Annotated in this window: 114 protein-coding genes and 2 tRNA genes (1 of these 116 running past the window's edge); 32 read left to right on the forward strand and 84 right to left on the reverse strand. The window is 47.5% G+C overall.

Annotated elements, in window-relative coordinates; genetic code table 11:
- Positions 1–117: 117 nt before the first annotated feature.
- From D3D03_RS05525 to D3D03_RS05545, 5 genes are all read left to right on the forward strand, one after another.
- Positions 118–504 (forward strand): nuclear transport factor 2 family protein, encoded by a 387-nt coding sequence (locus tag D3D03_RS05525; protein WP_158583690.1) that lies wholly within the window; start codon positions 118–120, stop codon positions 502–504.
- Between the two features lie 243 nt (positions 505–747).
- On the forward strand, positions 748–1920 hold the full coding sequence (gene tnpB, locus D3D03_RS05530) for an IS200/IS605 family element RNA-guided endonuclease TnpB (RefSeq protein ID WP_119923373.1): 1173 nt from the start codon (positions 748–750) through the stop codon (positions 1918–1920).
- Positions 1921–2081: 161 nt separating this feature from the next.
- Positions 2082–3146, forward strand: coding sequence for a 3-phosphoserine/phosphohydroxythreonine transaminase (gene serC / locus D3D03_RS05535; RefSeq protein WP_119923109.1), 1065 nt, complete (start codon positions 2082–2084; stop codon positions 3144–3146).
- Complete coding sequence (locus D3D03_RS05540; RefSeq protein WP_119923110.1) at positions 3147–4304, forward strand: phosphoglycerate dehydrogenase; 1158 nt, start codon at positions 3147–3149, stop codon at positions 4302–4304.
- 12 nt (positions 4305–4316) lie between these two features.
- Complete coding sequence (locus tag D3D03_RS05545; protein ID WP_026832800.1) at positions 4317–5519, forward strand: DUF1015 domain-containing protein; 1203 nt, start codon at positions 4317–4319, stop codon at positions 5517–5519.
- A 61-nt stretch (positions 5520–5580) separates the two neighbouring features.
- On the opposite strand, the gene D3D03_RS05550 is transcribed toward D3D03_RS05545, so the two are convergent.
- Positions 5581–7365, reverse strand: a complete 1785-nt coding sequence (locus D3D03_RS05550; protein WP_119923111.1) for a glycoside hydrolase family 13 protein — start codon at positions 7363–7365, stop codon at positions 5581–5583.
- Positions 7366–7569: 204 nt separating this feature from the next.
- Between D3D03_RS05550 and D3D03_RS05555 the strand changes: the two genes are divergently transcribed.
- Complete coding sequence (locus D3D03_RS05555; RefSeq protein WP_026832798.1) at positions 7570–8283, forward strand: YebC/PmpR family DNA-binding transcriptional regulator; 714 nt, start codon at positions 7570–7572, stop codon at positions 8281–8283.
- Positions 8284–8572: 289 nt separating this feature from the next.
- Entirely contained in the window at positions 8573–8866 is a 294-nt protein-coding gene (locus D3D03_RS05560; RefSeq protein WP_026832797.1) for a hypothetical protein, read from the forward strand.
- Positions 8867–8915: 49 nt separating this feature from the next.
- Here D3D03_RS05560 and D3D03_RS05565 read toward each other — a convergent pair whose 3' ends face one another.
- On the reverse strand, positions 8916–9188 hold the full coding sequence (locus tag D3D03_RS05565; protein WP_119923112.1) for a hypothetical protein: 273 nt from the start codon (positions 9186–9188) through the stop codon (positions 8916–8918).
- A gap of 344 nt (positions 9189–9532) precedes the next feature.
- Between D3D03_RS05565 and D3D03_RS05570 the strand changes: the two genes are divergently transcribed.
- Genes D3D03_RS05570 through mnhG form a run of 7 tightly spaced genes read left to right on the forward strand, consistent with a single transcriptional unit; the run spans position 9533 to position 15325 of the window.
- Complete coding sequence (locus tag D3D03_RS05570) at positions 9533–11938, forward strand: Na+/H+ antiporter subunit A (protein ID WP_119923113.1); 2406 nt, start codon at positions 9533–9535, stop codon at positions 11936–11938.
- On the forward strand, positions 11935–12375 hold the full coding sequence (locus tag D3D03_RS05575; protein WP_199700004.1) for a Na(+)/H(+) antiporter subunit B: 441 nt from the start codon (positions 11935–11937) through the stop codon (positions 12373–12375). The genes D3D03_RS05570 and D3D03_RS05575 overlap by 4 nt, the downstream gene beginning before the upstream one ends.
- 3 nt (positions 12376–12378) lie before the next feature.
- Positions 12379–12720, forward strand: coding sequence for a Na(+)/H(+) antiporter subunit C (locus tag D3D03_RS05580; protein WP_014970525.1), 342 nt, complete (start codon positions 12379–12381; stop codon positions 12718–12720).
- Positions 12713–14197: a Na+/H+ antiporter subunit D gene (locus D3D03_RS05585; RefSeq protein ID WP_119923114.1), complete on the forward strand. Its 1485-nt coding sequence runs from the start codon at positions 12713–12715 to the stop codon at positions 14195–14197. Before D3D03_RS05580 ends, D3D03_RS05585 begins: the two co-directional genes overlap by 8 nt.
- Before the next feature lie 3 nt (positions 14198–14200).
- Positions 14201–14677 (forward strand): Na+/H+ antiporter subunit E, encoded by a 477-nt coding sequence (locus D3D03_RS05590; RefSeq protein ID WP_026832792.1) that lies wholly within the window; start codon positions 14201–14203, stop codon positions 14675–14677.
- A complete protein-coding gene (locus D3D03_RS05595) occupies positions 14677–14961 on the forward strand; it encodes a Na(+)/H(+) antiporter subunit F1 (RefSeq protein WP_026832791.1) in 285 nt (94 codons plus the stop codon). The genes D3D03_RS05590 and D3D03_RS05595 overlap by 1 nt, the downstream gene beginning before the upstream one ends.
- On the forward strand, positions 14945–15325 hold the full coding sequence (mnhG, locus tag D3D03_RS05600) for a monovalent cation/H(+) antiporter subunit G (protein WP_026832790.1): 381 nt from the start codon (positions 14945–14947) through the stop codon (positions 15323–15325). Before D3D03_RS05595 ends, mnhG begins: the two co-directional genes overlap by 17 nt.
- 91 nt (positions 15326–15416) lie before the next feature.
- On the opposite strand, the gene D3D03_RS05605 is transcribed toward mnhG, so the two are convergent.
- The 23 genes from D3D03_RS05605 to gltB all read right to left on the reverse strand — a co-directional run bounded on the left by D3D03_RS05605 (position 15417) and on the right by gltB (position 42590).
- Entirely contained in the window at positions 15417–15863 is a 447-nt protein-coding gene (locus D3D03_RS05605) for an Rrf2 family transcriptional regulator (RefSeq protein WP_026832789.1), read from the reverse strand.
- Positions 15864–16068: 205 nt separating this feature from the next.
- Positions 16069–16962 (reverse strand): glycerophosphodiester phosphodiesterase, encoded by an 894-nt coding sequence (locus D3D03_RS05610; protein ID WP_119923115.1) that lies wholly within the window; start codon positions 16960–16962, stop codon positions 16069–16071.
- A gap of 171 nt (positions 16963–17133) precedes the next feature.
- Positions 17134–18402: a 2-oxoglutarate dehydrogenase complex dihydrolipoyllysine-residue succinyltransferase gene (gene odhB, locus D3D03_RS05615; protein ID WP_119923375.1), complete on the reverse strand. Its 1269-nt coding sequence runs from the start codon at positions 18400–18402 to the stop codon at positions 17134–17136.
- Positions 18403–18452: 50 nt separating this feature from the next.
- A complete protein-coding gene (locus D3D03_RS05620; protein WP_119923116.1) occupies positions 18453–21314 on the reverse strand; it encodes a 2-oxoglutarate dehydrogenase E1 component in 2862 nt (953 codons plus the stop codon).
- 358 nt (positions 21315–21672) lie between these two features.
- Positions 21673–22401 carry an amino acid ABC transporter ATP-binding protein gene (locus D3D03_RS05625; protein WP_028106115.1) on the reverse strand — a complete coding sequence of 243 codons (729 nt, stop codon included), beginning with the start codon at positions 22399–22401 and terminating at the stop codon, positions 21673–21675.
- Entirely contained in the window at positions 22398–23042 is a 645-nt protein-coding gene (locus tag D3D03_RS05630; protein WP_026832784.1) for an amino acid ABC transporter permease, read from the reverse strand. Before D3D03_RS05630 ends, D3D03_RS05625 begins: the two co-directional genes overlap by 4 nt.
- Before the next feature lie 37 nt (positions 23043–23079).
- Positions 23080–23844, reverse strand: a complete 765-nt coding sequence (locus D3D03_RS05635) for a transporter substrate-binding domain-containing protein (RefSeq protein ID WP_026832783.1) — start codon at positions 23842–23844, stop codon at positions 23080–23082.
- A 192-nt stretch (positions 23845–24036) separates the two neighbouring features.
- Positions 24037–24120 (reverse strand) — tRNA-Leu (locus D3D03_RS05640).
- A gap of 65 nt (positions 24121–24185) precedes the next feature.
- The gene (locus D3D03_RS05645) at positions 24186–25130 is read right to left on the reverse strand and encodes an alpha/beta hydrolase (protein WP_119923117.1); all 945 of its coding nucleotides are present in this window, start codon (positions 25128–25130) and stop codon (positions 24186–24188) included.
- A 19-nt stretch (positions 25131–25149) separates the two neighbouring features.
- Positions 25150–25488: a hypothetical protein gene (locus D3D03_RS05650; protein ID WP_026832781.1), complete on the reverse strand. Its 339-nt coding sequence runs from the start codon at positions 25486–25488 to the stop codon at positions 25150–25152.
- Between the two features lie 20 nt (positions 25489–25508).
- On the reverse strand, positions 25509–26525 hold the full coding sequence (locus tag D3D03_RS05655) for a S66 family peptidase (RefSeq protein WP_119923118.1): 1017 nt from the start codon (positions 26523–26525) through the stop codon (positions 25509–25511).
- A gap of 29 nt (positions 26526–26554) precedes the next feature.
- Positions 26555–26896: a thioredoxin family protein gene (locus tag D3D03_RS05660; RefSeq protein ID WP_119923119.1), complete on the reverse strand. Its 342-nt coding sequence runs from the start codon at positions 26894–26896 to the stop codon at positions 26555–26557.
- Between the two features lie 170 nt (positions 26897–27066).
- Entirely contained in the window at positions 27067–27435 is a 369-nt protein-coding gene (locus D3D03_RS05665) for a DUF779 domain-containing protein (protein WP_026832778.1), read from the reverse strand.
- A 21-nt stretch (positions 27436–27456) separates the two neighbouring features.
- Entirely contained in the window at positions 27457–28977 is a 1521-nt protein-coding gene (gene adh, locus D3D03_RS05670) for an aldehyde dehydrogenase (RefSeq protein WP_026832777.1), read from the reverse strand.
- A 222-nt stretch (positions 28978–29199) separates the two neighbouring features.
- The gene (locus tag D3D03_RS05675; protein ID WP_026832776.1) at positions 29200–29721 is read right to left on the reverse strand and encodes a TraR/DksA C4-type zinc finger protein; all 522 of its coding nucleotides are present in this window, start codon (positions 29719–29721) and stop codon (positions 29200–29202) included.
- 85 nt (positions 29722–29806) lie between these two features.
- On the reverse strand, positions 29807–30604 hold the full coding sequence (locus tag D3D03_RS05680) for a hypothetical protein (RefSeq protein ID WP_119923120.1): 798 nt from the start codon (positions 30602–30604) through the stop codon (positions 29807–29809).
- A 308-nt stretch (positions 30605–30912) separates the two neighbouring features.
- Entirely contained in the window at positions 30913–32058 is a 1146-nt protein-coding gene (locus tag D3D03_RS05685; protein ID WP_119923121.1) for a mannitol-1-phosphate 5-dehydrogenase, read from the reverse strand.
- Positions 32059–32061: 3 nt separating this feature from the next.
- Positions 32062–32499: a PTS mannitol transporter subunit IIA gene (locus D3D03_RS16875; RefSeq protein WP_233550661.1), complete on the reverse strand. Its 438-nt coding sequence runs from the start codon at positions 32497–32499 to the stop codon at positions 32062–32064.
- Positions 32500–32538: 39 nt separating this feature from the next.
- Complete coding sequence (locus D3D03_RS05695; protein WP_119923122.1) at positions 32539–33972, reverse strand: PTS mannitol transporter subunit IIBC; 1434 nt, start codon at positions 33970–33972, stop codon at positions 32539–32541.
- A gap of 188 nt (positions 33973–34160) precedes the next feature.
- Positions 34161–36194, reverse strand: a complete 2034-nt coding sequence (locus D3D03_RS05700) for a BglG family transcription antiterminator (protein ID WP_119923123.1) — start codon at positions 36192–36194, stop codon at positions 34161–34163.
- Complete coding sequence (locus tag D3D03_RS05705) at positions 36187–36480, reverse strand: PTS sugar transporter subunit IIB (protein WP_119923124.1); 294 nt, start codon at positions 36478–36480, stop codon at positions 36187–36189. Before D3D03_RS05705 ends, D3D03_RS05700 begins: the two co-directional genes overlap by 8 nt.
- Positions 36481–36648: 168 nt before the next feature.
- On the reverse strand, positions 36649–38115 hold the full coding sequence (locus tag D3D03_RS05710) for a glutamate synthase subunit beta (protein WP_119923125.1): 1467 nt from the start codon (positions 38113–38115) through the stop codon (positions 36649–36651).
- On the reverse strand, positions 38112–42590 hold the full coding sequence (gltB, locus tag D3D03_RS05715) for a glutamate synthase large subunit (RefSeq protein WP_119923126.1): 4479 nt from the start codon (positions 42588–42590) through the stop codon (positions 38112–38114). Before gltB ends, D3D03_RS05710 begins: the two co-directional genes overlap by 4 nt.
- 296 nt (positions 42591–42886) lie before the next feature.
- Between gltB and D3D03_RS05720 the strand changes: the two genes are divergently transcribed.
- Positions 42887–43729, forward strand: coding sequence for a transporter substrate-binding domain-containing protein (locus D3D03_RS05720; protein ID WP_119923127.1), 843 nt, complete (start codon positions 42887–42889; stop codon positions 43727–43729).
- Positions 43726–44412, forward strand: coding sequence for an amino acid ABC transporter permease (locus tag D3D03_RS05725; protein ID WP_026832766.1), 687 nt, complete (start codon positions 43726–43728; stop codon positions 44410–44412). Before D3D03_RS05720 ends, D3D03_RS05725 begins: the two co-directional genes overlap by 4 nt.
- A gap of 66 nt (positions 44413–44478) precedes the next feature.
- Here D3D03_RS05725 and D3D03_RS05730 read toward each other — a convergent pair whose 3' ends face one another.
- Complete coding sequence (locus D3D03_RS05730; RefSeq protein ID WP_119923128.1) at positions 44479–46314, reverse strand: putative bifunctional diguanylate cyclase/phosphodiesterase; 1836 nt, start codon at positions 46312–46314, stop codon at positions 44479–44481.
- A gap of 154 nt (positions 46315–46468) precedes the next feature.
- Here D3D03_RS05730 and D3D03_RS05735 point away from each other — a divergent pair, with 154 nt between their 5' ends.
- On the forward strand, positions 46469–47098 hold the full coding sequence (locus D3D03_RS05735) for an FMN-dependent NADH-azoreductase (RefSeq protein ID WP_026832764.1): 630 nt from the start codon (positions 46469–46471) through the stop codon (positions 47096–47098).
- On the opposite strand, the gene D3D03_RS05740 is transcribed toward D3D03_RS05735, so the two are convergent.
- The 5 genes from D3D03_RS05740 to D3D03_RS05760 all read right to left on the reverse strand — a co-directional run bounded on the left by D3D03_RS05740 (position 47095) and on the right by D3D03_RS05760 (position 50247).
- The gene (locus tag D3D03_RS05740; protein ID WP_119923129.1) at positions 47095–47970 is read right to left on the reverse strand and encodes a helix-turn-helix domain-containing protein; all 876 of its coding nucleotides are present in this window, start codon (positions 47968–47970) and stop codon (positions 47095–47097) included. The genes D3D03_RS05735 and D3D03_RS05740 overlap by 4 nt on opposite strands.
- Before the next feature lie 28 nt (positions 47971–47998).
- Complete coding sequence (locus tag D3D03_RS05745; RefSeq protein WP_119923130.1) at positions 47999–48874, reverse strand: helix-turn-helix domain-containing protein; 876 nt, start codon at positions 48872–48874, stop codon at positions 47999–48001.
- A gap of 15 nt (positions 48875–48889) precedes the next feature.
- Entirely contained in the window at positions 48890–49777 is an 888-nt protein-coding gene (locus D3D03_RS05750; protein ID WP_147367718.1) for a helix-turn-helix domain-containing protein, read from the reverse strand.
- 92 nt (positions 49778–49869) lie between these two features.
- A tRNA-Thr gene (locus tag D3D03_RS05755) sits at positions 49870–49940 on the reverse strand.
- A 109-nt stretch (positions 49941–50049) separates the two neighbouring features.
- Complete coding sequence (locus D3D03_RS05760) at positions 50050–50247, reverse strand: hypothetical protein (protein ID WP_012370601.1); 198 nt, start codon at positions 50245–50247, stop codon at positions 50050–50052.
- Positions 50248–50396: 149 nt separating this feature from the next.
- On the opposite strand from D3D03_RS05760, the gene D3D03_RS05765 reads away from it, so the two are divergent.
- The gene (locus D3D03_RS05765; RefSeq protein ID WP_119923132.1) at positions 50397–51575 is read left to right on the forward strand and encodes a MalY/PatB family protein; all 1179 of its coding nucleotides are present in this window, start codon (positions 50397–50399) and stop codon (positions 51573–51575) included.
- Between the two features lie 339 nt (positions 51576–51914).
- A complete protein-coding gene (gene putP, locus D3D03_RS05770; RefSeq protein WP_035387608.1) occupies positions 51915–53387 on the forward strand; it encodes a sodium/proline symporter PutP in 1473 nt (490 codons plus the stop codon).
- 50 nt (positions 53388–53437) lie between these two features.
- Here the strand turns inward: putP and D3D03_RS05775 are convergent, their stop codons facing one another.
- Positions 53438–54235, reverse strand: a complete 798-nt coding sequence (locus D3D03_RS05775) for a class I SAM-dependent methyltransferase (RefSeq protein ID WP_119923133.1) — start codon at positions 54233–54235, stop codon at positions 53438–53440.
- 42 nt (positions 54236–54277) lie between these two features.
- Positions 54278–54592 carry a hypothetical protein gene (locus D3D03_RS05780; protein WP_012370605.1) on the reverse strand — a complete coding sequence of 105 codons (315 nt, stop codon included), beginning with the start codon at positions 54590–54592 and terminating at the stop codon, positions 54278–54280.
- Between the two features lie 217 nt (positions 54593–54809).
- Here D3D03_RS05780 and D3D03_RS05785 point away from each other — a divergent pair, with 217 nt between their 5' ends.
- The 3 genes from D3D03_RS05785 (at position 54810) to D3D03_RS05795 (ending at position 56533) form a co-directional block, all read left to right on the forward strand.
- On the forward strand, positions 54810–55289 hold the full coding sequence (locus D3D03_RS05785; protein WP_119923134.1) for a GNAT family N-acetyltransferase: 480 nt from the start codon (positions 54810–54812) through the stop codon (positions 55287–55289).
- Between the two features lie 95 nt (positions 55290–55384).
- Complete coding sequence (locus D3D03_RS05790; RefSeq protein WP_119923135.1) at positions 55385–56083, forward strand: queuosine precursor transporter; 699 nt, start codon at positions 55385–55387, stop codon at positions 56081–56083.
- Between the two features lie 93 nt (positions 56084–56176).
- Positions 56177–56533 carry a PilZ domain-containing protein gene (locus D3D03_RS05795; protein WP_028106096.1) on the forward strand — a complete coding sequence of 119 codons (357 nt, stop codon included), beginning with the start codon at positions 56177–56179 and terminating at the stop codon, positions 56531–56533.
- Positions 56534–56720: 187 nt separating this feature from the next.
- Here the strand turns inward: D3D03_RS05795 and D3D03_RS05800 are convergent, their stop codons facing one another.
- The gene (locus D3D03_RS05800; RefSeq protein ID WP_119923377.1) at positions 56721–58394 is read right to left on the reverse strand and encodes a glycoside hydrolase family 13 protein; all 1674 of its coding nucleotides are present in this window, start codon (positions 58392–58394) and stop codon (positions 56721–56723) included.
- Positions 58395–58613: 219 nt separating this feature from the next.
- On the opposite strand from D3D03_RS05800, the gene D3D03_RS05805 reads away from it, so the two are divergent.
- From D3D03_RS05805 to D3D03_RS05815, 3 genes are all read left to right on the forward strand, one after another.
- Complete coding sequence (locus tag D3D03_RS05805) at positions 58614–59231, forward strand: hypothetical protein (RefSeq protein ID WP_119923136.1); 618 nt, start codon at positions 58614–58616, stop codon at positions 59229–59231.
- Between the two features lie 76 nt (positions 59232–59307).
- Entirely contained in the window at positions 59308–60102 is a 795-nt protein-coding gene (locus tag D3D03_RS05810; RefSeq protein ID WP_028106093.1) for a thymidylate synthase, read from the forward strand.
- The gene (locus D3D03_RS05815; protein ID WP_119923137.1) at positions 60099–60578 is read left to right on the forward strand and encodes a dihydrofolate reductase; all 480 of its coding nucleotides are present in this window, start codon (positions 60099–60101) and stop codon (positions 60576–60578) included. The genes D3D03_RS05810 and D3D03_RS05815 overlap by 4 nt, the downstream gene beginning before the upstream one ends.
- A gap of 93 nt (positions 60579–60671) precedes the next feature.
- Here D3D03_RS05815 and D3D03_RS05820 read toward each other — a convergent pair whose 3' ends face one another.
- Together D3D03_RS05820 and fumC are read right to left on the reverse strand one after the other, a co-directional pair.
- Entirely contained in the window at positions 60672–62192 is a 1521-nt protein-coding gene (locus tag D3D03_RS05820; protein WP_119923138.1) for a GGDEF domain-containing protein, read from the reverse strand.
- Positions 62193–62271: 79 nt separating this feature from the next.
- The gene (gene fumC / locus D3D03_RS05825; protein ID WP_119923139.1) at positions 62272–63666 is read right to left on the reverse strand and encodes a class II fumarate hydratase; all 1395 of its coding nucleotides are present in this window, start codon (positions 63664–63666) and stop codon (positions 62272–62274) included.
- Between the two features lie 116 nt (positions 63667–63782).
- Here fumC and D3D03_RS05830 point away from each other — a divergent pair, with 116 nt between their 5' ends.
- Positions 63783–65090: a hemolysin family protein gene (locus tag D3D03_RS05830; RefSeq protein WP_119923140.1), complete on the forward strand. Its 1308-nt coding sequence runs from the start codon at positions 63783–63785 to the stop codon at positions 65088–65090.
- Between the two features lie 42 nt (positions 65091–65132).
- Here the strand turns inward: D3D03_RS05830 and D3D03_RS05835 are convergent, their stop codons facing one another.
- From D3D03_RS05835 to D3D03_RS05845, 3 genes are read right to left on the reverse strand one after another with little or no spacing between them, the layout of a single operon-like run.
- A complete protein-coding gene (locus D3D03_RS05835; protein WP_028106088.1) occupies positions 65133–65528 on the reverse strand; it encodes a ribonuclease HI family protein in 396 nt (131 codons plus the stop codon).
- Complete coding sequence (locus tag D3D03_RS05840) at positions 65521–66480, reverse strand: CobW family GTP-binding protein (protein WP_119923141.1); 960 nt, start codon at positions 66478–66480, stop codon at positions 65521–65523. Before D3D03_RS05840 ends, D3D03_RS05835 begins: the two co-directional genes overlap by 8 nt.
- 11 nt (positions 66481–66491) lie before the next feature.
- Positions 66492–67682, reverse strand: coding sequence for an HD domain-containing protein (locus D3D03_RS05845; RefSeq protein ID WP_119923142.1), 1191 nt, complete (start codon positions 67680–67682; stop codon positions 66492–66494).
- 147 nt (positions 67683–67829) lie between these two features.
- Between D3D03_RS05845 and D3D03_RS05850 the strand changes: the two genes are divergently transcribed.
- Positions 67830–68312, forward strand: a complete 483-nt coding sequence (locus D3D03_RS05850; RefSeq protein WP_119923143.1) for a hypothetical protein — start codon at positions 67830–67832, stop codon at positions 68310–68312.
- Positions 68313–68567: 255 nt separating this feature from the next.
- Here the strand turns inward: D3D03_RS05850 and D3D03_RS05855 are convergent, their stop codons facing one another.
- From D3D03_RS05855 to yvfG, 10 genes are all read right to left on the reverse strand, one after another.
- Positions 68568–69140, reverse strand: a complete 573-nt coding sequence (locus D3D03_RS05855) for a deoxycytidylate deaminase (protein ID WP_026832746.1) — start codon at positions 69138–69140, stop codon at positions 68568–68570.
- 49 nt (positions 69141–69189) lie between these two features.
- Positions 69190–70410, reverse strand: coding sequence for a toxic anion resistance protein (locus tag D3D03_RS05860; protein ID WP_026832745.1), 1221 nt, complete (start codon positions 70408–70410; stop codon positions 69190–69192).
- Complete coding sequence (locus D3D03_RS05865) at positions 70397–71143, reverse strand: 5-bromo-4-chloroindolyl phosphate hydrolysis family protein (RefSeq protein WP_119923144.1); 747 nt, start codon at positions 71141–71143, stop codon at positions 70397–70399. The genes D3D03_RS05860 and D3D03_RS05865 overlap by 14 nt, the downstream gene beginning before the upstream one ends.
- Positions 71144–71412: 269 nt before the next feature.
- The gene (locus D3D03_RS05870) at positions 71413–72759 is read right to left on the reverse strand and encodes a sodium-dependent transporter (RefSeq protein ID WP_026832743.1); all 1347 of its coding nucleotides are present in this window, start codon (positions 72757–72759) and stop codon (positions 71413–71415) included.
- 219 nt (positions 72760–72978) lie between these two features.
- The gene (locus D3D03_RS05875; protein ID WP_119923145.1) at positions 72979–73863 is read right to left on the reverse strand and encodes a diacylglycerol/lipid kinase family protein; all 885 of its coding nucleotides are present in this window, start codon (positions 73861–73863) and stop codon (positions 72979–72981) included.
- Entirely contained in the window at positions 73860–75377 is a 1518-nt protein-coding gene (locus tag D3D03_RS05880; protein ID WP_119923146.1) for an ABC transporter permease/substrate-binding protein, read from the reverse strand. The genes D3D03_RS05875 and D3D03_RS05880 overlap by 4 nt, the downstream gene beginning before the upstream one ends.
- A complete protein-coding gene (locus tag D3D03_RS05885; protein WP_119923147.1) occupies positions 75374–76105 on the reverse strand; it encodes an ABC transporter ATP-binding protein in 732 nt (243 codons plus the stop codon). Before D3D03_RS05885 ends, D3D03_RS05880 begins: the two co-directional genes overlap by 4 nt.
- Before the next feature lie 155 nt (positions 76106–76260).
- Positions 76261–76467 carry a hypothetical protein gene (locus D3D03_RS05890; RefSeq protein WP_119923148.1) on the reverse strand — a complete coding sequence of 69 codons (207 nt, stop codon included), beginning with the start codon at positions 76465–76467 and terminating at the stop codon, positions 76261–76263.
- A 60-nt stretch (positions 76468–76527) separates the two neighbouring features.
- Positions 76528–77139 carry an NUDIX hydrolase gene (locus tag D3D03_RS05895; RefSeq protein ID WP_026832738.1) on the reverse strand — a complete coding sequence of 204 codons (612 nt, stop codon included), beginning with the start codon at positions 77137–77139 and terminating at the stop codon, positions 76528–76530.
- Positions 77136–77357: a protein YvfG gene (gene yvfG, locus D3D03_RS05900; RefSeq protein ID WP_026832737.1), complete on the reverse strand. Its 222-nt coding sequence runs from the start codon at positions 77355–77357 to the stop codon at positions 77136–77138. Before yvfG ends, D3D03_RS05895 begins: the two co-directional genes overlap by 4 nt.
- A gap of 89 nt (positions 77358–77446) precedes the next feature.
- Here yvfG and D3D03_RS05905 point away from each other — a divergent pair, with 89 nt between their 5' ends.
- The gene (locus D3D03_RS05905; RefSeq protein WP_026832736.1) at positions 77447–79021 is read left to right on the forward strand and encodes an FAD-dependent monooxygenase; all 1575 of its coding nucleotides are present in this window, start codon (positions 77447–77449) and stop codon (positions 79019–79021) included.
- A 32-nt stretch (positions 79022–79053) separates the two neighbouring features.
- Positions 79054–79362 (forward strand): hypothetical protein, encoded by a 309-nt coding sequence (locus D3D03_RS05910; RefSeq protein WP_026832735.1) that lies wholly within the window; start codon positions 79054–79056, stop codon positions 79360–79362.
- A gap of 75 nt (positions 79363–79437) precedes the next feature.
- Here the strand turns inward: D3D03_RS05910 and gpsB are convergent, their stop codons facing one another.
- The 6 genes from gpsB to recU all read right to left on the reverse strand — a co-directional run bounded on the left by gpsB (position 79438) and on the right by recU (position 87189).
- On the reverse strand, positions 79438–79758 hold the full coding sequence (gene gpsB / locus D3D03_RS05915; protein WP_051524806.1) for a cell division regulator GpsB: 321 nt from the start codon (positions 79756–79758) through the stop codon (positions 79438–79440).
- Positions 79759–79763: 5 nt separating this feature from the next.
- On the reverse strand, positions 79764–80324 hold the full coding sequence (locus D3D03_RS05920; RefSeq protein WP_119923149.1) for an SLOG family protein: 561 nt from the start codon (positions 80322–80324) through the stop codon (positions 79764–79766).
- Complete coding sequence (locus D3D03_RS05925) at positions 80321–81505, reverse strand: ribonuclease H-like domain-containing protein (protein WP_026832732.1); 1185 nt, start codon at positions 81503–81505, stop codon at positions 80321–80323. The genes D3D03_RS05920 and D3D03_RS05925 overlap by 4 nt, the downstream gene beginning before the upstream one ends.
- On the reverse strand, positions 81502–83766 hold the full coding sequence (locus D3D03_RS05930; RefSeq protein WP_119923150.1) for a DEAD/DEAH box helicase: 2265 nt from the start codon (positions 83764–83766) through the stop codon (positions 81502–81504). Before D3D03_RS05930 ends, D3D03_RS05925 begins: the two co-directional genes overlap by 4 nt.
- 120 nt (positions 83767–83886) lie before the next feature.
- Positions 83887–86541, reverse strand: a complete 2655-nt coding sequence (locus D3D03_RS05935) for a transglycosylase domain-containing protein (RefSeq protein WP_119923151.1) — start codon at positions 86539–86541, stop codon at positions 83887–83889.
- 33 nt (positions 86542–86574) lie between these two features.
- Complete coding sequence (recU, locus tag D3D03_RS05940; RefSeq protein WP_199700008.1) at positions 86575–87189, reverse strand: Holliday junction resolvase RecU; 615 nt, start codon at positions 87187–87189, stop codon at positions 86575–86577.
- Positions 87190–87263: 74 nt separating this feature from the next.
- Here recU and D3D03_RS05945 point away from each other — a divergent pair, with 74 nt between their 5' ends.
- Complete coding sequence (locus D3D03_RS05945; RefSeq protein WP_026832728.1) at positions 87264–87557, forward strand: DUF1798 family protein; 294 nt, start codon at positions 87264–87266, stop codon at positions 87555–87557.
- 113 nt (positions 87558–87670) lie between these two features.
- Positions 87671–88579 (forward strand): DUF3800 domain-containing protein, encoded by a 909-nt coding sequence (locus D3D03_RS05950; protein ID WP_026832727.1) that lies wholly within the window; start codon positions 87671–87673, stop codon positions 88577–88579.
- 45 nt (positions 88580–88624) lie between these two features.
- Here D3D03_RS05950 and nth read toward each other — a convergent pair whose 3' ends face one another.
- The 13 genes from nth to bshA form a co-directional block, all read right to left on the reverse strand.
- A complete protein-coding gene (gene nth / locus D3D03_RS05955) occupies positions 88625–89293 on the reverse strand; it encodes an endonuclease III (protein WP_026832726.1) in 669 nt (222 codons plus the stop codon).
- A gap of 5 nt (positions 89294–89298) precedes the next feature.
- On the reverse strand, positions 89299–89877 hold the full coding sequence (locus D3D03_RS05960) for a DnaD domain-containing protein (protein ID WP_026832725.1): 579 nt from the start codon (positions 89875–89877) through the stop codon (positions 89299–89301).
- A 71-nt stretch (positions 89878–89948) separates the two neighbouring features.
- Positions 89949–91238, reverse strand: a complete 1290-nt coding sequence (gene asnS / locus D3D03_RS05965) for an asparagine--tRNA ligase (protein WP_119923378.1) — start codon at positions 91236–91238, stop codon at positions 89949–89951.
- 29 nt (positions 91239–91267) lie between these two features.
- On the reverse strand, positions 91268–92449 hold the full coding sequence (locus D3D03_RS05970) for a pyridoxal phosphate-dependent aminotransferase (RefSeq protein WP_028106069.1): 1182 nt from the start codon (positions 92447–92449) through the stop codon (positions 91268–91270).
- Positions 92450–92465: 16 nt separating this feature from the next.
- Positions 92466–92933, reverse strand: a complete 468-nt coding sequence (locus D3D03_RS05975) for a hypothetical protein (RefSeq protein ID WP_028106068.1) — start codon at positions 92931–92933, stop codon at positions 92466–92468.
- Entirely contained in the window at positions 92930–93100 is a 171-nt protein-coding gene (locus tag D3D03_RS05980) for a YpmA family protein (RefSeq protein ID WP_064506551.1), read from the reverse strand. The genes D3D03_RS05975 and D3D03_RS05980 overlap by 4 nt, the downstream gene beginning before the upstream one ends.
- 62 nt (positions 93101–93162) lie before the next feature.
- Entirely contained in the window at positions 93163–95976 is a 2814-nt protein-coding gene (gene dinG, locus D3D03_RS05985; RefSeq protein ID WP_119923153.1) for an ATP-dependent DNA helicase DinG, read from the reverse strand.
- Positions 95977–96076: 100 nt separating this feature from the next.
- Entirely contained in the window at positions 96077–96460 is a 384-nt protein-coding gene (gene panD, locus D3D03_RS05990) for an aspartate 1-decarboxylase (RefSeq protein ID WP_026832720.1), read from the reverse strand.
- A gap of 2 nt (positions 96461–96462) precedes the next feature.
- Positions 96463–97293 (reverse strand): pantoate--beta-alanine ligase, encoded by an 831-nt coding sequence (gene panC, locus D3D03_RS05995; RefSeq protein ID WP_119923154.1) that lies wholly within the window; start codon positions 97291–97293, stop codon positions 96463–96465.
- A complete protein-coding gene (gene panB, locus D3D03_RS06000) occupies positions 97290–98129 on the reverse strand; it encodes a 3-methyl-2-oxobutanoate hydroxymethyltransferase (protein WP_028106065.1) in 840 nt (279 codons plus the stop codon). The genes panC and panB overlap by 4 nt, the downstream gene beginning before the upstream one ends.
- A 242-nt stretch (positions 98130–98371) precedes the next feature.
- Positions 98372–99343 (reverse strand): biotin--[acetyl-CoA-carboxylase] ligase, encoded by a 972-nt coding sequence (locus D3D03_RS06005; RefSeq protein WP_119923155.1) that lies wholly within the window; start codon positions 99341–99343, stop codon positions 98372–98374.
- Entirely contained in the window at positions 99304–100449 is a 1146-nt protein-coding gene (locus D3D03_RS06010) for a CCA tRNA nucleotidyltransferase (RefSeq protein ID WP_233550662.1), read from the reverse strand. Before D3D03_RS06010 ends, D3D03_RS06005 begins: the two co-directional genes overlap by 40 nt.
- Positions 100436–101578, reverse strand: a complete 1143-nt coding sequence (gene bshA, locus D3D03_RS06015) for an N-acetyl-alpha-D-glucosaminyl L-malate synthase BshA (RefSeq protein ID WP_119923156.1) — start codon at positions 101576–101578, stop codon at positions 100436–100438. The genes D3D03_RS06010 and bshA overlap by 14 nt, the downstream gene beginning before the upstream one ends.
- A gap of 173 nt (positions 101579–101751) precedes the next feature.
- Here bshA and D3D03_RS06020 point away from each other — a divergent pair, with 173 nt between their 5' ends.
- Positions 101752–102639 carry a YitT family protein gene (locus D3D03_RS06020; protein WP_026832714.1) on the forward strand — a complete coding sequence of 296 codons (888 nt, stop codon included), beginning with the start codon at positions 101752–101754 and terminating at the stop codon, positions 102637–102639.
- A 67-nt stretch (positions 102640–102706) separates the two neighbouring features.
- Here the strand turns inward: D3D03_RS06020 and D3D03_RS06025 are convergent, their stop codons facing one another.
- The 16 genes from D3D03_RS06025 to D3D03_RS06100 form a co-directional block, all read right to left on the reverse strand.
- Complete coding sequence (locus D3D03_RS06025) at positions 102707–103387, reverse strand: zinc metallopeptidase (protein ID WP_026832713.1); 681 nt, start codon at positions 103385–103387, stop codon at positions 102707–102709.
- 41 nt (positions 103388–103428) lie between these two features.
- Positions 103429–104034 carry a DUF1405 domain-containing protein gene (locus D3D03_RS06030; protein ID WP_026832712.1) on the reverse strand — a complete coding sequence of 202 codons (606 nt, stop codon included), beginning with the start codon at positions 104032–104034 and terminating at the stop codon, positions 103429–103431.
- A gap of 56 nt (positions 104035–104090) precedes the next feature.
- Positions 104091–104882: a menaquinol-cytochrome c reductase cytochrome b/c subunit gene (locus D3D03_RS06035; protein WP_026832711.1), complete on the reverse strand. Its 792-nt coding sequence runs from the start codon at positions 104880–104882 to the stop codon at positions 104091–104093.
- 40 nt (positions 104883–104922) lie between these two features.
- Positions 104923–105594, reverse strand: coding sequence for a menaquinol-cytochrome c reductase cytochrome b subunit (qcrB, locus tag D3D03_RS06040; RefSeq protein WP_012370658.1), 672 nt, complete (start codon positions 105592–105594; stop codon positions 104923–104925).
- Between the two features lie 3 nt (positions 105595–105597).
- Positions 105598–106104, reverse strand: coding sequence for a ubiquinol-cytochrome c reductase iron-sulfur subunit (locus D3D03_RS06045; RefSeq protein ID WP_012370659.1), 507 nt, complete (start codon positions 106102–106104; stop codon positions 105598–105600).
- Between the two features lie 104 nt (positions 106105–106208).
- Positions 106209–106649: a DUF2487 family protein gene (locus tag D3D03_RS06050; RefSeq protein ID WP_026832710.1), complete on the reverse strand. Its 441-nt coding sequence runs from the start codon at positions 106647–106649 to the stop codon at positions 106209–106211.
- 189 nt (positions 106650–106838) lie between these two features.
- A complete protein-coding gene (locus D3D03_RS06055) occupies positions 106839–107366 on the reverse strand; it encodes a ReoY family proteolytic degradation factor (RefSeq protein WP_026832709.1) in 528 nt (175 codons plus the stop codon).
- A 28-nt stretch (positions 107367–107394) separates the two neighbouring features.
- Positions 107395–108657 carry a tetratricopeptide repeat protein gene (locus tag D3D03_RS06060; RefSeq protein WP_026832708.1) on the reverse strand — a complete coding sequence of 421 codons (1263 nt, stop codon included), beginning with the start codon at positions 108655–108657 and terminating at the stop codon, positions 107395–107397.
- 53 nt (positions 108658–108710) lie between these two features.
- Complete coding sequence (aroA, locus tag D3D03_RS06065) at positions 108711–109955, reverse strand: 3-phosphoshikimate 1-carboxyvinyltransferase (protein ID WP_119923157.1); 1245 nt, start codon at positions 109953–109955, stop codon at positions 108711–108713.
- Positions 109946–111004: a 3-dehydroquinate synthase gene (locus D3D03_RS06070; RefSeq protein ID WP_119923158.1), complete on the reverse strand. Its 1059-nt coding sequence runs from the start codon at positions 111002–111004 to the stop codon at positions 109946–109948. The genes aroA and D3D03_RS06070 overlap by 10 nt, the downstream gene beginning before the upstream one ends.
- On the reverse strand, positions 111001–112155 hold the full coding sequence (gene aroC / locus D3D03_RS06075; protein WP_026832705.1) for a chorismate synthase: 1155 nt from the start codon (positions 112153–112155) through the stop codon (positions 111001–111003). Before aroC ends, D3D03_RS06070 begins: the two co-directional genes overlap by 4 nt.
- Positions 112156–112176: 21 nt before the next feature.
- The gene (locus tag D3D03_RS06080) at positions 112177–112950 is read right to left on the reverse strand and encodes a CheR family methyltransferase (RefSeq protein WP_026832704.1); all 774 of its coding nucleotides are present in this window, start codon (positions 112948–112950) and stop codon (positions 112177–112179) included.
- 139 nt (positions 112951–113089) lie between these two features.
- A complete protein-coding gene (ndk, locus tag D3D03_RS06085) occupies positions 113090–113506 on the reverse strand; it encodes a nucleoside-diphosphate kinase (RefSeq protein WP_026832703.1) in 417 nt (138 codons plus the stop codon).
- A 92-nt stretch (positions 113507–113598) separates the two neighbouring features.
- Entirely contained in the window at positions 113599–114561 is a 963-nt protein-coding gene (locus D3D03_RS06090; protein ID WP_035387605.1) for a polyprenyl synthetase family protein, read from the reverse strand.
- 1 nt (position 114562) lies between these two features.
- The gene (locus tag D3D03_RS06095) at positions 114563–115270 is read right to left on the reverse strand and encodes a demethylmenaquinone methyltransferase (protein WP_119923159.1); all 708 of its coding nucleotides are present in this window, start codon (positions 115268–115270) and stop codon (positions 114563–114565) included.
- Between the two features lie 22 nt (positions 115271–115292).
- Positions 115293–115343 carry the end of a heptaprenyl diphosphate synthase component 1 gene (locus tag D3D03_RS06100; protein WP_026832700.1) on the reverse strand. It continues 528 nt past the right edge of the window, so only the last 51 of its 579 coding nucleotides appear in the window; its start codon lies beyond the right edge, outside the window; its stop codon occupies positions 115293–115295.

Here is a 115343-nt window from a genome sequence, read left to right on the forward strand (position 1 = left end):
ACAAGCAACTAACGTTACTAAACTTTAATTTTCCAAGACTCTGCTGTTGCAGAGTCTTTTTTTGTTTCATTGTGTTTGGATCAACTCACTCACTTCAAGACCGAAAGGATGATTTTTATGGAACCGTCAGCTAAACATACTCAACTTCAAACCCTCCTCACAAATCGGCATACTTATTTGATGCAGGGAGATCGGGAAGCGATGCACCAACTGTTATCGGACGATTTTTCTTTTATTGATGGACAAGGACGTCAATTTGATGCTGAGACGTATCTTGATCATTACGTGGATTTAGATCAAATCAAATGGATCAATCAGACGAATGAATCGGTCGTGGTCGAAGTGTTTGAGACGACCGCACTTGTACAAGAAATACTAGAGGATACTTTTTCTTATGGTCAAACCTCTTACGTTGGTCGTTTTCGAAGTGTTTCCTTGTACCATTGGACACCCGATGGTTGGAAATGGCATTTTACTCAACTGACGCCACTCGACGCTTCCTGAATCTGATGATTAAGTAATCTCTTACGATTAAAACAAACAGGCGGATGCAAAATCCGTCTGTTTGTTTTGTCGAAAAAGCAGTTTGCTGACTTCTGGGCTTCTCCCCTCCTCATCACCTGCATGACCTCCCTCCTGTTTATCAAAATTAGGCGAGAATACGCCCACTTCTAAACGAAGTGAAAGTGGGCGATGAATCGCCAACCTGCTTTTCGGGTATATTCCCTTTGAAGGAGGTGAAAAATGGTGTTGAAACACAAGGCCTACAAATTCAGAATCTATCCGACAAAAGAGCAGGAAATCCTGATTGCGAAGACGATTGGGTGTTCGCGCTTCGTCTTCAACCATTTCTTGGCGAAGTGGGATGAAACGTACAAGACCACTGGAAAAGGACTGTCCTATGGTTCTTGTTCCAAAGAACTTCCTGAGTTGAAGCAGGAGTTCAACTGGTTGAAGGAAGTCGATAGTACATCTGTTCAGATCAGCGTCAAACACCTTGCCGATGCATTTGATCGCTTCTTCAAGAAACAGAACGAACGCCCTCGATTCAAGTCGAAGCGCCATCCCGTCCAGTCGTACAAGACCAACATCCAAGGCAGAAACCAGCTTCCTGAAGTCTCGATTGTCGGAAAAAAGCTCAAACTTCCGAAGCTGAAATGGGTTCGTTTCGCCCATTCGAAACAATTCACAGGCCGTATCTTGAACGCCACGATCCGACGCACATCTTCAGGCAAATACTTCGTCTCCCTGCTCGTCGAGCAGGAGATCCACGAACTGCCGAAGACCGGTTTATCCGTCGGCGTCGACGTCGGACTCAAGAACTTCGCCATCCTGTCGGACGGCACCGTCTACCAAAACGATCGTTACTTTCGTTCGCTTGAGAAGAAACTGGCGCGCGAACAGCGTAAGCTCTCCCGCCGTCAGCGCATCGCTTTGAACAAGAAAGTCCCGCTTTCCGAGGCGAGGAACTATCAGAAGCAGAAGCGGAAGGTCGCCCGCATCCACGAGAAGATCGCCAACAAGCGCACCGACTTCCTGCATAAGGTATCGACCGAGATCGTCCAAAACCACGACGTCATCGGGATCGAGACCTTGCAAGTGAAGAACATGCAGAAGAATCGTAAGTTGAGCAAGTCCATCTCGGACGTCAGCTGGTCGGCGTTCTTCCGCATGCTGGAGTACAAGGCAGGATGGTATGGGAAGATTGTCGTGAAGATCAGCAAGACCTTTGCTTCCAGTCAACTGTGCTCCAGTTGCGGCTATCAACACAAAGACGTGAAACATCTCAGCTTGCGTGAATGGACATGCCCAAGTTGCGGGATCCATCACGACCGGGATGTGAATGCAGGACTGAATCTTAAACAAGAAGCCAAACGTATCTTAGCTTCTTCAACCGTCGGGACGACGGGGTTAGCCTGATCAGGTTTCGACCATCAGGTCGGATAACTCAGGAATCCTTCACCTCTAAGTGAAGCGTTGGTGGAGGTAGTTCAATTCCAAAAAGACATTTGATTAACTGTTTTCATTCCGTTACACTTTAGTTGTAAATATTTTCTGAAAATTATCGCAGGAGGAATGACATGACTGTTTTTAACTTTTCCGCTGGTCCAGCGGTGTTACCGGTTCCGGTCTTACTAAAAGCCCAATCTGAACTGTTGAATTATCAAGGTTCTGGACAATCCGTCCTGGAGCTGAGTCACCGGTCCGATTTGTTTGAAACAATCCTCCACGAAACGGAATCATTGCTCCGCGAACTGATGGATATACCGGACGAATATCGTGTTCTTTTTTTGCAAGGTGGTGCAACGCTCCAGTTTTCAATGTTGCCACTTAATTTGGCGACCAATCGCCAGGTGGTCGACTTCATCGATACCGGTAGTTGGTCACAAAAGGCAATCAAAGACGCACAGGCTTATGTGACGACACGAATCATTGCTTCATCGGCGTCTGATAACTATCGATCAATTCCGCTTGAACCGGTCACTTCTGACGCCGACTACCTTCACATCACGTGGAACAATACGTTGGAAGGAACCACGTATACAAAAGCCCCACAAGTTGGCGTCCCTCTAGTCGCTGACTTTTCGTCTTCTATCTTGTCTGAACCGATTGATATCCGGCAGTTCGATGTCATTTATGCCGGCGCCCAAAAAAATCTTGGTTCGGCAGGAATGACGCTCGTCATCATCAAAGATGAATTACTTAAACGGACACCCCAATCATCCGGCTCGTACTTGCGTTATGATACACATGCGAAACATCACTCGCTTTACAACACACCACCAACGTATAGTATCTATTTGACAAAACTTGTCCTGGAATGGATCAAAGAGCAAGGGTTTGAGACGGTTGTTCAGCGAAACCGCCAACAGGCTGCTGCGCTTTATACGTATTTGGATCAATCGACCTTGTTCTCGAATGCTGTCGCAATCAGCGACCGCAGTCGGATGAACGTCCCCTTCTCGACAGGTCAAGTGGAGTTAGATGCACAATTCCTAGAATTTGCAGAACGGAATCAGCTGGTCAATCTAAAGGGACACCGGTCCGTCGGTGGGATGCGTGCCAGTCTTTATAATGCGATGCCGAACTCCGGAGTCGATGCCCTTCTATCCGTACTACACCGATTTGAACAGGGGGAACGCTAAATGTACCACGTACAACTTTGGAATGACGTATCTGACAAGGGACTAAAACGATTTACCGATGACTATCTCGTCCAACGTGACGTCGAAGAACCGGACGCATTTCTTGTCCGGAGCAAGGACTTGCACGGAATGAAGTTCAAGGAGTCCTTAAAGGCAGTGGCTCGGGCAGGAGTCGGCGTCAACAACATTCCGCTTGACCAATTGGCCAATCGGGGAATCCCCGTCTTCTCGACGCCGGGAGCAAATGCCAATGCCGTCAAAGAGCTTGTCATCGCCAGTTTGTTCTTGAGTGCCCGGAAACTGATTCCAAGTATTTTATGGACAAATAATCTCCGGGGTCACGATATTCCGGAACGGGTCGAAGCCAATAAAAAACAATTTGCCGGGACCGAGTTACTCGGCAAACGGATCGGCATCGTCGGTCTCGGTGCGATTGGGGCCAGTTTAGCCAATACGTTACATGAGCTAGGCATGACGGTTTCCGGTTACGACCCGCACATGTCCGTCGAATCCGCCTGGCGCGTCTCCAATCAAGTCCAACGTGTGACGAATCTTGAGGAGTTGCTGGCAACAAGTGATTATATCACCCTGCATTTGCCTTTGATTGATGCGACGCAACATCTGCTTGATGAACGGTTGCTCGCAAAGGTGAAGCAAGGAGCGACCTTACTTAATTTTTCACGTGGTGAATTGATTGATGAACACGCTTTGGCGACGGTCTTAAAATCTGGTCGATTGGCCAACTATGTGACGGATTTTCCGAATGCCTTCATACTCTCCCTGCCGCGAGTGATTCCGTTGCCGCATATCGGCGCGTCCACTGCTGAGGCAGAAGAAAATTGTGCCGTCATGGCAGTCGATCAATTAAAACTCTTTCTTGAAACCGGAAACGTCCGGAATGCCGTCAATTTCCCGGCGGTTGAACTGCCTTACTCCGGCAAACGACGAATCACGATTGCCCATCAGAACATTCCGAACATGGTGGGTCAAATCGCTTCCGTCCTCGCTTCTGAACAAATCAACATCGCCAATATGATCAACGGCAGCAAGGATGGGATCGCTTACACAATCATCGATATTGACAATCATCTCGATGAATCCATTTCCCTGCACCAACTGAATTTGATTCCTGGTGTCTTAAAAACACGACTATTATAAGGAGCGTTGATTATGCCTACTTTTGAACCTTTCCATGCTTTGCGTCCAGACTCCAAATATGCAGAAGCTTTTTCCTCACTCCCTTACGACGTCTTCAATCGGGCGGAAGGTCGGGCGGAAGTCCGACGGCGTCCGTTATCTTTTTTACGGATCGATAAAGCCGAGGTCACCTTACCGGACTTGATTGACGACCATGATCCCCGGGTGTACCAACAAGCGGCACTTCATTTTAAAGAAGCCGTCGAACGGCATATCCTGACTCTGGATGATGTCGAGAGTTATTACCTTTACCGGTTGAGCGATGGGATCCACACACAAACCGGTTTCGTTGGTTGTGTGTCTGTTTCCGACTATGATCAAGGCATCATCCGTAAACACGAGTTCACACGTCCGGACAAAGAACGGGACCGTGTCCGTCATGTGCAGGCACTCGCGGCTCATACAGGACCGATTCTGCTTGCACACCACCCGGACACCGAACTGGACCGGATCGTCACAGAACAGGACAAACAGCCGCCACTCTATCAATTCACCGCTGAAGATGGAATCGAACACACGATCTTCAAAGTGACCGATCGAGAAGCGATGATGACAATCGGCAGTCAATTTGCCCGTCATGATCATCTGTACATCGCGGACGGTCATCACCGGGCAGAAGCTGCCTCGCAAGTCGCCCGGTTGAACGATCACGACGATGCCGGTTTGTTCCTCGCCGTTTCCTTTTCGCGTGACCAATTAAACATTCAAGGTTATCATCGCGTCGTCGAAGATTTATACGGTCAGTCGGTTGAGGAATTACTGACACGGATCAGCAGTCGTTTCACGATTACACGCGGGCGGGCACCCGAAACACAAAAACACCGGTTTGAGATGTACTTGAAACAAGAATGGTACACGCTCGATTACGAGCAGGATCGTCCATCCGTCAAAGACAATCTGGATGTCGCGATTCTCCAGGATGAACTGTTGACGCCTTTCCTCGGCATCGAGGATCCTCGGACCGATTCACGGATTCAATTCGTTGGTGGCGTCAAAGGATACGCCGGACTTGAACAGCTCGTCGATCAAGGAACGATGGCAGTGGCTTTCCATCTGCATCCAACCGGATTGACCGAGTTGATGGAAGTGGCTGACGCCGGGGACGTCATGCCCCCGAAATCAACCTGGTTTGAACCGAAGTTGAGAAGCGGTCTGCTCATCCATCCCTTTTTCTGATACTTGATTTACCTAAAACAACAGCCGCTTCCGGAAAATTTTCCTGGAAGCGGCTGTTTGTTTAGACGTCGATCACTTGCAAAATCTTACCGGATACAGCTGGCACGTCAACGGTTTGCGAATAGTGCCTCTTCTCCAATAAATCAATCGTCGGTTCTGCCAGATCGATTTGGATGTCTTCCGGTCCATTGTTGAACACGATCAAATAGGTCGTTTCGTTCGTCTCACGACGAATTACAAAGCTGCCGGTCTCATCATTCACTTGTTCAAATTGATAACTTGACGCGTTGGCAAGACCAGCGTGTTGTTTACGCAGGGCAATCAACTGTTTGATATAGTCGAGAAGCTCCGTGTCCTGCTCCGCTGAATCCCAGACCATACACTTGCGGTTATCCGGATCCTGGCCACCCGTCAGACCGATCTCGTCTCCGTAGTAGATGACAGGACTCCCTGTGAACGTCAACAGAGATAACATCAACAATTTCATCCGTTCCCGGTCCCCATTCGCTCGCGTCAAGGCACGTGGTGTATCGTGCGAATCCACCAAATTGAACATCACTTCGTTGACATTCATGGAGTTACTGTTCAAGTTTCGGACGATCGCATGACTGAACGCGGATGCCGTGCTCTCATTGGTCGCAAAAAACGTCAAGAAGGCTTCGGTCAGTCCATAGTTCATGACCGCGTCAAACTGATCACCGAGCAACCATTCCTGAGAATCCGTCCAGCACTCGCCGACGATGTACGCTTCCGGATTGGCAGCACGGACTTCCGTCCGAAACTCACGCCAAAAGGCATGATCGACCTCACTCGCCACGTCAAGCCGCCAACCATCGACCTGAAACTCTTCGACCCAGTATCGTCCGACCTTCAATAGATAGTCTTTGACGTCCGGATGGGCTGTATTGAGTTTCGGCATGTTCGCTTCGAACGCAAATACTTCGTAGTTCGGTGCCGGTGTCGTTTGAACCGGGAACTCATCAATCATGAACCAATTGGCATACTTTGATTCTCTTCCGTTTGTCATCACATCTTGGAAGGCTGGATGCTCCACACTGACATGGTTAAAGACGGCATCGAGTAAAATCCGGATGCCATTATCGTGGAGCAACTGGACCATTTCCCGGAAGGTCTCTTCTGTTCCGAAACTTGGATCCAATTGCAAGTAATCCAGCGTATCGTACTTATGATTGGAAGGTGCAACAAAGATCGGACAAAAATAAATCCCTGTGATGCCCAGTGCTTTTAAGTAATCAATCCGATCAATCACCCCTTGGAAATCGCCGCCAAAATAATTGTCGAACGCGGGTGCTTCCGCTCCCCAGGCAATCGTCCCCGCCCGGTCATTCGTCGGGTCGCCGTTTGCGAACCGATCCGGGAAAATTTGATACCAGACCGTATCCTTGACCCATGCCGGAGCATCAAATACGTCTACTGCGTTCATGTAAGGAACGGCAAAGTAATAGCCCGGATGATCAAGCGGCACCTCGTCATACCACCCTCGTTCTGTGTAGACGGCGGATGTGTCACCGGCATAGACTGTGAATCCGTAACGGACACGTTTTTTAGCCGGTCGAATGGCGACGAACCAGTAATCATGGGTCGCATCCGATCCTGAATAGGTCATCGGGGTTGTCGCGGTTTTCCAAAATTTCTCTTTGTCCGGATCGAAGTTCCAGTCCCGATCCTCTTCTCGCTCAGCATCCCATTCATATGGATCCCCGTGTACGAGTTCGACACGATCGAGATCCCCTTTCGCCGACATTAAGCGGATATGCACCGTCTCTTCGTCATATTTATAGACGTACGGAGATAAGGCGCGATGGAACACTGCTGCTTTGTTCATAATCGTTCATCCTTCCACATGCTGAATTTATTCATCTACTGATACTTCCCGAATTTCCACTCGTTGTAAACGTTCCCGTTCAAAATTCAGTCAAGTCCTATCATTTCAGTTCAGAAATCGATGGCGGATGAGGTATACTAGACAGGCAGAGGGAACCGACGGGTTTCTACTAAATCGAAGTCATGTGAAAGCGAGTGGATTCTGATGGGTCGTAAATGGAATAACATCAAAGAGAAAAAGGCGTCGAAAGACAAAAATACAAGCCGGGTGTATGCGAAATTCGGACGGGAGATTTATGTTGCCGCGAAACAAGGCGAACCGGATCCTGAATCAAATCAGGCATTAAAAGTTGTCTTGGAACGTGCAAAAACGTACAGTGTTCCCCGGGCAATCGTCGATCGGGCGATTGAAAAAGCAAAAGGTGGCGCTGAAGAAAACTTTGACGTCTTACGGTACGAAGGATTTGGACCAAGCGGTTCGATGGTCATCGTCGAGACGTTGACGAACAACGTCAACCGGACGGCTTCTGACGTGCGTGCCGCATTTGGGAAAAACGGAGGAAACATGGGCGTCAGCGGTTCTGTCGCCTATATGTTTGATGCAACGGCCATTTTTGCGTTTGAGGGGAAAACGGCCGATGACATCCTTGAATTGATGATGGAAGCCGATTTGGATGTCCGTGACATCTTGGAAGAAGAAGAATCGGTCATCATCTATGCTGAGCCGGAGCAGTTCCATGCCGTTCAAGAAACGTTAAAAGAAGCCGGCATTACTGATTTTTCAGTTGCCGAGCTGGTCATGCTCGCTCAAAACGAAGTGACGTTATCTGAGGAAGACGTCCAACAATTCGAAAAAATGATTGATGCGTTGGAAGATTTGGAAGATGTGCAACAAGTCTACCACAACGTCGAACTCTAATCTGTTCTTCTTAAAGGCAAAGTCTTCATTCAGACTTTGTCTTTTTTTGTACAAAAAAAAGGAGCTTTTCCGCTCCTTTTGACCCTGCTTTCAGCTGACGCCCGTAATTATGATCCGGTTACGCGCTGTTTCACTTTACGATACCGTATGAAACGCGTTTCATAACAACCCTAAAAAAAGATTCTTTTTAAAGGTTTAATTCTTCTATTTAATGGGAAAAGTAATATTCGATACCGATTGGTGATTGAATGTCAGGTCACATGGTCTTTTCACATAAGGAGGAACTTGCATGTCTTATTCATTGATAGAAACCTTTAAACGAATCGTAAGCGAAGCCAATCGTTTTACCCGCGTTGATTTTGGTGGTTACGATATCTATATGCAAACGAACGACGGACGGACGATTACAGCGACAATCCGCTTTGACGGTGGTGGTCAGGACCAAAACGAAGCCTATCTACTGCTTGAATCAAGCACGGGGCACAGTCGAATGACGACGCTTACCCTGCATCAATTCGAACATCTATCTTCCTACACAGCACATAGCGAGCGCATCCAAGCTCTCGTTTCGACAAGTGCCTGAGTTTTTGCTTGATATAAAAAACACGCTCCCAAAAATGAGAGCGTGTTTTTTATTGGTTTTCTTCTTTTTCTAATCGCTCGAGCTCGGCATGTGTCTGCGGAAAACCATTTGCCTGCCAATCCGCACGCTGAATCGAGTCCAGTTGCGTCAGACCCACTTCTGTTTCGTCCGTTTTTGCATCGACGCTTGGACGTTGGTCCAGTTCCGCGGTATGACTGATACTTTGATCTTTTGAGCAGGATTGTTGATACCGTTTGATTGCTAATGCGGATAATGTAACGACTCCGCCTAGGATGAGACCTTGCTTAAACGACTTTTTCATGACGCCACCTCTGTCCACTGGATTTTTACACTTTATTTGTTTTCCCATAAACGGCTGATTGTAATCAAAATCATCGTTTCAAATATTTTTTTCAGATTTTTTTTAGCCTTTTTCTGCCGTGTTCCTACATATTTAATAATTCGATCAAAAACCGCGTTCCTGCGCTAAATCAAAAGGGTCAAGTCATGCAGAGACACGAAATGTACGCTATACTTTTAACAGATGCTTCACCGAAAATCGAATGCCTATGCTAGAGAGGACATCGTCACAAGCCAAACACGTCGCTTGCGTACAACGTCCTTCTTTCATTTTTTTCGATTGCACCACACAAAGGAGGGAATCATGTGTCATTGCTTCATTTGGCAATCTTGTTGCCGTTACTCGTAAGTCTCTTCATTCCATTACTCTACAAGAAGATTCGATCCGTGCACACAGGATGGTTCGTTTTACTCGTCCCACTCACACTGGTCATCTATTTCAGCCAATTCATCAGTCAAACGATGGCTGGAAAACCGGTCACTGCGACAATGAACTGGATCCCTTCACTGGGTATCAACTTCGTCGCCTATGTCGACGGACTCGGTTTACTGTTCGCGTTGTTGATTACCGGCATTGGATCCCTTGTCGTTCTTTATTCAGTTTATTATCTGGATCCTAAAAAAGAGGCGCTGCATAATTTTTATGTCTATTTGCTTCTCTTCATGACAGCCATGCTCGGGATTGTCTTGTCGGACAACATGATCGTCATGTACCTGTTCTGGGAATTGACGTCAATTTCCTCATTCTTACTGATCGGCTACTGGTATGAACGGGAACGCTCCCGTTACGGTGCCCAAAAATCGATGCTCATCACTGTTTTCGGCGGGTTGTCCATGCTTGGCGGAATTTCTTTGCTGTCGTTACTGTCTGGTTCGTTCAGCATCCGCGAATCGCTCGCAACGGTCAGTACGTATTCAGGCGATCCACTTTTCACCGTTTCCCTTGTGCTGTTTTTACTGGCAGCCTTTACGAAATCCGCTCAATTCCCGTTCCATATTTGGTTGCCGGATGCGATGGAAGCACCGACTCCCGTCAGTGCGTATCTTCACTCGGCAACGATGGTCAAAGCGGGTCTGTATTTGGTCGCCCGGATGAGTCCCATCTTTGCTGAAATGCCGCTTTGGTTTTATCTTGTGTCGTCTGTCGGAATGTTCACACTCTTCTGGGGGTCGTTAAATGCCGTCAAACAAGTTGATTTAAAAGCCATCTTAGCGTATTCGACGATTTCACAGCTCGGTCTGATCATGTCCCTGCTCGGACTGGGAGCAGCGGCTTTACAGGTTGAAATCCTGCCTGACAGCCTCTATACGATTGCAACGGTCGCAGCCGTCTTCCACTTGATCAACCATGCGACATTTAAAGGAAGTCTTTTCATGATGGCGGGAATCATCGATCATGAAACGGGTACACGTGATATCCGGAAACTAGGCGGCCTGTCTCAACTAATGCCGGTGACGTTCACGATCGCGACAATCGGGACATTGTCGATGGCGGGCGTTCCGCCGTTCAATGGTTTCTTGAGTAAGGAAATGTTTTTGACCGGTGTTCTCGAAGTATCGAATTCCGGACTGTTCCATCTCGAAACGTGGGGGCTATTATTCCCGTTCTTTGCTGTCGTCGGTAGTATCTTTACGTTTGTCTACAGTATCTTGATTGTTTATCGGACGTTCCTTGGTCCAAAACAATTGGACAAGTTACCGAAAAAACCGCATGAAGCACCGATCGGCATGTTACTGCCTCCACTCGTGCTGGTTTCACTCGTCATCTTGATCGGCTTGTTCCCGAACTTACTTTCGAACACGCTGATTCGCCCTGCCGTTGAAGCTATTTTACCGCAGGTCGTTGAAGGTGGTGGATCGTTCCCGCTCAAGATCAAGCTCTGGCACGGATTTAATCTCGAACTGTTCTTGACACTGCTGATCATCTCAGTCGGGACGATTTTGTTCCTGACGTTACCGAAATGGCGCTCACTGTACAACCGGATGCCAAAACAGGTCTCGTTGAATCACCAATATGACGCCTTGTTGCGTCGGGGTGAACAAGCCTCGACCGCTATTCACGATACGGTCATGACCGGCTATATGCGTTCTTATTTGGTCTATATCTTCGGTTTTATCGTCGTACTGGTCTTATCAAGCCTTTACTTCCTCGATGCCTTCAGATTTGACGTGGACCCACTCAGTTCGGTCCATGCTTACGAAATCGTCTTGGTCTTGGTCCTGGTCGGAAGTGCGTTATCGATCACGTTTGCCCGGTCTCGTTTGACATCCATCATCTTACTGGGTGTCGTCGGCTATACGGCCGCTCTGTTCTTCGTCTTATTCCGGGCACCTGACCTGGCGCTGACACAACTTGTCATTGAAACGGTCTCTGTTGCGCTGTTCCTGCTTGTATTTTATCATATGCCGGAAATCAGCCGGAAAGAGGAACGGATCAAGTTCAGACTCGGGAACGCAGCCATCTCCGCTCTCGTCGGTCTGAGCGTCACGTTAGTCGCACTGGCTTCTCTGAGCCAACGCTCGTTTGCTTCCATCGCCCAGTATTATATCGATAATGTGGCGGACTTAGCTGCAGGCGGTAACATGGTCAACGTCATCCTCGTCGACTTCCGTGGATTTGATACGTTGTTTGAGATCAGCGTGTTGGCGATTGCCGCACTCGGCATCTATGCGATGATTAATTTCCGGAAGACTGGAGGAATCGACAAATGAAAAATCCGATGAAGAGACATACGAATGACGTCATCCTGGAATCGGCCACGACGTTCATCACGTTCATTATTTTCTTGTTTGCCGTCTATCTGTTCTTTGCCGGGCATTACACGCCGGGTGGTGGCTTTATCGGGGGACTCGTCACCGCTTCCGCCCTCGTGTTGGTCCTGCTCGCCTTTGACATTCAAACACTCCGCCAAATTCTGCCCATCGACTACAAATTGATGACGGCGATTGGCATGTTGATTGCCGTCTTGACGGCTTCGGGCGCTTTATTGTTTAATGTTCCGTTCTTTACGCACGCACATGATTACTTCAATTTACCGCTGTTCGGAAAAACTTCCCTGCATACGGCGATGTTGTTTGATTTGGGCGTCTATCTCGTCGTCGTCGGTGTGACGATGACGATTATTCAAACGATTGGGGAGAGTGATTAACGAATGGAGATCATCATGGCGATCGCTGCAGGCATCCTGACGATGTGTGCCGTCTATCTCATTCTTTCGAAAAGTATTTTACGAATCATCATCGGAACCGGCTTACTCAGTCATGCGGCTCATTTGCTTGTCATGACGATGGGGGGTCTGAAGACCGGAGCGGCTCCTGTCATCAAAGACGGGGTCACCCAGTATACGGATCCGCTTCCACAAGCGCTTGTTCTCACGGCAATCGTTATCAGTTTCGGCGTGACCGCATTTTTCCTCGTGCTCGCCTACCGGGCTTATCAAGAACTTGGCACAGACAATCTCGAGGAAATGAAAGGAACCGATACGCATGATTAATTTACCGTTATTACCGATTTTGATCCCGTTGATTACCGGTGTCATCTTGATGTTGTTCCCGAACCGCCTGCGTCTACAGCGCAGCCTGTCCTTCGGATCAACCCTCGTGACGATCCTGGCTTCGGCTTATCTGATTTTCCGTGTCAAACAAGGGGGCATCTTGACCGTGACGCTCGGGAGCTGGCCCGCTCCATTCGGCATCACGCTTGTGTCGGATATGTTATCCGCCCTGCTTGTCTTTACGACCAGCCTGCTTGTCTTTTTTGTAGTCTGGTACTCGATCTATTACTTGTCTGATCTGCACCAACGCTTTTACTACTACATCGCTGCTCAATTTTTACTTGTCGGTGTGAACGGTGCCTTTACGACAGGTGATATTTTCAACATGTTTGTCTTTTTCGAAGTCTTTTTGATTTCTTCTTACGTTTTAATCGTGCTCGGCGGAAAGCCGGCTCAGTTGCGTGAGTCCTTGAAATACCTGTTGATTAACGTCATCTCGTCTGCTTTGTTTGTCATGACGGTCGCCTTTTTATACGGCATCATCGGTTCATTGAGCATGGCAGATATTTCACAAAAAATTTCTGAAATCAATCAACCCGGCATTCTCAGCGTCATCGCGATTCTGTTTTTGATCGTCTTCGGATTAAAAGGAGCCATCTTCCCGCTTTACTTCTGGTTACCGGGCTCCTATCAAGTACCACCGACTCCGGTCCTTGCCTTATTCGGCGCGTTGCTGACGAAAGTCGGTGTCTATGGCATTTTGCGGACCTACAGTTTATTCTTCTCCCATCAACCGGAATTCACGCATCAGATTCTCGGCTGGTTGGCACTGGCGACAATTTTGATCGGAGTCATCGGTGCTCTCGCGACACGTGATGCCAAACAGATTTTGATCTACAACATCATCGTTGCTGTCGGCGTGATTTTATATGGTGTTTCCGTCATGACCCGCCAGTCGCTCGAAGGTGCGGTATTCTATCTGATTCATGACATGTTGATCAAAGCGGCATTATTCCTGCTGATTGGCGTCATGATCGGAATCGTTGGTTCAAGTCGACTAAAAGACATGGGCGGGATGATCAAAGAGTATCCGTTACTCGGATGGACGTATTTCATTGCTGCGTTGTCACTCGCCGGAATTCCGCCACTCAGTGGTTTTATCGGGAAGTTGCTCATCGTTCGGGGCGGATTTGAAGCCGGTGATCTCGTCGGACCGTTTGTCGTCTTGATTTCAAGCTTGCTTGTCCTCTACTCGGTGATACAGATTTTCATTCGTGGATTTTGGGGAACGCCGAAGACCTACACCGGTCCGAAACGCCACCTGACCAAACAATTGCTCACACCTGCGCTTTGTTTAGTCGTGATTACCGTTTTATATGGAGTAGGTACGGAAGCCGTCCGTCCCTTCATCTCTCAAGCCGTGGATCCACTTGTCGATCCCTCAATCTATATTCAAGCCGTACTGAAGGAGGATTAACCCATGCCATTTCAGTTATTACTCAATATCTTGCTTGCATTCCTCTGGATGTTTCTCGCCAACTCCTTTTCCACTTCATCGTTCATCATCGGCTACTTGCTCGGTTTGATTGCGATGTTTGCGATGCGGCGAGGCTTCAGTACTCGTTTTTATCTTGGACCATTCATCGCTTTAATCCGGCTGTTCATCCGATTTTTATACGAACTGGTCGTTGCGAACCTTGAAGTGCTGTCAATCATTTTGAAACCGCGCCTCGACATCAAACCCGGTATTTTTGCGTACGAGACGGAGCTGGAACACAATTGGCAAGTCACACTGCTTTCGATGTTGATTACGTTGACACCAGGAACACTTGTCGTTGATATTTCAGATGACAACAAGACATTGTATATCCATGCCTTGCATATGCCGGAAGCCGACGATGCTGTTGCCTCGATTCGAAATAGTTTTGAGAAAGCCATCTTGGAGGTGAGCCGCTGATGTTAGAGACCCTTTTATTTATTGCCTTAGGTGGCGTGTTCCTGTCGATGCTTGGTTTATTTTACCGCGTCATCAAAGGTCCATCCGTTGCCGACCGTGTCATCGCCCTTGATTCCATCGGCATCAGTTTGATTTCCGTCGTCGGATTAGTTTCGATCATTCTTCGTACAAGTGACTATTTGGAAGTCATCTTATTGATCGGGATTTTGGCATTCATCGGGACAGTTGCCTTCTCCAAATTCATCGAGAAAGGAGAGATCATCGAACGTGACCGCAATCAGTGATATTTTCGTAGCCGCCTTTGCGTTGATCGGAGCTTTTTTCAGCCTCGTCACTGCACTGGGTCTCATTCGGCTACCTGACCTCTATACGCGTGCTCACGCCGCGTCCAAAAGCGCGACGCTTGGTGTCATGAGCATTCTCATTGGCGTCATCATCTATTTCGTCGCAGAAGATGGATTTTTCTCGTCCCGTGTCCTGCTTGGTATTTTGTTCGTATTGATCACGGCACCGATTGGCGGACATTTGATTGCCCGCGCCGCTTACTACAGCGATGTTCCTTTATGGAAAGAATCCGTGCAGGATGATCTGGCGAAAAATCCCGAACACGTGAACCCGAAAAAACGATCGGTTTCTAAATTAAAATAATGATTTTGGCACGTCCAGCAGCTATCACCTGATCTTTTTCAGGCGGTAGCTGTCTTTTTTTGCAAAGAAAAAACGGATCCGGGTGATTCACTTAACGTGAATCATCCGCACCCGCTTTGGCAAACAGTAAATCCAGTTCTTGGCGATTCGTAATCAACTCCGCTAGCGTATGTTGCTCGAGTTCGCGAATAAACGCCCGTAAAGCCCGTCCGAGAATTCCTTTTAACTGACAGTGTGGTTCAATCACACAATGTCCGTTCGCCGAAAAACATTCGACGATATCCATCGGCTCCATCTCCCGAACGACCTTCCCGATGTTGATTTCTTCCGGATCCCGAATCAGACGTAGTCCGCCGGTCCGTCCGCGCGTCGATTCAACATAGCCGAGCTTCGCCAACTGTTGCGTCACTTTCATCAAATGATTGGATGAAATGCCATAATGATTGGCAATCGCCGGCATCGGCGTGATTTCCTGCCGGTGAAGTCCTAAGTAAATCAGGACACGTAATCCATAGTCTGTATATTGTGTAATCCGCATGCTGTTCACTCCATTCTCTCTTGACGGAACGTCCCTGAACGATTCCGCCCCACGCTGCTGTATTATCGTATCATGTTCTGCATCACGCGAAAATAACTGAATGCATGATAAAACCTCGATAAGCATACGTAGTGAAGAAGGGTTTGGATGTCATTTTCAAAAAAAAGTCCGCTTTTCAGGAAGAAAAGCGGACTTTTTTTGGTATTCAACGTGGTGTATGCTGCTGTCTGACTTCATTAAAACGGTCGGCAAAATTCGTGAAGACACCGGTCACTCCGTAATCAAGCATCCGATGCATATCCTTCTTCTCATTTACAGTATACGGGTGGAGCAATAAATCGTTTTTTCGAATCAATGCCGTATTGGTTTTCGTCAATGCTTTAAAAGAAGGACCCACTCCAACCGCATAAGTCTTGATGTCTTTCAGTCGTTTAGCGGTTAACGTACTCACATCACGTGCTTCGAGCAATTGTACAAGCGGTACGTTCCGATCCAGACGTTTTACTTTTAACAAACTTTCTTGACTGAACGATTGAATCATCACTTGTCCCGGCTTAACGCGGTCACTTGATAATCCATATCGTTTCAACGTATCCAACAGTTTTTTCTCCATCCCGGGATAGACATCCGGCGACTTCGTTTCGATATAGTAGTTGGCCTGCTTACCATAACGGTCAAAAATTTCGTTAAGCGTCGGAACCTTTAATCCTTTGTAACTCGCACGGGCATAGGCGGGATAGGTTTGGTTAAACCAACTTCCTGCATCCAATCGTTTGATCTGCGCCAACGTCTTATCCTTGACCGCACCTGTCCCATTTGTCGTCCGATCGACTGTCTCGTCATGCATCGCAATCAAGTGACCATCTTTCGTCATCTGTAAATCAATTTCAATGTAATCGGCTTTTAACTTTTTATGTCCCGTCTCGTAAGCAACCATCGTATGTTCCGGTGCATAGCCTGAAGCACCACGATGCGCAACATTGACGATACGCTCTGGGTCCAATAATCCTTTTTCCGGTTTCTTCGCCGCCTCAATATTCGTTGCACTGCTTGTGATCACTAATCCCGTCAGGACCGTCATTCCAATCTGCTTTAACATTCATTTATCCCCCTCAAAATCATGATTCTCATACAAGATGAATCTTACCGTGTTTCGATGAACGTCTCATGAAGCAGATGTAATCTTCTGTATAGATTGGGTGACAACGCTGTAACAGATGACAAAAAAACACCCTGTTTCCATGGTTCGAAACAGGGTGTTCCCGTATGATTACGCTTCGAAGATGAGTGATTCCGGATCTTCCAACAAATCTTTGATGTGTTTGAGGAACGTGACGGCTTCTTTTCCGTCCACGATCCGGTGATCATAGGAAAGGGCGACATACATCATCGGACGGTTTTCCATTCGTTCTGCATCGATCGCAATCGGACGCAAGTTGATGGCATGCATCCCGAGAATCGCCACTTGTGGTCCATTCAGGATCGGTGTCGACATCAAGGAACCAAATGTCCCACCATTCGTGATCGTAAACGTTCCGCCTGTTAAATCAGACAAGCCCAGTTTGTTGTCCCGCGCTTTGACCGCAAGATTGATGATATCTTTTTCGATTTCACCGAAGTTCTTTTTATCAGCATCGCGGACGACCGGCACGACCAGTCCGTCCGGGGCAGAAACTGCAATCCCGATGTCGTAGAATTTCCTCAGGACAATCTCGTCCCCTTGAATTTCTGCATTCAGATACGGCATTTTTTTCAAGGCCGCGACAGCAGCTTTCGTAAAGAACGACATGAAACCAAGTTTGACCTCATTGTCCTTGACGAATTTTTCTTGGCGGCGTTTTCGTAAAGACATGACAGCAGACATATCGATTTCATTAAATGTCGTTAACATCGCAGCCGTTTGTTGAACTTCTACTAAACGGTTAGCAATCGTTTTACGACGGCGTGACATTTTGATTCGTTCTTCCGGTTTGCCGGGTGCTGCCGGAGCTGCAGGTTGTGGTGCCGGCGTTGCAGGTTGTGGTTTTGCTTGTTCACGTGGCGCGACTTCAAACGTTGCCACATCTTGCACACGGATCCGGCCAAGCGGATCTTGTGTCGCGACTTGCGACAAATCAATTCCTTTTTCCCGTGCTAACTTCCGAGCAGCTGGTGAAGCAATCGGACGGTCAGCAAGCGACGTGGCTTCGGTCGCCGCGACAGCTGCCGGTTGCTCTTTTTTTGGCTCTTGAGCAGCCGGTGCTTCTGCTGGTGCTTCTGTTGCCTTTGGCGCTGGAGTCGATTCAGTCGGTTTCGCTACTTCGCCACCCGCTGTGATGATGGCAATTGTCTCGCCAACTCGGACCGTGTCGCCTTCTGCCGCCATGACCTCTGTCAACACGCCGGCTTCATCCGACGGGACTTCGATGTTGACTTTATCCGTTTCCAGTTCAACAATCGCTTCCCCTTTTTCCACCTGATCGCCTGGTTGTTTCAACCACGAAGCGACTGTACCTTCCGTAATCGATTCTGCAAGTTCTGGCACTTTGATTTCCATGATAATTCGTCCCCCTAAGACTGTTCGTGTTTGACCCCACAAGATGTTACGCGTTAGACATTTGTTTCGGAAATAGATGGTGCAGTCGTTTCTTCGACCGTCTGGCGTGTCAATGCTTCTGTTACGATGCGCGCTTGTTCGACTTTATGACCAGTCGGGTCACCTTCCGCTGTACTCGAGCGTCGACGGCGTCCAATATAGCGGACTTGCGTGATTCCATTGATGCCAACGGATTCTAAGCGCGGTTCGATATATGTCCAAGCCCCCATGTTTTTTGGTTCTTCCTGAACCCAAACAAATTCCGTAACGTTCGGGTATCGCTCCAACAACGCGTTTAACTGCTTCGCCGGGAATGGATAAATTTCTTCGATTCGCACGATGTGCAGCCAGTTGAAGTCGTCATCGGATTTCGAGACGGCTTCTGCCAAGTCGATCGCGACTTTCCCACTGCAAAAGACAATTCGTTCGACTTGATCCGGTGATTCACCAAGACCCGTTTGTTCCACGATACGTTTAAAGGAGCCGTCTGTCAGCTCGGATAAATCAGATGTCGCGAGCGGGTGCCGGAGAAGACTTTTTGGTGTCATTACTACAAGCGGACGAACTTCTTCTTTTCCGAGAATCGCCGCTTGACGGCGAAGCAGGTGGAAATACTGCGCGGCACTCGAAACATTGGCGACCGTCCAGTTTTTCTCACCGGATAACGATAGGAAACGTTCAAGACGGGCACTCGAGTGTTCCGGACCTTGCCCTTCATATCCATGAGGCAACAGCATGACAAGCCCCGAGGTCTGCCCCCATTTCGCACGACTCGCTGAGATGAATTGATCAAAGATGACTTGACCGGAGTTGGCAAAATCACCATATTGCGCTTCCCATAAGACAAGTGTCTCGGGTGCGAAAACATTGTAACCATATTCAAAGCCGAGGACGCCTGCTTCCGATAACGGACTGTTGTAGACAGCAAAGGACGCAGTGGCTGATTTCAAGCTGTGCATCGGTGAAAACGATTTGCCCGTTTTGACATCATTGAGATTGATGTTCCGCTGGGCGAACGTTCCCCGTTCAGAATCCTGACCACTTAATCGGATTGGTGTTCCGTCCGAGAGAATCGATGCAAATGCGAGCGTCTCAGCATGTCCCCAGTCAATCCCGTTTTTCGTCGTCAACGCATCGGTCCGGCGTTTTAAGACTTTCTCTAGCTTATGAAAAACATTGAATCCGCTTGGCCATTCGAGTAATTGTTCGTTATACGCAATCAAGTTCTCTTCCGAAACACCTGTCTCAACGGTCGGAACCCCTTTGAAGACGACGTCCGGCATGACCCCACCGTACTCTTTTTCCACATTCGGTACTTTCTCACGCGCTGCTTTCATGACATCATTGATGTCCGTTTCAATCGCAACGACCTCTTCTTTCGTGACGTCCCCTTGCTCAACCAATTGGTTGGCATATAAGACCCGTGCCGTGTCATGTTGATGGATCAACTCATATAACACTGGATTCGTGTTCATCGGCTCATCCATCTCGTTATGTCCAAAACGACGGTACCCAATCAAATCAATCAATACGTCTTTGTTGAACGTTGCCCGGTATTCACTGGCGAGTAACGCGACAGCTAAACAGCTTTCCGGCTCATCGGCATTGACGTGGAAAATCGGGATTTCGTATCCTTTTGCCAGGTCGCTCGAATAGCGGGTTGAACGTGAATCGGTCGGCTCTGTCGTGAAACCGATCGTATTGTTGGCGATGATGTGAATCGTCCCGCCCGTGTTGTATCCTTTTAAATTCGTCAAATTCAATGTTTCAGCGACAATTCCTTGTCCCGGGAAAGCGGCATCACCGTGAATCAGGATCGCGGCTGCTTTGCCCTGCTCTTGGCGAGGCGCGCCTTTTTGCGAACGGTCATCTTGCGCCGCCCGTGTAAATCCTTCGACGACAGGATCGACAAACTCCAGATGCGACGGATTATTGGCAAGTGTCATCCGCACATTAGTGGATTGTTGCTCCATTTTTCGGTTTAATCCCAAATGATATTTGACGTCGCCTGTCCAGCCGTACGTAATTCCAATCGATCCTTCCGACGGGACAAGATCGTGGTTCGGTGCATGTTGGAATTCGGCAAAAATCATTTCGTATGGTTTGCCTAGGACATGTGCCAACACGTTTAAACGTCCACGGTGAGCCATTCCGATGTTAATTGTCTCCGATCCATTGGCAATCAGGTGACCGACAATCGTATCAAGCAACGGCACCATCGCATCCAGTCCTTCGATTGAAAAGCGTTTTTGTCCCACGTATGTTTTATGCAGATATTTTTCAAAAAGATCCGTTTCCGCTAAGCGTTTAAACAATTGTTTTTTCTGTTCAACGCTGAGTTTGGCCGTCAACGCTCCTTGTTCAATCTTTTGACGCAACCATTTCTTTTCGTCCAAATCATCGACGTGTTGGAACTCGACCGCGGCTGCCCCTGTATACTGGGCTTTCAGATGTTCAATCCCTTCGAAGGCATCTTTCAAGTGGGTCGGTGGATCCGGACAAACGAGTGTGACCGGCATGCCACGTAAATCAGCTTCTGTCAGTCCAAACTGACCAAGCTCAAGCAATTCCGTCTCCCGCGGATGATCTTTTAATGGATAAATGTCCGCCGCTAAATGACCTTTTGCACGAATTTGATCCGCTAAGCGGCTCGCTGCCAAATATTTTTCGAAATCTCCGGTCTCGACCACTTGATTGACAACTGGTTCTGAGATCGGAGCCCCGTTCTGTTCAAAATAGAGTCGTGTCTCTTCATCCACTGAAGAAGCATCTTCTAAAAAACGTTCATACAATTCGATGATGTAACCAAGGTTTGGTCCATAAAATGCTTGTTGTTCCTGTTCCCGGCTTGCCATGTACGGTTCCCCCCGTTTCATTCATTTCACCCTTCGTGCTGAAGAATCAGCACATTTCCAACTCTCTACCTGTTAGCGCTTTCAAATCGGATGACATAAAAAGTCGACAATCGTTACGTTCCCAGTCTGACAAATCGAATGTAACCTTGACGAAGGCCTGTATGTCAAAAGTGTTTGCCTTAGTTATTATATTACTACTTCTTTTGGCTCAGTGCGTTTCGAATTCCCAATTTCTCAGTGATAAATGTATAAGTTTTTCTTATGACTGTACCCTCTGTTCTTTATGAATGAAACGTCTCTAGGGAAAAAAGACTTTTTTCCTCAAAAAAAGAGTATCCATCGCCTCCCTGTCGGCAAATGGATACTCGATTCGTCTCTTTTATAAAACTTTACTTAAAAACGATTGTGTCCGCTCATGTTGCGGCGCATCAAACAATAAGCTCGGAATGTTTTCTTCGACGATGAAACCGCCATCCATAAACAGGACACGATCACCAACTTCGCGGGCAAATCCCATCTCATGCGTGACGACGATCATCGTCATCCCTTCGAGCGCCAATTGTTTCATGACCGCGAGCACGTCGCCGACCATTTCTGGATCGAGCGCTGACGTCGGCTCATCAAACAGCATGATTTTTGGATTCATCGCCAAGGCGCGGGCAATCGCGACGCGTTGTTTTTGACCACCTGACAGTTCACCCGGATAATTGTCGGCCTTTTCACGTAAGCCGACTTTATCAAGTAATTCAAGAGCCCGTTGCTTGGCTTGGCTTTTTTCCGTCTTCCGCACTTTCATCGGAGCAAGCGTCACATTTTCAAGCACCGTCTTATGCGGAAACAAGTTAAAGTGTTGGAATACCATCCCAACTTCTTCCCGCACTTTATTGATATCGACTTTCGGGTTCGTAATGTCGTGCGTATCGATCACGACTGTCCCGCCGGTGATGTCCTCCAAGCGATTCAGACACCGTAAAAACGTACTTTTCCCGGAGCCCGAAGGTCCGATGACACAGACCACTTCTTTTTCCTGAATTTCAACTGAGATATCTTTTAAGACTTCATTCGAACCAAACGATTTCTTCAATTGTTTCACTTCAATGATACTCATCGTAGGGTAAACCTCCGTTCCAAGAATTTCGCTAACAGTGAAAGGAGATAAATGACGACGAAATACATCAAACCGACGACGGTCCACACGATGAACGGTTCAAACGTCGTCGCCTGTTGCACTTGCCCTTGTTGCGTCAAATCTGCGATGCCGATAATCGACAATAACGAAGTATCCTTTAAACTGATGATCGATTGGTTGGTGATTGTCGGCAACATCCGCCGGAATGCCTGTGGCAGAATGATTTGTGTCATCGTCTGACGCCCGGTCATTCCAAGCGAACGAGCTGCTTCGGTTTGCCCTTTATCAATCGACTGAATCCCGGCCCGAATAATCTCGGCGAAATACGCACCCGCATTGATTGCGACCGTCAAGATACCGGCATACATCCGGTCCATCGACAGCCATTCGAGTGAATTGAGTCCAAAATAGATGAAGAACAATTGGACGATAAATGGTGTCCCGCGGATGACATCAATGTAGACGATGGCAATCGCGTTTAAAATCTTCAGTGGAGACAAACGCATCAACGCAACAATCAAACCAATGATGAATCCGGCTATGACCGCGATGATGAAAATATAAAGTGTAATCTGTAATCCTTCCAAGAAAAACGGAAACGCCGTTTTTGCGACTTCCATCAGCGACTCAACTCCCTTGTCTTTCGTTCAAATCCGCTTATTTTAAATACGTATCTACGATTTTGTCGTACTCGCCGCTTTCTTTCAGGTTAGCCAGTCCTTCGTTGATTTTTTTCATCAACTCTTCGTTTTCCCCTTTTAAGACCGCGATGCCGTAGTTATCCCCGTTGAGTCGGTCGCCGACTAGTTTCAGACCAAGGTTCTGTTGTTTGTTGGCGTACGAAATGACAGGATAGTCTTCAATCAGAGCCGCTGCGTTGCCATTTTTGACTTCTTGGAACATTGCCGGGCTGTCGTTGAATTGTGTAACCGTGATGCCTAATTTTTCTGCATTATCCGTTGCGTATTTTGCACCGGTCGTCCCCTTTTTGACGGCGACTTTTTCGCCTTTTAGGTCATCAACTGACTTAATTTTGTTATTGTCTTCCTTGACGACTAAGATCAATCCGGCTTCAAAGTACGGATCGGAGAACGTCACGACTTTTTTCCGCTCCGGTGTGATACTCATCCCGGCAATCGCCACGTCCAGCTGATTCGCCTGCAAAGCAGGAATGATTCCGCTGAAGTCCATCGCTTCGAATTGAATCTTAAAGTCTTGATCCTTTGCAATCGCTTTGATCAAGTCGATGTCGATTCCTTTGTACGTATCGCCGTCTTTGTACTCGAATGGCGGATACGTCACGTCGATTCCGACTTTGTACGTCTTGTCCTCTGATGTTTCCTCCTTCGAACCGATGCTGCAGGCACTTAATACGAACAGACAACTGATCAACAAAAATAGAACCGATAATTGCTTTTTCATGTTAAAACTCCTCTCTTGAAGGCGGATGCCTTCTCCCTCTTTTTTCCTTGCATTCACTTTCCTTAACACACATTTTATCAGAAAAATTCAAATTTTACGAATAAACGTAATATTTTTGTTCATTTCTCTACTATAGAAATTCAAAAAGAGCATCCTTTTGCAAAAGGATGCTCTAGATGAACTTGCATGAAATGCCGCCGAGAGGACTTGAACCTCCACGGTGTTGCCACCACTAGATTCTGAGTCTAGCGCGTCTACCAGTTCCGCCACGACGACTTCTATTTGTGTTATTAGAATACTAAATAGAGGTTTTTCTGTCAACGGTTTCAAACATTTTTTTATTATTTCTTCACTGCCTCATCTGTCAAAATTCGACGGACAAAACGTTCGACGACCGTATCATACGTATCCGGATCTTCGAAATAGGCCATCGCATGCGCCGCATTCGGGATGACGACCAACTCTTTTTCTGTCGGACACGCCTGATACAGCTCATAGACCATTGAAGTCGGAACAAATGTATCTGCGCCGCCGTGCAGGAACAGGATCGGAACCGTCGCCCGTTTGACTTGTTTTAACGCCGAAGCCTCACTAAAAAAGTAACCTGCCTTCAATTTCGTCAGTAAACTGGTCATTGCCAGAAACGGGAAATGCGGCAGACGGTACATCCGTTTCATCTGATAAGCGAGAACGGCATTGACGGATGTGTATGCACAGTCGGAAATGATGCCTTTGACTTGCGGCGGCAAAACTTCCCCACTTGTCATCAGAACGGTCGCTCCGCCCATCGAAACACCGTGCAGAAAAATCGCACTTTCCTGACCAAGACGCGCAATCAGATATTCTGTCCAGCGAAGACAATCTTCCCGGTCGTGCCAGCCAAAACCGATGTAGTTCCCTTCACTTTTACCATGCCCCCGATTATCCGGCATCATGACATGAAAACCGGCTTGGTGATACAAATAAGCGAATCCCGCTAAGTCCGTTCCGACACCGCCGTAGCCATGGACTAAAATAACGATCCGGTCCGACGGGACAAGCGGCGGTAAATAGTGTCCGCGCAGTGTTAAGCCGTCATGGGCTTTGACTTCGATCAATTCAAGCGGCTGTTCTTTGATCCACGTTTGTCCCGGTTGCATCAGGCGGACCATTTCGTCACTCAGGTCACGGTTGTTCGATAAGAACGGTTTCGGATTCGTGGCAATCGCCATTTCATAAAAATAATAACTTGCGGCAAGCATTCCGGATCCGAGGACACCCAATCCGATTTTCGTTCGTTTTCGCATCACGTTTCACTTCCCGTTCTCATAATTCGATTTGTAACTGGGCTGAGGAGTCGATCTCGTCTTGCAGCACTTCCTGTCGTAAACGGTGTTCTTGCTGTGCTTTTCGATAGGCAAATTCCTGTACCAATTCTTGTCCTGTAAACCCTTCTTCAACGATATCCGATAACAAATCGGTTTCCGTTGCCACCATTTCTTGCGGATTTCGCATGACGAGCACTTGACCGACTTGGGCCAACATCAACTCATCTTTTAACTGTAACGCATCATAAAACGGTTCAGGTAATGTCATACGACGTGTTTCCGGATTGATATGAATCCGTTTGTATGCTGCCAACGATTGAAATTTTCGAATCTGCATGTCTGTCCTCCTCTTTCAAATCAGCAGAACGTCATGTCTACTCTGGAATCTTTCCCTTGAATTCGTATTGTCGCCTGCGCACCGTTCACGAGTGTCAATTGCGGCGGTTGGTGTCCGATGTCAAGATCATAAAATATCGGAACCTTTAATTTTTCCTTCAGCATACCGTACACATCGGTCAGCGTATAATCTTCAATCATCCGTCCACCAGGTGTCCGTCCGAATACGATGCCTGCCGCCTGATCGAACCAGCCTGCGAGATGCATCTGCATCAACGAGCGATGAACATCGGTGGCACTTGCTTCCGATATTTCAAAGTACCAAAGAATCGGCTCTTGATTGATTTGCGTTTGTTGAAATGCGGTCACGTCACCGTACGGCGTTCCGATCAGATGACGAACGGTTTCCAGACATCCGCCAAGCAGACGCCCTGTTAATTCAGTTTCATTTGGATCAACGGATTTCCATTCTGTTGCAGCATCCAAATGGTACATAAAACGTGCCGGTCGTTCCGTATGATTCCATTTGGTTTGATAAAAGTCGGAAGTCCATTGTGTGACGGTTCCTCCTTTTGGCGTTGCCAGAACCCGGCGCCAGGCGGTCGTCGTCTCATCCCATTCTTCACTTCGCATCTCGACGAAATTTGGTCCATGAGCTGTCGCAATCCCTGTCTGAACGGTGATCGCAAACAGCAGCGTACTGATATCGGAATAGCCAAGCAACCATTTTTCCGGAATCTGGTTCATCTCAAGATACGGCAAGACGTCAATTGCCCGCTCACCGCCAAACGGTGGAATGATTGCGTCAATTTCCGGATTCTGCAACATTTGTATCAATTCATCGGCCCGGATGTCGGCGGCCGCACTGGTTGCTTTTTGTTGTGTCCAAACGGTTTGCCCGACTTGCACCGCCATTTGCCGATCCTGCAATCGGTTCGTCGCCTCTTCAATCATTGGATGCAGTTCTTCCGGTAATCCGGAAGAGGGTGCTGTTACGCCAATCGTCTGTCCTGTCCAACCTAAATAAGGATATCGCATGATTTTGCCTCCTCGATGTTAGTTTTACGTCAGCCCATCGTTCGAACGAATTGACCGATTTGTTCAACTTTCCGTTTTAACGGTTCAATCGGAACGATCCGTGCTTCCCGGTGAACTTCTTTCCCCTTTACAAATAACAAGACCACGGGTGCGGTAAACACCGAAAACTCGCCGGCAATCTGTGGAACATCGGTCAAATCGACGCGTCCCGCCCGAAATTCAGGATGCGCAACAAAAATAGGTTCGATTTGCGGAAACAATGATGCACAGACCGCACACCCCGGGCTGGAAATGTAGAGCACACTGGCTAGTTCTGTAAGGTATAGTTTCTTGACCGCTTCAATGGAGGTCAGTTCTTGAAACGTTCCCATGGCATCTGTCCTCCTTTTTTGTAAAATATGTTTCAATTATAACGTGCCTTAGGCAAGAAACAAAACATGACTCTCGCTGGAGATTTTCTGAATCAAAAAAACACTCCAAAACCGAAACCCTGCGCGATGATCGCCCAAAATTTCGGTTGGAGTGTTGTCTGGCCGGAATATCAGAGGTTGGTGGATGCTGCCAACTCCGCGTATTCTTCTTTCGTGAACGCGCGCGAGCGCGTCAAAAAGCGTTTTCCTTCGACACCTTCTAACGAAAACATCCCGCCCCGTCCGTCGATGACGTCGATGATCAGTTGCGTATGCTTCCAGTATTCGTATTGATCTTCGTGCATATAGAACGGGCAACCGCCGATTGTCCCGATCCATACATCTTGATCTCCTAAAAATAAATCGCCTTCCGCAAAACACATCGGTGAACTGCCGTCACAGCAGCCGCCTGACTGGTGGAACATCAGCGGTCCGTGTTTCGCCTTCAGCAGTTCAATCAATTCCAAGCCGGCATCGGTCGTCAGCACGCGTTCGACCATGTCGCCACATCCTTTCCTCAATCAGAAGAAACCAAGTTTATCCGGGCTGTAACTGACGAGCAGGTTTTTTGTCCGTTGGTAATGATTCAGCATCATCTTGTGATTTTCCCGTCCAATCCCTGACATCTTATAGCCGCCGAAGGCAGCATGGGCTGGATATTGGTGATAACAATTCGTCCATACCCGTCCCGCTTCGATCGCCCGACCAAACCGGTACGCACGGTTCATGTCGCGTGTCCAGACACCGGCACCTAATCCATACAGCGTGTCATTTGCAATCTGAAGGGCTTCTTCTTCTGTCTTAAAGGTCGTGACAGACAAGACCGGACCAAAAATCTCTTCTTGAAAAATCCGCATTTTATTATGTCCTTTAAAAATCGTCGGTTGGATATAATATCCGTCGGCTAAATCCCCATCGAGATGATTCCGCTCCCCGCCGATCAGACATTCCGCACCTTCTGATTTTCCGATTTCGAGGTACGACAGGATTTTCTCCATCTGTTCGCTTGATGCTTGCGCTCCCATCATGACATCCCCGTCCAACGGATTCCCGAGCTTAATGGCTTTGACCCGTTCAAGCACACGTTCCATGAACGGTTCATAAATCGATTCTTCAATTAACGCACGTGATGGACACGTACAGACTTCCCCTTGATTCAAAGCAAACATCAACAAGCCTTCAATTGCTTTGTCAAAGAAGGCATCATCGGCATCCATGATGTCGGCAAAGAAGATGTTGGGTGACTTTCCACCCAGTTCAAGCGTCACCGGAATGATGTTTTGCGACGCATATTGCATGATGAGCCGTCCTGTCGTCGTCTCTCCAGTGAAGGCAATCTTCGCAATACGTTTACTTGACGCCAGTGGTTTCCCTGCTTCCAGTCCGAATCCATTGACGATATTCAAGACACCCGGCGGCAGAAGGTCGCCAATCAATTCCGTCAGCAGCATGATGCTCGCCGGTGTTTGTTCTGCCGGTTTCAAGACAACACAGTTCCCCGCTGCGAGTGCCGGTGCCAGTTTCCAGACGGCCATCAAAATCGGGAAGTTCCATGGAATGATTTGCCCGACCACTCCGAGCGGCTCATGGAAATGATAGGCGACCGTATCGTTGTCGAGCTCGCCGATTGATCCTTCTTGCGCCCGGATGACACCGGCGAAGTAACGGAAGTGGTCGATTGCAAGCGGCAGGTCGGCGTTTAACGTCTCCCGGACAGCCTTCCCGTTTTCCAGTGTTTCGGCATAGGCCAGCATTTCCAGGTTTTCTTCCATTCGATTGGCGATTTTATTTAAGATATTTGAACGTTCTGCGACAGACGTTTTCCCCCACGCCTCTTTTGCCGCATGAGCTGCATCCAGCGCGAGTTCGATATCTTCTTTTCCGGAACGGGCAACCTGACACAACACTTTACCGGTAATCGGTGTCACGTTATCGAAGTATTCTCCTCCGACCGGTGCCGTCCACTTCCCATTAATGAAGTTCTCATAACGATCCTTGTACTGTACCTTCGACCCTTGCGTGTTTGGAATCTCATAAATCATGATCTTGTTCCTCCCTCAATTAAAATGGTCAAACGACGAGAAGGTATCCCATGTATGCGCTTTCATTTTGATGGTATCGAAATGTCTTCTCGTATCTATCGTACCAAATGTTGATAAAAAGTCAAAATTTTCCGATATTTTTTGGAAGATAATTTTTAAGGCTCACTAAAAAACACGTCATCTCCAGAAAGGATTGACGTGTTAATCAGTGGATTGATCTGTTTACCGGGTCGGATCGATGCCATCTTCTTTATCAGACGGTGTATCCGAATTTCCGAATTCCCCAACCTTGCTGAATCCGTCTGTTGCCCCGTCAATATCTTTGCCGGTTGCTGTGACAGAAGGATCAAGAACAGCCTCTTCGCTCGGACGGGACATCGGATCATTCCCCTCACGCTCTTCCTCTTCTTTTGCATCTTGGATGCAGAGCAACGTCTCAGGAATGATGTCTAGACGTTCGATTTCAATGTCTTTTCCACATACTTTACAGACGCCGTATGTCCCGTCTTCGATTGCTTTTAAGGCGACATCAACGTCGGATAACATCTCTTCCTGCATATCCGTCATGGCCTGATCCCGTTCACGCAGGAACAACTCGTCACCTGAGTCCCCCGGATGATTGTCGTAACTCGACAATTCTCCCGCATCATAATCCACTTCACGATTTTCGATGTTCGTTTCTGTTTTCTCTTTTTCTTTAAGCAGACGTGTTTTAAACGTTTCGATTTGTTTTGCTGACAACATGGCATTCATCTCCAATTCTTTAGCTTCAACTTCTTCTCTAAAGGATTTAACCGAAATGAAACCATGTTAAACGTCAATTGCTTGTTCAAGAACACTTATACGAACGGATTGAACCATGAAGATCACAGATCACGGTCATGAATTCTTGACCATCCTTAAAACAAATCTGATGACTGCGACCATTTTTCGAAGTCGAGATATTATCTATCCAAAGTCGTTTCGCGTCAGCAGAAGACAGCATCGCTACTTTATCGCGGATTGAAAATAAATCAAAGGGCAACAGGTTCAGCGATTGGATCACGAGTCCGTGTTTTCGGAATAAAGGATCCAATTGATAGTGAGACAAGCTGTATAAACTCTTTTCCGTCCCTCCGACGAGCAATTGAATCGAGTGACAAGGCTCGCGGCTGTCAATGCGTTCTTTTTGCAAAATGATTTTGCCGTGTACGCCGGAACCATCAAAAATCTGTTGCATTTTTTCTTGATCCAACCGGACTGCGCCTTGTTTTACCTGCAGCACCAGATGGGCAAATTCCGCATAATCCGGTTTTCCGATTTCAAGCGACGGAATGTGACGGACTTCTTCTCGCTCGATCAACTCAATCAATCCACGCTCAATTGTTACAGAAACTTCTTGTTCGGCGTGAAGGCGGACATCGATGACATATTGATCGACGACCGTATTCACCTCCAACGTATACATCAAATGCGGGTTCTGTTCTTGCTCAAGCATTAAACGGTTTAATAATAATTGGTGCAGGAGTTGCACCGGTGTATGCGATAAAAATTGACTCGTATACACTAAATGTTTCGCCGCAAGGGAATGATTTGATTTTGTACGCGTGCCTTTTGCCATATATACGTTCACTTTATAATTCAGCATAATTCCACCTTCTTTTGTTTAAGAATCGGATCGGAGAGTAGTTCCGTTTCTATAGCGTACCTCGCAAACACAAAAAAAAATATTCGATAACGAATATTCCAAATATGTTATACACAACACGGTTGATTTATGTTAAAGATTTTGAAAAAAGCACCTTTTATTCTTCAACTCTCTGTCATACTCCTATTTCAAGGATACCGATGATCTATTTTTAAAATGTGATCATCCATAAAAACAGCATACAAAAAAAACCAGATTCGGTATGAAACCGAACCTGGTTTTGCCTGATGTAACTTTTGAAACAGTCGTCACGCAATGGAGTCTGTCATCGGGTGCATCTGTTCATATTGACTGACGATCAGTTGACTCAACCGTTCCTCTGCCTCCAACCCGAGATACGTTGTAACCGTTTGGCGTATTCCGTGCTTCTCGATGAATGTATTTAATTCAGAAGATTCTGAATCATTTGGATCGGAATAGGTCAAGGCAGCTGCAATCCCTAACGCCAAACCATTTGCCTCAATGCCGCGATCCATCAATTCACGTGCCGGTTTGACTAACCGGTCACGCGGTCCAAGCTTCCGGATCGGTGAACGGGCGACACGGACGATTTCATCGTGAATCCGTGGATTTTCAAATCGTTTGATGTTTTTTTGAATGTAGGCGCTGTGATCTTTTGGATCGAAGCCATATTTTTCAAGCAACAACCACCCTGTTTCATACAGTGCACTTTGTACCCCGCGGCGAACGCGAACGTCTTGCAGACTTTCCGCAATCGTTTCTTTCCCGAATAAGGCACCGAGGTACGAGGCAATCGCATGACCCGTATTGACCGTGAATAACTTACGCTCGATGAATGGCGTGATGTCGGACACGTAGGTGACGCCTACAAACTGAGGATGATTTTCCGGTAAGGCACGCGTTTCAATGACCCATTCGAAAAATGGTTCCACTTCGACGTATAAAGGATCGTCATGGTGTTGCAACGGAACAATCCGGTCGACGGCTGCATTCGGGAAGAAAACGTTGTCGGGTAACGCACTCAGATGCGGCAGGACTTCTTGTCGAAGATGACTCGACCCTTCAATCATGTTTTCACAGGCAATGACATAAAGTGCTTTGGTCGTCGACCGCTTTTCAATCCCTTTAGCAAGCAACGGTGCAATCTTCGCTAATAATGTCGGCCCTACTGCGGTCGTCACGACGTCAGCCGCCGCGATCGCTTCGATGACCTGTTCCGCTTCCGTTTGACTGTTTAAAGCCGTCACGTTTGAGACGGTTTCCGTTTCAGCCTCTTCTACTGCGTAGCCGACCGTATAGGACTGACGGGACTGCAGCGCCTCGACGACTTGCGCATTTACATCGATAAAACACACTTCGTAACCGGATTTGACGAGTTGTAAGCCGATGAATCCACGACCGATATTCCCTGCTCCAAAATGAACGGCTTTCATTCGTCACACCTCCACGGACAGCAACTGAATGATTTCTTCTGCTGTCGTTGCTGCCACCAATCGTTCGACATTGTCTTCATCTGAACAAATGATGGCAATGTGTGAAAGCAGTTCAAGATGCTCGTCCCCGATACCGGCGATCCCGATGATCAACTTTGCTTGTTCCGCTCCAAATGCCACACCGGCCGGGACTTGTAAAATAGAAAGACCTGTTTTTAGGACTTCACCTTTTGCTTCTTCCGTTCCATGGGGAATCGCAACGTGATTGCCGATATAAACGTTCGACAGACGATGTCTGCTTTTCATGGATTCGACATAGTTCGGACGAACATATCCGTGATTGACGAGTAACGCTCCAGCCGCTTCAATCGCTTCCTCATCCGTAGTAAACTGTTGATTGAGTAAAACCATCTCTTTTTCTAATTTCATCGCTGTCGCCATTCTTCATCCACTCCATTCTCTATTTTTTAAACGCTCTTTTTAAGAAATTTTATTGCGGGCCGTTTCGATCTCATGTACCAAGTTGTCATAGTAATTGGCGTTCAGGAAGTTTTCGACCGACCGGTGTTCGGCTTGCGGAACTTTCTCCATCGCACGTTCTGTCAAATCCTGATGTGTGATGATGAATTCGGCATTTGCCGGGAGTTGACTGATCGATGTGTTCGTCACTTTGATCGGCAGTCCGGCCTTATTGATTTTATTGCGTAAGACCGACGCTCCCATGGCGCTTGAACCCATTCCGGCGTCACATGCAAAGATGATGTGTTCGACTTCTGCTAACGGCATAGTTGATTCAGCCGAAACCAACGAAGAGGCAATTGAATTTTTACCTTTCATCGCGCTGACGTTTGCCGTCGCTTCTTCGAGTGATGTTTCTTTTGCTTTGCTTGTTTTCAATAAGACAGCTGATACGACGAACGTGACCGATGCGGAAATCAAGATTCCGGCAATCAAACCGACGTACGAACCACGTGACGCCATCGCGAGAACGGCAATGATGCTACCCGGTGAAGCCGGTGCAACCAGACCAACATCAAATAAAACAAATGTTAAGATTCCGCTCATGCCTCCGGCGATCATCGCCAATAAGAGAACTGGTTTCATCAAAACGTATGGGAAGTAGATTTCGTGAATCCCGCCGATGAATTGAATGAAGGCAGCACCAGGAGCCGTCTTCTTCGCTGCACCTGAACCAAACACTGAATAGGCAAGCAGTAACCCGAGTCCCGGACCAGGATTTGCTTCCAGTAGGAACAGCACGGATTTTCCAGCTTCACTGACTTGATCCAAACCAAGTGGACTCAAGATCCCGTGGTTGATGGCGTTGTTCAAGAACAAGATTTTAGCTGGTTCGATGAACAAGCTGGCAAGCGGCAACAGATGTGCACTGACAATCGCACCGACTGCTGCGGCCATGATGTCGTCCAGTCCCGTCATGAGTGGACCAAACAATTTAAAACCGCCGATCATCAACAGACCGCCGATGATTCCGACCGAGAAGTTGTTGACGAGCATCTCAAGACCCGGTTTGACCTTTCCTTCGATCAATTGGTCAAACTTTTTAATCGTAAATCCACCGAGTGGTCCCATGACCATCGCTCCGAGGAACATCGGAATCTCTGTCCCGACGATGACCCCCATCGTCGCCAGTGCCCCGACAACACCGCCTCGAACGTCATGCATCAATTTTCCGCCGGTAAACCCAATCAGCAGTGGTAAAAGATACGTGATCGTCGGACCGACCAACTCCGCTAAACTTTTGTTCGGCGCCCAACCGGTTGGGATGAACAATGCCGTGATAATCCCCCACGCGATGAATGCGCCGATATTCGGCATGACCATCCCGCTCAAAAAACTTCCAAACCGTTGAACCTGGACACGCAATCCACGTTTTCCTGCATGCGTTGTCGTCATTGGTGTACCCTCCATTTCGTATATAAAAGTGATAAGTGCCTTGCTACGCTTTTATTGTATGCGCTCTGCAAGCGCTTACTCAATCTTTCCTAGTTCACGTTTTGGCAGGCTAGTTGGACAAGACTAAAAGAACCATTCGTCTGAACGAATGGTTCTGAGTATTCCGAGTCGGCGGTAGTCGATCCTCATTAAGAAAAATCGTTTACTTTTTCCTCGACATTTAATTCGCGCTCGATGACTTTCCGAAACGTCCGGTTCAAGATCCGGTCGAGTTGCTTCGCATCACCATACTCAAACTGATGCGTCTGTTCATCGTTTTCAATGATGGCACCACTGATTGAACTGAGCAGGTGCAACAACTGATCCGACGCTTTTTCCGGAGCGGCCAGGACAAGGATTCGCTCAACCGGTTGGATGACTTGATCCATCCCGAGCAATTCGATGGGCTGCGCCAACTCATAGATGAAGAAGCCGCCGCGCTGAATGGAATCATCACGTCCATGAAATAATGCCAGCCGTGTGCCTGGAATGCCGAGCCCAGACATTTCGTGGCGCCGCAACAATTGCGCCGATAGCTGAACCGCGGAAGACGTCACATGTTTATTGACCAAGCCATTACTGATCTCCAGTAAGATTTCTTCCAGACCATCCGTTTCAGAAGAAATCGTTTCAATCGAAAAGGAATCCGTCAATTGACGCGCGGCCTTGACCAGCTCCTCCAACTGCGTCAAGTCGAGCCAACCGGATGCTTCCTTCCGGACAGGTGACTGAAAGGATTTTGGCAAGGAGACAAGCAGTTTCCGGATCCGGTCGACTTCTTCTTTCGGCAGGATGGGATTGACAAGCAGATGCGGTTGACTGATATCCGGCAAGGGAACGGTCGACAAAACAAAATCATAATTCGTTAACTGAAGTCGACTGATGCCAAAAAGAGAAGAACTTTCGACCTGGTCGAGCTCAGTGAATTCTTGACGCAACCGGTTCATCAACAGTTTGGACGAACCGAGTCCTGCCGAACAGACGACGAGGACACGATACGGGGTTTTCGGTAACGGTTTGCTTAAGACGGCACCAAAATGCATCACCCAAAACGCCAAGTCATAATCAGCAAATGCCTGATCATTGAAGACGGATTCGGCCGCCTGTTTAACGGCATCAAACAAACGGGGATACTCGCGTTCAATCTGTTTAATGACGTACGACGGATTGACGATATTTTGTTTCGTGTACGACATGATATGGCTGACGAGTCCCTGCTCGAGCGCCCGATCCTCCACAAAAGCTTCGCCGTACAGTAAAGAGACTTGCTCGATGAGCCGTTTGACCCGCAAACGGATGACCAATTCCTCACCCGTCTCTTGTTGACCTTGCTGAAAACTTCGCAACTCCTCTGAAATCCATTGCCGTTCCGCAATCGACAGCGGATATGGCAATCGTTGCTCGATCGTATCGACATGGTGTAAGACCTCAATCGGATAAGCTTTGAGTTCATAGACCATCGGGAACTCGTCCATCCGTATCGTCTGGACGGCAAGACTTAAGGTCGCCCGCATGATCAGACGATCACTGAGATTTTGTTGTTTCGTCAAAGGGGCGAGAACGGCGTATGCTTGGTTAATCGCCTCCACCCACTTGGTTTGCTGACTTTGCAACAGCTGAGGCAGTTGATGGATATTACCTTGAAGAAAACGATAGAAGGTCAGGACATCCCACTGGGTAAAAATCAACGATACAATCAATCGACGTTTATTGATTTCCTCCCCGAGGACTTCCGCCCCTAACCCCTTTTTCCGCCGCAATTCCAGCGCATAGTGGCGAAACCACTCGTCAATCCGTTCCAAATCTTGAGTGATCGTACTCGGTGCGATGTACATGGCGTGTGCTAGAGCCTGTAACTTAATCATCCCTTGCTCCTGTAACAGACGGTAAGCCAGCTCAACTTGTCGGTCATCCGCTGACGGCAACTGCCGATGTGATAACAACAAGGCTTCACGGAGTTCCCGTTTGTGTCGTTCGTCACCACTCAACTGTAAGCCACGACCGCGAATATACGATAATGTCAGATCAAATGGCGCCACGGTTTGAGCAAGCCGTTCCCGTTCCCGTTGAATCGTCCGTTCGGACGTCTCGAGTGCTTCTGCAATTTCCTGAATTTGAATCGGTTCCGTTTTCGTCAGAAGATAAAAAAGCATCTCGCGTTCCCGTGTCGTAAATTCAGTCATGGCGTATCCGCTCGTTTCTGACTGCCTGAATCAACTCGTCGTATGCCTCCGCCACGAGGAGAGCATCAACACCAAATCTCTGACAGGTCGCATGTGTCTGAACCGTTGACACGATCCGTCGTGGTCCGACGAGAAATCTGGTATCGTCCGGCACTTCTTGTGCCCGGCACGTATGAACAGTTGCCGGCAACTGTTCATGACGGATGCGTTCACGTAAAACTTTCGCCCCCATGATACTGCCGACTAACCCCGAGTCGCAGACAAACATAATTTTAATGGCTTGCATCCTGATCACCCCTTCTTCTTTATCCTAGCCGATACGACTTCAAAATGGATAGAGGACAGACCGGTTTATCCGATTTCTTTTTTTGGGATTGGCTGCGATTTCGGACATACAAAAAAATGTTCGATTCTCCAAACCGCGGAGTCTCGAACATTTTTGTTGTCATATCAATCAGCCGGTTTGCTGTAAAGCCCGTAAATGGTGCTCAACCGCTTCTGCAACCTCGCGCCCTTCGCGGATTGCCCAAACAATCAGTGATTGTCCCCGGCGGGCGTCGCCAGCGGCGAAGACTCCTTCCTGATTGGTTGCATAAGATGTTGTCTTAATTTTTCCATTGTGCGACTCGACTGCTAGATGACGCAAGACGTCTTGTTCGACACCACTAAACCCGATTGCGATCAACATCGTATCGACCGGAAAATATTTTTCGGTACCTGAAATCGCTTGAAATTCAATGCGACCGTCCGGATGTCGGATTTTTTCATTGTGAACCGTCCAAACACCGGTCAATTGCCCGGTTTCGCTGGTCGTGTACCGTTCGATGGCGATCAGATATTCCCGCGGGTCACGTCCAAATTGAGCAAGTGCTTCTTCATATCCGTAATCAAGTGTATAAAGATTCGGTGTATCCGGCCACATATTATCGGTGGCCCGAACCGTTCCCGGCATCTCGTGTTTCCCGAACTGAACGACCGAGCGGCAGCCTTGGCGAAGCGCCGTTGCGACGCAGTCAGCTCCCGTATCGCCGCCGCCAATGACGAGGACGTCTTTCCCCTGCATATCGTGCTGATCCCGAACGGGTTGACCGGTCAACAACTGTCGCGTCACACTGGTCAAATAATCCATCGCATATCCGACACCACTTGTCGGGACATCCAAGAGTTTTCTTGGTTCAGTCGCTCCGACACATAGGATGACGGCCTCGTAATCTGCTTTCAATTGATCGAGTGAGACATCGAGACCAATCGTCACTCCGGTTTTAAACAGGATGCCTTCCGTCTCAAGCAAGCGGACACGGCGGGCAACAACGTCTTTTGAGAGTTTCATGGCCGGAATCCCGTACGTCAATAACCCGCCGATTTGGTCTTCCCGTTCGAATACCGTCACCTGATGGCCCGCTTGGTTTAATTGATCTGCCGCTGCTAAGCCGGCAGGTCCTGAACCGACGATCGCAATCCGGTATTGACTTCTGACGGTCGGAATCCGGGGTTGTACCCACCCTTTCTCAAAACCGATGTCGATAATCGTCCGTTCAATGTGTTTGATCGAAACCGCCGGTTCATTGATCGAGAGGGTACACGATCCTTCGCACGGAGCCGGACAGACCCGCCCCGTAAACTCCGGAAAATTATTGGTCTGTTGTAATCGGACGAGCGCTTCTTGGAAATTCCCTTGTTCCACAAGAAGGTTCCATTCCGGAATCAGATTGTAGACCGGGCAACCAATCTTGACTTGACCGTACGTCTCTCCGACATGGCAGAACGGAGTGCCGCAGTCCATGCACCGGCTGGCCTGAGTAGAGGCTTCCGCCTCCGAAAACCGTTCTTTGTATTCCTCGAAGTCACCGATGCGTTCACTGCTCGCCCGTTCAGTTCCAGACTTTCGGGGAACATGCATGAATTGATCTCGTCTGTTCATTGTTTCCCTCCTGTTCCACGTCCGATGTGCGTCTCAAATGCCAATAACATCGCTTCTTCTGTATTGTGTCCTTGTTGTGCATAGCCTGCCATTAAAGTCGTCACGGTTTGATACGTCGTCGGAATGACACGAATGAACGAGCTGAGGACGTGATCCCAGTTGGCAAGAATCGCATGACCTTGTTCACTGTTCGTCCGCGCAACGTGTCGTTCGATAAAGGTTTTAAGTCGGGTCGCTTCTTCCGGATCAGTGACCGCTCCCGTCGTCACGAGCTCCCGATTGACACGTGCTTGGAATCGCGCCATGTCTTTTGGCAAGACGTAGGCAACACCGCCCGACATTCCTGCCGCAAAATTCAATCCGACGTCTCCTAAAATGACGACACTTCCTCCCGTCATGTATTCCAAACCATGATTCCCGATTCCCTCGACGACTGCGGTTGCCCCGCTGTTCCGAACAGCAAACCGTTCCCCGGCCTGACCGTTGACATACAGTTCGCCGCTCGTCGCTCCGTAAAGTGCCACGTTGCCGATGATGACTTGATCTGACGAGACGTAACTTGATTTCGTCGGTGGTCGGACCGTAATGATTCCTCCAGACAACCCTTTGCCGACATAATCGTTGGCATCTCCGACGACATTCAAGGTCATGCCACGGGGGACGTACGCACCTAAGCTTTGACCGGCCGATCCATTCAATTGGAGCGTCAACCGGTCCGACGGAAGTCCCATCGCCCCGTGCAGTCGGGTCAGGCGTGCGCCGGTATTCGTTCCGATTGCGCGGTCCGTATTGGTGACAGGGAACGTAAACGTTTGTGGCTCGGCAAAGGATTGATCGGATACCAGTGTTGCCAATTCCCGTCCGTCAAATGACGCCGTCACGTGATGCTGCTGAAATTCCTGTGTTGTCGCCGAATAGTCCGGCATGACGAACAGACGGGACAAGTCGAGACTCGACGCTTTCCAGTGCGACGTCAATCGGTCCGATGCCTGAAGCAAATCAGTCCGTCCGACTAAATCAGCCAAACGCCGAACGCCTAATTGCGCTAAATATTCCCGGACTTCTTCCGCGACGAATTCCATGAAATGTACGACGTGATCCGCCGATCCTGTAAATTTCTCGCGCAGTTTCGGATCTTGTGTCGCGACACCGACCGGACACGTATCGAGGTGACACGCCCGCATCATGATACAGCCGACGGCAATCAATGGTGCTGTCGCAAAGCCGTACTCGTTCGCCCCAAGCATCGCCGCGATGATGACATCACGTCCGGTCAACAGTTTGCCGTCGGTCTCCAGAACGACCCGTTCGCGCAGACCATTTAAGGCCAACGTCTGGTGCGTTTCAGCCAGCCCCAATTCCCACGGTAATCCCGTATGCTGGATACTCGTCTTCGGCGAAGCACCCGTTCCCCCGTCGTGACCACTGATGACGATGACATCAGCCAATCCTTTTGCGACACCTGCCGCTATCGTACCGACACCACCTTTGGCAACCAACTTGACACTGATCCGTGCTTCATCATTGGCTCGTTTTAAATCATGGATCAGTTGTGCCAGATCCTCGATTGAATATATATCATGGTGCGGCGGTGGTGAAATCAACCCTACACCCGGTGTCGATGCTCGGACACGGGCAATCCACGGGTAGACTTTTTCACCCGGCAACTGTCCGCCTTCGCCCGGTTTTGCACCTTGGGCCACCTTGATTTGCAGTTCATCGGCATGAACGAGGTAATGACTGGTCACACCAAATCGTCCGGACGCAATCTGTTTGATACGGCTCATCCGTGAATCCCCGTTTTCATCCAACTGATAACGTTCTTCCTCCTCGCCGCCTTCACCGCTGTTGCTTTTCCCGCCCAAACGGTTCATGGCAATCGCCAACGTCTCATGGGCTTCTTTTGATAAAGAACCGTAAGACATGGCTCCTGTCTTAAAGTACTTCACGATTTCACTGACCGGTTCGACTTCTTCCAGCGGAATCGGCGTTGTCTCCTGAAAGGTCATCAAATGACGTAAAAACGTCGCCGGCTCTGCTTGAATCCGGGCCGAATAGGTTTTAAACAGCTCATATCGTCCAGTCCGACAAGCATGTTGCAACAGATGAATCGTCGCCGGATTGAAGGCATGGTGTTCCCCGTCATGCCGGTAGCGGAATACACTGCCCGACTCGAGGTGTGTCCGTTTGATGCCTTCTTCATGTTGGCGAACCGCTTCTTCTTCAATCAAGGCAAGCGAAAGACCGCCCAATTGTGAGACCGTTCCCGTGAAGTAGCGATCAATGACTTGCTCGGAAATGCCGATCGCTTCAAAGATTTGAGCGCCGCGGTAACTGAAGACCGTCGAAATCCCCATCTTGGACATGACCTTGACGACGCCTTCCGTCACGGCAGCCCGGTAACGCTCTTCGTAATCCGTCATCGTTTCCGGCACGGCATCCTGTAAGGTCGCATAGACCAGGTATGGGTGAACGGCATCCGCCCCGTATCCGATCAACGCTGCAAAATGATGGACTTCACGGACTTCTCCGCCTTCGATGATCAAACTGACCTTTGTTCGTAATCCTTCCCGGATCAAGTGATGATGGACGGCACTCGTCACAAGAAGCATCGGCATCGGTACTGCCCCCGGCCGTACGTTCCGGTCGGAGAGAATCAGCAGTTCACAGCCTCCCTGGACGGCATGGACTGCTTGTTCCAGCAACGTTTCCAGTGCTTCTTCGAGCGAACCTTCAAATAATGTCGACAGTGTTCTCGAAACCAGTTTGGTTTGTTTTAAGGCCGCTCCTTCCGACGGGATGAGGATCGGTGAAGCAAGTCGAATCCGGCGGCAATTCCGACGGTTCGGCGTCAACAGTTCCCCCTGCTGACCTAACCACGTCATCGTCGAGGTGACGATTTGTTCGCGCAACGCATCGATCGGCGGATTCGTCACTTGGGCAAACAACTGTTTAAAATACCGGAACAGCGATTGTGGACGTTCACTTAAGACGGCTAATGGGATATCCGTCCCCATCGCTCCGAGCGGATCTTTTTTCTCCTCGACCAAAGGAATCAAATACTGATCGATATCTTCTCGGGTATAGCCGAACAAACGTTGTAATGTCCCGAGGTTCACGACATCCTCTCTTGGAACGTCTCCCGGCAACGTCACCAACTCTTCCGCCAACCATTCCGCATACGGATGACGCATGGCGAGTTCCCGTTTGACTTCTTCATCGGACATCAATTGACCGGAAGCAAAATCAAGCAACAGCAACTCACCCGGAACGAGTCGTTTCTTGAACAGGATGTCATGTTCCGGGACTGGAAGGACACCTGATTCAGAAGACAACATGAAGTGTCCGTCCCGCATCATCATATACCGTGCCGGCCGCAACCCATTTCGGTCAAGTGTCGCCCCAATTTGTTTACCGTTCGTGAAAACAATAGCCGAGGGACCATCCCAAGGTTCCATCATCGTACTGTGGTATTCGTAATACGCGCGTTTCGCCGGTCGGACCTCTGCATGCTCAAATGGTTCAGGTACCAGCATCAACGCTGTTTCAGCCAGCGTCAGTCCCGACAAGTATAAAAACTCAAACGCATTATCAAGCATCGACGAATCACTGCCTGATTCATCAAGAATCGGCAATACATCCTTGGCTCGGCGTCCATACGTCGTTTTTGCCAAGCTGTTTTCCCGGCTCCGCATTGCCCGGATATTCCCTTGTAACGTGTTGATCTCTCCGTTGTGGATCAAATAGCGGTTCGGATGGGCCCGTTTCCAACTCGGGAATGTATTTGTGCTGAATCTGGAGTGGACGATGGCAAAACCAGATTGATACCGCTCATCCTGTAAATCATCAAAATACAAGCCGAGTTGATCCGTTGTCACAAGCCCTTTATAGACGATCGTTTCACTTGAGCTGCTCAGCACGTACTGTTCAATCCCAAGTCGTTCTGCTTCTCGTTCGAACAACCGGCGGATCAAAAACAGCGTGCGTTCGAACGCGAGCCCTTCCACCTTTTTAGCTTCAATAAAGCATTGACGAATGACGGGTTCTGTCTGACGGGCTTTTTCACCGATGACTGTATTCGAGACAGGAACGGTTCTCCATTCGATCAACCGTTGCCCTTCTGATAAAATGATCGATTCCAAAGCGCGTTCCAGCCGCTGACGTAAACGATCCTCCCGGGGAAGAAACATCATCATGACTCCATAGTCCCCGCTAGGTGGCAGGCTGACATTCCGAAGAGCTTGACGGAATAAACGATCCGGCAGTTGCGTCAGGATGCCTGCTCCGTCTCCTGTTTTTGCATCGCTCCCTTGACCGCCCCGATGTTCCATCTGACACAACATGTTTAAGGCATTTTGAACGATTTCGTGACTCGCTCGTCCCGTCCGATGAGCATAAACACCGATTCCACACGCATCGTGTTCCTGTTTCGGATCATAAAGTCCTTGCCGTTGCGGCATCTGATGAAATGACATATTACCACGCTCCTACCCGTTCTAAATTTTCTGTATATTCAGTTAAAATATACTTTACACCCTTTTATGTTTATTCGCTACCATGTATATTTTTAAATCTTTCTTTCAAAAATGCGTTGATGAACGTAACATCAGTTATGATAACGCTTACATATAGATGAATAATTTCCTTATATTTCTTTTCAACAAAAAATAATTTTCAGTCGGTATTCTTTTTTGCGCCAATCGATTCTTCCATGGTATTTTTAAATAGAAAGTAACTTACCTCTGCTTGTAGGAAAAGGAGAAATTAGACGATGAAAAACTCTGTAAAATGGACGGGGCTCTTGATTGCAGGAACCACCCTGTTCCTCGGTGCGTGTGGTCAAGAGGAAAAACAGCTGACCGCATACGATAAAATTCAAAAAGACGGAACAATAACGGTCGCGACGGCCGGTACTCTATATCCGACTTCATTCCACGAAGAAAAAAATAATAAATTGACCGGCTTTGATGTCGAGGTCGTCAAGGAAGTCGCCAAACGACTGGACTTGAAGGTCGAATTCAAGGAAATGTCGTTTGACGGGATGTTGACAAGTGTGAATACCGGTCAAGTCGATTTGGCTGCCAATGACATCACCATCACGGAAGAACGAAAAGGAAAATTCGCTTTTTCGAAACCATACAAATATACGTACGGCACGGCCATCGTCCGTAAAAGTGATCTTTCCGGCATCAAATCACTCGAGGATTTGAAAGGCAAAAAAGCTGCCGGTGAAGCCACGACGACGTATATGCAAATCGCAAAACAATACGGCGCCAAAGAAGTCACGTATGACAATGCTACGAATGACCAGTATTTGCGTGATGTCTCAAATGGTCGGACGGATGTCATCTTAAATGATTATTATCTCCAAAGCCTGGCAATCGATTTCTTCAAGGACTTTGATATTACAATTCACCCTGATATTGCCTACAATCCGAGCCAAGTCGGTCTCATCATGGATCTGGACAACAAAGAATTGCAATCAAACATCAATGCGCAAATCGATGAAATGAAAAAAGACGGAACACTCGCTAAATTATCTAAAACCTTTTATGCCGACAAAGACGTTTCAAAAATGCCTGATGTCAAAACGACAATCGTCGATGTGAATTGATTAGTTTCGATACGATTGAATGGCGATCCGTCTTTAATCCCGAATTAGCGGTTGATGCCTTCCCTTACATCTTGGGGGGACTTGGTCACACGCTCTGGATTTCACTGCTCAGCATGGCGATTGGTCTCGGACTCGGCTTATTGCTTGCTTTGGCCCGGCTATCAACGTCCCGGGTGTTACGCATCGTTGCCACGCTCTACATTTCATTCATGCGGGGCGTACCGATCTTAGTCTTACTCTTCATGCTTTATTTCGGACTGCCGGTCATCAACATCCAACTGGATGCCCTCACGGCTGCCGTTGCCGGTTTCAGCTTAAACAGTGCCGCTTATATGGCCGAAATCATCCGCTCCTCGCTCTTGTCGGTCGATCGTGGTCAACGGGAGGCCGCTCAATCGTTGGGACTCTCACGTTACCGGGTGTTTGTGGGAATCATTTTACCGCAAGCCGTCCGACTGGCCATCCCGCCGTTATCTAACGTCTTGCTCGATTTGGTTAAAGCCTCTTCTCTGGCTGCCATGATTACGGTCCCGGAGATTTTTCAACGTGCCAAAATCGTCGGTGGACGTGAGTTTGATTATATGACCGTTTATTTTGTCATTGCATTCATTTACTGGGGTATTTGTGCCGTCATCGCTGCCGGACAAGAAGTTCTGGAACGTCGTTTCGCACGTTACCTGTAACCAAAAAGCTCAACTATTTTTCTTGGACGTCATGAAGCGTTCAAGAAAACAGTTGAGCTTTTTCTTTTAAGCATGTCGATCAAGCAACGGTTCGATATATAATGCCTCCAATGGCTTGTGAAACAAATAGCCTTGAAGCGTGTGGCACCCTAGCTGTTGCAACAACTCCGCTTCCGCCGTCATTTCGACGCCTTCTGCGACAATCGTCATATCCAGACGTTTTCCCAGTTGAATAATCATTTCGACGATCGCACGTTTTTCTTCTGAATCGATGGCTTCCTGAACAATTTCTTTCGGGATTTTCAATTGATCAAACGGCAGCTTGACGAGTGTCTGCATCGATGAAAAACCGGTTCCGAAATCGTCGAGCGCAATTCGGATGCCGTGTCGGTGTAATTCATTTAGTGTATCGATGATCTGCATCGTTCCCTCAACGAAGATATGTTCCGTCATTTCAATTTCCAACAACTGAGGAGGAAACCCCGTATCCGTTAAGATTTCAAGGACCTTTTCCGTAAAATCCGGCTGACGTAATTGCCAGGGGGATACATTAACGGCAATCGTAATCGGTTTTCGACCGTGTTCAAGCCAATGTTTTCCTTGTAAACAGGCTTTACGCATCACCCACCCGCCAAGTGTTTCAATGAATCGTGTCCGTTCTGCGAGCGGAATAAATTCGAGCGGCGAAATGAGACCATATTTCGGATGATTCCAGCGGACGAGCGCCTCCGCTCCCGTAATCCGATGACTGCTCGCTTCGACCTGCGGCTGAAATAACACAAAAAAGTCTCGATCGAGTTCCGCATCATATAAGTCACGCGTCAATTGCATCGCCCGTTTCCGTTCGTTTTGGGTCGCTTGATCCGTAATGGCAAATGTATTTTTTCGATTGGATTTAGCGGTAAACAATGCGATTTCCGCATCGTTGATCACGTGGTCAATCGATTCCCCGTTCACAAAGGATACACCGATACTGGCGGTTAAATTGATTTGTTTAAAGTCGATTTGGACGCGCTCCGAGATACTGGATAAAATCTCATCGCATAACCCTTGTGCCGAATGATGTGCGTCTGCATGCAATAGAAATGCACTGCCGCTCGCTTTCGCCACAATACAATCCGAAAACCGCGTCATCAATCGACTCCCGATGACATGAAGGGCACGATCCCCTGTTCGGTAACCAAATGCATCATTAACCGTTTTGAAATCGTCGAGATCAATCAAACAAATCAGGTCTCCTGACGTTGCCCTTTTTTCCGTTTCAATCACAAAAAAAGAGCGGTTCGCAAGTTCCGTGACCGGATCAAAAAAGGCTTGTTCCTTCAAGCGTGTCAAATAATCGATATTCCGTTCGAGTCGTGTCACGTATTGTGTGTGAATCAATAAACTGATTAATGTCGCAATCAAAATCAAGCCGATGCGGGCGATGTGATCCGTCGCCGTAAATACAGACGTTCCAGATGGTGCCTCGAGCCAGATATACAGCAAGGATAAAATACTGATGCCGGTCGCATACAGCAACATCGTCCGGTTGATGACGACGAGTGACGTCAATAAAAATAACAACGATGCCGCCCAGACTGTCTGTGCTCCACTTTCGATGTAAGGATAATTGATGAAGGGAATCAACAAGAACACACTCGACATGACGTGTGGTTTCAACTGGTCTGACAGATTACTTTTTCCAATCAGGAGCTGAACCAATCCGACAATGAAAATTAAACCCGCCCGCCAACCATCAGACCATTCAAGCCCCGATCGGCTTAAAGCACTAGAGAAGACGTATAAAGCGGAACCGCAACTGGTCAATACAAAGATGATCATTCCGAATAGTCGGTAATTTGCCTTCACTTCGCGATGATAGTGAAGATTTGCTGATGAAGGTCGATCGTGCGCCTTCATATCATCCCCTCTTTTCCGTTTCTTCCTCCTCTCTTTTTCCTTATCCAACTGGAATTAAAACCTAAATCCTCCACGAAACTGGTTGCTTGGGTGACGTCTAAGGAGTGTCTCTTTCGGGTAATTCAATACTAAAGAATGAAAGGAGCGCCATCCTATGAGCCGTTTATTATTTATCGAAGCCAATGACAGCACCCATCAATCAAAAGGTATCAGTTCACAGATGAACGAAACGTTTCTGTCCAGTTACCGGACACATCACCCGGAAGATGAGATTGTCGTCTTAAATCTATTCGAAGAACGCCTGCCTTTTTTTGACCTGAAACTTGCCACATCTGCGGCAAAACTGTTTCGGGGGGAATCTCTGGACGCCGAAGAAAGTGTTCCGGTTGAAAAGTTACAGGAGTACCTGACCGGTTTTCTCGAATCGGATAAAATCGTTTTTTCCTTCCCGATGTGGAATTTGACCGTTCCTGCCCCGCTCCATAATTATATGGATTACTTGGCACAGGCCGGGCAGACATTCCGTTATACGTCTGAAGGTTCTGTTGGACTCGTAACGGGGAAACATGTCTTGTTGCTTCACTCACGTGGCGGTGATTACTCAACACCTGACAAAGTCAGCTCGGATCATGCCGTCCGCTACATGATTGACATCCTTCGCTTTTTTGGAATCGAAGATGTCGAATCGGTAATTCTTGAAGGTCATCAACAATATCCGGACCGGGCCGATGAACTCATAAAAAATGCCCTCTCTGCTTGCGAGAAGGCCGGGCAACGATTTTAAAATTTATACAACAAAAATTCTTCATGACTGTCGATGACAAGCTGTTCGTAACTCGGCATTTCAAAAGCTTTAAACAGACTATAGGACAGTGTAAAGTCTCTTTTGATATCTTGAAGAGCACCATTCGTTTTTTTCGTAAAGTAGCCACGTTGATAATAAAAATGTCCTAAAAACGAAGCATCATCTAAGGCTAAGCTTTCCTGAATTCCGACAGCCACTACTTGAAGACCTTTTTGGTAGTTTTGTTGGAACGACAGTTGTTGAGCATGATTATAAATAATTTTGATCCTCATTTTTTTTAATTCAATCGTATCGTAACTCAAGTTTAATATTTCTTCATACACACTTTCCGAATGAGTAAATTGTTTGTTTTCAAAATAAAAATTAGCCATTGCCATTTTTATGCGCAGATACATTTGCGGAGATTCGAACCACACTTCTTCCGTATCCGTTAAATATGCCAATTGTGAGATAGTGGATCGAAAATCGACTTTTTTAGTCAGTTCCCCACTGATGATTTTAAAGTATTCTAATAAAAGAAGAATTTCCTTGTTTGTGGACTGGCTTTTTATTTCTTCGATTTGATCTAGCAATTCTTCAAATTGATGATTTCTCAACAATCCTGTAAGAAGCCGGTCGCATTCACGGAACTGCTCACTTTTATATTGATCGCGGAACAACATTGACATCGGGACTCTTAAGCGCTTGGCAATTTGTTGCAACAAGTCAATTGTCGGCGAATTACGCCCATTCTCAATCTTACTGATTTCTGCTTGACTGCAAATCCCCTGACACAGATCTGCTTGCGTCATTCTTTTTCCTTTACGAATTCGTTTGATTTCATTTCCAATCGATACCGGTAGTGAATTCATTAACTGTCTCCCTTAACAAAAAGCCTTATCAAAATTTAAACAACAAATAATCAGTTCTTCCTGTTTCAACAATTTCTACATAACGTTCAAGATTTAGTGCAGCAAATAAAGAATAAGATAATGAATAATCTTCTTTTACAGTTTCCATCTCAAAATCTAACTTTTCTCTGAAATTAGCCCGTTGATAATAAAAATGGCCCGAAAAAGAAGAATTTTTGCGTATGATACTTTCATCAATTCCAAGTTCAGTGACTTTTAGTCCTTCTTTATAATCTCCTTGAAAAAACAATTGTTGCGCATGATTATATAAAATTTTTAAGCGCAAATGTTTTAGTTCTTCGGTTTCAAAATCCATTTTTAATAATTCTTCATAGATTTTTCTCGAATGTACATATTGTTGATTTAAATAGTAATAATTAGCAATTGCTAATTTAATACGCAAATACATTATTGGAGACTCGTACCATACTTCTTCATTGTCAGCTACGAACGACAATTGTGAGATACAGGATCGATAATCTAGAGACTTTTTTCCTTCTAATGCAATCAGCTCAAAATATCTTGCCAATAAATGAATTGAAGAATAGAGTGGCAAATCCACGGTTTTTTTGGCAAATTCTATTACTTCATCATATTGTTCATCACGAAAAAGTTTTGTGAATTTATGGTCATATTCCCGAAAGATCATCGATTGAGTGTCTTCTTCGAATAATTGTAGAACAGACACGTTTAATCGCCGGGCAATTTTTTGAATCATATCTATTGTCGCGGACACTTTACCTTGCTCAATTTTACTCAGCTCCGCTTGACTACAGATATCTTTGCATACTTCTTTTTGAGTGAGGTTTTTTTCAAGGCGAATTTGCCTCAAATGGTATCCGATTGAAGTAGAAAGTGGAATCATTTTGAACAGTCCTTTTTATTCTGTTTTAGTAATACTCGAAAAAAGGAATTTTTTTTTGACATCTTTTACAATATCGGCATACCGAAACATTTGAAAAGCACTAAACAACTCATACGCCATCATATAACTTTGACAAGTATTTGCTTCCAATCCATACAATTCCTCAAAAAATTCTCCCTTTTGATAATAAAGATGTGCCATGTAAGAAAAATTATGGAGATGCACACTTAATTGAATTCCTTCTTGAGTGACAGTAAGTCCTTTATCAAATTTACCAACTTTAAAAAGTAACTTTGCATGATTGTAAATAATTTTTAGTTGTTGTGTTCTCATCTCTATATCATTTCTAAAATCTAGGTCTTCCAAATCAGCATATATTTTTTCCGCTTGTTTGTAATCGAAATTTTCTGCATATAAAATTGCAAGCGCCATTTTTATTCGTAGATATAGTCCTGGACTTTCAAACTTGAGTTCACCTTCTTCAGTTAATCGAGATAATTTAACGGATGTTGTCCGATAATCAAATTTATCCATTCGATAATCACTAATGATACGATAATATTCGAGCAACAACGTCGTCTCACTCGAAATACTATCGGATTTTTGAACTTCATATTTTTGAATTTGATCATAATGTCCTTCTCGTGTTAGTTTTAGCAGCATATGATCAAAACGATTAAACGTTTCGATTTCTGCTTTATTTTCCAATAAATTAGAAATAGGCACCTCTAACCGTTCAGCAATCTGCTGCAACAAATCCACTGTCGGTGAATTTCGTCCATTTTCAATCTTACTGATTTCTGCCTGACTACAGATTCCCCGGCATAATTCAGATTGTGTCCAATTCCGCTCTTGCCGGATCCGCTTGATTTCGTTGCCAATCGAAATGTTTAATGAATTCATCGATTTCTCCTTCAAGGTCAGTTCCTTTTCCAAACGAAAACAGGTCCTCCGTTCAAGTGATTGACTTGTGACGGAAGACCTGTTTATTTTGATGCTTCCGGCGAGAATCGAACTCGCACTGCAGCATTACCATTGCTGAGGTCTGCCATTAACCTACGGAAGCCTGTTTTTCTAATATTAGTATAACGTATCCGTTTCCCAATTTCAACTTTTTCAAAAAAATAGAAAAGAACAGTCACAGGAAATCTTATTTCCCATAACTGCTCCTGCGATTAAAGGACTGTTTTGGTTAATGAGTTATCAAAAACAATCAACACAGAATAATGTTCATCCGCTTTCGACGCAACGAATGTCGAGAATTTGAGTGTGATGATCGAATTTGACCCGACACCATTTTCCTCAAAGAATTGGTTCAGTCGTTCTTCGAGCTCTTCCGGTGATCGTCCTACTAACACTTTAGAATGTAACATAAAATCCACCCCGTCCTTTTTTTGTGTACGATATTGAGTTTTCCCAACGTTCTTCCGTTTAAAACCTTTATTTTTCGAACTTGCCGAAATGAAGCCCGTTCGGTACTGTGAAGACAGTAGCAATTCTATTTCGAAAGGAATGAAGACAGATGCAAGAATACTCCTTTGATGAAGTGTTGGAGAAAAGAAAAACCGGATCCGCCAAATGGGACGGGCTGGAACAATTATTTGGATCCGATCAATTGATTCCGATGTGGGTCGCCGACATGGATGTCCGTCCGGCCGACTCCATCACAAAAGCCTTGACGAAACGGGCAGCAAGCGGACATTTCGGATATTCCTTATTTGAAGACGAGGCGAAGTCTGCCATTCAGCAATGGTTTGTAAAGCGGTACGATCAGCCGGTCGACCCGTCGACGATTCTTTATTCGAGTGGTGTTGTGCCGGCACTGGCGCACAGTGTATTGGCATTGACCGAGGAACAGGATGAAATCATCATTCAAACGCCGGTCTATCCGCCGTTTCACCATGTCGTGCAAGCAAACAACCGTAAACTGATCGAAAACCCTCTTCGATTGGTGGACAATCGATACAAAATCGATTTTTTACTGCTCGAACAACAAATGAAAACTGCTCGTATGATCATTTTATGTAATCCTCATAATCCGACGGGGCGTGTCTTCAGCCGGTCCGAGTTAGAGCAAATCATTACGCTGGCGAAGCGGCACGACGTTTATGTCTTATCTGATGAGATCCATGCCGATTTGATTTTTTCCGGATCGACCCATCATCCGATTCTCGCTTTTGATTATGAACAGGTGGTTTTAGTCAGCGCGCCCTCAAAAACCTTTAACATCCCCGGGCTGTATGCTTCTTATTTGATCGTCCCCAATGCAGAGACGCGGGGAAAAATCGAACAAGTGCAACAAGCACACTTTGTGCATCCGAACGCCTTCGCGGCAACAGCCATCGTTGCGGCCTATACGGATCCAGACAGCGAACGATGGCTAAAAGAATTACTTCTTTACCTGGAAGCCAACCGGGATCATGCGGTGCACCGGATCCAATCTGAAATGCCCCGCTTGACGGTCATTGCACCGGAAGCGACGTTTTTACTGTGGATCGATTGTCACGCTTTGCCGTTTGACGCACCGGAGCGTGCCGACTGGCTGGTCGAGCAGGCCGGATTAGCCTTAACACACGGTCAACCCTTCGGAGAAAACGCACTTGCATTTGAACGTTTGAACTTCGGTTGCCCCCGCAGCCAACTCGACGAAGCCCTCAACCGCCTTCGCGTTGCCTATGACAAGCTTGTTTTTACCGATTAATCTATTGCGAGACGACAACCTTCTCAGGGCAGTCGTCTCGCGTTTTTTTTGCATTGAATAAAAATCATTTTTTTATTATACCTTTTTTAGCAACACCCTTCATTTCGATTCCCTTTCCATTTGACGACATTTTCATGACCGAATTTTGAAAATTAGAACTTTACGAGGGACGGAAAGTGTCCCTATCCCTTGATAGATGAGGGCTGAAGCCACTTTTGGCGAGATTGTGAAGACTTGCTTTGTTGTTTTGGACCCTGTAAGGTGGGGAACAAATCGATTGTGCTTATTTGACAGATGAATGAACAGCGCAAAAAAAAGATTATTGGAGGCTTTATTGTTATGACGCAAGAATGGATTTCAATCAGCTTGTATCTGGTCATGATGCTTGCCATCGGCTACATTGCCTACAAGCGAACGACAAACACAGAAGATTATATGTTAGGTGGTCGGGATTTAGGACCCGGTGTCACGGCACTATCCGCCGGAGCATCCGACATGAGTGGTTGGATGTTGATGGGGTTACCCGGAGCGATGTATGCGACCGGCGTATCCGCTTTATGGCTCGCCTTAGGTTTATTGATCGGGTGTTACGTGAACTATTTGATCCTTGCCCCACGTTTTCGTCTTTATACGGAAATGGCAAATGATTCGATTACGATTCCTGACTTTTTAGAAAATCGTTTCAAAGATACGTCACGTGTCTTACGGACTGTTTCTGCAGTCGTTATTATCGTTTTCTTCACGTTTTACACTTCAGCTGGTATCGTATCCGGCGGTAAATTGTTTGAAAGCTCATTTGGCTTTGACTATCACTATGGTATGCTCTTGACGATTGCGGTCGTTGTCGCCTACACGTTGTTTGGCGGTTTTCTCGCAGTCAGTTGGACCGACTTCGTCCAGGGTTGTATCATGTTCATCGCTCTCGTCCTTGTACCGATTGTTGCTTTGACAGATGTCGGCGGTATCGATGGGGCGTACAGCTACGCAGAAAACTTAGATCCGACATTATTTGATCCATTAAAAGGAACAACTTTCCTCGGAATCATCGGATTCCTCGCTTGGGGACTCGGCTACTTCGGACAACCCCACATCATCGTCCGCTTTATGGCCATTCGTTCGGTCAAAGATTTGAAAAAAGCACGTCGCATCGGAATTGGTTGGATGTTCATCTCGATTCTCGGTGCCATGATGACAGGACTGGTCGGAATTGCTTACTTTGAGGGACAAGGAAACGGTCTCGGCGACCCAGAAACCGTCTTCATCCGTTTTTCTGACGTCTTATTCCACCCGTATATCACAGGGTTCTTGATGGCAGCGATTTTGGCAGCAATCATGTCAACGATTTCGTCACAGCTCCTCGTCACATCAAGTGCCTTGACAGAAGATTTTTATAAAACATTCTTAAATAAAAAAGCGACGGATAAACAGTTGGTCTTAACTGGACGAATTGCCGTCTTAGTCATCGCCGTCATCGGTTCCGTTTTAGCCTGGAATCCGTCAGCGACCATCTTGTCGCTGGTTGGTTATGCCTGGGCTGGTTTCGGTTCAGCATTCGGTCCGATCATTCTGCTTTCACTTTACTGGAAACGAATGACGAAACAAGGTGCGCTTGCCGGTATGTTGTCAGGTGCCATTACGGTCATCGTCTGGGTCCAACTTGGCCTCAGTACGACGCTGTATGAAATGGTTCCTGGATTCTTTACAAGCTTACTCTTTACCGTCGTCGTCAGTCTGTTAACGAAGCAACCGGTTGAATCGGTTCAAGACAAGTTTGACGATATGGAAGAAGAACTAAAAGAAGCTGTTGAATAACTGATGTTCCTTAAAAAGCTCTTCGCAGATTGCGAAGAGCTTTTTTGATCCTATAATTCAATGACCCCGTAATGAAGCTTTGATGATTTTCGTTTGATTCGTACAAAACCGAACCGTTCAAACAGTTCGCTTTCAAAATGCGCTTTTAAGACGATGCGTTGACGTGCCACACGCTTGGCTTCCTTCATTACCTGTTCTGTCAACGTCTCATAATTCGCCAGCTGTCGTAATCCATCCAGATGAATGGATTCCGAGACGGTTTTTTCAAACATCGGATCAAAATAAATCACATCAACCGACTTACTTGAAGACTGTTCTAGATAAGTGAAATGATCCAGTTGTTGCACCTCGATGCGCCGCATCGCCTCAACAATCGGTAAATAGCCCTCCACCCATTGCTGTAACCCTTCGCGCACGATCAGAGCGGTCGCCGCCTTACTTTCTATCCCGGTCACCTGACCCGACGGTCCGACCGCATGGCTCATGACAATCGCATCCGCCCCGAGTCCCAATGTACAATCAAGAACCGTCATGCCTTCCGTCAACCGGGCGATCGCAATCAATGGATCATGTCCGTTCGCATCAAATTGTTTGATGCGGAAGACCGCACTGGACGGATGAAAGAAAAATGAACTTTCCGCTCCGGTCGGATAATACTCCAAACGGTTTTTATCGACGACGAGGACAGGACAGTGATACATTTCCTGAAGCGCATGCAGACTCAGCTTTTTCCGTGCAACGATTTGAAAATCCATGTCCTGTTCCGTTTCAGCCAAGTGCTGTAATCGGATTTGCACATCGTCTGTCGGTCTGAGACATGTTGTTAATACAATCTGTTCTTTGGTCAAAACGATTCACTCCCAGAAAAAAATAAGCTAGCGCAAGCTAGCTTATTTCTTTTTCTTCAATAACCCTTCGATGTCTTCGATGAGTGCTTTTTTAGAAATCAAGTCTTCTTGCTTTTCTTGTTCGACTTTTGCGTCAACGGTCGTCCGTTGTAACAAGGCTTGCAACGTTTCGTCGATGCTTGATTTCAGGTGATCACGATCTTCTTTGTTTAATGCAAGATCGTGACGAACTTCATCACCTTGTTCATCCAGTTGGCGTAAACGTTCCGTCAATTGTTTCGCTTCCCGATTTAAATCGGAATATAAACGTTCAATTTGCTCTAGGCGTAATTTGATGCCATCCCGTTCAGTGAACACATTTCCCAACCCCTTCCAGTATACAGATGTCTACATCATTACTTTACCATATCCACCGCCAAATAAAACAATCACAATCCGTTTACAACTTGGTTATTTCGTATGTCGGGTGTCCTTCTTCCTTTCATCTTCCATTCCGGCTATCTTTTGCAATTTCTTTCCTGAAGTCGCTATAATGAATGAGCAGAATGAATTGCGATCAGAGGAGGACAACGTCATGGATTTAAAACGTCGAACGCTGCGTCACGTCGACCAGATTGAATTCGAACATTTCTTAAAATACGGCGAACAGGCGTATGGATTAACCCGCCAAGAAATTCAAGGTTATGATCATGAACTCGGGGTTGAACGTGCTTTTGATTCTGTTGAACACAGTTATTCGGAAGACTTTTACTTCGATATTCTTGTCGACGATCAACTGGTAGGCCGAATCCTCTTGTTGAAGATGGGACATTACTTTCAACTGGACTTGATGATTTTTGACTCCTTCAGTGGGCGCGGTTACGGTACACAAGCCGTTCAACTTGCGTTGCAAGAGTCCGGTGTACTCGATATTTATGAAGTACGTGCACGTGTTTTGCCGACGTCACCTCATAAAGAAATTGCTTATCACATCCTTACGACCAATAGATTTGTAAAACAAGAACACTACTTTAGCAAAGGACGCCGCAAGCGTTATTCGCTTCAACGCCCTTGATGTTAAGCCGACGCCTATTGACGTCGGCTTTTTTTGACAGATTATCAAAAAGAGCGTAGAATTTTCCTTTGTATGAATCAGAAAGGAGTACGCACATGAATGAATGGTTATGGTTTCCTTCCATCTTAATTACGATGGGATTGTTATTGCTCAGTTACCGTCTGTTCGGTAAAACCGGTCTGTTGATGTGGATTGCCATCGCAACGATCATTGCAAATATTCAAGTCACCCAACAAGTCGAACTTTATTCTTATATTTTCACATTAGGTAATGTCGTTTATGGCAGTTGCTACTTGGCGACCGATATCTTAAATGAAAAATACGGCAAAAAGGTGGCGCGTCAAGGCGTGTACATGGGGTTCTTCTCCTTGATCACGACAACTCTTTTGATGCAATACAGCTTACTGTATACCCCGCTCAATGATGCCTTGGCTGACGATATGTCGAACTCCTTGCATCTATTGTTCGGTTTGCTGCCTTGGATTGCATTTGGCAGTTTATCCGCGTATCTTGTTTCCCAACTGTTTGATGTGTTCATCTACTCCAAAATCCGTCAAAAGACGGGCGAAAAGAAACTTTGGTTACGTACGACCGGCTCGACGGTCCTAAGTCAGTTAATCGATACGTTGACGTTTTGCGCCATCGCTTTTCATAACTTACCGTTTGAGATTTGGTGGCAGATTTTTGTGACGACCTATCTTGCGAAATTCGTCATCGCTTGGGTCGCGACGCCGTTCATGTATGTCGCCAAACGAATTCATCCGACGCCTCCAGCAAAAGATACAGCGGCTTAATTGCTCCATCATGTGATTTGTTGCTTCCTCCTTAAATTTCGTCTAGAAGAAAATGCGTTTTTGACGGATAATGGAAAATAGGAGGTGGTCTTCTTGAAAATCAAACGAAATGAGTCGTTTCGTTACCAATTCACCGAACCCATCACGGGTGAATTTTACCTTGTCAAAGAAGGGCGCCGGACACCCGCTGGATTAATGAAAATCCACAACATTTCTCCGAGCGGCATTGCCATTGCAACCCCTTTGAAGCTCCCGCTCACTCGCTCCACTTCGATTGTCGTCGAATTTTCCTTACTCAGCGGGACCGAACCACTTAAATTGACCGGACGCATTTTGCATGAAAAAATGGTCTCGGCACAACGTCTGTATGGTTTACATCTCGAGACGACAAAAGAAGAGCAACAACAAATCATCGAGGCGATCAAACAAATCGTCAAGCAGACACAGTAAACTCAACCTCATTAGTCGTCTTAATCAAACATTTAGGCAGGGAGGCAGATCTTCAAGGTCTGCCTCCTTTCCTTTTCGCACGTTGGACGTTGATCCAAACAACCAAGCCCGCTTTTCTGTCCATCGAAGGAAGAAAAGCGGGCTTGGTCTTTGAGAGACGACATAACGTCGCTCGGGTTATTGTTTCTTAATGATGGGTCCGGTAAACAATCGCTTCATACGGTCGGAGCGTCAGTTGCTCGTCCGTCACATGTGGTGCATCGCTGTAGTTTCCAATGACTCGATCGGAAGAATCGTGTGTCACCGGCACGATTGTGTCTTCCGTCGCAAATGAGCAGTAGATATACCAGGTCTGATTTTCGTATGTGCGTGTATACGCATAGACGTGCGGCACGTCTTCTAAAATCAAGGCATATTCTCCGTAGACGATTAAATCATGTTGATGCCGCAACGCAATCAGTTGTTTGTAATAATAGAAAATCGAGTCAGGATCCTGTAAAGCCTTTTCAACATTGATGGTCGGATAGTTTGGATTCACCTTCAGCCAAGGCGTTCCCGTCGTGAATCCTCCGTGCTCAGTCGCATCCCATTGAATCGGCGTCCGCGCATTGTCGCGCCCTTTTACATGAATCGACCGGAGGAGTTCCGCCGGTGAAGCTCCTTGTTCGGTCCGTTCTTTCCACATGTTCCGAATTTCAATGTCTTCGTACTCCTCAATCGATTCGAACGCAACATTCGTCATCCCGATTTCTTCGCCTTGATAGATGTACGGTGTTCCTTTCAACAAATGGAGCAATGTCGCTAACATTTTAGCCGATTCGACCCGATATGTCGTATCCTCTCCGAATCGACTGACGACACGTGGCTGGTCATGGTTGTTCCAGTATAACGAGTTCCATCCTTTTTCATGGAGGGCGACTTGCCACTTCGTGAAATTCTGCTTCAGTTTCTGCAGATCAAACGGTTGGACGTCCCATTTTCCGCCTGGACCGGAATCCAAGTCCATGTGTTCGAATGTAAAGACCATGTTGACTTCTTTTCGTGCCGGATCGGTATAGAGAATCGCGTCTTCCGTCGTCGCCCCCGGCATTTCTCCGACAGTCAACACATCATAATTACCAAACGAGGCATCGTTCATCTCTTTCAGGAACTCGTGAATCCGTGGACCATTGATGTAGTGTTGACCCCCTTCTCCGTACAGCGCACCGGGAGGAACGGTCGCATCCGGCAGACCCGGTGTTTTCGAAATCAAATTGATGACGTCCATTCGGAAACCGTCAATGCCACGATCCAGCCATCGTGTAATCATCTGATACACTTCCTGGCGCAACTTTTCATTTTCCCAGTTTAAATCAGGTTGTTTTTTCGAGAACAGGTGTAAGTAATATTCGTTTGTCGCTTCATCCAATTCCCACGCCGGTCCTGAAAAAATTGATCCCCAGTTGTTTGGCAACGTCCCGTCTTCGTGGGCACTTCTCCAAATGTAGTAATCGCGGTACGGGTTATCCTTACTTTTCCGGGACTCCGCGAACCAGGCATGCTCGTCGGAAGAATGATTGACGACGAGGTCCATCACGATTTTGATACCGCGTTCATGCGCTTGATCCAACAGACGGTCAAAGTCCGCCATTGTTCCGAATTCATCCATGATAGCTTCATAATCGCGAATGTCGTACCCGTTATCATCATTCGGTGAGTCATAGACCGGACTCAACCAGATGACATCAATCCCCAGTTCTTTTAAGTAATCAAGTTTTTCAATGATTCCGACCAGATCCCCAATACCATCACCATTGGAATCATTAAAGCTGCGCGGATAAATTTGATAAACTACGCTGTCATGCCACCATTTACGTTCCATTGCTTGATCGACTCCCTTGTGAACGATTAATGCAAGCGATTGCATTTATTTTTAAAAGCGCTTCCATTTATTTCATCGACATCGTATCACGAACGACATGACGAGAACAAGGAGATTCCCTCATTTCCATACGGTATACTGAACATATACTCAAGTGGCGAGTGACGTTTGAATCCCTGCCATTGAGGAAAAATGATTGAAGAAGGGAGGCGTTCCGTCATGTACCGCCGCTATTTATTATTTCTAGTTTGGACCATCGCCATCGTATTTATTGTCGTCTTCGGAAATAACCGGGTTTTCCCCGATGGTTTCCTGTTCTCGTTTTTGCGTTTTGATCAAAGTCAATTTGATACATCCGCTCTGAGCTTATTTACATTACTCGGCATTTATCCGGCTGCCTTTTTTATGCTCTTTTTAGACGAAAAGCGTTTCTTGAAGCCTTCTCCGATGCTGGCGAGTTTTGGTGCTTTCGTATTAGGCTCATTCATTTTGATGCCGTATTTGGCACTGGCGATTCCGCGAAAAACATTTTTTCCGTTTCGCCGCCGAAAATTCATCCCCTATCTCGTCGCTATTCTTGCCATTCTGTCGGCAGTCGTCATTTGGCTCGCACTCGCCCGGTCCGACTGGTCGATTTTTCAGATTTACTTCATGACCAATCAGTTCGTACGGACGATGACCGTCGATCTCGTGATGTTCTACATCCTGCAACTGTTCATGCTGCACCGAATTCGAGTTCGACAAAACAATCAGCTCGGTTGGCGGGACGTCGTGCCGTTGTTCGGTCTGTTCAGTTATTTGTTCCGCCGTCATCTTCCGACTTCGTCCGAAGTTTGATTCCCTCCAACCGGTTGATTCCCCCCAATGGATTCGGCTACAATAGGAAGATAGCTTTTATAGGGGGATTGTATTCATGAAACAGTACCATCAACTTTGCCACGAAATCTTAACGAACGGCGTCAAAAAAGAAGACCGCACGGGAACCGGAACGACCAGTATCTTTGGTCATCAGATGCGGTTCCCTTTGCAGGATGGATTTCCGATGGTGACGACGAAAAAATTACATATGAAGTCGATTATCCATGAGTTGATTTGGTTTATCTCGGGTGACACCAACATTTCATATCTTCAAGAAAACGGCGTCCGGATTTGGAACGAGTGGGCGGACGAAGACGGGAATCTCGGACCGGTTTATGGCGCCCAGTGGCGTTCTTTCCCGAAACCGGATGGATCGACGGTTGATCAGTTGGCCGATGTCATCGAGCAAATCAAGACGAATCCGGATTCTCGTCGTCTGATTGTCAGTGCTTGGAATCCCGGTCAATTAGAAGAAATGGCCTTGCCGCCCTGCCATCTGCTGTTTCAATTTTATGTCGCGAACGGAAAGTTGTCGTGCCAGCTTTACCAACGGTCTGCCGATGTCTTTTTAGGTGTTCCATTTAATATCGCTTCTTACGCTTTGCTGACGCACATGATTGCTCATGTCTGTAAGCTTGAAGTCGGGGATTTCGTGCATACGTTAGGGGATGCGCATATCTATTCGAATCATCTCGATCAGGTAAATCTTCAATTGAGCCGGACACCAAAACCGTTGCCGACGATTCGTTTCGCCCGGGATGTTGAACGAATTGAAGATTTTACGTTCGATGATATCATCATCGAAGGGTACGATCCGGATCCACACATCAAAGGAGTGGTCGCTGTATGATTTCTCATATCGTCGCCTATTCGACAAATCGGGTCATCGGTCGTGATAACGATATGCCTTGGCACCTTCCGGCCGATTTGGCACACTTTAAAAAAACGACGTACGGCAAGCCGGTCATCATGGGACGAAAAACGTTCCTCTCGATCGGACGTCCGTTACCGGGACGTGAAAACATCGTCATCACCCGGGACCCTGATTTCCACGCAGACGGCGTGACCATATGGCATGATCTGTCGTTACTTGATGCGTACGTCGATACGGATGAAGAAGTGTTTTTGATTGGGGGCGGTGAACTGTTTCATCAAACGTTGTCACGTGTGAGTCGGATCTATGCGACGGAAATTGATGCCGTCATCGCAGGAGACGTCTATTACCCGCCGCTGCCGGACACGTTCAGGCTGACAGAAAAAACGTCATACACCAAAGATGACCAAAATCCGTTTTCGTTTGTCATTAACCGTTACGACCGGACATGACGGCCATCTGCCCTGATTCGAACCGTTTGACATGACGGACGATACGAAAAGAATCCAGACTCCTGTTCTCAGGAAGTCTGGATTCTTTTTGATTCAGGGTAAACGAATGATCCATTGGCGGATTTGTTCTTCCAATTGATCACGGTCGAGTGGCGAGAGACAATAGTCCGTCACACCACGTTCCAAGGCGTGTCCCAATACCTGATTTTCTTCCGGAGCAATCGCAATCGCTTCAATGATTCCTTCTCGGGACTGTTTCCATTCATCGAGCAGTTTGAAGTCATTTGCCGCCAACTGATGCAACGGTAACACACACAGTTGAAGCGGGGCACAGGTCGTTTCCTCGTAAGGTGTGACCTGAAAATGATATTTCGCATGATCCGGCAACGCAAGTGGCGCCAACTGTTCAAATGATTGTGACTCAATCTTAATCAATGCCGTGATTTTTTCTTTTGCAGTCGACGTCGTGTACGCTGCCACTTGATTTCTGCCGTTTCGTTTGGCTTGATAAAGCGCCTCATCCGCTTCCGATGTCATTTCTTCTAAATCCATCGTCGGATGGTCGATGACTGTCAGACCGATCGATACGGTGATTTTCAAGCCGTTCGGGAACGTATGCCGTTCGATCCTCGCTCGGACTTTTTCCATCATATCGGCTGCGTGGTCCGCATGATCTGCACTGAACAACAACATAAATTCTTCGCCGCCAAAACGGATCAGTTCATCTTCTTGCCGGATGGCTTGCTTCGTTAAGACAGCGAGTTCCGCCAATACTAAATCTCCTGTCGGATGACCATGTAAATCATTAATCCGCTTGAAATGATCCAAATCAAAGATCGCCAAAGCAAACAATTGATCATCCCGTTCAAGACGCGATGTGCGCCGTCGGTACGCATTTTGGAGATATTTTCGGTTAAACGCTCCGGTCAGTTCATCGACTAAGATCGTCGAAGAAACCGTTCGTAATTTCCGCAAAAGTCGCTTCAGACGAATCTGCCGCTCCTCGATTTGTACGGTCTCATCCCAGTAATCGTCTGTCCCGAGCGCGTAACATGATTGGCGGACAGATGCGTCATTTGGCCCGATGATGATCAGTGGGATAAAAGAAGCTTCGACTTTTTTAATCAATTTGTGAACTAGAGCCTCATCGGTCGTCCGGATGATATCATGGTCGATGAGCATCGCATCGACATGTAAGTCATAACCCACTTCGAGTGTATCTTCGATTGAACCGAAAAAACGTGTCATATACCGTTCATTTTCGAGCGACTTCTTCCATTGAATGTTATCTAAAAACCGTTTGGTCACGGAAAGAATCATCTCTTTCCGAATGACTTTTTTACGGCTCCGTGCCGAAAGATGATCGATGACCGGAGCAAGCAGTTTCTCGATTTGCTCGTGCGTGACTTCTTCCGTTTCACCCTCCAGCTCACTCGCCCATCGCACAGCTTGCCGTTCAAAAAAGTCAGCTTGATCTTGTTTGCTAAATCGTTTTAACCACTGCGAAAAAACAAGTAATTCTGCTTTAGGAACAGACTCCATCCGAAGCAGCCGTTCCACCATGAGAATGGTTTGATGAATTTGCTTTTCAGTTTCTTTTTGTTCGGTTTCCACGAGCCTTCCCCCTCTTTCTATACAGTCGAAAAACAGCAAATTCGACTGAAGAGAAAACGAGGGAATCCCTCGTTTTCGATCAAGCTTTTAAGTTTGGACTGACCATATCAGCTGGAACAATCCATTGCTCGTATTGTTCTTCCGTCAAAAGACCCGTTGCGAGTGCCGCCTCTTTTAAGGTTGTACCCTCTTTATGCGCTGCCTTAGCAATCCGAGCTGCATTTTCATAGCCGATATGCGGATTCAGCGCTGTCACTAACATCAATGATCGTTCGACGTTTTCGGCAATGATGGTCCGTTCCGGCTCGATGCCGATTGCACAGTGATCGTTAAACGAATGCAGAGCGTCTGTCATCAGGCGGACAGACTGGATGAAGTTATACATGATGACCGGTTTGAAGACATTTAATTCAAAATTCCCTTGGCTCGCCGCAAAACCGATTGTCGCATCATTTCCAAGTACTTGTGCCGCGACCATCGTCAAGGCTTCACTTTGCGTCGGGTTGACTTTCCCGGGCATGATCGAGCTGCCGGGTTCGTTTTCCGGAATTGTGATTTCACCGATTCCCGCACGTGGACCGGATGCCAACCACCGGACATCATTAGCGATTTTCATCGCATCCATGGCGAGCGCTTTGATCGCACCATGTGAAAAGACAAGTTGGTCATGACTTGTTAAGGCGTGGAACTTATTTTCCGCACTGACAAACGATTTCCCCGTTTCCTCGCTCATCTTTTCGGCCGCCCGGTCTCCGAATTCCGGATGGGCATTAATTCCGGTTCCGACTGCCGTTCCGCCAATCGCAAGCTCCGTCAACGGCTCTAACGTCAACTCAATCATCTTTTTCGATAATTGCAACATCCGGACCCATCCACTGATTTCTTGACCTAACGTAATCGGTGTCGCGTCCTGCAAGTGGGTCCGTCCAATCTTGACAATGTCGGAGAAGGCTTTTGCCTTTTCATCGAGTGTCGCCTGAATCGCATCAACGGCCGGCAACAGCTGATCGATGACGATTGTTTTCGCTGCGATATGCATCGCCGTCGGATATGTATCGTTTGAGCTTTGTGATTTATTAACGTCGTCATTCGGATGAATGACCTGCTCGCTTCCACGTTCACTTAATTTTCGTGTCGCGACACGCGCTACGACTTCATTGACGTTCATGTTCGACTGTGTGCCGGATCCCGTTTGCCAGACGACGAGTGGAAATTCATCGTCAAAATGTCCAGCGATGATTTCATCACACACTTCCGCAATGACTTCCGCCTTCTCCGCATCAAGGACACCTAAATCACGATTGGCTAACGCCGCTCCCTTTTTTAGAACTGCAAACGCCCGGATGATTTCGATTGGCATCTTTTCCGTTCCAATCTTAAAGTTTTCCAAGCTCCGTTGTGTTTGTGCTCCCCATTCTTGTGCTTGTGGGACACGAATTTCCCCCATCGTGTCACGCTCTAATCGATATTCCATGTTAAAGTCCCCCTTTATCTGCTGATACATTAATAGTTTAACGGAAACCGGTCCGAATGGGAATGATGGAGGCGAGTTTGGGGAATAGTTTGTTATCGAAAAGGAGTGAATGCTTGATGTGGTTAATTAATTTAATGATTGTCCTCGTTTTGATCTTGGCAAACGGTGTGTTTGCAATGACGGAGCTCGCCTTGCTGTCATCAAAAAAACAAAAACTCCAACAGTATGCGGACGACGGAAAAAAGTCGGCCCAAATCGCGCTTGATTTCCTCGAACGTCCAACGGACCTGTTATCCACTGTACAAGTCGGTATCACGTTGATCGGTATCATCAACGGTGCCTTTGGTGGTGCTGCCTTGTCGGCCCCTTTAATTGACTGGTTGTCCGGTTTTGACTGGCTTTCCCCTTACGCGAGCACCGTCGGTTATATGGTTGTCGTTACGATCATCACCTATTTATCGCTTGTCATCGGTGAACTTGTCCCAAAACGGATTGCGCTTGTCAGTCCGGAGCGTGTCACGATGGTCTTGGCTCAGCCGATGCGTTTTTTCTCAAATGTTTTAAAACCGTTCATCTTCATCTTAAGTAAATCAACGAGTGTTATTTTTCGACTGATTGGTCTGGATCGACTTCAAACGGAAGATGAAACGGAAGATGAGGTCAAACAACTGTTGATTCGCGGAACAAAAGAAGGGACCTTTGCGTCCTCTGAAGCAGAACAAGTTTCACGTGTGTTCGCCTTTCACGATCAGCTGGCCTATGAGCTGATGGAACCGCGCACCGTGACCGAATGGATTGATTTGACGGACTCTCCGGAACAGATTTTAAGCGATTTACGACGAGCGAAACACCGGAATCTTCCGGTTGGACATGGTGATTTGGATCATTTTGTCGGCTATATCGATGCAAAAGAAATTTTGGCTGCCGATCAACCGACTACTGTCATCGAATCGTTAATCCGGACACCGCTTATTGTCCCAAAACAATTACAAGCAACGGTCTTGCTCGAACGGATGCGTAAAGAGACCGTCTCAATTGCTTTTGTACTGGATGAGTACGGCGGGTTTTTAGGAATGATTACCTTATTTGATATCCTCGAAGCCTTTGTCGGTGAAATTTCGACTGTCGAAGAAGAACCCGAGCTCGTACAACGGAGTGACGGGTCGTATCTTGCCGACGGATTACTGCATATTGATGATTTAAAACGGACCCTTGGCATCAAAACAGATTTGCCGGGTGAGGAAAAAAACAGCTACCATACGGTTGCCGGACTCGTCTTATATCTCCTCGGCGAATTTCCGGTCCGAGGCAGTCATGTCGTCAGCAACGGATACCGCTTCGAAGTCGTCGATCTGGACGGGCGACGGATTGATCAAATTTTAATCGAACCACATGAGACGACGGACGGCGAAACGTCGTCATAAAAAAACCGGCACGGTCTAAACAGACCGTGCCGGTTTTTTGAATCAATATTCGTTTAAAGCATCCTTTGCTACACGATCCGCTTTATTCTCTGACCGTGGAATCCACTTAACAAAAGCGAGTGGCAACCGGCTAAACCGTTCGAATGCAGGATCAAAATAAATTTGGATCCGTTTGTTTTTGGCGAATTCGCGTTCAACTGCCAAGGAAACTGCTTCTGAATCCGTCCGGAAGGAGAAAACACTTTCGCCTTGTGACAACAGTTCTTCTGCCAATTCAACAGCTTTTAAAAACGCCTGAAATTCGGCTTCATGATTATTCTCAGCCGTGATTCTAAAAGTCCGTTCAATCACCTGTCCTTCTGAATTTTTGCAAAAAATCCCGACTGCCGCATCATCATTTGATGGTCGGACCGCTCCGTCAAAATATAACTCAACCATGTGCTATCGCCGCCTTTACGCCTGTTCGAATCGCTTGTTCATCTAGATTTTTTCCGATGAACACCAATGTCGTTTGTTTTTCTCCCTCAAATTCACCCCGTGCTGCCGTTCCATAAATCATACCGGTTCCTTGTAACACGATTTTTTGATTCGTATCGGCAAAATGAATGATTCCTTTATACCGGTATAAATCCTCCGCATAGGCTTCTAAGATTTCTCGAAGAACGGCTCCAAAACGTTGCCGATGGAGCGGCATCCGCTCCGTAATCGTCAATGCGGTAAACGATTCCGCCGCTTTTTGCAGACCGTCTGTTTGTTGTGCCAGACGTTCCTCTTCTTGTTTTGGAAAATGGAACGTCTCAAATAATGGTTTGAGATCCGTCTTCGACTGAATCGTCGGAAGAATCAACGCTGTCGGATTCAGACCCGCTAATCGTTCCGTGACCAGATTGACTTCAGAATCAGAGATCAAGTCGACTTTATTTAACAGGATCGTATCCGCAAATCCGATTTGCCGGACATTTTCTTCAAATGCGAGCTGTCGTTCCAATTGGAAAGCATCCACGACGGTAATGACACTCGACAGTTGATACTGCTGTTCAATAGCCGGCTCAAAATAAAAGGTCTGCAGAATAGGTCCCGGATCTGCGATGCCGGTCGTTTCAATGATCAAACGATCAAAGGTCATGTCTCCCGTCCGTCTTTTTTTCGCGATCCGCAACAGGGCATCACGTAGATCTCCGCGAATCGAACAACAGATACAGCCGTTCGTCAGCTCGATGACTTCTTCATCGCTTCGTTCAATCAAAGCTTCATCAATATGGACGGCGCCGACTTCATTGACAAGCAAGGCTACTTTTTCGACTGGATCCGTGACGATGTGGTTTAATAATGTTGTTTTTCCGGCTCCTAAAAATCCGGTAATCAGTGTCGTGCGAATACGTTCTGACATGCTTCCACTCCTTAAGACTGTTGGGTTTGTCTCCACTTTTCTTTTCGCGCATCCAACAGATCAATTGCATGTAAGTACCAGGCATCGGTTGTCTGTGGTGTTACGCTCGAACCCCATTCCTTTTTACCATGATGCGATAAAATCATATGCATCAATCGATGGTATTGTGGAACCGGTAATCGAATGGCCAGTTGCTGAAGCGCCTGTTCCAACACGAAACAGCCGTAGGGCATATGCCCGACCAGAACACCGTTTGAATCAAGCGCAATGCCGGATGCCTGGTCTTCTTCCGTTTCAATTTGAAGCAAACGCGCAAATCGATCGGATGATGCACCCAGGTGCGTATATTCGAAGATTTTTCCGATATCATGCAATAAGATTCCCAGTAATAACTCGTCTTGACGCGGTGCTTCATTTAACAAGGCGATTGATCGGGCCGCTTGATACAAGGCGTCAAAACTGTCATCCCAAGCAAACTGTCGCATTTCCCGGTCATTCGCTTGGAATAAGTCATTTTTATGATCAGCTTCTGCTTCTTGAATACATTGAAGCAATGTTAAATTGGAGCGTTCAGACTGACAGATCCCATATCCAATCGTCATCATACAGGCTGTATGCTTCAGTAATCCGCCGATATAGGCATGATGGTGATAGAGTGCTGCCGGACGGGTCGAAAAATCGAACCAATACGTTTCCAAGACCCGATGTGCGATTTGCCGCAGCGGCTCCTCCATCTGATCAATCAATCCGATCAGTTGATCGCGGTACAAGCTAGGTGATTCTGAAGCCGGCATCTGCGGTAACAACATCGCTCCGGATACATCATGGACGGCTTGAACACGCTGGACCGTCAATGATTTATTACCTGAGTCCACCGGGTACTCTTCCACTTTCGCCTTGACATGAACGATTCCCGTCTCGAGATACGGACGCATGGCTTCTTCTGCCGTTCCTTGGTTTAACCATTGTTTTCCTTTACACGTTCCACTCGGGGAGTTGAACGTAAATTGTAACCATTGTCGCCCGGTTTGACCGGTCTTAATTTCAGCAGAGGCGACGAGTAATGTCTCTTCCACCTGTTCACCCGGAACATGATCTGCAATTAAAAATCCAACAGCCGATTCAGGAACTTCCAACTGATAAAGTTCACCTTGATAAGCGGGCATTTCATAGTCAGGAATGGCTTTAAATAATCGAATCATCGTCAATTCCCCTCTCGTTTGCTCTGCTTTCCATCATATCAAATCTGATCTCACGATGGAATGTCAAAACAATCATTGTAAGCGCTTCATTTATGTTTTAAGATGACAGTAGCATACAAATTATCCACTATAAGGAGGAATACTGGGATGATTACTTCATTATCTGCATGTTATGACGATGTTGTCGCATCAGACGAGCTCGCCCCACCTGATGTCACGACACGTGAACAAATTCGTCAAGCCGTTTCGGCATACGATCCGTTTATCTCTAAGGACACTTGTTTACTGCACGAGTTGATCCGGCAAGAGATTACGTCGGCTTGCAGTTACGTCCAGTCGATTGGGTTAACCGTTCGCAGTGATCAAGTCAAACTATTGGTGCTCTCATCCTTCCGTTCGGATGCCGGTTTTGATGTCGATGAATTGAATCGCATGTCTTCGACTACTTTAAAGCGCCAAATCACAACACATGACGTTGTCTTTTCTCAATTCATTCAACAGCTGTTTCTTCACCAAACACAAGATGATATCATCTGCCAACGTTTGATGAATGTCTTAGCAGGTGCCACCGCCAATAAATGCAAGACACGGGCGTCACGCCTTCACGATTCATTAACTGTTACATTATAATACAAAAAGTCCTGACTCCAGTGAGTCAGGACTTTTTTTCAACGACCTGGCATTCCAGCTCCTTGATGGGCATTTCTTATGAAAATGCGGCATTCCGCTTCGTCATATTCTATATACATCATTGCAGAATTTTGGAAGAGTGTCAAATACTTTTTCAAAAAAAGTGGGACAATCTCTGTAGAGATCATCCCGAATGGAAGAGTGAATAATTACCATGGCAATGCTTGATTTCATCATACAACGCGTTGGAAGCGTTTACAAGTCTTTATCGAAAATTCTTTCAAGAAAATATTCTTCCGTCAAAGGACGATGGATCACTTCAATTCCACTCTGCCGCATTAAAGTCAATCCATCCCCATATTCATATCCTGTTGAATAGACGACACGATCAATTTTAGACGCAATCAGAGCCAGACTACAGGCATGACACGGACTGTGCGTGACGTACGCCGTCGCATGACGGGCACTCGTCGAGTCTGCCGCCAGTTTTCCAAGCGCGTTGATTTCGGCATGAATTTCGTTTAGCTTGGACCACTCATGATGTTCTTCTTGATTGGTACAGCGGTAAAACATCCGCCCATTATGTAAAACGGACTCGGTATCCTTGACCTCGTCGATCGAAGCTTTATATAAAACCCCAGCTTGTTTTAAATAAATCTCGTTACAGTTGACGTGTTGACTTGGTGTCCCGTTGATTCCGATTGAAATCGGTTTTTCGTCTTTTACGATGACACAGGCAACAGACTTCGAGGCACATTTCGAATGACGATCCGCCATCATCCGCGCAAATAAAAGCCACGTCGTATCCCATTGTTGTTGTTTCTGCACGCTGTTCTCCCCTTTATATAAACCACTAAGGAACACGTAAACGTGTTCCTTAGTAAGGTCGATTTGGCAACTCCCGACTTTTCGAAGCAACTTCAATCACTTTTTGTTTTAATTCGTTTTCCATTCGTTCCAGTTCGTGTTCCGCATCCCGACGTTTTTGTTTTCCGTCTTGTTGAATACGAAGCGTCTCATCTAATGTCTCAATTAAGTTTTGATGGGCGACTTTTAACGATTCGACCGAAACAATTCCTTTTTCATTCTCTTCTGCAATTTCAATCGATGAATCTTTTAAGAGACGAGAATTTTGTTCCAATAATTGATTGGTCGTATTCGTGACATCTTTTTGCATTTGCAGGGCCGTTTTCTGTCTTGATAGACTGAGTGACAGCACCACTTGGTTCTTCCAAAGTGGAATCGTATTGACGACTGCCGACTCAATTTTTTCCGCCAAAATTTGATTGTTTTGCTGAATGACACGAATCTGAGGCGCCATCTGTAAACTGATTGTCCGCGATAATTTTAAATCATGGATTTTCTTTTCGAACCGATCCGCCAGTTGAATCATGTCATTCAACTCTTGGAGCCGTGTCTGATCACGCGTCCGTTCGACTTCCATCCGCAACGGTTCGATCTCATGCTCTCGGACATGCGCAATCTTCGTTTCACCGGCAGCAATATACAAGTTCAACTCTTCAAAGTATCGCTTGTTTTTTTGATACATTTGATCGAGTAACGTGATATCTTTCATCAGACCAAATTTTGAACGATCCAGATTGTGTACCACTTCTTCCAGATAAGCACTCATTTTTTCATATTGTAAGAAATATGTTTCGGCTTTTTTCTTCGCTCGTCCAATGACCGGTACATTCGACCAAAAACTTTTCTTTTCTTGTAAAGTGTCCGGATCCATTTGACGAACTCGTTGCATCAAATCTGACAGCAACTTTCCGGCATCGCCGCCATCTTTCATCTTCACTTCACTTAAGACTTGATCAGAGAATTGCGATAACTCTCGCTGAACCGGTGCCCCGAACTGCATGACGGCATCCGATTTTTTCAAGTCGATCACTTGGAGCAACCGCTCGATTTTTTGACGTTGCTCTGCCGGAACATCATTCGGAATCATTTCTTCGACCGGTCGGCTTGGCACCGCTTGATGAGCCGGTGCTTCCGCAAGATTGACGTCCACCGAGGGATCGGAAATCGTAGGTTGTGTCGCTTGTTCTTCATCTGGCCATTGTTGCCAACTGTTGTTATCAGAATGGGTCATGTTTATAACTCTCCTCCTGTTTGCGTTGTTCGGACTCTTGTGCCAACACTCTTTCAATCGTCAACAATTCACGTTCTAGATCAACCGTATCTCCTTCCAAAAGGAGCGATTGTTGTTGTTTTAATTTTTGGGCAATCATTTTGAGGTTGGATTGCAATTGTTCCCGCGTGTCGACCTGAACTTGTGCTCCACGTCGTTCTAAATCCGCGAATTTTTCGGAAATCGAGAGTAAGGAATCCAGATAAAACGTAAAGAAGTCCCGGACTTTTTTCACTTCACGTGGCGAGGTGAACAATTCTTCAAATAAGACGTGCGCCTCACGGGATACGATTCGCATTTCAGAACGGACTTCACTGTCACGGATGGACGGAATCAGTTGATCAAACGACTGTAATTTGACAAATCCTTCCTCCACCGTACGCTGCAACACTTGCAGTTCCAGATCATCCGTTTCATCAAATCGCCGCGTCGCCTGTTCCGGTTTTAAGATGACACTGCCGACAAACTCATCTTCATCATCCAACAGTAATTTCTTTTTGACGTTTTTTCGTTTAAGTTCCGTTGATTTTCGCTCTGTCCGGTAACGTTTGCCCGGTTTCGCACGGTATCCGCTCCAAATGAACCACAATCCTAACGCGATGAAGATACCGGAGAAGTCCAGTGCATCTGCAATTTGAAGAAACACGAACATCAGACCGATGGAACCAAGTACCCACCATGTAGAAGACTTCATCTCATCACCTCTTTCAGTTGATCCATCTATTTATCCTGTGTGTTAGATGTGTCGTTACTTATATCTTACCATTACGGATCATATAACAAAAAGTTTCCCGTTTTCGCGAAATGTTAGTCCTCCCGCTATTCTTATTTCACCATAATCTATCCACCGTTACATCCGTCTCAAGTTTGATTTCTGAGAACCGGTGCGTAGGCAGACAAAAAAACAGCTGATCTGCTTGGACTGCAGATCAGCTGTTGGAACACGGTTTATTTCTTGAAGTATCACGAACCGAACAACGGCCAGATTAAGATGATCAAAATCGCGATCGGACTCAGGTAACAGACGCTAAAACGCCAGAAAGGAAGCATTCGTTTCATCATCGGACTCGTCACCAGCTCCTGTTCGACCAAGGCACGGTCCAACTTGAATCCGGCAAAAAACGAAATCAGCAACGCACCGATCGGCATCAGGATATTCGAGACCGTAAAGTCCATCCAATCAAAAATCGTTTTATCCATCCATGTCAACTCACTTGCGAGACCAAAGGAAAGTGCTGAAGGGATTCCGATGAGAGCAATCAATCCAGTTGCAATGATCGTATTGCGTTTTTTGTCTTTAAACGTCGCAGACGGTTTCCGGTCTGTAATGGACGAGACGACCACTTCCAACATCGCAATCGACGACGTGATTGAAGCAAAGGCGAATAATAGGAAGAACAGCGTCAAGAAAATCGAACCAAATTGGATTTGACTGAAGACCGTCGGTAAGACGATGAACAATAGCGCCGGTCCTTCCGCCGGGTCAAGACCCGATGCGAAGACAGCCGGGAAAATCGCAAATCCGGCCAATAATGAGACGACGATGTTCAGCGAGACGATCCAGACTGCCGAACGATTGATTTGTCCCCGCTCTTTCATATAAGAGGCATATGTCAGCATCGCTGACACCCCTAATGATAAGGAGAAGAACGCTTGACCCAACGCACTAAGGACCGATGTCCGGCTGAGCGCTGAGAAATCCGGTTCAATGAAGAAGCGGACACCTGCCCCTGCTCCTTCAAGCGTCAACGAGCGGACAACAAGAACGATGAAACAGAGAAACAGTAACGGCATCATGATTTTACTCATTTTTTCAATTCCAGCTTGGACGCCGCGTAAGACGATGACACACGTGATGATCAGGAAAACCAACTGTCCGGTGATGGCGTACAGCGGAGAAGCTGAAATTGTTCCGAACAACTCTCCTAAGGCCTCGCCGTTCATCGTGGTCAGACTGCCGGAAAAACCGAGGACCGTGTAGATCAAAACCCATCCTCCGATGACACTGTAGAATGAAAGCAACAAAAAACAAGCAATGACACCAAGAACACCAATGAAGGTATATTTTTTATGGCCTAATTCGGAGAAGGCACGTAATGCTGTTTTCCCACTTGTACGTCCAATTAAAAACTCAGCGATCAGCACAGGTAATCCAAGTAGCAAGGTAAACGCTAAAAACAGCAGTAAAAATGCGCCCCCACCGTTTGTTCCTGTCGTATACGGGAACTTCCAGATTGCCCCCAGACCAATCGCTGATCCTGCCGCTGCTAAAATAAAACCGACTTTCGAAGCCCATGCATTTCCTTTCATGGTGCTCGACCTCCTTTTCAAAAATACTTTTCCATTGTACAAAAGTTCAAGCCGGAAGTCATCCTTTATCAAACATTTTCTTTAAAGCGTCAAAGCATAACCGCATATTCGTGATAAATCGTCTTCATTTCCGTGGAAAAATCAAAAAACCGGAGACTGCCTGTCTGACTGACAAGGGGTCTCCGGTTGTATGATGGTGAAGCTTTTACGCCCTTCACCTTAGTTCAAAGGACTGACACGTCCACTGTACATCTTTAAGAATTCCGGCAAAACTTTTACTTCAATCGGTGAATGCATCGCTTTTTCACCATCCGTATCAATGACTTTGGGTGAATCCGTTTTTAAGGTAAATCCGCTCGTCAACAGATGTGTAAAGGATGGTTCATTGGTTAAACCAATTTTTTGCAGGATGACGTCACGGATCGTCGTCAAATTGACTTCATCGACGATTACAAGATCCAGTTTCCCGTCGTTGTAGGCGCCTTGGGACAAGTTCGTTTCAATCCCGCCTAACGATTCGCCGTTCGCCGCTAAAATCAAGACAGCCTCTCCGGTCATCTTCTGTCCTTCCTCTAACTCCAGTTCATAGGAAAACGGTTCGGCTTCCATACTGGAACGGATGGTCGAAAGATAATAGCCCATCTTCCCGAGACGCGCCTTTTCTTCCGTATCAATGCCGATCGAGGCCTCTGCCACGAGTCCTAAACCGACGAAGTTCAGGAAATACGTATCATTTACTTGTCCAAGATCCACCTCAACGATTTGCTGGGTCGCAATCATTTCCGCGGCGAGCCGTGGCACCATTGGCAATCCTAACGTTCTTGCAAAATCATTACACGTCCCGCCTGGAATAATTCCAAGAATCGGACGTTTGTCCAGTTTCGCAATTCCGTTGATGACTTCAAACACGGTGCCGTCTCCACCAATGACAACGAGGGCGTCGAAGTCACTTGATTCTTCGGCAAATTGAAGGGCGTCCAACGCCTGTTTCGTTTGTCGGATGACAATTTCATCAAACATGGCGGCCAAGGGATCAATCACCTCTTGTAGCAATCCGGCCCGATTGGTTCCGGCCGTCGGATTACTGATCAATAATAACTTCATTGGATGATTCCTTCTTTCTCGAGATACTCGCGTGCTACTTGGTTGGCTGTTTTTCCGCCATAAGCTACAGCTTCATTCATTTGTGACATCTCGGCATCGGAAATCTTTCCGTCTAACCGTTTCAGTGCCTGCTCAACTTCCGGATATTCATCCAGTGTCTCTTGTCGTAACAGCGGCGCCCCCTCATACGGCGGGAACAACTGTTGATCGTCTTCTAATACGACCATATCGTACTTCGCAATCTCAGGATCAGTCGAATAGGCATCGATGACTTGGATATCCCCCGACTCAATCGCTTTGTAGCGTAATTTTGGTTCCATCGTCACGACTTCTTCAAAGTTGACGCCATACTTCTCTTGTATTCCTTTGTAGCCATCTTGACGATCTTTGAACTCTAATGTAAATCCGGCTTTTAACTGTCCGGCAACTTGCTGTAAATCAGAAATCGTTTTTAAGTCATACTGTTCGGCAACCTTTTTCGGAACGGCCACCGCATACGTATTGTTGTAATTCATCGGCGGGAGTAACGCCAGGTCTTGTTTGACCAGACCGTCCCGTGCTTGTTCAAAAACAGCTTGCTTTTCATTTGAAACCGGTTTTTCATTTGTCAGACTGGCTAAAACCGTTCCCGTGAATTCCGGATACAGATCAATGTCACCCGATTGCAGGGCTTTATAGACAAAGGTCGTTTTCCCGAAATTCGGTTTAACTTGAACATTCAAATCGGTTTCGTCCTCGATGACCAATTTATACATGTTCATCAAAATTTCCGGTTCAACGCCCAGTTTTCCGGCGACGACCAAATCAGGTCGTTCCGTACGTCCAAGCGCAAACGGTGTGATGATGAGCGTCGCAATTAAAGCGACCGCAACAATCAAGCGCCCTTTTTGACGTTTCTTCGTCGCCACTTCCGTTTGTCGTAATAAGCCGTCAAATAAGAGGGCTAACAATGCTGCCGGAATCGCCCCAAGTAATAACAGATAGTTGTCATTCCGGTCAATCCCGAGCAGGATGATCGACCCCAGTCCTCCTGCGCCGATCAGTGCTGCAATCGTCGCTGTCCCGATGATCAAGACCATCGCTGTTCGCACCCCGGCCATCATGACCGGTAACGCGAGCGGAAGTTCAACTTTTAACAGGCTTTGCGTCGGCGTCATCCCGCACGCGCGTGCCGCTTCTTTAATCGAAGGATCCACTTCTGCTAATCCCGTATACGTATTGCGGACAATCGGTAAAAGTGCATATAAGACAAGGGCAATGACCGAAGGAACGGTCCCGATCCCGACAAGCGGAATCATCAGACCGAGCAAAGCGAGTGAAGGAATCGTCTGAATGACAGATGTGACTCCAATCGACCATTCGCTCATTTTTTTGTTACGGGATAGATAGATGCCCAGTGGAATCGCAATTAAACAGGCAATCACGAGGGATAGGACCGATAATTGAATATGTTCAATCAAGGCTTGCAACAGTTCGGTTTTCCGGTCTTGATACGTTTCTAACAAACCTGTCATTGAACGATCCCCCTAACTTGACCCATGAATTCCTTCACGAACGGGTCTTCACTCGCTAAAATGTCTTCTTTTGTTCCAATAAGGACAATTTCGCCGTCATTCATCAGACAAATCCGACTTCCGAGTTTCAACGCCTCATTCATATCGTGCGTGACAAACAGAATCGTTTTTCCGAGCTCATCATTTAACCGTAATAAATCATTTTGCAATTGATCCCGTGAGATCGGATCGAGCGCAGAAAACGGTTCGTCCATTAAGATGACATCTTGTTCCGCTGCCAAGGCGCGCATGACACCAACGCGTTGTTGCTGACCACCCGACAGTTCGCTCGGGTATTTTTTTCTCAGGTTTACAGTCAGACCGGTCAGATGAAACAGGGTTTTGACCCGTTCGTCAATCTTCTTTTTATCCCACTTCAACAATTGCGGGACGACCGATACATTTTCTTCGACTGTCATGTGCGGAAACAGGGCAATCTGTTGCAGGACATAACCAATCTGGCGGCGCAGTTCATGCTCGTCAATCGACATGATCGGTTGCCCGTTAATCCAAATCTGGCCTTCTGTATGATCGATTAACCGATTGACCATTTTCATTGTCGTGGTCTTGCCACAACCTGAAGGTCCAATCAAACAAAAAATCTCGCCTTGTTCAACCGTAAAATTCAATTTTTGGACCGCTTTTGTTCCGTCTGGATAGGTTTTACCGACTTCCTTGAATTCAATCACACACGATCCCTCCACCATCTTTAGTTTGTAAGCACATTTCATATGAGTTCGTTATTATCTTTGTAAAATTTCCCTCATTTTCCTATTATGAAACCTGCTTTTCCTTCCTTCAGACAACAAAAAAACCGGCAGAAACAATCTGTCCGGTTTCTTACTTATTTTGATTTCCGTTCTAATAATTCAATTTCCGATTTGATCAGAACTTGTTTCTCAAATTCAAAACCAAGTGATTCAAAGTTTTTCGTATGCGAAAGGTCTCCTACGACAGTATTCGTCAAGACTGCCGTCACTTCTGCGACCCATCCTTCTTTTGTTTTCACCATATCACCGACGACATAATCAAATAGCTCTTCTTCTTCCATCTCACTCATCTCCTGACACGTTCAGATATTCTTAATCATATAAAAGAACTGTTGAAAAAGCTAGTATTGCGTTAAGGTCCGCAACATCTGCCGCAAGATTTTCGCCGTCAGCCCCCAAATCAGATAGGCTTCATGTTCATAAAAATGTTCAACGGTTTTATACGTCCGGTCCAAATAAGCGTCACGATTCGCCATGCGTTCGGTCGGTACTTTCTTGCCCGGACGAATCCGCCACTCCATCTCTCCCTGAATCGGTTCTGCCGCCAGTAAGTCGGCGAGCGATACGAAAAAGATATGATCGACTTCCATCGGTGACGGGTGAATGTCCGTCGCCGTTAATATCCCGACATAGGGATAGATGATCGAACGGTTGGGTGTGACCAACGGTTCAAGTGTGCCGATGACTTCGATGTTTTCTTCCGTTAGGTTCAACTCTTCCGTTGTCTCTCGTACGGCCGCTTCCCGCGGTTGCTCTCCGGGATCAATCCGTCCGCCCGGAAAGGCAATCTCACCGGGTTGCGAACGTAACGTTTTGGCACGGACTTGAAACAAGACATGGACTTCCCCGTCTCGTTCGATCAGTGGGACCAATACCGCTGCTGCGTTTTTCGGGAGCCGTTCCGTCGAAGATTCAAATGCTCGTTTGACATCACTGAGCTGAAAGTCACTCATCGTGCTTCCTGCGCGACTTTCTGATAAGCCTCTTCCAAATGACGCATCCGGACAATCAAATCGGCATTTTTAGCAATTCGGTCGGCTAAAATCGATCCCGCCACTACCTTATAATAGGCATTGAGGGCTTGAATGGTTGTCATATGGGCTTCGTTTTGGCGTGTGTATTCTCTGAAGTTGCTCATCAATCGTTCTGTCGTAAATAATTGCTCGTTCACTGGTCTCATCCTTTCAGACGGTTGCCCGCCAAGTCGATAGTTTAATGGTAGCGAGTTTTGGCTAAGAAGTAAAATAAGGGGGGCTATCCGTGAAGAAAAAAATAGATGTTTTGATCATCGGTGCTGGACCAACCGGTTTGACATTGGCGCTTGCCTTGTCACGGTATGGATTGACGTTTCGCATCATCGAACGGGCAAGCGGTCCGTCGGTCGTTTCAAAGGCCATCGGTATTCAGGCCCGGTCGCTTGAATTGTTCGCACGTCTTGGTGTAGCCGATGCTCTAATGGAGAATGCCATTAAAATTAATCAAGGGAACTTATACGTTAACGGGGCTTGGCAAGCAAAGCTTGACTTTACCGATTTAAACACACCGTTTCCGTTCGTTACCTTATTGCCTCAAAGTGAAACCGAACGCATTCTTGAAACACGCTTGCAAGAAGATGGACATCAGGTGGAACGCGAAACCGAATTGACCGGCTTTGCACAGTTCCCGACGTTCGTCAGTGCCTCGATTCGAAAAGACGATGTCACTGAAACCGTCGATGCTTCCTTTATCATTGGAGCAGACGGGGCCAACAGCTTTGTCCGGCGTGAACTTGGACTGCCGTTCAGCGGCAAATCCTTTAAAGAGTCGTGGGCACTTGCGGACATCGAGGTCGATTGGCCGTTGTCGTCTGAAGAAGTGCATATCTTCTTTTCCGATCATGGTGTCATCGAATCGTTCCCGCTCCAATCCAATTTATTCCGAATTACCGGCAACTTAACGAATGGTGCGGTTCCAACCGACCACGCAGCCATCGAAGATTTTTTGAAAAACCGGGCCAAAGTACCTTTTACCCTTAAGAAAGTTCACTGGTACTCCATGTTCCGCGTCCACAATCGCATTATTGAGAAGTTTGGTCACCACCGCATCTACTTAATTGGAGATGCCGCCCACATCAATTCGCCCGTCGGCGGGCAAGGCATGAATACCGGTATTGCCGATGCAATGAACTTGGCATGGAAGTTATGGTGTGTTCACCGGTTTAAGGCCAGTTTTCCTTTACTCGATTCTTACAGTGTCGAACGCAGGGAAGCGGCGCGCGGTATTTTACGCTCAACCAATCTCGCCACCGAACTGTTGCAAATCAATGTGCCTTTTTTATTGCCCTTACAAGAAAAAGTCATTCGAAACAGTTTAAAAATCACGCCACTCCATCATTATGTCACCAATCGAATCGCGCAACTCAACAGCAACTACCAAGCATCCCACCTGTTCGTCACACAAGGACGGTTCCCGCTTCTGACACCACGTCCCGGTGAGCCGATGCCCTACAGCGAAGTCGTGAATCCGCGAACGAAAAAAAATGAACTTTTGTTACGACGGGCGGACCGCAATTTCCTGCTGTTGCTCTTTTTACCGCGTCAATCGGATGACGCGACACTTCTACCGTTTAAAGAACTGGCTTATTCCTATCCCGATTTGTTCGAAACCGTCCCCATTCATCAGGAGCTGAAGGACGATGGTGTCGTCGATCAAGGCGGTGAACTCGCACGGAAGTTCGGGATTAAACAAGCGGGACTTTATTTGATTCGTCCGGATGGATATATTGCGTATCGTCAACAAGGATTAAAAATCAATCCATTTTCGCGTTATCTTGAACGTTTACTTTATGCCCGTTAAGGACGTATGATAAAGATGAGGTGAACAGATTTATGGATGTGAACACAATACGTTTAATATTGATTGCCGTGCTTGTTCTTGCGTTTCTTGTGATCGTTTTGCGACGCACAAAAGAATCGTTACGTTGGGTTCTGCTCGGTGAAGAATTTGGAGAAAAAGGGGAACGCTTGGCACGTGACTATGACCGGTTGGATCAAGCCGGTCTTGAAGTACGCATCGAACGTGGCATCAAAACGTCTTTTCTTTTCCGCCGCTTCAGCAAAAACTTAGATGATCGGGTTGCCGTCTATGTCGTGAAAGAAGATTTACCTCGTGCAGAGGATCTTCTCAATCGATCGTAAGACAAACCAAAAAGGACTTCTCGCCTGATCGAGAAGTCCTTTTTAGTTGTTGGCGTGTCATTGAAAAGACTGCCATCATTCTTCGTTGTGCGGACGACCGAATACGGCTTTTTCCAAATTCGAAATCCGGCGTAGCATGTCGTAGTTCGAGGGATTGGCAGGTGCCGGCGCCACTTCTGGTTCAACACGACGCTCTTCCCGTTTGATCCCGACAGAAGAAGACGCCTTCGCTTCTTCCAACTCACGTTTTAAACGATCGATTTCTCGCTCAAATCCTTCGTAATCTTTAATGACTTGATCCAAATAACCATCCACATCTTCGATGACGTACCCTCGAAGCCCTGTTTTGAATTCCTTTTTGTAAATATCATCTGCTGTCAATAACGGCTTATACATACGCTTCACTCCCATTGATCATTGTAGTTCTGTTCCTGCTCCATCATCGCCAAGTCGTCTTGTGTGATCAAGAACAGCTGATAATCGGACCGTTCCATCTCTAGTTTAGCACGTTCCACCAAATACTTAGCGGACCCTCCGTGTTCCTCATCAAACACGGATAACAATCCCTCACTCTTCTGAATCATGAATTCGGTTTTATTTCGAAACTGAGAAGGATTTTCGTAAGGCTTTTGGCTAATCGCATCCACAAAATCGGCTTGATTTAACACGGCACGATATTGCGCTTGAACCGGTTCTTTCCATTTCGCCTCTTGTTCCAGAAACGGCAACAAAATACCTAGACGGATGTCCGGATAATCTTCCTTCAATTCAAGAATGACTTCACATGCCCACAGCTCACATCCAGGCGCAGCACTCGTAATAAACCATGTCGTCCCCATCTCTTCAATCAAACGGATCAGACGTTCCCGGTAGGCGGCTTTTAAAATCTTAATCCCGGGGTGTTTTTGATCAAATATCCCCAGTTCGTTTGGCTTATAGCCGGAGACTGCCACAACATTCATTGCTGACACTTCCTTTGCAGACGTAAACTTCGATGATTCAGTTCCGTGATCAAGCGTTCGCGTCGCGAAGACAATAACTGGTGCTGCTCTAACATCTTTCTTGCCTGTTCAGTATAATCATAAGCAACGTCGGGTCGTTTTGCAATGTGCTCGGCCCATTTGGCCAGTTCGATATACCCTTCATATGTTTCGCTTTTTTGAAAACAGTCGACGGCTTCTTCGTATTGGCGGAGTTTCTTGTATAAAAATCCCTGCCGCAACCACCCTTGAGCCGTCAGTTCTTCCGCCTGTCCAAAGTGTTTGACCGATTGCTCATGGATGCCTAAGTCGGCTAACCAGACAGCGATGTTCTCCCGGATTTGTGACGACGCGTCTTGCCGGTGCGTCACGAGCCGGTTGCATTCATCGTACAGGCTGACTAAAGTCAGGCAGTCATGGAGATGGTGCTCGAGAACGCCGTCCATGATTGCCGGATTTTGATGTTCGACATATTGAAAATAATGCATCGGTGCCAGAAATCCCGGTAAATCATCTGTCCGTTCAAATCCGATTCGTTCTTCCATCCGTGTCAGTCGATACGAATCGTACAATCCTTTGAACATCCGTCGACAGACGTGTAGTAAGTCTAAATGACCTACTTTCGGCAGACGGGGGACCCGTTCTCGGACAAACACATGACGGGTCTTGATTTGCGGCCAGTCAAAACTCTTTCCATTGTATGTCACAAAGCGAACATCTTCCCCGATATCATGCAGAAAATGGTGGTACAAAGCCGCTTCATAATGCGGATGCGGTAAAAAATATTGCCGCATCAACAAGTCGCCTTTTTCAAAACGTGCGAAGCCGAGTAAAAAAATCGTTGTGCCGGTTCCTTTTAATCCGGTCGTTTCTGTATCGAAAAAAATGACTTGTTCCAGCGGGACATCGAGTGCAAGCGGTGGATGCGGAAGCTGAAGGGATTCAAACACCTCTTCAAACGAACGATGTCCATGCTGAGCTGTCAGCGGATAACGGTGATCGATGCGTACGATCCATTCCTCTTCAAAGGTGAGAATATCGGCTCCTTTTTCCAACCAAGCCGCTTGTTCCGCTGTTGCCTGTTGTTCCTGTTTCGTCGGTGACGGTTTTTCTTTTGGTTCTGACTCCGTCGTCTTCAACATCCGTCTCAGTTTATTTTTCATGATAATTCCGTCTCCATTTCAGCAAGCATTCGGATCGTCCGTTCTTTTTCGTCTGCGAGACCGACCATCCCGATACACGCCGGACAACCATCCTGACAGGGACACGTTTCAATCGAGTCCCGCGCTGCCCGTAACATGATGTGACGTTGCTTGTATATCGATGCGGCGAGACCGACTCCCCCCGGATAACGGTCATACAGATAGATTGTCGGTTTTTGAGTATGCGTTGCCTTGACTTGTGGAACGACAAAAACGTCACTTGCATCACACATCAAATACAGCGGGGCAACGCGACGCAGGCTGTTGGCCACTCCTTCGAGCACTTGTTCCAGTTCCGTGCTTGATGTCGCGCTTTCCGGCAATGAAAACCAGACACCGGTCGTGTGGATTTCCCGTTCCGGCAAATGAATCGGTCCAGAGCCAATGTTTTCATGGGTTCCGAACTTGATTTTCTTGAACATCGTTGCCATTCCCCGGACACTGACATCTCCCCGCGCCACACTGAATGCTCCGTTCGTATAACTTTCATCTTCATCCAAAACAGACAACTCGACGGAAAAATTGGCATCGGTGTAATAATCCACATCTACGGCACGGACAAATGCTTTTTTCTCTTCAAAATCCAAGACCTCGACTTGATACTGATCGGCACCGTGAAGATAAATCGCCTCATCGTGCAACAATGTCATCGCACTAAACGTATCCATTTCGCCAATCACACGATTCGGGACATCGGTTTGATCGACGATGACGACATTTTCCTGATCACTCGAGCGTAACGAAATGCCATGCGCGGGAAACGCGTCATTCATCCAATAATAGCGTTCTCCCCGTTGATTCAAGACACGTTCCTCCACGAGATATTCCAAGATATCTTCCGTCTCCAAGGTACCAAATGATTCGCCTTGGCGAAACGGGAGCTCGAATGCCGCACACTTGATATGATCGACGGCAATGATTAAATTGTCCGGATCCAAACGAGCAGCTTCCGGTGATTGATTTAAAAAGAGTTCCGGTCGTTCGGCAACGTATTGATCGAGAATTCCGGACGACGCCACTAAGATGATCAACGCATCGTCCTGACGACGCCCTGCTCGTCCCGCTTGTTGCCATAAGGAAGCAATCGTTCCGGGATATCCATTCATGATACAGACTTGCAGTTGACCGATATCGACGCCAAGTTCCAAGGCATTGGTCGAGACGATTCCGGTGATTTCACCCTTGCGAAGACGTCTTTCAATATCACGACGTTCACTCGGCAAATAACCGCCTCGGTATCCTTCAATCGATTTCGGACCGAGTTCGTGGCGAATGAGACTTCGCAAATACGTCAACAACACTTCGACCCGGACACGGGACCGGGCAAAGACAATCGTCTGAAATTTCTTTTTGATGAAGCGGGAAGCCAACTGCTTGGTCTCAAGTGTGGCCGAACGCCGGATCCCGAGTTGAGCATTGACGATGGGCGGTTGATAGACGATAAAATGTTTCCGTCCGGTCGGCGCTCCATTGTCATCAATCAACTGAACCTTTTTTTCGGTCAATCGTTCTGCCAACTCTTGTGGATTGGCAATCGTCGCACTTGTCATGATAAAAATCGGATCACTCCCATAATAACGGCAAATGCGGCGGAGCCGGCGAATGACATTGGCGACATGACTTCCGAAGACACCTCGGTACGTATGCAGTTCATCGATGACGATGTGCGATAAGTTTTCAAACAGCTCAATCCACTTCGTATGATGCGGCAAAATACCCGAGTGTAACATATCCGGATTCGTAATGACGATATTGCCGGCTTTCCGAACTTTTGTCCGGATTGTCGGCGAAGTATCGCCGTCGTACGTAAAACAACGGATTGGAGCTTCGAGATCATCAATCAGTTCGAGCAGTTCACTATTTTGATCCTGTGCCAAAGCTTTGGTCGGGTACAGATACAACGCTCGGGCATTTGGATTCGCTAACAGATGACTTAAAATCGGTAAGTTAAAACAATACGTCTTCCCGGATGCCGTTGGTGTGACGATTACGGTTGATTCCCCACCTTGTACAGTCCGGAAAGCTAATTCTTGATGACGGTACAACGACGTAATCCCCCGCTTTTCTAGAGCCTGCCGCAAGCGTTCCGGCATTTCGTTTGGAAATGCAGCGTATCGACCGGGTGTCGCTTCCATTGTTTTCATATATGTGACGCGCTCCATGAAGGCGCGATCGGTTTTTAACTCTTCTAAATAGGTGACAAGTGATTGTCTCGATTCCATTGCCCCACGTCCTTCCTCTTTCCCATTATACAAAAAAAAGAAGCAAGACCGAAGAAACTCATTCGCTTCTTCGGTCTTGTTCATCTTAACGGGTCATTTGACCTGTCAATATTCAATTGCTTATTCGGTTTCTTCCGGTGCCGGCGCATTATCATTGCCCCGACCTTGATTTCCATTTGCCGGACGATTGTTTTCTGATTGCGTGGATGCTCCACTGTTTTCATCATCAGCCGGCTCGTCCGTCGTCGGTTCATCCGTTGCCGGTTCATCCGTCGTCGGTTCGTCCGTCGTCGGTTCATCCGTCGTTGGTTCGTCCGTTGCCGGTTCATCCGTCGCCGGTTCGTCCGTCGTCGGTTCGTCCGTCGCCGGTTCGTCCGTCGTTGGTTCGTCCGTTGCCGGTTCGTCCGTCGTTGGTTCGTCCGTTGCCGGTTCGTCCGTCGTTGGTTCGTCCTCTGTCGGCTCTTCCGTTTCGACTTCAGCAACTGTCACTGTCGTCGAGACCGGTCCGGACTGCTCGCCGGATGCTTTAGCGACGACGGTAAACGTCGTCCGTCCCGGATCCAGTCCGCTGATGCCGATTCGATTCGTTGAACTTGTACCAAGAACCGACTGTTGTCCATCCGGATCCGTCATCGATACTTCAAATGAAACACTGTCGTAGCCGTTTGTCCGTAATGCTGAATCATTGTAACTCCAAGTCAATTCACCAGACTCCGATTCTTCATTGTAAGATGCTTGTAAGCCAGTCGGAGCTGGTACGGCCTTTTTTTCGACAACCGGTTCTTTTGTTCCTTTAACATACAGCTCGTCACCGATGCTGAGAACCGAACTTGGTTGTTCGAAAGGTGCCGGCGTCCGATCACGTGTTTTCGTGACGAAATCTTTCCAAATGTTTTGAGCCATCGTACTGTTGGTTGGTCCACTTAACCCTAGATCATTGTTGTTGCCGGATTTAGTTGTTCCGGTCCAGACACTGATTGAGACATCCGACGTATAACCGGCGAACCAAACATCTTTATAAGCATTCGTCGTTCCGGTTTTACCGGCGGCGTCAAACGCAAGCGCAGCGCTTGGGAAGGTTCCGCCTGGTTTTAAGACATCACGCAACATGTCAGTCAACATGTATGCCGTATAATCTTCCATTGCTTTTTTGGGTTTGACGGGTGATTTGATTTTTGAGCCGTCACTGTATTCAATCGTCTTGATGATGTGCGGTTTGATATAATCTCCGCCGTTACCGAGTGTCGCGTAGGCGGACGCCATCTGAGTCGTATTGAATCCGTGTTTCATCCCACCGATCGCATATGCCGGTGAAATCGATTCATCCTCTTTTAAGCTCAATCCGGATTTAGCAGCGAAACTCTCCACCGCATCGTCTCCGATTTGTTGGTACGTTTGAATCGCCGGTGTATTGGCAGAAATTTTGAGCCAGTTCCGAATCGTGTTTGTTCCCCGGTATCCATCGTAGTAGTTCCCGATATTTTTTCCGTTGACTTCTGTTTCTTGGTCCGTCAACATTTTCGCCGTTGACCACTTCTCATTTTCAATCGCTGGTCCATACGCGAAAAATGGTTTTGCCGAAGACCCGGGTTGGTGCGGTTCCTTGGCAAAGTTACGGCGTGACGTACCTGTTCCGGGATTTTTACCATCTACGATCCCTAGAATCTCACCTGTTTGTGTGTTGACAGCAGTCGCAGCAGCCTCCGCATAATCCGGTAACTGAACAACCTGGTCTTTTTTGATTGCTTCGTTCATATAATCATGCATCGGTTTATCAATCGATGTATAGATTTTTAATCCTTGACCGTAGATGTCTTTTCCTTCGAGACCAAAGACATCTTCCAATTCTTGCGAGACCATGTCGAAGATGACGCTGTCGTATGCGGCATCATCCGTCGATTTTGGTGCCGGATCAATCAATTTCGAAATTGGTTGTTCGACGCCTTGATCACGTTGTTTCTGTGTGATGACGCCGGTCGTCAACATCGCATCGAGGACCTGTGTTTGACGTCCTTTCGTCAACTTCGGGTCACCGTTGATTGGATCGTAGGCAGACGGACGCTGGGGCAGACCCGCAAGCATCGCGCCTTCCGCATAGTTCAGTTTATCAACGGGTTTGTTGAAGTATGCTTTTGAGGCAGTTTGAATCCCGTATGATTCTTGACCGTAATAGTTTTTGTTCAAGTACATTTCAAGAATCTGTTCTTTTGTATAATCCCGTTCTAAACGGATCGCCAACCATTGTTCCTGTACTTTACGGGTGATGGTTTTGTCTGAACTCAAGAAAGACTGCTTGATGACCTGTTGCGTGATGGTCGAAGCACCTTCTGATCCAAAACCGTCTGTAATGTTGGCAATGATGGCACCGCCTAATCGACGGAAGTCAATCCCGTTATGTTGATAAAAACGCCGGTCCTCGATCGAGATGAATGCATCTTTGACGACATCCGGGACTTCTTTGATCGATACATATTCTCGACTCGTTCCGCCTTTTTTAATCTCTTCTTTGTTGCTCGCGTAAATTTTCAACGGAAGAGCATCACGAAGCTTTGATTCATCGAGCTCCGGTGCTGTGGCAATCGCGTACGCGGCGAATCCGCCACCCGCTAACATCATAACGATAAATAATCCGGTGGCGACGAGTAATAACTTTTTCCAAAGCGGTCCTTTTCCACCGGCTCCGCCTGTCTTTTTCTTTTTCGGACGTTTTGTCCGGTTCGTTTGTTTGGCTGACGTCTTCGTTTCTTCACGACGCGCGACACGACTTCTTTCCATATGCTATCCTTCTCCTTCAATCTGTAAAGTTTCTCAAGTGAAATATAACTCGTCCACTGCTGGTAAATAATCAATCGCAGGAAACGCACCTGTCTCTAATTTGATCCCGTGGTGTTCGATGTCTGCCAACGGAATCGACTTTCTTCCGGTTTCCAATTGCTCCCACCATGGGAACAAATGCTCGACAGACAACACATATTGCACATTATACATACTGAATCGAATGATGACAAAACAAATTCCTCCATGTGCCACACATTGACGCATATGTTCAATTTGGTGCGGATGAAAGTTCTTCAAGGGAAAAGACGTTTTATGATTGGTTTCCTTCGCTTCAAAATCGATGTATTTGCCACGGTATACGCCGTTGTAGTCGGTGGTCGACGGTTGCTTAAAATAGGCTTCCTTGACGACGGCAGCAGACCGTTTTGGATAATCGACTTGGACGATTTGAAGGGGGGTCGGTTTCTTGTGAATGATTGCCCGATTATGGGTCAGATAAAACATATTGCTTTCATTAATGAGTTTTTCGAGCTTCATTCCCCGGTTTGAGAATGTCGAACCTTTTGAACGCGCACTTTGGATGGCAATACCATGCGGTTCAACCGGTTTTTGAAATTTTTTACCATTCGGGTAATTCAAAAGGATTCCCCTCCTAACGCGTTTATTGTACCATGATATGTGATTGTATCGTATCGGCCGAGAGGAGTAGTTAAAAACAAATGACAATAGAACCGTTACTTCAAGACATCGAACGTATTTATCAAGCAGGTCGCAATGGTCACGAATACGACTTTCAAAAAGATGTCATTCCCTTCGTGGAGCAAGCAGACATCCTGATTGAAGCCTGGCAACAAAACGCACAGAACAGTCCGTACTTACGTCCGGCGATGGTCGAAAGTGCCGTTGATCAACTGAAACAACTTTCTGTTCAAGCGTTTCAACCCAAAACCAGCCTAAAACGATTTAACGAGACCATCAAATCGGTTCGTTATATCGATCAGCTGATGCAATGATCCGATGAATTCTGTTTCTGAGCAGGAAATTTTGTTACACTTGTCGTAAATAATGAGTTAGGGTAGCAGACAGCTTGGACTGTTCCTGCCGAACCGTGCGAGGAGGAGTAGGATTGGCCACATCAAAATCAAATTCGCGCCACGAATCAAAATTGATTCCTCGGGCGTCGAATCCAACGGCAAAAAAGTACGTCATGTTCGTCGACGAAACCGGGACGCCAAAAGGGAATACACAGTTTAATTTGACGGGTGTTTTAATGGAATACAAGTATGCCATCGATTCGGATGAAACGGGGGAACCGAGTCCGTTGCGTAAACGATTGATGGAATTCAAATCGTCGGTCTTTGAAGATCCGCATATCCCGCTTCATCTCAAAGAAATTTTGAAAGCAGAGCATCCTTACGGAAAAGAAGACGGCATTACAATCGACATGTTGCGCCATTTCTGGGTCGCCTTGCCGGACTTCCTGGTCGATATCGACTGTACGATCGTCAGCGTCGAAGTCGATAAACAAAAGTTGCAAGAATTTTACTCGACGCCAAAAGATCCTTACGTCGTTGCTTTTGCCCATCTGATGAAATCATTTTATGCGTTTTTAGAAGAAACGGAAGCGACGAGTGCCCGAGTCGTCCTCGAAAGTCGGGATGATTATCAAAACCTGCTGATTCAAAAGGCATTTTTCGATATTTTTAATTCCGGTACGGTGCATCTTGACGTGGAAAAGAGTCGTCAAAAAATCAAAGGTTTCATTTTTGCTGAAAAAGACAGCGATCTTTACCAATCCGGTCTTGAGATTGCCGATCTTGTCTGCCTTCCCCTCTCCCGCGTCCGTCGTGGAGTCATTGAGGTAAAACCGCGGTTTGTCCATTACGGGGACGAAAACCGAATTTTTAAAGCAATCAAAAATAAGATTTACATTCGTCGGGACAGTCCCGATCAAGACTTCCGGAACTGGGGTTTCAAAAAAGTTCCGATTACGAAAAAACGGCGTGAATGGTCCGATACGCCCTGGAACGGATAATCCACACCTAAAAGCGTCCCGCAGTAAATGGCGGGACGCTTTTTATTATTCACTCTCAAGAGGCGGAACCAGTCCTTTTGTCCGCTTTTTTCCATCGCGGCACATATCCAGCAAGGGGCACTCCAAGCAATTCGGGCGTTGTGCTTTACAATGATACCGGCCGAAAAAAATAAATTGGTGATGTAACTTGGACCACCGCTCCCGTCTAAACCGTTTCATCAATGTCTGTTCGACTTGCGTGACATTGTCCTTCCAGCGGCAGATGCCCAGTCGTTTCGAGACCCGTTCGACATGTGTATCGACGGCGAACGCGGGCACATCAAACGCAACAGACAACACGACGTTCGCCGTTTTCCGCCCGACACCCGGCAGTGCTTCAAGACCCGCCCGGTCGGTCGGTACTTCACCATCGTGTAACGCAAGCAGCTGTCCGGCTAATGCTTTGATGTTTTTCGCTTTATTGCGATACAAACCAAGCCGCTTGATTTTTGCTTCAATTTCTTCGACTGGTGCAACGGCTAATCGATCAGGTGTCGGAAATGCAGCAAACAAATCCGGTGTCACTTTGTTGACTAAGACGTCTGTCGCCTGTGCACTTAAGGCAACCGCAACGACAAGCTCAAACGGATTTTGATGAACCAGTTCGCAGAAAGCTTCCGGAAACATCTCCTCCAGGGTCGATTCAATTCGTTCAATCTCTGCTTTGCGTAACATCCCCGTCAGCTCCCTCTCGTCGCTAAGTCTTCCAGTGTTTTAATCCCTTCGCGTTCCCATGTCCGCAGAATTTGATTGATATACGTCATCTTCCGGACGTTATGATAGACCGCTTCCCGCAAGGCCGCGAGAACAAGTTCTTCCGCAATGTTCTCAATCGTCAACCACTGGATGATTTGCTCCATCTGAAACGGTGACATCATCCCCAGTTCTCGCTCAAAGTGTTGGAAAACGGACGGATTGATCGTATCAAAGTTCGGTGCTTCTTGTTCAGGTGGCGCCATCAGTTTTTCATATAACGGAACCAAAGAATACCGTTCTGATCCCCCGATGTTCTCCATCGCAAGCAATCCTTTTTGCAAGAGACCCAGTGTCGTCTCGATGGTTTCCGTCTCGGATAATCCAAGCCGATTACTTAACTCTTCCGGCGAGGGCATTTCCATGCCTTCAGCGCGACAGGCAAACAGTTGTCCAATCAACGTAAATTCAACGAAACTGATGCCGAGGCGTTTCGCTTCCGTAAACAGCCGTTTGGGAAGCACAACCGTCCCTTCCTCAAAGAGCTGAATTAAATTATGATCCATGGCTCTTCCTCGATTCTTTATGATAAGCAAGAAATCGACCCGTCCGAGGGATGGGTCGATTTTAATCACTATTACGGATACAAACGGTTCAACAGACGTGGGAACGGAATCGTCTCACGTACATGTTCGACACCTGTAATCCAGGCGACTGTCCGTTCGAGTCCAAGACCAAAACCACTGTGTGGGACCGATCCATACTTACGTGTTTCCAGATACCACTTATAGGCACCCGTCTCATCTAAATCATGTGCTTTCATGCCGGCACGTAACTTCTCGAAATCTTCTTCGCGTTGTGAACCACCAACGATTTCACCATATCCTTCAGGAGCAATCAAATCGTCACATAAGACGAATCCCGGGTTTTCCGGGTCTTCTTTCATGTAAAACGGTTTGATGTCTTTTGGCCAATGCGTGATGAAGACCGGACGCGCAAACGTGTTGGCGATTGCCGTCTCATGCGGCGCACCAAAATCGTCTCCGAATTCAATGTCGTCAAAACCTTGTTCTTTCAACATCGCGATTGCTTCTGTATACGTGACGCGTGGGAACGGCGCTTTGATGTTTTCCAAGACCGTCAAGTCCCGTTCCAACAACTCCAGTTCAGCACGACAGTTTGTTAGTGCCGACTGGACGAGATGCGAGACGTAGTTTTCTTGGACTTCCAAGTTCATCTCGTGATCATAAAACGCCATTTCCGGCTCCATCATCCAAAATTCGATGAGGTGACGGCGCGTTTTTGATTTTTCAGCACGGAAGGTCGGACCAAACGAGAAGACTTTTCCAAGCGCCATCGCAGCCGCTTCCATGTATAACTGGCCTGATTGTGACAAGTACGCATCTTCATCAAAGTATTTTGTATGGAACAATTCCGTTGTTCCTTCCGGTGCACTTCCTGTCAGGATTGGCGGGTCGACTTTGATGAATCCTTCTTGGTTAAAGAATTCGTACGTGGCACGGATCAGTTCGTTTCGAACGACCATGACGGCATGTTGGCGTTTTGAACGCAACCAAAGATGACGGTTATCCATCAGGAAGTCCGTTCCGTGTGCTTTTGGTGTGATCGGATAATCGATCGCTTCATGAATCACTTCAATTGCCGTGATCTCCATCTCATGACCAATCGCTGTCCGTCCTCCATCTGATTTGATGACCCCTGTCACCCACATCGAAGACTCTTGTGTTAATCCTTTAGCGGTCTTAAATAACTCTTCGCCGACCGTTTCCTTCACGACGACTCCCTGCATGAAGCCGGAACCATCACGTAACTGAAGAAACGCGATTTTACCGCTCGATCGTTTGTTTGCTAACCAACATCCGATCGTAATTTCTTCTCCGACGTGCTTTTCTACATCACGAATCATTGCTTTCAAAAGTCAACATCCTCTCTCTATTAAACGGCCGTATGCGCCGTGATAAATCCTTCGATCCGGTCTAACGCTTCCAGCACCCGTTTCGGGTCTGTCGCATATGATAACCGGACATATTCTGGTGCGCCAAAGCCGGACCCTGGAATCAAGGCGACTTTCGCTTCCGACAAGACAGCGGTACACCAGTCGTCAACGTTTGAGAAACCACACATTTCGGCTGCCCGCAATGCATGCGGGAACAGATAAAAGGCACCTTCCGGCTTCAGACACGTTAAACCGGGAATTTGAATCAACCGATCATAAATCTGCTCCAAGCGTTCTTCGAACACGACCCGCATCGCCTCGACCGGAGCATCTCCTTCGGCGTAGGCGGCAACAGACGCTGCCTGGGCAATCGATGTCGGATTTGACGTCGAATGGCTTGCAAGGTTCGTCATCGCACTGATGATGTCCTTTGGTCCAATCGCGTAACCAATCCGCCATCCTGTCATCGCATGGGATTTCGACACCCCATTGACGATGATTGTCCGTTCGCGCATGTTCGGTAACGTCGCAATCGACAGATGCGTGACACCGTTGTAAAGCAGCTTTTCGTAAATCTCATCACTGATCACAAGCAGATTATGCGCCATCGCCACATCTGCCACCATTTCGAGTTCTTCCTTCGTATAGACCATTCCGGTCGGGTTAGACGGAGAGTTCAAGATGAGCGCTTTTGTTTTGGGTGTAATGTGTTGCTCGAGCAACTCACGTGTCACCTTGAACCGCGACTGTTCCGTCGTCTCTAAAATGACAGGAACACCGTCGCTTAATTTAATCTGTTCCGGATAACTGACCCAGTAAGGTGCCGGGACAATCACTTCGTCACCCGGATCGAGAATCGCTTGGAATAACGTCGATAAGGCATGTTTTGCTCCAGACGCGACCATGACTTCCGAACGGTCGTACGATAACCAGAGATCACGACGCGTTTTTTCAATGATGGCGTCTTTCAAGGCAACGGTTCCGCCGGACGGCGTGTATTTTGTATCTCCGGCTTCAGCGGCCGCAAACGCTGCTTGGATAATGAATTCCGGTGTGTTGAAATCCGGCTCTCCAGCTCCCAAACCGATGATGTCTTGTCCTTCTTCCCGTAAGGCTTTTGCTTTTGCTGTAATCGCCAATGTCGTTGACGGTGTCAATTGTTGTACACGTTTTGATAACATCTCGCACACTCCTTTTTTAATTGATCCGTAATCGTTTCAGGAACGATCCTTCTTGATAGGTGTAATACGAATAGTCGTATCCTGACTTCGTTTTGGTGACGATTTCAATCAATGCCCGTTGGTCGAACCCGTATTTGGCCGAGACGATGTTTGCTGGATTACCGGCTTTTTGAATGACGTCCGCAATTTTCATCCCGTCCGCCACCCGTCTCGTTTCGATTTTTCCTTTTTTCGGAACGAATGCCCGCAAAGCTTCTCCGTCTTGCTGAATCGTAAAGACACTGTATTGGGTTTCACCGTTGAATACATGTTCAAACTTGATTTCGTCGGGTGCGATCTCTTTTTTCAAACGTGTTTCCGCTTCCTGGACAACTGTTTGTTCACGGTCTTTGGCTTCCGCCACCGTAAATTGATAAATCCCTGTACCGATTAACGTGACGAGAAGGATGAAGCCGACAAGACCGAGGACGATCTTCCAATTCATGTGCGGTAGATGGTAAAGACCATCTGTTCCTTATCTTTTTCGTCCAGTGCCAGACCAAACATCAAATCCTCTGTTTTTAACGTGCGATTCAATACGTCTACAATCTTGTACGTATCATCATGGCGATTGACCTTGACTGTTGCTAGCGTCTCGATTTTCGAATCCATCTTATTGTCCTCCCTCATTTTTCTACATCTATTATAATGCGATAATGCTTATCTGGATAGACTCAATCCGTATCATTTAAGAACAATTCCAGTTCGGCTGTCAGTTCATCCAGCGGTTTTGCCAGTACCGGCACGCTTGGTAAACTCGATACAAACCGTTTTCCGTACCGGGTCGTTTCAATCCGTCGATCAAAGACGAACACGACACCCCGGTCGTTTGTCGTCCGAATCAAACGTCCAAACCCTTGCTTAAAGCGAATGATCGCTTGCGGTAAACTGTATTCAAAAAAGGATGATTTTCCTTGTTGCTCAATCTGTTCCGAACGGGCCTGAACAATCGGTTGGTCGGGTGGGGCGAACGGCAGACGAACGATGACAAGGCAACTCAAATCGTCACCCGGCACATCGACCCCTTCCCAAAAACTCGCTGTTCCGAACAGAAGACAGGCATCGAGCTGTTTGAATTGTTTCATCAGACGTTGCCGGGATCCTTGGGTAATCCCTTGGGACAACAACGTAAACCGGTCCGGTAACGCGGCTTTTGTCGCATCATGCGTTTGCCGTAACATCTCGTTTGAGGTGAACAACACCAGCATCCGTCCCTCCGTCACTTCCGCAATCCGAATGATGGCATCTGCGATGACTTCAGAATACGTTGCTTGCGGGACGTCTTGCAACAACGGCAGGTCCGTCGGAATCATCAGCCGGACTTTTTCCGCGTATCCAAACGGAGACGGAACGATAAACCGGCGCGTCTCAAGTTCCGACAAACCGAGTCGTTTCTCGATGAACTGGAACTTATTTGAGACCGTCAATGTCGCCGACGTCAGGATACACGTCCGCTTCGAGAAGACTTCCCGGTGGAGACGGTCGGAAATATCGATTGGTTGCGTGTAAATCCGCGTCAATTTGCGGTTTTTGACGGTCGTTTCAATCCAGGAAACAGTTTCGTCATGCGGGGCGAGCATCGTTTCAAAAATCGCTTGCTCAACATCTTCCAACTGTCCGATCACCGTCTTTAAATCTGCGACGACGGACCGTTCCCGGTAACTCATATGTTCCCGTTGATCATGGAACAATTTATGAATCGCCCGGATCGCCTGGCGGAGCCGTCGCAAGACCAGTTCCACACGTTTCGCGCTCTCTTGCACTGCCCGCATCGACTGATCAAGTCGTTTGAAGCGGACCGTGACACGCCCTTCCCGCCGTTCTTTCCGGGAAGCGAGCTCCAGTCCGTACGCTTGAATGATCGTCAACAGACCGTCGGCTTCTTCCAACAACTCCGTTAATGTCTCATCAATTGTTTCGCTGTGCGCTTCGACCAATTCCGTCAAATCAAATTGATCCGACAGACTGACCAGACGCGTCAATAATTTTTTATCGGACGAAAATCCCAGTTGTCTGAAGATCCGGTCAAAAGAGTGACCGTCAAAAACTAATCCGAAATGATGACTCGCCACCTCTTCGATTTGATGGGCCTCGTCCAAAATCAATGGACAGCCTTTAGGCAAGACGCCGGCCTCGTACTGGATATCACTGAACAACAACGCATGATTCGTCACGATGATGGTCGCATCTTTTGCTCTGCGGACGGCATGATGGAAAAAATCACGGCTGTACCACGGATCAAATCGTCCCAGTTGCGATTGACTGTCCGACTGGATCAGCTGTTTGATGGCGATGTTCCCTTGGGCCGCTCCTCCCGGCAAACTGACTTCTTCCAGATCCCCCGTCTCCGTCTGGGTCAACCAGACGAGCAAGATCGCTTTCGCTAACGTAAAGTTGTACGGCTCTTCCGTCTCACTGAGGAAAAACTCGAATTTCCGTAAATCCATGTAGTTGCTGCGACCCTTTAATAACGTAATCTCGACCGGTGCGTCAAACAATTGGCGTAAGAGCGGCAAATCGCGTGCGAATAATTGTTCCTGCAACTGAATCGTATGTGTACTGACGATAATCGGTGTCTCGTGTTCAATCGCATAATGAGCAGCCGGCACCAAATAACCGAGTGATTTCCCTGTTCCGGTTCCTGCTTCGACGAGCAATGGTGTTTCCTGGTCGAGTGATTGATAGACGTGCCGCATCATCTCCAGTTGCCCGGTCCGTGCTTCATATCCGGGAAACAGCTTGGGGAATACCGACTCGTTAAGACGATCAACAAACGGGCTGAACGGTTCCAGTTGGGACGCTGCGGTCTGTTCGGTTGGTTCAAGCCGTTTTTTCAAAGCGATTTTCCGGAAACTGTCGAACCGCTCATCGGCTTCCAGTCCAACGGTTTGAATCGCTTGATCAATCTCTTGTTCGATCGCACTGAAGAGTTTTCCCGCTAAGCGGCGTAAATGCCGCAACGTATCCAGCGGCAGATCCTCCAACCGTGCCAGGAGATGAAGCAACAGTTCGGCTGTCGCCTCGGCATCACTCCCCGCCCGGTGTGCTTCATGGTGCGTCAACTCCAACAAGTCTGTCAGGTGCGACAGGGAATGACTCTCAGCTGTCGGTAACAAAATCCGCGCCAACTCGACCGTATCGATGACAGGACCGGTATAAGGCAGATACCCTTCTTCTTCCAAGGCTTCGTTCAAGAAGGTCAAATCAAACTGGACGTTGTGGGCGACGAAGACGCCCCCATCGAGCAATTGAAGAACACGTGGGGCAATGACATCAAATGTCTCAGCCTCTGCGACATCTTCGTCCTTAATCCCGGTTAATTGAGAAATAAACGGCGGAATCGGTTTTTGTGGTCGGACAAAAGCCGATAAACGCTCGGTAATCCGTCCCTCTTCGATGACCGCCATTCCGATTTCAATCATTTCATCGCCGGATTTAATCGAATGTCCGGTCGTTTCTAGATCCACTACAACAAACTTCTTTTCCACGACTTATCTCCACCTTTAACCATCCATAGCTTCAGCATATGGCATCTCAAGTTCCATCTTAACAAAAAAGAGACCCGAATGTATCTCGGGTCCCTCAAAATCATAAGATCGTATGTGCGATTTCTTGCGATAACATCTGTTTGATCGAGTTATCCTGATCCAGTACCGCTACTTTTGGGACATGTGTCGTGATTTCTTCATTCGTCAACTGAGCATACGCCATGATGATGACTTCATCCCCGATTTGGAAATGACGGGCTGCTGCCCCGTTTAAACAGATCACGCCTGAACCGCGCGCTCCTTTGATTGCATACGTCTCAATCCGCGCCCCGTTCTGGTTATTCGTTACCTGAACCTTCTCATTTTCGAGAATGCCGACTGCATCAAGCAGATCTTCGTCAATCGTAATGGAGCCGACGTAATGGAGGTTGGCCTCCGTTACGCGGGCTTTGTGTAATTTTGCGTGCATGAATGTCCGTAACATGTTCATGCTCCTCTCGTATAAAGTAAGTTATCAATCAACCGTGCCGATTGGAACTGAACGGCAACAGCCAATAAAATTGTTTCGGTTGTTGCTGTGACCGGTCCAAGTGTCGGATAGGAAACCGCTTCGACATAATCGATCGACGTCCCTTCAAACTGAAGCAACGCGCGTGTTTGTTCCACGACCTGTTCGATCGGTTGCCCGTCATCCAACCAGGACTTGGCTTGCACCAATGCCTGTTGAATCCCGGGTGCCTGTTCCCGTTCCAATTCGGACAGATAGACGTTTCGAGATGACTTGGCCAGACCATCCGTTTCACGGATGATCGGACAGCGTCTGATTTCGACCGGAACAAAGTAGTCCGCGACGTATCCTTCAATCAAGGCCAATTGTTGGGCATCTTTCAGACCAAAGTAGGCGCGGTTCGGACGGACGATATTAAACAGTTTACTGACAACCGTCAATACCCCGTCAAAATGTCCTGGACGTGAGGCGCCGCATAAGACGTCATCTCCTGAACGTACCGTGACCCGTGCCATATCGAGTGGATACATCGTCTCGTTTGTCGGATAAAAGAGATAGTCCACCGCAGCGGCTTCCGCCAGTGCTTGATCCCGCTCCGCATCACGCGGATAACGGTCTAAATCTTCATTGGGACCAAACTGAGTCGGATTCACGAAGATGCTCAGGACGACGATGTCATTTTCTTGGCGCGCCTGCTTCAGCAACGAGGCATGACCCTCATGCAAAAAGCCCATCGTCGGAACGAATCCGATTGAGGTCTGCCCGTCTAATTCCTGTCGTAATTGTTCGATGTTCCGGATGATTTTCATTCTTTTGTTCCCCCGTACAAGGCGCCAATCAGTTCCTCGTCCATCATGAACGAGTGTGCAAGTTCAGGGAACGCGCCCGCCTTGACTTCTTTGACGTAAGCAGCAATCGCTTCTGTTCCGGATGTGTTCCAGTCAGCATACGCCTTGACGAATTTCGGCAGACGTCCCACGCCGTACGTCAGAATGTCATGATAGACCAAAACCTGTCCGGCGACGTCAGGACCGGCACCAATTCCGATTACGGGAATCGTCAACAATTCTTGGACACGTTTTGCCAACGGATGCGGGACACATTCCAATACAAGCATCTTCGCTCCGGCTTGTTCAGCCGCCAAACTGTCGGCAATCAACTGTTCCGCTGCTGCAAGCGATTTTCCTTGAACTTTAAACCCTTCCAAAACTCCAACCGATTGAGGTGTCAGTCCTAAATGGGCGACACACGGCATGCCGGCATCGGTCAAGCGGCGAATCGTTGTCAGGATGTCACCTGCCCCTTCTAGTTTCAAGGCATCGGCCTGGCTTTCTTGGAAGATGCGCGCTGCCGCGTCAAGCGTCCGGTCAAACGATCCATGGTAACTCGCAAACGGCATATCCACCACCATAAACGTGTTGGGTGCCCCTCGACGGACGGCACGGGCGTGATGAACCATGTCATCGACTGTGACGGCAATCGTCGAGTCATAACCGAGAATCACGTTTCCTAACGAGTCGCCGACGAGCAACAGGTCGACTTGTCCCGCTTCCGCCAGTTTCGCCGAAGGATAATCGTAAGCGGTCAGCATGACCAGCTTTTCTCCAGCCTGTTGTTTTTTTAATAAAGGTGTCATTGTATGCATGTGTGTTCTCTCCTTACTTGATTTAGAGAGGACAAAAGGAAACGCCTTCTTTTCCTAAAGCAATCCATAGGAAAGAAGGCGTGAATAAGTGCAACATCGTCCTTCTGTCCCTGTCCGAGTGGGATCAAGGCAGTAAAAAAAATAAATGATTGATCAAAGCCTTCAACCGGTATGATTCCGAACGGATATCATCCTCGTTTTCAGTATACCCGATTCAAAAAGCAGACTGCAAACGTCCCGTCTCACGTTTCCGCCCAATAGACCAATTCCGCAGAATGGAACGTTTTGATTCCTTCCACTGTCTCGACTTGTAACGTCCCGTCTGATTGGATTCCCCGGAGATATCCGGTCACAGATACTTGCCGGGTCCGAAGCGTTACTTCTTGGTTCAACCGGTCGGCGTGATGTTCCCATTCTGAGACGAATGACGCAAATCCGTCTATCAGCCAGCGCTGATACATGTGTTCGAATTCGTTTAAAAACAAGGCCACGATTTCTGCACGGGCAAATGATTGTCCCGTCGCCTGCTTTAACGAGGTCGCCCGGTCCGCTAATACTTCTGGAAAATCTTTATGTTGGACATTGATGCCGATCCCGATGATGACGGAATTGATCCGATCGGCCTCAGTCTGCATTTCCGTCAAAATGCCGGCTACCTTTCGATTCGCAATCAACAAATCGTTTGGCCATTTGATGGTCACAGGTACCTGAAGTGTCCGCAGCACCTTTGCTAAAGCGATGCCTGCGATTAACGTCAATTGACCGGCCTGATGCAACGGCGCCTCCGGACGTAATATCAAACTCATGGCAATGCCTGCACCTCGTGTTTCATGCCAGGTACGGCCGAGCTGTCCCCGTCCGTTTGTTTGATAATCACAGACAATCAGGGTCCCTTCCGGTGCTCCTTGCTGCGCTTGTTCGTGCGCGATGCGTTGCGTCGTCTCCGTCTCCTCGAGATGGAGAATCTTGCGACCTAATTGTGTGGTCTGAAGATGTTGTTCGATGGCAAGAGGGGTCAGGCGATCTCCTTGATCGATGAGATGGTACCCCGTTTTCTTATGGGATTCAATGGCGTACCCGGCTTCTTTTAAAGAAACGATTTGTTTCCAAATAGCGGTACGTGAAATATTTAGTTGATCCGCCAGTTCTTGACCTGATATCCAGTCCGTGTGCATCAACGCATGGAGGATCCGGTCCCGTGTTGTTTTTTCCACATCATCACTTCCCTTAGTAAAGTCTCCCGTTGATTGGCGAGCCGGTGGACCACCACTTGCTGCTCCAAGTGGGCCAATGCTTCTTTGATTGCTTGTTTCTGTAATCCGAGGGTCATCATATCGCGTCCGTTGACGGTCAAATCTTTTAATTGCCGGATCGGCAGCGTCGACCGGTCTTGGTGATGACGTCCGGTCATTTCGTTTAGCCGCAATAATTCTTCATCCGACAAACAATACCGTTGCCAATCGGATAACGTCTCTTCCTTGACGAGGGGAGCCAATGTTTTCGCACGGGTTTGTTGTTTTTTTGAACGTTTCCATGCTCGTAACGTCTCCGGTCGCATTCCGGCGACAACGACGAGGGTCCAGACGTCGTCGGTCGAGACGCCGTTTAACGGCATTTCGATCAAACGTTCAAGGATCAATGGATCAAGATGCGGCAAATACTCAGGGATACCTGTCCGGATCATCGCTTGTAATGCTGTCGCGCGACCGGGTCCGAGTAAGATTTTTTCAAATTCGACGGCAACCCGTTCCATTGCCACCGATGACAGGTGTTGTTTTTTTACAAGAATTGCTTGTTCCGTTTGTCGATCCAGTGAAAACTCGAGTTGACTCATGAATCGAAAGGCGCGGATCATCCGCAACGCATCTTCGTCGAACCGTTCCTCCGCCCGACCGACCGTCCGGACGATTTTGGCTGCCAAGTCATGTTGACCGCCAAACAGATCGACGAGACCGGTCGGCTTGAGCGCCATCGCATTGATCGTAAAATCACGACGTGTCAAATCTTCCTCTAAGCTGACCCCGAGTGTCACCTCATCCGGACGCCGGCGGTCACTGTAGGTGCTTTCGGAACGAAACGTCGTCACTTCAAACGGCAGATGGTCGATTACGACCGTGACCGTCCCATGATCGAGTCCGGTCGGGACGACGACAGGGAACAGCTTCATGACGTCCTGCGGCAACAGCGACGTGGCCAGATCGTAATCACCGGGAGATCGCTTCAGCAACATGTCCCGGACTGCCCCGCCGACGATATACGCTTCGCCCCCGGCGCGTTCAATCGTCTGAATGATATGATTGGCATACTCAAGCATTTTCATAACGCGCACACACCCGTTCATACAAAAGTTCATACGCTCGAACGACTTGATTGGAATCGAATCGTCTGCGGGTATCACGAATGCCTTCTTCCGCGAACTCTTCCCGGAGTGTTGCGTCATCCGCCAACCGTCCAATCCGCTCTGCTGCTGCTTTGACATCGTATGTTGGAACGATGAATCCTGTTTTTTCGTCCTGGATCACTTCCGGTAATCCACCGGCACTGGAGACGACACTCGGAACGCCGACCGCCATCGCTTCGAGCACGACGAGACCAAAAGCCTCTTTTTCCGATAACAGCAAATGAATGTCGCTGATCGCCAGTAACTGAGCGACGTGTTCTTGTTTCCCGGCAAAGATGATTTTGTCGTAAATCCCCAATTCTTTGGCACGGCGCCGCGTCTGCCCCATCTCCGGTCCGTCACCGACTAACAGTAGCCGCATGGCGCGACCGTTTGATGCAATGGCAAAGGCTGCCAGCGTATCATCAATCCGTTTGACCGGTCGGAAATTTGAAATGTGGATGACGACGATCTCGTCCGGCTCGATTCCGTAATGCCGCTTCAGGCGATCATCGCGCATCGGATAATAGACACTCTCGTCGATCGAGTTTGGAATCACATCAATCATGTACTGTCCGTTTAATGTCATGTTCGTCTCAAGAGCCAGACTTTCTGAGACCGCCGTGACGGCGTCGGAGCTTTCAATCCCGTAGCGGATGGCCGGTTGCATCTCCAAATCCTGGCCGATGACCGTGATGTCCGTACCGTGCAAGGTCGTTACGACACCAACCCCTTTTTTCTTCGCCATGTTCCGCCCCAGTTCCGCACAGACCGCATGCGGGACTGCGTAATGGGCATGGATGATATCCAAATCAAACAAATCGATGACTTCCGCGACTTTCGACGCTAACGTGATGTCATACGGAGGATATTTGAAGACCGAATACTGGTTCACCTCGACGAGATGGACGGTGATGTTCGGACGATATTCCGTCAAACGGAATGGAATGCTCGATGTAATGAAATGGACATCGTGTCCCCGGTCCGCTAATTTCATCCCGAGTTCCGTTGCGACGACGCCACTACCGCCGACCGATGGATAACAGAGAATCCCAATCGCTTTTTTCATAGTTGCTCACTCTCTCTTCATTAAGTAATGTCCTGTCCCCTGCTCATTGTAATCAAATTACCGACTAAAAACTACATCCGCCACTTTTCGAACGATTTTCGTCAGAAATACTAGTCTTTTCCGGCGTCTGCCGTTACCCTAGAGAAAGAGTCATGTCAGAGAGGAGTAAACAGATGGCACCCCCATTCCAGTTTCCGATCCGGATCCAGAACATCATCTGGATTTTAATCGGATCATTCATTTTTGCTTTTGGTATCTATCATTTTAACGTTCAAAACGAGTTGGCTGAAGGCGGCTTCACGGGCATCACCCTGATTTTAAAAGGGTTGTTCGGTTTTTCGCCGTCCATCACGAACTTGGTCTTGAACATTCCGCTGTTCCTTGTCAGCTATAAACTACTCGGCCGGACGACGTTCGTCTACACACTGATCGGAACGTTCAGTTTTTCGATTTGGTACGGATTGATTGCGAAGTATTCGCCGCTTGAAATCCTTCTGAAAGACGATATGGTCCTTGCCGCTCTGTTTGCCGGTGTCTTTATCGGTGTCGGGCTTGGCATCATCTTCAATAATGGCGGGACGACCGGCGGGGTCGATATCATCGCCCGCTTGACGAAACGGTACTTCGGATGGTCGATTGGCCGGACCTTCATGATTTTCGACTTTTTTGTCATCATCGCATCGCTGACCTATCTCGACTATAAGCAAGCGATGTACACACTGCTCGCCGTTTACGTCGGTGCCCGTGTCATTGATTGGATGCAGGAAGGAACGTATGCCGGAAAAGCCGCGATGATCATCAGTGATCACCGGACGGAAATTGCAGACGGGATTCATGCGACGATGAACCGGGGAACAACTCGTCTCGTCGCCAAAGGCGGCTACTCGGGCCGCGATTTGGAAGTCTTATATGTCGTCGTAGCCCGAAATGAAATCACACGACTGAAGACACTCGTCAAATCAGTTGATCAACACGCTTTCATCACGCTGCACGATGTATATGAAGTGACGGGAGAAGGATTTACGTTCGATGAAAACCGTGTTCCCATTAAAGAAACATGATTTCCAATACGAAAACAAACGGCGCGGAGTCCTCTCGGATTCCGCGCCGTTTGTTTTTTCATTTTCATTAATCGTCACTTGACGGTGCAAACACAATCAATGCTAATCGAATGAACTCGGCAACCGCAACGAGCGTCGCAGCGACATAGGTCCACGCAGCAGCGTTCAAGACACGACGTGATCCGCGTTCTTCCGCTGCATCAATGATGCCGTGTTCCGTTAACTGGGCCATCGCACGTTTTGAAGCATCAAACTCAACCGGTAACGTCACGAGTTGGAAAATGACCGCTCCGAGCATCAAGATGACACCAAGCATTGCAAGACCACTCATACCAGCCAAGAAACCGATCAACAATAACGGGAACGACAGGTTCGATGTGATTGAAGCGACTGGTGCGATCCGGTGACGGACGCGCATCATACCGTAATCGGTGGCGTCTTGGATGACGTGTCCGATTTCGTGGGCCGCGATTGAAACCGCTGAGACCGTCGAACCGTAGTAGACATCTTCCGACAGTCGGACGACTTTGTTCGTCGGATCGTAATGATCGGACATCGTTCCGCCAATCGGCTCAAGACGCACATTCGTAATTCCGTTTTGTTTCATGATGAAATCCGCGACTTGGGCTCCGGTGACTCCACTCTGAATCGGAACTTGTTGATACTTTTTATACGTTTTTCTGACACGCATCTGTGCCCAGATCGGCACGATGATGATGATGGCCAAATAAATCAAATAGTTCGCCATGTGGCATCTTCCCCTCCATAAAAAAAGATTATATTCTTATTTTATGTTCGAGTGAACTTATTGTCAATTGAATCGCGTGCAACAAGCCGATATCCCATCAAAAGACATAATCCGGTCAACCAAAACGAACCGTATCCGATCCACTGAATATGTTCTGCCAGCGCCGGATAACGCGGCCACTGTCCGAGCACGTAATCGACGACATCGTTATGAATGACCCAGACGGCGACAAGAACCAGTTCTTTGACACGAAACGTCATCAACGGGACATACAGAAGTGCTTGGAACGCCATCGCTCCATGGGAAACCATCAGCATCAGCGCCATGGCTGTCAAAAAGGCATCACCGGTGCCGAGTTCATTCAGCATCAAAGCATTCATGACGACTGCCCAGACCCCGTATTTGATTAAGGTGACAAAGGCGAGGGCTTCGAACAAACGGGAACGACGATTAAAAATCCACAGGAAGAGGATGATTGTAAAAAAGAGTGACGCGGTCGGGCTGTCCGGAATGAAGGGATAGTAATACCATTTCGACATCGCCAGTTGCGGCTCATACCAGTAGTACCCGTATAAAGTACCGGCCAAGTTGATCAAGGCAAGCGGCCAAAGCACCGCTTTATGTTTGAGTAGATGGAACAAGGGCACGTCATTTCACCTCATGATAGACAAAGACCGGAGGAAAATTCCCCCGGTCGGTTGTCTTATTTATTGTTCTCTCCGCCTTCACCGTAAGAAGCGATGAATTTAGCGAGTTCTTTACGATCTGCATCTGAACCTTTGTATTGTCCAGCAGGCATCGATCCGATCCCTTTATCTGCAATCTCATAAATTTCTTCTTCTGTCTTTTGGGTACCGACGAGGGCCGGAGCCGCTGCTCCACCTTCGAGGTTTTTCCCGTGACAGTTGACACATGACTGATTCGAGTAGATCTCGAATCCTTTAGCGGCCGTATCGATTTCCGGACCTTCGTTCATCGTCAACTCACCTTGTTTATGGATGGTATCCCAGTGTGTTGTTTGAACAGATTCCCATGTCAAGAAGACAATCGAGACGACTGCAAGAAGCATCATGCTGACTGCGATCGGACGTTTTGCCGGGCGACGTTCCAATCCTTGGTCAAGCCATGGCGCAACAAGAAGTGCTGTAAACGCTAGACCTGGAAGGATGACTGTTCCCATTAAAATGTACGGACCCGCTGCAAATTGGTATTTCAAGAGCTGATAGAGGAATAGGAAGTACCAGTCCGGAAGTGGAATGTACGACGTATTCGTCGGGTCAGCAATATTTTGAAGTGGTGCTGCTTCAACGATTGTCAAAGTCATGAAGCCGATCAAGAAGACCGCTCCTACCATCCATTCGCGAAGTAAGAAGTTTGGCCAGAACGCTTCCGTCCGACCTGGATATTCCGAATAGTCTTTTGACTTGTTCGGCATCCGGTTGTTGATCGACACCCGTGAATCGGTGACGAATTTCATTCCTTTACCACGATGCATCGTGTTCTCCCCCTTTTAGTTGTCTAAAGTAATTGTCGGTTTAAAGTGGTCCAGAGATCCCTTGTTTGCGGATCATCATGAAGTGGGCCCCGAGCAAGACGAACAATGCTGCAGGAAGGAAGAAGACGTGAATCGCAAAGAATCGAGCGATCGTACTTGCACCGACGATTTCTCCACCCGCGAGGAGTGTTTTTGCGATACCACCGATGACAGGAATACTTTCGGCAATTTGAATCGTAACTTTCGTTGCGAACAATGCTTTCATATCCCATGGCAACAAGTATCCTGTCAGACCGAGCGCTAAGACAACGAAGAATAACAGAACGCCGACGACCCAGTTCAATTCACGTGGTTTTTTGTATGAACCTGTGAAGAAGACACGTAATGTATGTAAGAACAACATTACGATGACGACAGATGCGCCCCAGTGGTGCATACCACGAACGATTTGACCGTGTGCCACTTCATTTTGAAGGTAGTAGACGGACGCATGCGCATTGATGATATCCGGTACGTAATACATCGTCAAAAACATTCCCGAAAGAATCTGAATGACGATCGTGAAGAACGTCAGCCCGCCAAAACAATAAACGAATGCGGAGAAGTTATGAGCCGGGTTAACGTGTTCTGGAACTTCATGATCAGCGATATCTCGCCAAAGCGGTGTAATGTCTACCCGCTCATCAATCCAATCATAAATTTTTTGCATCATCGCTTACGCACCTCTTTCGACTGGTTTACCTAAGTAAAGGAAACCATCTTTCTCTTGCATTTCATAGCCATCGAGCGGTTTCGTCGGAGGCGTACCTGGTACGTTGACGCCATCTTTCGTATAACGACCGAAGTGGCATGGGCAATAGAATTGTTCCGGGTGCGTCGGATCAGATCCGAAACTGACTTGGCAACCTAAGTGTTTACAAATCGGTGATAATGCTAAAATCTCACCTTTATCGTTTTTAAACACCCATGCAGACAATGTTTCTTCAAACTCATACCATGCATCCTGTGTTTGTTTCTTGAAGTCAACCCGTTTTGGTTCTGTCGTGATATCCGACAACTTCATTACTTTTACTTTATCGCCTGCCCCTGATTTCTTCAGGACTGGATCAACTGCGAAGTTGACCATCGGCATGACCATTGTCGCCGCCATAAAGCCGCCGACTCCAGTCAATGTATACGTCAAGAACTGACGACGTGTTACGTTAGACCCGTTTTGAGCCATCTCGATCCCCCCTCGTGATGTACGCTGTGCCCCAAGACCACAGTACTTCACACAAATTTCTCACATGGTAATAGTATCTTAATAAAATCATTGCGTCAACCGCTTCATAGCGCGGTCCAACGGTTTCCTAACTGCTCTAGGACTTGTCCGACAAAATTCCCGACCATCTGACCTTGTTGATCGCGACTCATCGTCTCAAGCGATAAACGCGGGACATAAATGATGTCCTCGACCGATGTCTCTTTCCACCGTAAATCGGCAGTAATGAACGTCACAAATCGAAATTGTTCGGCAGATGCCGCTTGCTCCCAACTGGTTAACTGATCGACTGACGGGACACCGATGTACGTCATCGGCGGGACGAGCATCGCTCGACCTGACAATTGCCGTTCGACTTCTGTCGCGACGGTCATCGTCATGTCTGCGCATTCTGCAAAAGCATGCATCGCTTCGTCAAATCCGACGGGAATCAATGGGACAATCAACGTATCGATGTACGCCTGTTCGTTTCTCGTCCTTTGAACATCGGATGGTTTGAAACGCAAGTCATTTCCCCCTTTCCTGTTCACATACAATTCGTCACATTTAATGTATCATATCCGCATTTATAACTGCTTGCCTAATGTGAACGTTTTATGAAATTCCATTCAATTTTTCTTCATATTTTATCCTTACTTTCAATTTCTCAAAAAACCCCCTTCTTGTTTTATGAAGGGGGCCATCATCTTCAATTCTTACAGTTGGCTGCGAATCAGACGCAATTCGTCCGAAAGGGACTGGAAACGATTTTTATCACGGGCGTCAAGCGCCTCATCAATCAATCGGATCAGACGTTCTTCCTCCTGCCGGTTGACGGTCGCCGCAATAAAGTTCATCGCTTCGTCCACTAATTTCGGTTCGACGGCGACTTCTGGACGGAACGGATTTTCTTCCAACAAGGACAGGTACTCATCATCCATCATCATCCCTTGGAAATTCAGTTCGATATAAACGTCTTCATCCGTCAAGCGGATGTCGTGATAGGCTTTTTCGGGATCCGTTGTTTTGACTTCACCTTTTTTAAATAGAAAAGGGTCGGCATCAAATCCATATGTCGTGATGATCATCGCTTTTGGCGCAAACATGGCATTTTGAACAAAATGAACACGATCCAGCTTCGATTCATTACGAAGCCAATAATCAATGATCCATTTCGATTCCCGACGTTTCAACGTATAATAGGTCAAGATGCGGCGCAAGAAACGCTGCTTTCTCTCTGTCATCTCAATCCTACTCCCTTCTCCCGTGAAGTCATCCATCCATTCGTTCGACATAGTCGACTAAATCTGCATCTTCTGGTGTCAAGCCTGCCGCTCGACGTAACAACGTCTGTCCTTCTTCACGGCGTCCTTCTTCTACTAAGGCATACCCGTATTCTTTCAAGAACAACGCATCGTCCGCAAAAGCAGACTCGACTTGTGCATATTTCTCCATCGCGTTTGTATATTCCTCTAACGCATAAAGGGAACGGGCCCGGTACCACGTCAAAATCGGAGCCGTGACATGTTCTTCGATGGCGGAAATCGTCTCAAGCGTCGCTTCATGATCTTCATCCTCAGCCAGTAACGCCAGTAACCGTTCAGCGGCGAGCAAGGATTCCGGATTCAGGGCGAGTGCCTCACGTAATGCTTTCACACTGCCTTCGCGATCACCAAGCTTCAACAAGAACAGGGCTTCCATCGTCCGCAATTCATCGTTGTAGTCATCACGCTCGATCCCTTGTTTGATGACGTTTAACGCTTCCTTCGTCAAGCCGAGTTCCGACTGGCTCTCCGCATACGGTACATACGCCGACGTGTAGTCCGGATCTTGTGCGATCAACTGTTTGAACGTCTCGACCGCTTTTTGGTGCTGACCGACCCGGTGTGCAGTCATCGCAAGACCAAACAGCGTATGCAGATCGGAGCGTTCAGCGACGGCACGTTCATACAGCGGAATTGCCTCTTCGAATTCTCCGATCATCGCCAATGACTCTGCGTAGAGCGCATCAAGCGGCAATTCTTCCCGGAGAACAGGATTGGCTGCAATTTCAGCAAACAACGGAACCGCCTGATCAAAGGCGCCTAACGTCATGTACAATTCTGCCAGTCCATACGCGAGCAACGGCTCATCCGGTGCCAAATCCCGTGCTTCCTTCAATTTGGCTAACGCCACTTCATCCAGTCCTTGCGACTGGTAGAGATCCGCTAACAAAACCAATGTCCGCGGACCGTTTTCGATGTCGGATGTATCCACCTGCTCCAGGACGGTGATCGCTTCTTCTTCCCGATCCAAATCGATATAACATTCAGCGAGCAACAAGGCAACGCCGGCATTCCCTGAATAATCGACATACAGGGGCGCCAGTATGTCAACGGCACGATCGGATAACCCCAGTTCGATATAAAGATCCGCCACTGCCAGACGGTCTTCGTCTGTTCCTGTTTTCTCGAGTTGTTCCAGTGCCACCAAGGCTTCTGACGTGTGACCGTGTTCCAGGCTTTCGACTATCTGTTTTAATACGTCTTCGTTCAAGGCAAACGCCTCACTTTCTACTATTTCAATTTCTATTGCACGGAGAGGTTTGCTTATTGTTGTAAGGTCTTTAAATCATCATAAAACGTTGGGTAGCTGACTTCAACTACTTCATTCCCGAGCACTTGAATTTCCGGCTGTAATGTCGAAGCAATCGTCAACATCATCGCCAGACGATGATCACCGGCACTGTCGACGGTCGCACCTGTCAACGGTGTCGGACCATCAATGATCATCCCGTCCGCCGTCGCTTCAATCGTCGCGCCGATCTGCCGGAGTGTCGTCACCACAGTTTCGATTCGGTCCGTTTCTTTGACCCGCAATTCCGCTGCATCCCGAATGATCGTCCGGCCGTCCGCTTGCGTCGCAAGGAGGGCAAGCAACGGAATTTCATCGATCAACGACGGGATTTGTTCGCCTTCAATCGTCACCGCCTGAAGCGATGTCGTCGCTAAGGTGACGTCTGCCGTTTCTTCTCCGGCCGTTTCTTGCCGGTTCGAAATTTCGACACTCGCTCCCATTTGACGTAACACTTGAAGAAAACCAATCCGCGTCGGGTTCATCAAAACATGTTCCGTCGTGATCGAACTGTCGTGCCCGAGTGTCGCAGCTGTCCACCAAAAAGCAGCCGAAGACGGATCGCCGGGAATATCGATCGTCGTCGCCTGCAGACGAGCCGGTCCCTGCAAGCGGATTTGCCGTCCGTGCTCCTGCTCTTGAATGGTGACTTCAACCCCAAACTTCGGCAACATCCGTTCTGTATGATCACGCGACAACACCGGTTCAATGACCGTCGTCTCTCCGGTCGCAAACAATCCAGCCAACAGAACGGCACTCTTCACTTGCGCACTGGCAACCGGCAACGTGTAGCTTGTCCCGACTAAATGTTGCCCATGGATTGTCAACGGGGCATAGTTCCCTTCAATTGTCGCGCCAAGCGTCGCCAGGGGAACCGTAACCCGATCCATCGGACGTTTTTGCAACGAAGCGTCTCCCGTCAACGTATAGGTTTCCTGACCGCCCGCTAAGATACCGCTCAGTAAACGAATCGTCGTTCCCGAGTTCCCGCAATCGATGGTGGCCGCTTTTAACTGGTCCGTTCCTGTAATCTGAATATCTTGCTCCGTCCGTTCCACTCGAGCACCGATTGCCTCTACCGCTGCGAGAGAAGCCAGACAATCTGCTCCCATCAACGCATTCGTGATGACCGTCGTACCTTCTGCAATCCCACCCATTAAAAAGGCGCGATGCGTCATCGATTTATCACCTGGTACCTTGACTGTTCCTTTTAATCCCATTGTAAACACCTCACCGTTTGATCGTACGTATCACGTAACCGTGTTTCATCGATTTCTTCCAAGGTAAATGAATCCTGCCGTTGTAAGACAAATCGAATCGATGCATTGTTTTTTTTATCTCGTTTCATGAAATCCAAATAGACCTCGAATGGACGTCGTTTCGGTAACACCATTCCCAGTCGTCTCATCAGCTCCACCAGCTGTTCTGCCTGCCGTTCATTATCTTCCAACAACGACGCGAACACCAGACCAATTCCGATTGCTTCCCCATGGGATAAGCCGGGACTGACGTATTCGACCGCATGCCCGAATGTATGACCATAATTTAAGAAAGCACGGATGCTGCTTTCCCGCTCATCCTGTTCGACGATGCGTTGTTTGACGGCAATGCCTGATGCAAGCCAATCCTCCATCGGTAACTGTTTGACCGCCTCCAAGTCGAGCGCCAAAAGAGCAGGAGCAAACGACGGGCGAGCCAGAAAACCATGTTTGAGTAATTCAAAAAAACCGCTTCTCCATTCGCGGTCAGATAAAGTGTGTAAAAACGTCACGTCATATAAAACAGCAGACGGTTGATAAAATGCCCCCACTAAGTTCTTACCCCAACGTAGGTTTAATCCAACCTTCCCACCGACACTCGAATCATGGGCAAGCAAAGTCGTCGGAATTTGGACAAAGGGCACTCCCCGCAAAAAAGTTGCAGCAACGAACCCTGCCAAATCACCAATCATTCCTCCGCCGACTGCCAAAATCAAGGTGCGTCGTGTCGCTCCTTGTTTGACGCCGTCCTCGAGTAACGTTTGGTACACTGATAAAGACTTGCTTGTTTCTCCCGGCTCGACACGGCTGAGTAACCGTGTCTTCTCCGGAAAACATTGCTCCAGTTGTTCGTTTAACGTTGTGCCATGTAACGCCGCCACTGTTTGGTCGGTAATGATCCAAAATTGATCTGCCTCATGGGCTGCCGGCACTTCCGTCAACCGGTTGACGGCACCGGGCTCGATATATACCGTATAAGGACGGCTTGCCTGGATCTGCAGATGCGTCAAAAGAGACGCACCTCCTCCTGATAAGCCGCAAGACTTTGTTTCAGACGTTCGAGCGTCGAACTGCCGAACATCTCGAGGACTGCCCCCGCCACTTCCACCGCTACGACAGCTTCCAAGACGACGGCTGCCGCTGGAACGGCACAGGCATCACTGCGTTCGATTTGCGCAACAAACGGCTCTTTCGTCTCAATATCGACGGACTGAAGCGGACGATACAACGTCGGGATCGGCTTCATCGCCACTTGAACACGAATCGGCATCCCTGTCGACATACCACCTTCGATCCCCCCCAGATGATTCGTCTTGCGGAAGTATCCGGTCTCATCATGGAGAATCTCATCTTGAACCGTACTCCCTTTACGGCGCGCCAGATCAAATCCGTCTCCGAATCCGACAGCCTTCATCGCATTGACACTGATGACCGCCCGGGCAATCCGGCTGTCGAGTTTCGTTTCATTTTGCGTAAACGAACCGATACCGGGAACAAGACCGGTCACGACGACCTCGACTTCTCCCCCTAACGTATCGCCATCTTTTTTGGCTTGATCGATCGCCTGCATCATGTGATCGGCTGCCGTACTGTCAGCGCAACGAACAGGAGAGGCTTCAATCGTCTCCCGGTGTTCCATCGGATTCACGACCGAAGCATCAACTCCGCCGATCGAACGGACGTGCGAGAAGACATCGACGCCGAGTTGATCGAGTAATTGTTTGGCGATTGCCCCAACGGCGACACGTGCTGCCGTTTCACGAGCGGATGAACGCTCCAGGACATCCCGCAAATCCCGGTGACCAAACTTTAATCCTCCGACGAGATCGGCATGTCCCGGTCTTGGTCGAGTCAACGTCCGCGGACGTTCCAGTTCTTCCGTCAACGGTTCAGCCTGCATGACTTGTGTCCAGTGTGTATGGTCTTTATTTTCAATGAACAGACTGATCGGTGCGCCTGTCGTATAGCCGTGCCGAATCCCACCACGGACGTCCACCGAATCCTGCTCGATTTGCATCCGTCGTCCTCGCCCGTATCCACCTTGACGTCGTTTCATTTCGCGTTGGATCTGTTCAAAATCGATCGTTAACCCAGAAGGAACACCTTCGATGATGACTGATAATCCTTTACCGTGTGATTCTCCTGCTGTCATGTAGCGCATATGTTCCATCCCTTCATCCGGTTAAATTTTTTCGTAGAAAAAGCTTTGGCGCATCTTCAGACCAAATCGTTCGGGTTGGAAAATTTGCTCCGTCCCGCCGACAAACAAAATGCCGCCCGGTTTCAGTGCCTCGACAAAAGAGCGGTAAACATGTGCTTTCGCTTCTTCCGTAAAATAAATCAAGACGTTACGACAAATAATGAGATCAAATCCCGTGTCGTAACGGTCGCCTAATAAATTATGTTTGCTGAATCGAACAAGGCGTCTGATTTCCGGCACGACCTCAAACTGTTGGTCTTGTTCAATAAAGTATCGCTTTTTTCGAGATTCCACCACTTCGTTTAGCGCCGACGCTCCGTATCGGCCTTGCTTGGCTTTTTCAAGCACGATATCGTCTAGATCCGTTGCTTGAATCGTAAACTGAGCCGGATCCATTTTTTCGTTTAAAATCATCGCCAACGAATACGGTTCTTCTCCTGTTGAGCACGCAGCACTCCACGTCCGGATCCTCCCGTGCGCCCGCGCTTGCAGCACTGGTAAGATATCTTGCTCCAACTGTTGCCACCGGATTGGATTGCGGAAAAACTCACTGACGTTAATCGTCATCCGGTCTAAAAACTCTTCGTATAGTGTTGAACTTTTTTCCATCGCTTGCATATAAGACGCGAATGTACTGTGCCCTTTTTTATCACGTAATGCGGTTAATCGTCGTTTCATCTGTGCTTCTTTATATTGCCCTAAATCAATTCCTGATTTTTTTAAGAAACGTTGGATGAAAAGCTCATAATCTTGCATAATCCACCTCACAAATCCTCTCTCTGTCGGGTCACGCCTTACTTTGACCCATGTCTTGTTTTCTATTTTAGCATAAAGCCATTTCCTTTCCAAAAAACAAAAAAAACGATTGAGCACTGGCTCAACCGTTTTGATTCCATCATACGTTTAAAGGCTGTCCTTGAAACCAAAGACTGAGTTCACGCTCCGCGCTCTCAACACTATCAGAGCCATGGATGACGTTCTCACTCATCGTGTTGGCGAAGTCCCCACGAATCGTCCCCGGCATTGCTTCTGTTGGTTTTGTTTTCCCGATCATCATCCGTGAGACGGTGACGACGTCCGTACCTTCAACACGCAACGCAACGACCGGACCTGATGTCAAGAAAGTGACCAACTCTCCGAAAAATGGTTTTTCCGCATGTTCTGCATAGTGTGCTTGTGCCAATTCTTCCGTTGCCTGCATCATCTTCATCTCACGAATCACAAACCCCTTACGTTCGATGCGAGCAATGATTTCCCCGATCAATCCTCGTTCAACGCCGTCTGGTTTTACCATTAAGAATGTTTGCTCCATTACTAGTTCCCCCTATGAAATACAGATAAAAGCGCTTACATAGCTATTTTACTGTGTAATGAGACGAGCGGCAAGAAATTTTTTACAGTTTTTCATCCTTTTCGTTTTCCCACATAACGAGCCACTTCTTCGAGGGAACGTTTGGCTGAAGATTTAGGGAGGTGATCGAGCCGGTGAATGGCCCGTTGGATATACAAGTCGACCGTTCGTTGCGTCCGCTCCAGGGCATCCGTTTGGTGAAGAAGCTCAAGCACTGGTGCTACTTCTTGATGCGTCGGCATCGACTGGATTTTCTGAAGTTCCTGAAAGAAACTTGGATTTTCCGCTGCATAAAAAACAGGCAACGTCTTGTGTCCATGCCGCAAGTCCTCGGCGACCGGTTTCCCAAGTTCGGTCCGTTTCGCCGTAAAATCAAGCAAGTCATCTGCAATTTGAAAAGCCAGACCGATGTCACGTCCAAATTGACGTAAAGCCTTTGTATCTGCCGGCGAACAGTTGGCGACAATTGCCCCTAGATGACAGCTTGCTTCAATCAGGATCGCTGTTTTCCGTTCAATCCGCTTAATGTAGCGTTTAATGGATTGCTCCCAATCATACTGATCGTAAATCTGTTCGATTTCACCTTCACAGATTTCACGCATCGCATGGACCATCACTTGAACCAGTTCCGGTTTTCCGACTTCCCCGATCAGTTTGACGGCTTCTCCAAACAAATAATTACCGGAATAGAGTGCGACCTCTTCATCAAAATGTTGCATGACGGTCGGTTTACCCCGCCGTAGTTCCGCATCATCGATCACATCATCATGAACGAGAGAAGCCATATGAATCAATTCCAGGCTTGCCGCGACACGAACCAGTTCGTCACGGTTGGCTTGACCAAATTTAGAAGCAAGCAAAACGAATGCTGGTCGAATCCGCTTTCCACCTGCTTGCAACAACTGTTGGCCTGCGGCATCAATCGTCGGGTCATCGGAAGCGATGTGACTGACCAAAAAGCGATCGACGAGATTTACTTCTTTTGTTACATCACGATAAATTGAATGCAGTGACATCTCACCACTTCTTTCCGAGGTGCATCGCAGCCGCCCCACCTGCAAATGCTTTCACTTCAACTTGCATGAAACCGGCTTGTTCAAACAATTGCTTCAGTTCAACACGGTCCAAGAACACTTCCGTTGATTCTTGCAACCAGTTGTATTGGTCATACGACTTCGCGAACAAACGGCCGACTTGTGGCATGATTTTGCCAAAGTAGAGCGAGTAGGCTTCTTTAAACAACGGCGCGGTTGGTTGGCTTGTCTCTAGACAAACGACTGTCCCGCCCGGTTTTAGCACACGATGCATCTCCTTGATGACTTGAAGGTAATCGGGAACATTACGTAACCCGAATCCGATTGTCACGTAGTCAAATGAATGATCGCCAAACGGCAACTCCATTGCGTTCCCATGAATCAGTTCAACATTCTTCATGCCAAGAGCTTCGACTTTATCGACGCCGACCTTCAGCATGTTCTCTGAAAAATCAAGACCTTTGATGACGCCGGTCGGTCCGGCTGCTTTTGCTAATTGAATCGTCCAATCCGCTGTTCCGCAACATAAGTCGAGACATTTGGCTCCCGGAAAAACGTTCATCCGGCGCATCGTCTCTTTTCTCCATAATTTATGCAGGCGGAAGCTGATGATGGAATTCATTTGATCGTAATTGGTCGAAATTGATTGGAATACTTCATATACTTTTTTCTCTTTTTCTTGTGTCTGCACGCAGTTCACCCTTTCGAAGATATTACGCTACTGCCATCTGTTCCAGATGTGATAATAACAGTTGTTGCGCACT

The sequence above is a fragment of the Exiguobacterium sp. RIT452 genome, assembly GCF_003598705.1.
Lineage (GTDB): Bacteria > Bacillota > Bacilli > Exiguobacteriales > Exiguobacteriaceae > Exiguobacterium_A > Exiguobacterium_A undae.

Bases quoted from the DNA above. Each gene is read 5' to 3' on its own strand.
- D3D03_RS05525 (WP_158583690.1), top strand. From the start codon at position 118: ATGGAACCGTCAGCTAAACATACTCAACTTCAAACCCTCCTCACAAAT.
- D3D03_RS05665 (WP_026832778.1), bottom strand. From the start codon at position 27,435: ATGGTCGAACGCGTGCTGACGACCGATGCCGGCTTGGAATTGATTGAA.
- D3D03_RS05800 (WP_119923377.1), bottom strand. From the start codon at position 58,394: ATGGAACGTAAATGGTGGCATGACAGCGTAGTTTATCAAATTTATCCG.
- D3D03_RS05785 (WP_119923134.1), top strand. From the start codon at position 54,810: ATGGATTTAAAACGTCGAACGCTGCGTCACGTCGACCAGATTGAATTC.
- D3D03_RS05740 (WP_119923129.1), bottom strand. From the start codon at position 47,970: ATGAATTCACTACCGGTATCGATTGGAAATGAAATCAAACGAATTCGT.
- D3D03_RS05605 (WP_026832789.1), bottom strand. From the start codon at position 15,863: ATGCGGATTACACAATATACAGACTATGGATTACGTGTCCTGATTTAC.
- asnS (WP_119923378.1), bottom strand. From the start codon at position 91,238: ATGATTCGTGATGTAGAAAAGCACGTCGGAGAAGAAATTACGATCGGA.
- D3D03_RS05830 (WP_119923140.1), top strand. From the start codon at position 63,783: ATGTGGTTAATTAATTTAATGATTGTCCTCGTTTTGATCTTGGCAAAC.
- serC (WP_119923109.1), top strand. From the start codon at position 2,082: ATGACTGTTTTTAACTTTTCCGCTGGTCCAGCGGTGTTACCGGTTCCG.
- bshA (WP_119923156.1), bottom strand. From the start codon at position 101,578: ATGAAAAAAGCGATTGGGATTCTCTGTTATCCATCGGTCGGCGGTAGT.
- D3D03_RS05810 (WP_028106093.1), top strand. From the start codon at position 59,308: ATGAAACAGTACCATCAACTTTGCCACGAAATCTTAACGAACGGCGTC.
- D3D03_RS05845 (WP_119923142.1), bottom strand. From the start codon at position 67,682: ATGATTCGATTATTTAAAGCCATTCCTGACTATGAAATGCCCGCTTAT.
- D3D03_RS05575 (WP_199700004.1), top strand. From the start codon at position 11,935: ATGAAAAATCCGATGAAGAGACATACGAATGACGTCATCCTGGAATCG.
- D3D03_RS05700 (WP_119923123.1), bottom strand. From the start codon at position 36,194: ATGACTGAATTTACGACACGGGAACGCGAGATGCTTTTTTATCTTCTG.
- D3D03_RS05620 (WP_119923116.1), bottom strand. From the start codon at position 21,314: ATGAAACGGGGGGAACCGTACATGGCAAGCCGGGAACAGGAACAACAA.
- D3D03_RS05895 (WP_026832738.1), bottom strand. From the start codon at position 77,139: ATGAGTGACTTTCAGCTCAGTGATGTCAAACGAGCATTTGAATCTTCG.
- D3D03_RS05920 (WP_119923149.1), bottom strand. From the start codon at position 80,324: ATGAATGTTGTGGCAGTCTCCGGCTATAAGCCAAACGAACTGGGGATA.
- D3D03_RS05840 (WP_119923141.1), bottom strand. From the start codon at position 66,480: ATGTCAGAACGTATTCGCACGACACTGATTACCGGATTTTTAGGAGCC.
- aroA (WP_119923157.1), bottom strand. From the start codon at position 109,955: ATGGGATTAAAAGGAACAGTCAAGGTACCAGGTGATAAATCGATGACG.
- panB (WP_028106065.1), bottom strand. From the start codon at position 98,129: ATGCATACAATGACACCTTTATTAAAAAAACAACAGGCTGGAGAAAAG.
- D3D03_RS05565 (WP_119923112.1), bottom strand. From the start codon at position 9,188: ATGAAAAAGTCGTTTAAGCAAGGTCTCATCCTAGGCGGAGTCGTTACA.
- D3D03_RS05760 (WP_012370601.1), bottom strand. From the start codon at position 50,247: ATGTTACATTCTAAAGTGTTAGTAGGACGATCACCGGAAGAGCTCGAA.
- D3D03_RS05580 (WP_014970525.1), top strand. From the start codon at position 12,379: ATGGAGATCATCATGGCGATCGCTGCAGGCATCCTGACGATGTGTGCC.
- panC (WP_119923154.1), bottom strand. From the start codon at position 97,293: ATGAAAATCATCCGGAACATCGAACAATTACGACAGGAATTAGACGGG.
- D3D03_RS05975 (WP_028106068.1), bottom strand. From the start codon at position 92,933: ATGAATTGGAAGATCGTCCTCGGTCTTGTCGGCTTCATCCTTCTCGTC.
- D3D03_RS06020 (WP_026832714.1), top strand. From the start codon at position 101,752: ATGGCACCCCCATTCCAGTTTCCGATCCGGATCCAGAACATCATCTGG.
- D3D03_RS06080 (WP_026832704.1), bottom strand. From the start codon at position 112,950: ATGCAAGATTATGAGCTTTTCATCCAACGTTTCTTAAAAAAATCAGGA.
- D3D03_RS05860 (WP_026832745.1), bottom strand. From the start codon at position 70,410: ATGACCCATTCTGATAACAACAGTTGGCAACAATGGCCAGATGAAGAA.
- D3D03_RS06035 (WP_026832711.1), bottom strand. From the start codon at position 104,882: ATGCATCGTGGTAAAGGAATGAAATTCGTCACCGATTCACGGGTGTCG.
- D3D03_RS05935 (WP_119923151.1), bottom strand. From the start codon at position 86,541: ATGGAAAGAAGTCGTGTCGCGCGTCGTGAAGAAACGAAGACGTCAGCC.
- D3D03_RS06055 (WP_026832709.1), bottom strand. From the start codon at position 107,366: ATGACAGAGAGAAAGCAGCGTTTCTTGCGCCGCATCTTGACCTATTAT.
- D3D03_RS05910 (WP_026832735.1), top strand. From the start codon at position 79,054: ATGGATGTGAACACAATACGTTTAATATTGATTGCCGTGCTTGTTCTT.
- D3D03_RS05705 (WP_119923124.1), bottom strand. From the start codon at position 36,480: ATGCAAGCCATTAAAATTATGTTTGTCTGCGACTCGGGGTTAGTCGGC.
- D3D03_RS05805 (WP_119923136.1), top strand. From the start codon at position 58,614: ATGTACCGCCGCTATTTATTATTTCTAGTTTGGACCATCGCCATCGTA.
- D3D03_RS05745 (WP_119923130.1), bottom strand. From the start codon at position 48,874: ATGATTCCACTTTCTACTTCAATCGGATACCATTTGAGGCAAATTCGC.
- D3D03_RS05980 (WP_064506551.1), bottom strand. From the start codon at position 93,100: ATGGATTCGAAAATCGAGACGCTAGCAACAGTCAAGGTCAATCGCCAT.
- D3D03_RS05555 (WP_026832798.1), top strand. From the start codon at position 7,570: ATGGGTCGTAAATGGAATAACATCAAAGAGAAAAAGGCGTCGAAAGAC.
- D3D03_RS05750 (WP_147367718.1), bottom strand. From the start codon at position 49,777: ATGAATTCATTAAACATTTCGATTGGCAACGAAATCAAGCGGATCCGG.
- D3D03_RS05595 (WP_026832791.1), top strand. From the start codon at position 14,677: ATGTTAGAGACCCTTTTATTTATTGCCTTAGGTGGCGTGTTCCTGTCG.
- D3D03_RS05815 (WP_119923137.1), top strand. From the start codon at position 60,099: ATGATTTCTCATATCGTCGCCTATTCGACAAATCGGGTCATCGGTCGT.
- aroC (WP_026832705.1), bottom strand. From the start codon at position 112,155: ATGCGCTACATGACAGCAGGAGAATCACACGGTAAAGGATTATCAGTC.
- D3D03_RS05590 (WP_026832792.1), top strand. From the start codon at position 14,201: ATGCCATTTCAGTTATTACTCAATATCTTGCTTGCATTCCTCTGGATG.
- D3D03_RS05680 (WP_119923120.1), bottom strand. From the start codon at position 30,604: ATGCTGAATTATAAAGTGAACGTATATATGGCAAAAGGCACGCGTACA.
- fumC (WP_119923139.1), bottom strand. From the start codon at position 63,666: ATGGAATATCGATTAGAGCGTGACACGATGGGGGAAATTCGTGTCCCA.
- D3D03_RS05790 (WP_119923135.1), top strand. From the start codon at position 55,385: ATGAATGAATGGTTATGGTTTCCTTCCATCTTAATTACGATGGGATTG.
- D3D03_RS05850 (WP_119923143.1), top strand. From the start codon at position 67,830: ATGATTACTTCATTATCTGCATGTTATGACGATGTTGTCGCATCAGAC.
- D3D03_RS05630 (WP_026832784.1), bottom strand. From the start codon at position 23,042: ATGGAAGTCGCAAAAACGGCGTTTCCGTTTTTCTTGGAAGGATTACAG.
- ndk (WP_026832703.1), bottom strand. From the start codon at position 113,506: ATGGAGCAAACATTCTTAATGGTAAAACCAGACGGCGTTGAACGAGGA.
- D3D03_RS05645 (WP_119923117.1), bottom strand. From the start codon at position 25,130: ATGCGAAAACGAACGAAAATCGGATTGGGTGTCCTCGGATCCGGAATG.
- D3D03_RS05735 (WP_026832764.1), top strand. From the start codon at position 46,469: ATGAGCCGTTTATTATTTATCGAAGCCAATGACAGCACCCATCAATCA.
- gltB (WP_119923126.1), bottom strand. From the start codon at position 42,590: ATGTCATTTCATCAGATGCCGCAACGGCAAGGACTTTATGATCCGAAA.
- D3D03_RS05685 (WP_119923121.1), bottom strand. From the start codon at position 32,058: ATGAAAGCCGTTCATTTTGGAGCAGGGAATATCGGTCGTGGATTCATC.
- D3D03_RS05635 (WP_026832783.1), bottom strand. From the start codon at position 23,844: ATGAAAAAGCAATTATCGGTTCTATTTTTGTTGATCAGTTGTCTGTTC.
- putP (WP_035387608.1), top strand. From the start codon at position 51,915: ATGACGCAAGAATGGATTTCAATCAGCTTGTATCTGGTCATGATGCTT.
- D3D03_RS05610 (WP_119923115.1), bottom strand. From the start codon at position 16,962: ATGTTAAAGCAGATTGGAATGACGGTCCTGACGGGATTAGTGATCACA.
- D3D03_RS05870 (WP_026832743.1), bottom strand. From the start codon at position 72,759: ATGAAAGGAAATGCATGGGCTTCGAAAGTCGGTTTTATTTTAGCAGCG.
- D3D03_RS06090 (WP_035387605.1), bottom strand. From the start codon at position 114,561: ATGTCACTGCATTCAATTTATCGTGATGTAACAAAAGAAGTAAATCTC.
- gpsB (WP_051524806.1), bottom strand. From the start codon at position 79,758: ATGTATAAGCCGTTATTGACAGCAGATGATATTTACAAAAAGGAATTC.
- D3D03_RS06025 (WP_026832713.1), bottom strand. From the start codon at position 103,387: ATGGCGAACTATTTGATTTATTTGGCCATCATCATCATCGTGCCGATC.
- D3D03_RS05545 (WP_026832800.1), top strand. From the start codon at position 4,317: ATGCCTACTTTTGAACCTTTCCATGCTTTGCGTCCAGACTCCAAATAT.
- panD (WP_026832720.1), bottom strand. From the start codon at position 96,460: ATGTTACGGACATTCATGCACGCAAAATTACACAAAGCCCGCGTAACG.
- nth (WP_026832726.1), bottom strand. From the start codon at position 89,293: ATGTTACGCAAAGCAGAGATTGAACGAATTGAATCGACCCTGGAGGAG.
- D3D03_RS05540 (WP_119923110.1), top strand. From the start codon at position 3,147: ATGTACCACGTACAACTTTGGAATGACGTATCTGACAAGGGACTAAAA.
- D3D03_RS05675 (WP_026832776.1), bottom strand. From the start codon at position 29,721: ATGTTGTCAGCAAAACAAATCGAAACGTTTAAAACACGTCTGCTTAAA.
- D3D03_RS05875 (WP_119923145.1), bottom strand. From the start codon at position 73,863: ATGAAGTTATTATTGATCAGTAATCCGACGGCCGGAACCAATCGGGCC.
- D3D03_RS06045 (WP_012370659.1), bottom strand. From the start codon at position 106,104: ATGGCTCAAAACGGGTCTAACGTAACACGTCGTCAGTTCTTGACGTAT.
- D3D03_RS05765 (WP_119923132.1), top strand. From the start codon at position 50,397: ATGCAAGAATACTCCTTTGATGAAGTGTTGGAGAAAAGAAAAACCGGA.
- qcrB (WP_012370658.1), bottom strand. From the start codon at position 105,594: ATGATGCAAAAAATTTATGATTGGATTGATGAGCGGGTAGACATTACA.
- D3D03_RS05660 (WP_119923119.1), bottom strand. From the start codon at position 26,896: ATGGGAACGTTTCAAGAACTGACCTCCATTGAAGCGGTCAAGAAACTA.
- D3D03_RS16875 (WP_233550661.1), bottom strand. From the start codon at position 32,499: ATGGCGACAGCGATGAAATTAGAAAAAGAGATGGTTTTACTCAATCAA.
- D3D03_RS05585 (WP_119923114.1), top strand. From the start codon at position 12,713: ATGATTAATTTACCGTTATTACCGATTTTGATCCCGTTGATTACCGGT.
- adh (WP_026832777.1), bottom strand. From the start codon at position 28,977: ATGATTTATGAGATTCCAAACACGCAAGGGTCGAAGGTACAGTACAAG.
- D3D03_RS05730 (WP_119923128.1), bottom strand. From the start codon at position 46,314: ATGAAGGCGCACGATCGACCTTCATCAGCAAATCTTCACTATCATCGC.
- D3D03_RS05550 (WP_119923111.1), bottom strand. From the start codon at position 7,365: ATGAACAAAGCAGCAGTGTTCCATCGCGCCTTATCTCCGTACGTCTAT.
- D3D03_RS05865 (WP_119923144.1), bottom strand. From the start codon at position 71,143: ATGAAGTCTTCTACATGGTGGGTACTTGGTTCCATCGGTCTGATGTTC.
- D3D03_RS05655 (WP_119923118.1), bottom strand. From the start codon at position 26,525: ATGCGATATCCTTATTTAGGTTGGACAGGACAGACGATTGGCGTAACA.
- D3D03_RS05710 (WP_119923125.1), bottom strand. From the start codon at position 38,115: ATGAACAGACGAGATCAATTCATGCATGTTCCCCGAAAGTCTGGAACT.
- D3D03_RS05650 (WP_026832781.1), bottom strand. From the start codon at position 25,488: ATGCAGATTCGAAAATTTCAATCGTTGGCAGCATACAAACGGATTCAT.
- D3D03_RS05560 (WP_026832797.1), top strand. From the start codon at position 8,573: ATGTCTTATTCATTGATAGAAACCTTTAAACGAATCGTAAGCGAAGCC.
- D3D03_RS05930 (WP_119923150.1), bottom strand. From the start codon at position 83,766: ATGGAATCGAGACAATCACTTGTCACCTATTTAGAAGAGTTAAAAACC.
- D3D03_RS05925 (WP_026832732.1), bottom strand. From the start codon at position 81,505: ATGAAAAATAAACTGAGACGGATGTTGAAGACGACGGAGTCAGAACCA.
- D3D03_RS05625 (WP_028106115.1), bottom strand. From the start codon at position 22,401: ATGAGTATCATTGAAGTGAAACAATTGAAGAAATCGTTTGGTTCGAAT.
- D3D03_RS06010 (WP_233550662.1), bottom strand. From the start codon at position 100,449: ATGAAAATGCTTGAGTATGCCAATCATATCATTCAGACGATTGAACGC.
- D3D03_RS05835 (WP_028106088.1), bottom strand. From the start codon at position 65,528: ATGGTTGAGTTATATTTTGACGGAGCGGTCCGACCATCAAATGATGAT.
- D3D03_RS05720 (WP_119923127.1), top strand. From the start codon at position 42,887: ATGAAAAACTCTGTAAAATGGACGGGGCTCTTGATTGCAGGAACCACC.
- D3D03_RS05695 (WP_119923122.1), bottom strand. From the start codon at position 33,972: ATGACGACAACGCATGCAGGAAAACGTGGATTGCGTGTCCAGGTTCAA.
- D3D03_RS05945 (WP_026832728.1), top strand. From the start codon at position 87,264: ATGACAATAGAACCGTTACTTCAAGACATCGAACGTATTTATCAAGCA.
- D3D03_RS05880 (WP_119923146.1), bottom strand. From the start codon at position 75,377: ATGACAGGTTTGTTAGAAACGTATCAAGACCGGAAAACCGAACTGTTG.
- D3D03_RS05890 (WP_119923148.1), bottom strand. From the start codon at position 76,467: ATGGAAGAAGAAGAGCTATTTGATTATGTCGTCGGTGATATGGTGAAA.
- D3D03_RS05960 (WP_026832725.1), bottom strand. From the start codon at position 89,877: ATGGATCATAATTTAATTCAGCTCTTTGAGGAAGGGACGGTTGTGCTT.
- D3D03_RS05970 (WP_028106069.1), bottom strand. From the start codon at position 92,449: ATGTTATCAAAACGTGTACAACAATTGACACCGTCAACGACATTGGCG.